Source organism: Brevundimonas fontaquae, assembly GCF_017086445.1.
Lineage (GTDB): Bacteria > Pseudomonadota > Alphaproteobacteria > Caulobacterales > Caulobacteraceae > Brevundimonas > Brevundimonas fontaquae.
On sequence record NZ_CP070968.1, the window covers coordinates 3,097,448 to 3,206,520 of the forward strand.

115 protein-coding genes, 2 tRNA genes, 1 pseudogene, 1 riboswitch and 1 other annotated feature (2 of these 120 running past the window's edge) are annotated in these 109,073 nt (G+C 67.5%); of the genes and pseudogenes, 63 read left to right on the forward strand and 55 right to left on the reverse strand.

Annotation, left to right across the window (positions count from 1 at the left end):
• Positions 1-2,328: the 5' portion of a TonB-dependent receptor gene (locus JX001_RS15065; RefSeq protein ID WP_205681631.1), read on the reverse strand. It extends 327 nt beyond the left edge of the window; the window shows 2,328 of its 2,655 coding nt (coding positions 1-2,328); the start codon lies at positions 2,326-2,328; its stop codon lies off the left edge, out of view.
• A 203-nt stretch (positions 2,329-2,531) separates the two neighbouring features.
• A complete protein-coding gene (gene nhaA, locus JX001_RS15070) occupies positions 2,532-3,776 on the reverse strand; it encodes a Na+/H+ antiporter NhaA (RefSeq protein WP_241004678.1) in 1,245 nt (414 codons plus the stop codon).
• Positions 3,777-3,990: 214 nt separating this feature from the next.
• Between nhaA and JX001_RS15075 the strand changes: the two genes are divergently transcribed.
• From JX001_RS15075 to JX001_RS15130, 12 genes are all read left to right on the forward strand, one after another.
• Positions 3,991-5,403, forward strand: a complete 1,413-nt coding sequence (locus JX001_RS15075; protein WP_205681632.1) for a protein adenylyltransferase SelO family protein — start codon at positions 3,991-3,993, stop codon at positions 5,401-5,403.
• Between the two features lie 123 nt (positions 5,404-5,526).
• Positions 5,527-6,054 carry a DUF2975 domain-containing protein gene (locus JX001_RS15080; protein ID WP_205681633.1) on the forward strand — a complete coding sequence of 176 codons (528 nt, stop codon included), beginning with the start codon at positions 5,527-5,529 and terminating at the stop codon, positions 6,052-6,054.
• 12 nt (positions 6,055-6,066) lie between these two features.
• Positions 6,067-6,285 carry a helix-turn-helix domain-containing protein gene (locus JX001_RS15085; protein WP_039244779.1) on the forward strand — a complete coding sequence of 73 codons (219 nt, stop codon included), beginning with the start codon at positions 6,067-6,069 and terminating at the stop codon, positions 6,283-6,285.
• Positions 6,286-6,482: 197 nt separating this feature from the next.
• Positions 6,483-6,899, forward strand: a complete 417-nt coding sequence (locus tag JX001_RS15090) for a DoxX family protein (RefSeq protein ID WP_205681634.1) — start codon at positions 6,483-6,485, stop codon at positions 6,897-6,899.
• A gap of 178 nt (positions 6,900-7,077) precedes the next feature.
• Positions 7,078-7,560 carry a MerR family transcriptional regulator gene (locus JX001_RS15095; protein WP_039244783.1) on the forward strand — a complete coding sequence of 161 codons (483 nt, stop codon included), beginning with the start codon at positions 7,078-7,080 and terminating at the stop codon, positions 7,558-7,560.
• 3 nt (positions 7,561-7,563) lie between these two features.
• The gene (locus tag JX001_RS15100; protein WP_205681635.1) at positions 7,564-9,348 is read left to right on the forward strand and encodes an acyl-CoA dehydrogenase C-terminal domain-containing protein; all 1,785 of its coding nucleotides are present in this window, start codon (positions 7,564-7,566) and stop codon (positions 9,346-9,348) included.
• Between the two features lie 165 nt (positions 9,349-9,513).
• Positions 9,514-10,677 carry an acyl-CoA dehydrogenase family protein gene (locus JX001_RS15105; RefSeq protein ID WP_205683215.1) on the forward strand — a complete coding sequence of 388 codons (1,164 nt, stop codon included), beginning with the start codon at positions 9,514-9,516 and terminating at the stop codon, positions 10,675-10,677.
• 46 nt (positions 10,678-10,723) lie between these two features.
• The gene (locus JX001_RS15110) at positions 10,724-10,939 is read left to right on the forward strand and encodes a hypothetical protein (protein WP_205681636.1); all 216 of its coding nucleotides are present in this window, start codon (positions 10,724-10,726) and stop codon (positions 10,937-10,939) included.
• Positions 10,940-10,991: 52 nt separating this feature from the next.
• Entirely contained in the window at positions 10,992-11,240 is a 249-nt protein-coding gene (locus tag JX001_RS15115) for a type II toxin-antitoxin system Phd/YefM family antitoxin (protein ID WP_240484514.1), read from the forward strand.
• The gene (locus JX001_RS15120; RefSeq protein ID WP_205681637.1) at positions 11,237-11,497 is read left to right on the forward strand and encodes a Txe/YoeB family addiction module toxin; all 261 of its coding nucleotides are present in this window, start codon (positions 11,237-11,239) and stop codon (positions 11,495-11,497) included. Before JX001_RS15115 ends, JX001_RS15120 begins: the two co-directional genes overlap by 4 nt.
• The gene (locus tag JX001_RS15125) at positions 11,494-12,213 is read left to right on the forward strand and encodes a 16S rRNA (uracil(1498)-N(3))-methyltransferase (RefSeq protein ID WP_205681638.1); all 720 of its coding nucleotides are present in this window, start codon (positions 11,494-11,496) and stop codon (positions 12,211-12,213) included. Before JX001_RS15120 ends, JX001_RS15125 begins: the two co-directional genes overlap by 4 nt.
• A gap of 135 nt (positions 12,214-12,348) precedes the next feature.
• A complete protein-coding gene (locus tag JX001_RS15130; protein ID WP_205681639.1) occupies positions 12,349-13,710 on the forward strand; it encodes a glutamate--cysteine ligase in 1,362 nt (453 codons plus the stop codon).
• Here the strand turns inward: JX001_RS15130 and JX001_RS15135 are convergent.
• Complete coding sequence (locus JX001_RS15135; RefSeq protein WP_205681640.1) at positions 13,707-14,450, reverse strand: hypothetical protein; 744 nt, start codon at positions 14,448-14,450, stop codon at positions 13,707-13,709. The two genes, JX001_RS15130 and JX001_RS15135, sit on opposite strands and share 4 nt — an antisense overlap.
• Before the next feature lie 109 nt (positions 14,451-14,559).
• Here JX001_RS15135 and JX001_RS15140 point away from each other — a divergent pair, with 109 nt between their 5' ends.
• The 7 genes from JX001_RS15140 to JX001_RS15170 all read left to right on the forward strand — a co-directional run bounded on the left by JX001_RS15140 (position 14,560) and on the right by JX001_RS15170 (position 20,317).
• Positions 14,560-16,131: an ATP-binding protein gene (locus JX001_RS15140; RefSeq protein WP_205681641.1), complete on the forward strand. Its 1,572-nt coding sequence runs from the start codon at positions 14,560-14,562 to the stop codon at positions 16,129-16,131.
• Positions 16,132-16,185: 54 nt separating this feature from the next.
• The gene (locus JX001_RS15145) at positions 16,186-16,440 is read left to right on the forward strand and encodes a type II toxin-antitoxin system ParD family antitoxin (RefSeq protein WP_205681642.1); all 255 of its coding nucleotides are present in this window, start codon (positions 16,186-16,188) and stop codon (positions 16,438-16,440) included.
• On the forward strand, positions 16,437-16,748 hold the full coding sequence (locus JX001_RS15150; protein ID WP_205681643.1) for a type II toxin-antitoxin system RelE/ParE family toxin: 312 nt from the start codon (positions 16,437-16,439) through the stop codon (positions 16,746-16,748). Before JX001_RS15145 ends, JX001_RS15150 begins: the two co-directional genes overlap by 4 nt.
• Complete coding sequence (locus JX001_RS15155; protein ID WP_205681644.1) at positions 16,745-17,494, forward strand: DUF72 domain-containing protein; 750 nt, start codon at positions 16,745-16,747, stop codon at positions 17,492-17,494. Before JX001_RS15150 ends, JX001_RS15155 begins: the two co-directional genes overlap by 4 nt.
• Before the next feature lie 75 nt (positions 17,495-17,569).
• A complete protein-coding gene (locus tag JX001_RS15160) occupies positions 17,570-18,631 on the forward strand; it encodes an NAD(P)-dependent alcohol dehydrogenase (RefSeq protein WP_241004679.1) in 1,062 nt (353 codons plus the stop codon).
• Between the two features lie 143 nt (positions 18,632-18,774).
• A complete protein-coding gene (gene phbB / locus JX001_RS15165) occupies positions 18,775-19,500 on the forward strand; it encodes an acetoacetyl-CoA reductase (protein ID WP_066549787.1) in 726 nt (241 codons plus the stop codon).
• Positions 19,501-19,600: 100 nt separating this feature from the next.
• On the forward strand, positions 19,601-20,317 hold the full coding sequence (locus JX001_RS15170; protein ID WP_241004851.1) for a DUF4908 domain-containing protein: 717 nt from the start codon (positions 19,601-19,603) through the stop codon (positions 20,315-20,317).
• Between the two features lie 157 nt (positions 20,318-20,474).
• Here JX001_RS15170 and gloB read toward each other — a convergent pair whose 3' ends face one another.
• A complete protein-coding gene (gloB, locus tag JX001_RS15175; RefSeq protein ID WP_205681646.1) occupies positions 20,475-21,197 on the reverse strand; it encodes a hydroxyacylglutathione hydrolase in 723 nt (240 codons plus the stop codon).
• 46 nt (positions 21,198-21,243) lie between these two features.
• On the opposite strand from gloB, the gene JX001_RS15180 reads away from it, so the two are divergent.
• From JX001_RS15180 to JX001_RS15200, 5 genes are all read left to right on the forward strand, one after another.
• Complete coding sequence (locus JX001_RS15180) at positions 21,244-21,987, forward strand: methyltransferase domain-containing protein (RefSeq protein WP_205681647.1); 744 nt, start codon at positions 21,244-21,246, stop codon at positions 21,985-21,987.
• A gap of 60 nt (positions 21,988-22,047) precedes the next feature.
• Positions 22,048-22,557, forward strand: a complete 510-nt coding sequence (locus JX001_RS15185) for a SixA phosphatase family protein (RefSeq protein ID WP_205681648.1) — start codon at positions 22,048-22,050, stop codon at positions 22,555-22,557.
• Positions 22,554-22,898: a DUF952 domain-containing protein gene (locus JX001_RS15190; RefSeq protein ID WP_205681649.1), complete on the forward strand. Its 345-nt coding sequence runs from the start codon at positions 22,554-22,556 to the stop codon at positions 22,896-22,898. Before JX001_RS15185 ends, JX001_RS15190 begins: the two co-directional genes overlap by 4 nt.
• On the forward strand, positions 22,895-23,941 hold the full coding sequence (locus JX001_RS15195; protein ID WP_205681650.1) for a quinone-dependent dihydroorotate dehydrogenase: 1,047 nt from the start codon (positions 22,895-22,897) through the stop codon (positions 23,939-23,941). Before JX001_RS15190 ends, JX001_RS15195 begins: the two co-directional genes overlap by 4 nt.
• 70 nt (positions 23,942-24,011) lie before the next feature.
• On the forward strand, positions 24,012-25,892 hold the full coding sequence (locus tag JX001_RS15200) for an ATP-binding protein (protein WP_205681651.1): 1,881 nt from the start codon (positions 24,012-24,014) through the stop codon (positions 25,890-25,892).
• On the opposite strand, the gene JX001_RS15205 is transcribed toward JX001_RS15200, so the two are convergent.
• Both JX001_RS15205 and JX001_RS15210 read right to left on the reverse strand, forming a co-directional pair.
• Positions 25,868-26,299 carry a very short patch repair endonuclease gene (locus JX001_RS15205; protein ID WP_205681652.1) on the reverse strand — a complete coding sequence of 144 codons (432 nt, stop codon included), beginning with the start codon at positions 26,297-26,299 and terminating at the stop codon, positions 25,868-25,870. The two genes, JX001_RS15200 and JX001_RS15205, sit on opposite strands and share 25 nt — an antisense overlap.
• A 48-nt stretch (positions 26,300-26,347) precedes the next feature.
• Positions 26,348-26,833, reverse strand: coding sequence for a peroxiredoxin (locus tag JX001_RS15210; RefSeq protein ID WP_066626935.1), 486 nt, complete (start codon positions 26,831-26,833; stop codon positions 26,348-26,350).
• A 129-nt stretch (positions 26,834-26,962) separates the two neighbouring features.
• Here JX001_RS15210 and JX001_RS15215 point away from each other — a divergent pair, with 129 nt between their 5' ends.
• A complete protein-coding gene (locus JX001_RS15215) occupies positions 26,963-27,532 on the forward strand; it encodes a YqgE/AlgH family protein (RefSeq protein ID WP_137722333.1) in 570 nt (189 codons plus the stop codon).
• A 24-nt stretch (positions 27,533-27,556) separates the two neighbouring features.
• Here JX001_RS15215 and JX001_RS15220 read toward each other — a convergent pair whose 3' ends face one another.
• The 5 genes from JX001_RS15220 to JX001_RS15240 all read right to left on the reverse strand — a co-directional run bounded on the left by JX001_RS15220 (position 27,557) and on the right by JX001_RS15240 (position 31,946).
• On the reverse strand, positions 27,557-28,390 hold the full coding sequence (locus JX001_RS15220) for an outer membrane protein (RefSeq protein ID WP_205681653.1): 834 nt from the start codon (positions 28,388-28,390) through the stop codon (positions 27,557-27,559).
• 139 nt (positions 28,391-28,529) lie between these two features.
• Complete coding sequence (locus JX001_RS15225) at positions 28,530-30,230, reverse strand: bifunctional protein-serine/threonine kinase/phosphatase (protein WP_205681654.1); 1,701 nt, start codon at positions 30,228-30,230, stop codon at positions 28,530-28,532.
• 42 nt (positions 30,231-30,272) lie between these two features.
• Positions 30,273-31,055, reverse strand: a complete 783-nt coding sequence (locus JX001_RS15230) for a sulfite exporter TauE/SafE family protein (protein WP_205681655.1) — start codon at positions 31,053-31,055, stop codon at positions 30,273-30,275.
• Positions 31,056-31,059: 4 nt separating this feature from the next.
• Positions 31,060-31,608 (reverse strand): rhodanese family protein, encoded by a 549-nt coding sequence (locus tag JX001_RS15235; protein WP_205681656.1) that lies wholly within the window; start codon positions 31,606-31,608, stop codon positions 31,060-31,062.
• Positions 31,609-31,613: 5 nt separating this feature from the next.
• Complete coding sequence (locus JX001_RS15240; protein ID WP_205681657.1) at positions 31,614-31,946, reverse strand: ArsR/SmtB family transcription factor; 333 nt, start codon at positions 31,944-31,946, stop codon at positions 31,614-31,616.
• Between the two features lie 71 nt (positions 31,947-32,017).
• Between JX001_RS15240 and JX001_RS15245 the strand changes: the two genes are divergently transcribed.
• Positions 32,018-32,884 carry an MBL fold metallo-hydrolase gene (locus tag JX001_RS15245; protein WP_205681658.1) on the forward strand — a complete coding sequence of 289 codons (867 nt, stop codon included), beginning with the start codon at positions 32,018-32,020 and terminating at the stop codon, positions 32,882-32,884.
• 3 nt (positions 32,885-32,887) lie between these two features.
• Here the strand turns inward: JX001_RS15245 and JX001_RS15250 are convergent, their stop codons facing one another.
• From JX001_RS15250 to JX001_RS15260, 3 genes are read right to left on the reverse strand one after another with little or no spacing between them, the layout of a single operon-like run.
• On the reverse strand, positions 32,888-34,555 hold the full coding sequence (locus JX001_RS15250; protein ID WP_066549741.1) for a putative bifunctional diguanylate cyclase/phosphodiesterase: 1,668 nt from the start codon (positions 34,553-34,555) through the stop codon (positions 32,888-32,890).
• A 31-nt stretch (positions 34,556-34,586) separates the two neighbouring features.
• Positions 34,587-35,165 carry a GNAT family N-acetyltransferase gene (locus JX001_RS15255; RefSeq protein ID WP_205681659.1) on the reverse strand — a complete coding sequence of 193 codons (579 nt, stop codon included), beginning with the start codon at positions 35,163-35,165 and terminating at the stop codon, positions 34,587-34,589.
• A gap of 37 nt (positions 35,166-35,202) precedes the next feature.
• Entirely contained in the window at positions 35,203-35,796 is a 594-nt protein-coding gene (locus JX001_RS15260) for a TetR/AcrR family transcriptional regulator (RefSeq protein WP_205681660.1), read from the reverse strand.
• 47 nt (positions 35,797-35,843) lie between these two features.
• Here JX001_RS15260 and JX001_RS15265 point away from each other — a divergent pair, with 47 nt between their 5' ends.
• The 4 genes from JX001_RS15265 to JX001_RS15280 all read left to right on the forward strand — a co-directional run bounded on the left by JX001_RS15265 (position 35,844) and on the right by JX001_RS15280 (position 41,226).
• The gene (locus tag JX001_RS15265) at positions 35,844-36,680 is read left to right on the forward strand and encodes a metal-dependent hydrolase (RefSeq protein ID WP_205681661.1); all 837 of its coding nucleotides are present in this window, start codon (positions 35,844-35,846) and stop codon (positions 36,678-36,680) included.
• A 221-nt stretch (positions 36,681-36,901) separates the two neighbouring features.
• Positions 36,902-38,398, forward strand: a complete 1,497-nt coding sequence (locus tag JX001_RS15270; protein ID WP_205681662.1) for a DUF1800 domain-containing protein — start codon at positions 36,902-36,904, stop codon at positions 38,396-38,398.
• Positions 38,395-39,576, forward strand: a complete 1,182-nt coding sequence (locus JX001_RS15275) for a DUF1501 domain-containing protein (protein ID WP_205681663.1) — start codon at positions 38,395-38,397, stop codon at positions 39,574-39,576. Before JX001_RS15270 ends, JX001_RS15275 begins: the two co-directional genes overlap by 4 nt.
• A 49-nt stretch (positions 39,577-39,625) precedes the next feature.
• Positions 39,626-39,689 (forward strand) — a sequence feature (sul1 is cis-regulatory element that is thought to sense ions involved in sulfur or methionine metabolism; They are found in Alphaproteobacteria).
• Positions 39,690-39,741: 52 nt separating this feature from the next.
• Positions 39,742-41,226, forward strand: coding sequence for a SulP family inorganic anion transporter (locus JX001_RS15280; protein WP_205681664.1), 1,485 nt, complete (start codon positions 39,742-39,744; stop codon positions 41,224-41,226).
• Positions 41,227-41,230: 4 nt separating this feature from the next.
• Here JX001_RS15280 and JX001_RS15285 read toward each other — a convergent pair whose 3' ends face one another.
• Positions 41,231-41,440 (reverse strand): hypothetical protein, encoded by a 210-nt coding sequence (locus JX001_RS15285; protein WP_055753991.1) that lies wholly within the window; start codon positions 41,438-41,440, stop codon positions 41,231-41,233.
• Between the two features lie 239 nt (positions 41,441-41,679).
• On the opposite strand from JX001_RS15285, the gene JX001_RS15290 reads away from it, so the two are divergent.
• A complete protein-coding gene (locus JX001_RS15290; RefSeq protein WP_008260410.1) occupies positions 41,680-41,892 on the forward strand; it encodes a cold-shock protein in 213 nt (70 codons plus the stop codon).
• A 69-nt stretch (positions 41,893-41,961) separates the two neighbouring features.
• Here the strand turns inward: JX001_RS15290 and JX001_RS15295 are convergent, their stop codons facing one another.
• Both JX001_RS15295 and JX001_RS15300 read right to left on the reverse strand, forming a co-directional pair.
• Entirely contained in the window at positions 41,962-42,804 is an 843-nt protein-coding gene (locus tag JX001_RS15295; RefSeq protein WP_205681665.1) for an alpha/beta hydrolase family protein, read from the reverse strand.
• A 139-nt stretch (positions 42,805-42,943) separates the two neighbouring features.
• Positions 42,944-43,498 (reverse strand): NADPH-dependent FMN reductase, encoded by a 555-nt coding sequence (locus tag JX001_RS15300; RefSeq protein ID WP_017505729.1) that lies wholly within the window; start codon positions 43,496-43,498, stop codon positions 42,944-42,946.
• A 158-nt stretch (positions 43,499-43,656) separates the two neighbouring features.
• On the opposite strand from JX001_RS15300, the gene JX001_RS15305 reads away from it, so the two are divergent.
• A complete protein-coding gene (locus JX001_RS15305) occupies positions 43,657-44,004 on the forward strand; it encodes a hypothetical protein (protein WP_205681666.1) in 348 nt (115 codons plus the stop codon).
• A gap of 105 nt (positions 44,005-44,109) precedes the next feature.
• Here JX001_RS15305 and JX001_RS15310 read toward each other — a convergent pair whose 3' ends face one another.
• The 10 genes from JX001_RS15310 to coxB all read right to left on the reverse strand — a co-directional run bounded on the left by JX001_RS15310 (position 44,110) and on the right by coxB (position 52,325).
• Positions 44,110-45,324: a M16 family metallopeptidase gene (locus JX001_RS15310; protein ID WP_205681667.1), complete on the reverse strand. Its 1,215-nt coding sequence runs from the start codon at positions 45,322-45,324 to the stop codon at positions 44,110-44,112.
• Positions 45,325-45,371: 47 nt separating this feature from the next.
• Entirely contained in the window at positions 45,372-46,073 is a 702-nt protein-coding gene (locus JX001_RS15315) for an SURF1 family protein (protein WP_205681668.1), read from the reverse strand.
• Entirely contained in the window at positions 46,070-46,471 is a 402-nt protein-coding gene (locus JX001_RS15320; RefSeq protein WP_205681669.1) for a DUF983 domain-containing protein, read from the reverse strand. The genes JX001_RS15315 and JX001_RS15320 overlap by 4 nt, the downstream gene beginning before the upstream one ends.
• Positions 46,468-47,376, reverse strand: a complete 909-nt coding sequence (locus JX001_RS15325; protein WP_205681670.1) for a cytochrome c oxidase subunit 3 — start codon at positions 47,374-47,376, stop codon at positions 46,468-46,470. Before JX001_RS15325 ends, JX001_RS15320 begins: the two co-directional genes overlap by 4 nt.
• A gap of 81 nt (positions 47,377-47,457) precedes the next feature.
• Entirely contained in the window at positions 47,458-47,880 is a 423-nt protein-coding gene (locus tag JX001_RS15330; protein ID WP_241004680.1) for an NUDIX domain-containing protein, read from the reverse strand.
• Complete coding sequence (locus JX001_RS15335) at positions 47,877-48,413, reverse strand: cytochrome c oxidase assembly protein (protein ID WP_045809756.1); 537 nt, start codon at positions 48,411-48,413, stop codon at positions 47,877-47,879. Before JX001_RS15335 ends, JX001_RS15330 begins: the two co-directional genes overlap by 4 nt.
• Positions 48,410-48,580 carry a cytochrome c oxidase system small membrane protein gene (locus JX001_RS15340; protein ID WP_017505721.1) on the reverse strand — a complete coding sequence of 57 codons (171 nt, stop codon included), beginning with the start codon at positions 48,578-48,580 and terminating at the stop codon, positions 48,410-48,412. Before JX001_RS15340 ends, JX001_RS15335 begins: the two co-directional genes overlap by 4 nt.
• 4 nt (positions 48,581-48,584) lie before the next feature.
• On the reverse strand, positions 48,585-49,550 hold the full coding sequence (cyoE, locus tag JX001_RS15345) for a heme o synthase (RefSeq protein ID WP_055806296.1): 966 nt from the start codon (positions 49,548-49,550) through the stop codon (positions 48,585-48,587).
• Between the two features lie 88 nt (positions 49,551-49,638).
• A complete protein-coding gene (ctaD, locus tag JX001_RS15350; RefSeq protein ID WP_205681672.1) occupies positions 49,639-51,321 on the reverse strand; it encodes a cytochrome c oxidase subunit I in 1,683 nt (560 codons plus the stop codon).
• A 17-nt stretch (positions 51,322-51,338) separates the two neighbouring features.
• On the reverse strand, positions 51,339-52,325 hold the full coding sequence (coxB, locus tag JX001_RS15355) for a cytochrome c oxidase subunit II (protein ID WP_434082621.1): 987 nt from the start codon (positions 52,323-52,325) through the stop codon (positions 51,339-51,341).
• Positions 52,326-52,579: 254 nt separating this feature from the next.
• On the opposite strand from coxB, the gene JX001_RS15360 reads away from it, so the two are divergent.
• The 5 genes from JX001_RS15360 (at position 52,580) to JX001_RS15380 (ending at position 56,312) form a co-directional block, all read left to right on the forward strand.
• Positions 52,580-52,924, forward strand: a complete 345-nt coding sequence (locus JX001_RS15360; RefSeq protein WP_039244893.1) for a PadR family transcriptional regulator — start codon at positions 52,580-52,582, stop codon at positions 52,922-52,924.
• Positions 52,921-53,520: a DUF1700 domain-containing protein gene (locus JX001_RS15365; protein WP_205681673.1), complete on the forward strand. Its 600-nt coding sequence runs from the start codon at positions 52,921-52,923 to the stop codon at positions 53,518-53,520. The genes JX001_RS15360 and JX001_RS15365 overlap by 4 nt, the downstream gene beginning before the upstream one ends.
• On the forward strand, positions 53,517-54,299 hold the full coding sequence (locus tag JX001_RS15370) for a GIN domain-containing protein (RefSeq protein WP_205681674.1): 783 nt from the start codon (positions 53,517-53,519) through the stop codon (positions 54,297-54,299). The genes JX001_RS15365 and JX001_RS15370 overlap by 4 nt, the downstream gene beginning before the upstream one ends.
• Before the next feature lie 121 nt (positions 54,300-54,420).
• Entirely contained in the window at positions 54,421-55,452 is a 1,032-nt protein-coding gene (locus JX001_RS15375; RefSeq protein WP_205681675.1) for a UbiA family prenyltransferase, read from the forward strand.
• Positions 55,453-55,475: 23 nt separating this feature from the next.
• Positions 55,476-56,312, forward strand: a complete 837-nt coding sequence (locus tag JX001_RS15380) for a DUF3298 and DUF4163 domain-containing protein (RefSeq protein WP_205681676.1) — start codon at positions 55,476-55,478, stop codon at positions 56,310-56,312.
• A gap of 36 nt (positions 56,313-56,348) precedes the next feature.
• On the opposite strand, the gene JX001_RS15385 is transcribed toward JX001_RS15380, so the two are convergent.
• The 3 genes from JX001_RS15385 to JX001_RS15395 are packed head-to-tail and all read right to left on the reverse strand — an operon-like array spanning position 56,349 to position 57,938.
• Positions 56,349-57,296: an alpha/beta fold hydrolase gene (locus JX001_RS15385; protein WP_205681677.1), complete on the reverse strand. Its 948-nt coding sequence runs from the start codon at positions 57,294-57,296 to the stop codon at positions 56,349-56,351.
• A gap of 37 nt (positions 57,297-57,333) precedes the next feature.
• Positions 57,334-57,534, reverse strand: coding sequence for a helix-turn-helix transcriptional regulator (locus tag JX001_RS15390; protein ID WP_066626879.1), 201 nt, complete (start codon positions 57,532-57,534; stop codon positions 57,334-57,336).
• On the reverse strand, positions 57,531-57,938 hold the full coding sequence (locus JX001_RS15395) for a hypothetical protein (protein ID WP_241004681.1): 408 nt from the start codon (positions 57,936-57,938) through the stop codon (positions 57,531-57,533). Before JX001_RS15395 ends, JX001_RS15390 begins: the two co-directional genes overlap by 4 nt.
• 127 nt (positions 57,939-58,065) lie before the next feature.
• Between JX001_RS15395 and JX001_RS15400 the strand changes: the two genes are divergently transcribed.
• Positions 58,066-59,040, forward strand: a complete 975-nt coding sequence (locus JX001_RS15400) for a fatty acid desaturase family protein (RefSeq protein ID WP_205681678.1) — start codon at positions 58,066-58,068, stop codon at positions 59,038-59,040.
• On the forward strand, positions 59,037-59,687 hold the full coding sequence (locus tag JX001_RS15405) for a class I SAM-dependent methyltransferase (RefSeq protein WP_205681679.1): 651 nt from the start codon (positions 59,037-59,039) through the stop codon (positions 59,685-59,687). Before JX001_RS15400 ends, JX001_RS15405 begins: the two co-directional genes overlap by 4 nt.
• Here the strand turns inward: JX001_RS15405 and JX001_RS15410 are convergent.
• Positions 59,684-60,250 carry a type 1 glutamine amidotransferase domain-containing protein gene (locus JX001_RS15410; RefSeq protein WP_205681680.1) on the reverse strand — a complete coding sequence of 189 codons (567 nt, stop codon included), beginning with the start codon at positions 60,248-60,250 and terminating at the stop codon, positions 59,684-59,686. The genes JX001_RS15405 and JX001_RS15410 overlap by 4 nt on opposite strands.
• A 106-nt stretch (positions 60,251-60,356) precedes the next feature.
• On the opposite strand from JX001_RS15410, the gene JX001_RS15415 reads away from it, so the two are divergent.
• The 3 genes from JX001_RS15415 to pgm all read left to right on the forward strand — a co-directional run bounded on the left by JX001_RS15415 (position 60,357) and on the right by pgm (position 63,350).
• Entirely contained in the window at positions 60,357-60,746 is a 390-nt protein-coding gene (locus JX001_RS15415; RefSeq protein ID WP_205681681.1) for a hypothetical protein, read from the forward strand.
• A 78-nt stretch (positions 60,747-60,824) separates the two neighbouring features.
• Positions 60,825-61,676, forward strand: coding sequence for a KPN_02809 family neutral zinc metallopeptidase (gene ypfJ / locus JX001_RS15420; RefSeq protein ID WP_205681682.1), 852 nt, complete (start codon positions 60,825-60,827; stop codon positions 61,674-61,676).
• Positions 61,677-61,712: 36 nt separating this feature from the next.
• Positions 61,713-63,350: a phosphoglucomutase (alpha-D-glucose-1,6-bisphosphate-dependent) gene (pgm, locus tag JX001_RS15425; protein WP_205681683.1), complete on the forward strand. Its 1,638-nt coding sequence runs from the start codon at positions 61,713-61,715 to the stop codon at positions 63,348-63,350.
• On the opposite strand, the gene JX001_RS15430 is transcribed toward pgm, so the two are convergent.
• Positions 63,347-64,135 (reverse strand): TSUP family transporter, encoded by a 789-nt coding sequence (locus tag JX001_RS15430; RefSeq protein ID WP_205681684.1) that lies wholly within the window; start codon positions 64,133-64,135, stop codon positions 63,347-63,349. The two genes, pgm and JX001_RS15430, sit on opposite strands and share 4 nt — an antisense overlap.
• A 49-nt stretch (positions 64,136-64,184) precedes the next feature.
• Positions 64,185-65,132: an aspartyl protease family protein gene (locus tag JX001_RS15435; protein ID WP_205681685.1), complete on the reverse strand. Its 948-nt coding sequence runs from the start codon at positions 65,130-65,132 to the stop codon at positions 64,185-64,187.
• Positions 65,133-65,356: 224 nt separating this feature from the next.
• Between JX001_RS15435 and thrC the strand changes: the two genes are divergently transcribed.
• A complete protein-coding gene (thrC, locus tag JX001_RS15440; protein ID WP_205681686.1) occupies positions 65,357-66,751 on the forward strand; it encodes a threonine synthase in 1,395 nt (464 codons plus the stop codon).
• A gap of 6 nt (positions 66,752-66,757) precedes the next feature.
• On the opposite strand, the gene JX001_RS15445 is transcribed toward thrC, so the two are convergent.
• The 4 genes from JX001_RS15445 to JX001_RS15460 form a co-directional block, all read right to left on the reverse strand.
• Positions 66,758-67,072: a CsbD family protein gene (locus tag JX001_RS15445; RefSeq protein WP_055806344.1), complete on the reverse strand. Its 315-nt coding sequence runs from the start codon at positions 67,070-67,072 to the stop codon at positions 66,758-66,760.
• 92 nt (positions 67,073-67,164) lie between these two features.
• A complete protein-coding gene (gene thrB, locus JX001_RS15450) occupies positions 67,165-68,109 on the reverse strand; it encodes a homoserine kinase (protein WP_205681687.1) in 945 nt (314 codons plus the stop codon).
• A 4-nt stretch (positions 68,110-68,113) separates the two neighbouring features.
• Positions 68,114-69,850 carry an amino acid kinase family protein gene (locus tag JX001_RS15455; protein ID WP_205681688.1) on the reverse strand — a complete coding sequence of 579 codons (1,737 nt, stop codon included), beginning with the start codon at positions 69,848-69,850 and terminating at the stop codon, positions 68,114-68,116.
• Positions 69,851-69,952: 102 nt separating this feature from the next.
• A complete protein-coding gene (locus JX001_RS15460; RefSeq protein ID WP_017505697.1) occupies positions 69,953-70,093 on the reverse strand; it encodes a hypothetical protein in 141 nt (46 codons plus the stop codon).
• 187 nt (positions 70,094-70,280) lie between these two features.
• A riboswitch (SAM riboswitch) is annotated at positions 70,281-70,397 on the forward strand.
• Positions 70,398-70,472: 75 nt separating this feature from the next.
• On the opposite strand from JX001_RS15460, the gene metX reads away from it, so the two are divergent.
• From metX to galE, 5 genes and pseudogenes are all read left to right on the forward strand, one after another.
• A complete protein-coding gene (metX, locus tag JX001_RS15465; protein WP_205681689.1) occupies positions 70,473-71,525 on the forward strand; it encodes a homoserine O-succinyltransferase MetX in 1,053 nt (350 codons plus the stop codon).
• Positions 71,522-72,703, forward strand: a complete 1,182-nt coding sequence (metB, locus tag JX001_RS15470; protein ID WP_205681690.1) for a cystathionine gamma-synthase — start codon at positions 71,522-71,524, stop codon at positions 72,701-72,703. Before metX ends, metB begins: the two co-directional genes overlap by 4 nt.
• A gap of 52 nt (positions 72,704-72,755) precedes the next feature.
• A tRNA-Glu gene (locus tag JX001_RS15475) sits at positions 72,756-72,830 on the forward strand.
• A 216-nt stretch (positions 72,831-73,046) separates the two neighbouring features.
• Entirely contained in the window at positions 73,047-73,313 is a 267-nt protein-coding gene (locus JX001_RS15480) for a hypothetical protein (protein ID WP_205681691.1), read from the forward strand.
• 78 nt (positions 73,314-73,391) lie between these two features.
• A pseudogene (gene galE, locus JX001_RS15485) lies at positions 73,392-74,333 on the forward strand (UDP-glucose 4-epimerase GalE); the annotation flags it as partial.
• A 58-nt stretch (positions 74,334-74,391) separates the two neighbouring features.
• Here galE and JX001_RS16355 read toward each other — a convergent pair.
• The 4 genes from JX001_RS16355 to JX001_RS15500 all read right to left on the reverse strand — a co-directional run bounded on the left by JX001_RS16355 (position 74,392) and on the right by JX001_RS15500 (position 79,849).
• Positions 74,392-75,336 carry a hypothetical protein gene (locus JX001_RS16355; protein ID WP_241004682.1) on the reverse strand — a complete coding sequence of 315 codons (945 nt, stop codon included), beginning with the start codon at positions 75,334-75,336 and terminating at the stop codon, positions 74,392-74,394.
• Positions 75,337-75,340: 4 nt separating this feature from the next.
• On the reverse strand, positions 75,341-76,501 hold the full coding sequence (gene carA / locus JX001_RS15490; RefSeq protein ID WP_066626847.1) for a glutamine-hydrolyzing carbamoyl-phosphate synthase small subunit: 1,161 nt from the start codon (positions 76,499-76,501) through the stop codon (positions 75,341-75,343).
• 97 nt (positions 76,502-76,598) lie between these two features.
• Positions 76,599-78,836 (reverse strand): glycoside hydrolase family 3 N-terminal domain-containing protein, encoded by a 2,238-nt coding sequence (locus tag JX001_RS15495; RefSeq protein WP_205681693.1) that lies wholly within the window; start codon positions 78,834-78,836, stop codon positions 76,599-76,601.
• A 230-nt stretch (positions 78,837-79,066) separates the two neighbouring features.
• Positions 79,067-79,849: a ZIP family metal transporter gene (locus JX001_RS15500; RefSeq protein ID WP_205681694.1), complete on the reverse strand. Its 783-nt coding sequence runs from the start codon at positions 79,847-79,849 to the stop codon at positions 79,067-79,069.
• A 64-nt stretch (positions 79,850-79,913) separates the two neighbouring features.
• On the opposite strand from JX001_RS15500, the gene proB reads away from it, so the two are divergent.
• From proB to JX001_RS15520, 4 genes are read left to right on the forward strand one after another with little or no spacing between them, the layout of a single operon-like run.
• Positions 79,914-81,071, forward strand: coding sequence for a glutamate 5-kinase (gene proB / locus JX001_RS15505; protein ID WP_205681695.1), 1,158 nt, complete (start codon positions 79,914-79,916; stop codon positions 81,069-81,071).
• Entirely contained in the window at positions 81,068-82,330 is a 1,263-nt protein-coding gene (locus JX001_RS15510) for a glutamate-5-semialdehyde dehydrogenase (protein WP_205681696.1), read from the forward strand. The genes proB and JX001_RS15510 overlap by 4 nt, the downstream gene beginning before the upstream one ends.
• Positions 82,331-82,366: 36 nt before the next feature.
• Complete coding sequence (locus tag JX001_RS15515) at positions 82,367-82,582, forward strand: AbrB/MazE/SpoVT family DNA-binding domain-containing protein (RefSeq protein WP_205681697.1); 216 nt, start codon at positions 82,367-82,369, stop codon at positions 82,580-82,582.
• Entirely contained in the window at positions 82,569-82,904 is a 336-nt protein-coding gene (locus tag JX001_RS15520; protein ID WP_205681698.1) for a type II toxin-antitoxin system PemK/MazF family toxin, read from the forward strand. The genes JX001_RS15515 and JX001_RS15520 overlap by 14 nt, the downstream gene beginning before the upstream one ends.
• A gap of 58 nt (positions 82,905-82,962) precedes the next feature.
• Here the strand turns inward: JX001_RS15520 and JX001_RS15525 are convergent, their stop codons facing one another.
• The gene (locus tag JX001_RS15525) at positions 82,963-85,377 is read right to left on the reverse strand and encodes a membrane-bound PQQ-dependent dehydrogenase, glucose/quinate/shikimate family (protein WP_205681699.1); all 2,415 of its coding nucleotides are present in this window, start codon (positions 85,375-85,377) and stop codon (positions 82,963-82,965) included.
• 232 nt (positions 85,378-85,609) lie between these two features.
• Between JX001_RS15525 and JX001_RS15530 the strand changes: the two genes are divergently transcribed.
• The 5 genes from JX001_RS15530 to JX001_RS15550 all read left to right on the forward strand — a co-directional run bounded on the left by JX001_RS15530 (position 85,610) and on the right by JX001_RS15550 (position 93,742).
• Positions 85,610-87,037: an NAD(P)-dependent oxidoreductase gene (locus tag JX001_RS15530; RefSeq protein WP_205681700.1), complete on the forward strand. Its 1,428-nt coding sequence runs from the start codon at positions 85,610-85,612 to the stop codon at positions 87,035-87,037.
• Positions 87,034-91,545, forward strand: coding sequence for a glutamate synthase large subunit (gene gltB, locus JX001_RS15535; RefSeq protein ID WP_205681701.1), 4,512 nt, complete (start codon positions 87,034-87,036; stop codon positions 91,543-91,545). Before JX001_RS15530 ends, gltB begins: the two co-directional genes overlap by 4 nt.
• Before the next feature lie 29 nt (positions 91,546-91,574).
• Positions 91,575-92,888 (forward strand): ammonium transporter, encoded by a 1,314-nt coding sequence (locus tag JX001_RS15540; protein ID WP_205681702.1) that lies wholly within the window; start codon positions 91,575-91,577, stop codon positions 92,886-92,888.
• A gap of 115 nt (positions 92,889-93,003) precedes the next feature.
• On the forward strand, positions 93,004-93,426 hold the full coding sequence (locus JX001_RS15545; RefSeq protein WP_039244752.1) for an Hsp20 family protein: 423 nt from the start codon (positions 93,004-93,006) through the stop codon (positions 93,424-93,426).
• A gap of 64 nt (positions 93,427-93,490) precedes the next feature.
• Positions 93,491-93,742: a DUF1150 family protein gene (locus JX001_RS15550; RefSeq protein WP_017506777.1), complete on the forward strand. Its 252-nt coding sequence runs from the start codon at positions 93,491-93,493 to the stop codon at positions 93,740-93,742.
• Positions 93,743-93,774: 32 nt separating this feature from the next.
• Here the strand turns inward: JX001_RS15550 and ptsN are convergent, their stop codons facing one another.
• From ptsN to bla, 9 genes are all read right to left on the reverse strand, one after another.
• Entirely contained in the window at positions 93,775-94,242 is a 468-nt protein-coding gene (gene ptsN / locus JX001_RS15555) for a PTS IIA-like nitrogen regulatory protein PtsN (protein WP_161639572.1), read from the reverse strand.
• A gap of 78 nt (positions 94,243-94,320) precedes the next feature.
• On the reverse strand, positions 94,321-94,965 hold the full coding sequence (gene hpf / locus JX001_RS15560) for a ribosome hibernation-promoting factor, HPF/YfiA family (RefSeq protein WP_112861301.1): 645 nt from the start codon (positions 94,963-94,965) through the stop codon (positions 94,321-94,323).
• Between the two features lie 74 nt (positions 94,966-95,039).
• Positions 95,040-96,539 carry an RNA polymerase factor sigma-54 gene (gene rpoN / locus JX001_RS15565; protein ID WP_205681703.1) on the reverse strand — a complete coding sequence of 500 codons (1,500 nt, stop codon included), beginning with the start codon at positions 96,537-96,539 and terminating at the stop codon, positions 95,040-95,042.
• A 248-nt stretch (positions 96,540-96,787) separates the two neighbouring features.
• Positions 96,788-97,579, reverse strand: a complete 792-nt coding sequence (gene lptB, locus JX001_RS15570) for an LPS export ABC transporter ATP-binding protein (protein WP_174087076.1) — start codon at positions 97,577-97,579, stop codon at positions 96,788-96,790.
• A gap of 28 nt (positions 97,580-97,607) precedes the next feature.
• Complete coding sequence (locus tag JX001_RS15575; RefSeq protein ID WP_241004683.1) at positions 97,608-98,108, reverse strand: LptA/OstA family protein; 501 nt, start codon at positions 98,106-98,108, stop codon at positions 97,608-97,610.
• A 2-nt stretch (positions 98,109-98,110) separates the two neighbouring features.
• Complete coding sequence (lptC, locus tag JX001_RS15580) at positions 98,111-98,770, reverse strand: LPS export ABC transporter periplasmic protein LptC (RefSeq protein WP_205681705.1); 660 nt, start codon at positions 98,768-98,770, stop codon at positions 98,111-98,113.
• 7 nt (positions 98,771-98,777) lie between these two features.
• Positions 98,778-99,392: a ribonuclease D gene (locus tag JX001_RS15585; protein WP_045809722.1), complete on the reverse strand. Its 615-nt coding sequence runs from the start codon at positions 99,390-99,392 to the stop codon at positions 98,778-98,780.
• Positions 99,393-99,560: 168 nt separating this feature from the next.
• Positions 99,561-99,647, reverse strand: a tRNA-Leu gene (locus JX001_RS15590).
• Positions 99,648-99,788: 141 nt separating this feature from the next.
• On the reverse strand, positions 99,789-100,694 hold the full coding sequence (bla, locus tag JX001_RS15595; RefSeq protein ID WP_205681706.1) for a class A beta-lactamase: 906 nt from the start codon (positions 100,692-100,694) through the stop codon (positions 99,789-99,791).
• Positions 100,695-100,808: 114 nt separating this feature from the next.
• On the opposite strand from bla, the gene JX001_RS15600 reads away from it, so the two are divergent.
• From JX001_RS15600 to JX001_RS15610, 3 genes are all read left to right on the forward strand, one after another.
• The gene (locus tag JX001_RS15600) at positions 100,809-101,669 is read left to right on the forward strand and encodes a WecB/TagA/CpsF family glycosyltransferase (RefSeq protein WP_205681707.1); all 861 of its coding nucleotides are present in this window, start codon (positions 100,809-100,811) and stop codon (positions 101,667-101,669) included.
• 93 nt (positions 101,670-101,762) lie between these two features.
• Complete coding sequence (locus tag JX001_RS15605; RefSeq protein WP_205681708.1) at positions 101,763-103,100, forward strand: FAD/NAD(P)-binding protein; 1,338 nt, start codon at positions 101,763-101,765, stop codon at positions 103,098-103,100.
• A 50-nt stretch (positions 103,101-103,150) separates the two neighbouring features.
• Positions 103,151-103,693: a polysaccharide biosynthesis/export family protein gene (locus JX001_RS15610; protein ID WP_205681709.1), complete on the forward strand. Its 543-nt coding sequence runs from the start codon at positions 103,151-103,153 to the stop codon at positions 103,691-103,693.
• A gap of 7 nt (positions 103,694-103,700) precedes the next feature.
• On the opposite strand, the gene fliE is transcribed toward JX001_RS15610, so the two are convergent.
• From fliE to flgB, 3 genes are read right to left on the reverse strand one after another with little or no spacing between them, the layout of a single operon-like run.
• Positions 103,701-104,003, reverse strand: a complete 303-nt coding sequence (fliE, locus tag JX001_RS15615; protein WP_045809720.1) for a flagellar hook-basal body complex protein FliE — start codon at positions 104,001-104,003, stop codon at positions 103,701-103,703.
• A 10-nt stretch (positions 104,004-104,013) separates the two neighbouring features.
• Positions 104,014-104,433 carry a flagellar basal body rod protein FlgC gene (flgC, locus tag JX001_RS15620; protein ID WP_197458415.1) on the reverse strand — a complete coding sequence of 140 codons (420 nt, stop codon included), beginning with the start codon at positions 104,431-104,433 and terminating at the stop codon, positions 104,014-104,016.
• A 13-nt stretch (positions 104,434-104,446) separates the two neighbouring features.
• Positions 104,447-104,851: a flagellar basal body rod protein FlgB gene (gene flgB, locus JX001_RS15625; protein WP_205681710.1), complete on the reverse strand. Its 405-nt coding sequence runs from the start codon at positions 104,849-104,851 to the stop codon at positions 104,447-104,449.
• A 145-nt stretch (positions 104,852-104,996) separates the two neighbouring features.
• On the opposite strand from flgB, the gene JX001_RS15630 reads away from it, so the two are divergent.
• The 3 genes from JX001_RS15630 to JX001_RS15640 all read left to right on the forward strand — a co-directional run bounded on the left by JX001_RS15630 (position 104,997) and on the right by JX001_RS15640 (position 106,489).
• Positions 104,997-105,287 (forward strand): FliO/MopB family protein, encoded by a 291-nt coding sequence (locus JX001_RS15630; protein WP_205681711.1) that lies wholly within the window; start codon positions 104,997-104,999, stop codon positions 105,285-105,287.
• Positions 105,284-106,096 carry a flagellar type III secretion system pore protein FliP gene (gene fliP, locus JX001_RS15635; RefSeq protein ID WP_039244769.1) on the forward strand — a complete coding sequence of 271 codons (813 nt, stop codon included), beginning with the start codon at positions 105,284-105,286 and terminating at the stop codon, positions 106,094-106,096. Before JX001_RS15630 ends, fliP begins: the two co-directional genes overlap by 4 nt.
• 114 nt (positions 106,097-106,210) lie before the next feature.
• Entirely contained in the window at positions 106,211-106,489 is a 279-nt protein-coding gene (locus JX001_RS15640) for an HU family DNA-binding protein (RefSeq protein WP_017506838.1), read from the forward strand.
• Positions 106,490-106,567: 78 nt separating this feature from the next.
• Here the strand turns inward: JX001_RS15640 and JX001_RS15645 are convergent, their stop codons facing one another.
• Positions 106,568-109,073, reverse strand: partial view of a tetratricopeptide repeat protein gene (locus JX001_RS15645; protein WP_241004685.1) — the 3' portion only. 344 nt of this gene lie beyond the right edge of the window; the window shows 2,506 of its 2,850 coding nt (coding positions 345-2,850); its start codon lies off the right edge, out of view; its stop codon occupies positions 106,568-106,570.

Genomic DNA, 109,073 nt, shown 5'->3' on the forward strand with positions numbered 1-109,073 from the left:
GTTGAAGCCGCCGCGCAGGCCGCCGCCCAGTTCGCGGTCGAACGCCAGTGCGCCGGTCAGCGACCATTCCGGAGCGAACGAAGCACGCGCGCCCGGCAGCAGCGACAACTGCGGGAAGCGGCCGGGGCTGGACAGGTCGCCCGCGCCGAACACGCCGTATTTGGCGTCGGTGTAGGTCACGCCGCCTTGGAAGCTCAGGCCCTCGACCGGGGTGAACCAGACCATGTCGGCGTCGACGCCGCGCGATTTCAGCTCGGGAATCGATTCCACCACGAAGGCGGTACCCAGGAAGGTGTTCAGCTGGAAGTTCTCGAACTTCTGGTCGAAGTAGGTGACGTTCAGCAGCATGGTGCGGTCGAACAGGGTCGTCTTGATCCCCGCTTCATAGCTGTCGACGGTCTCGGCCTCGAAGAACAGCGAGGCGTCCGGCGTCACGCCCGTCTGCACCCGGTCCATATTGTAGCCCGCGCCCTTGTAGCCGCGCGCATACGAGCCATAGACCATGATCGACGGATTGAAGCGGTAGGACGCCTTGATCGTGCCCGACAGGTCGGTGTCGCTGAACTTCTCCTGGATCCGGCGACCGTCGTACTGCGGATTGGACCAGGGCAGGCACAGCAGGCCGAGCGCAGCGGCCGGGGTGCGGACATTGGCCGTCCCAGGGATGCCGGACGCCGGCAGCGTGGGAGCCAGGTTGTTGGTCAGGGCGCCGCCGCAGGCCGCGCCGTTGGCGCCCAGGTTGTCCTGGATGCCCAGCAGACGCTTGCTGTCGTAGGTGTAGCGCAGACCCAGGTTGATATCGAAGGCCTCGGTCACCCGGTAGGTGTTGTTGGTGAAGACGGCGACCGATTCCGAACGTTGCGAATAGTGGTCCTCATAGGCCTTGCCGACGCCGAAGGTCGGGGCGGTTGCCGACGGCGGAACCAGACCGACGGCGCATAGGGCCGTCCCTACTGGCAGCGGCAGTTGCGCGGTGGTCGCCGTGTTGACCAGCAGGCCCTGCGGGTTGGTGAAGCAGCCAATCCGACCGGGGTTTGGCCCGCCCAAGGCCGCCGGCACGCTGGCCGTCAGCAGCAGGGAGGCGAAGGCGTTGTAGTCCGAGCCGTAGACATAGCTGTCGTCGCGATAGACGCCTTCCTTGGTGGCGAACAGACCGACCAGCCAGTCCAGCTTGTCCGACGTGCCGGCCAGGCGGAACTCCTGCGTCAGGTTGTCGACGCCGTAGCCGTTGGAGCCGTCGTTGGCGCGGTACAGGATGTCGGCGCCGGTGTAGTCGAGGTCCATCCCCTGCTGGAACGACCAGTCGCGCCACGAGGTCTGCGACGTCAGGGTGGCGTTGATGCTGGGGAAGTCGATGGTGGCTTCCGCCGACAGACCCATGTCCTCGATCTCTTGCGGCGTCTCGCGGTTCGAATAGGCCAGGCGCGAGAAGGGCACCGTGCCGAAGCCGGCGACCGGCGGACGCTGGCCCGGGCCGTTCGGCGCGGTCAGGGCGGCGATGAAGGCCTGCGACGGGCCGACGCGCGTCTGCACGGCGACGCAGCAGTATTCCTCGCGCTTGGTGTAGTCGGCGATCAGGCGCACCGAGACGTCGTCGCTGGGCAGGATCAGCAGCTGGCCGCGCGTGGTCCAGTAGTCCTGGGTCTGGTCGTCCTTGCGGGTGTTGGGGCCGTCGCCGTTATTGACGTCGTAGAAGCCGTCACGCTCGCGGTGCGCGACGAACAGGCGACCCGCGATCTGGTCGGTCAGGCCCCCGGTGACGGACACCGAACCGCCGATGGCGCCGAAGTTGCCGGCGGTCAGTTCGCCCGAGATCGACGGGTCGAACGAGGGGCGCTCGGTGATGATGTTGATGACGCCGGCCGAGGTGTTCTTGCCGAACAGGGTGCCCTGCGGGCCCTTCAGGACCTCGATGCGGCTCAGTTCGCCCAGATCGCCGAAGCCGACCGAGTTGCGCGAGCGATAGACGCCGTCGATCACCACGCCGACCGAGCTTTCCAGGCCGGGGTTGTCGCCGACGGTGCCGGCGCCGCGGATGCGCACGGTGGTCGAGGCTTCCGACTGGGTCGAGGTGACGGTCATGCCCGGCGTCAGGATCTGCAGATCCTTGATGTCCTGCACGCCCGCGCCGTCCAGGATTTCCTGCGACAGGGTCGTGACCACGATCGGCACGTCCTGCAGGCTCTGCTCGCGCTTCTGGGCGGTGACGATGATGTCATCGACGCTGGCGGGCGCTTCCTGCGCGGCGGCGACGCCGGCGAAGCCCATCACGGCGGCGCCCATGACGGCGGCGGACACAGTGGTCCTGAGTTGAAGATTGCGGCGCATAGGCGTCCTCCCGGCTGAAGCCGCGACGCCATGGGCGATCGCAGCGTTTCCTGTTCCCTCGACGTCCCCTACGTGGGGGATCATTCGTTAGGGACAGGCTAAGCGCGGTTCGGGCCGACCGACAAGCGAGCGTTGTTACCCGCGACCATTTTTCGCCGTGGATTCGCCTTTGTGTGTCGAGGAAGCGACAGAAAACGCTGACGCTAGGTCAGTTTTTGCCCGTCTTTCGGCCCCAGAGGCTCCACCTCGGGCTGTAAGGCGGCGGGGTCGATCTCACGACCGCGACCGGCGAAACCGAGCACCAGGGCCGCCGCGATCGCCGACAGGATCGAGCCGCCGATGACGCCCAGCTTGACCTCGACCTGTTCGGGCGAATCGACCGCGCCGGGGAAGGCCAGGACGCCGATGAACAGGCTCATGGTGAAGCCGACCCCGCACAGCAGGGAGACGCCATAGACTTGCAGCCAGCTGGCGCCCGTCGGCCGCGCGCCGATCCTCAGCGCCGAGGCCATCCAGGCGGCGCCCAGGACGCCGATCTGCTTGCCGAAGAACAGGCCCAGCGCGATGGCGATGACCAGGGGCGCGAACGCCTGCTCCAGCGACAGGCCGGCGAAGGAGACGCCCGCCTTGGCGAAGGCGAACAGCGGCAGGACCAAAAAGGCGTTCCACGGATGCAGATCGTGCATCGCCTCCTTCAGCGGGCTCTGGCCGTCTTCGGCGCGGCCCTTGATCGGCACGATCATGGCGAAGGCCACAGCGGTCAGGGAGGTGCTGAGCCCCGACAGCACGGTCAGATACCAGACCAGGGCGAACCCCAGCACCCAGAAGGGCGAAGGGATGCGGATGCGGTGCGCCGCGACCGCACCGATCGCCAGCGCGCCCAGCGCCCAGAACAGCGGCGTCCAGTTCGCGCCCTCGCTGAACAGCACGGCGATCAGGGCGATGGCGCCAAGGTCGTCGACGATGGCGAGGGTCAGCAGGAAGACCCGCAACGACGAGGGCAAGCCCTTGCCGACAAAACCGAAGATGGCCAGCGCAAAGGCGATGTCGGTCGCCAGCGGGATGGGCCAGCCCGCATGCGGCGCGCCGATGGCGCCGGACAGCAGCAGATAGACCGCCGCCGGCCCCGCCATGCCTCCGAGCGCCGCCAGCACCGGCGTGGCGAGTTTGCGCGGGTCACTCAGTTCGCCGCGCACGATCTCGTATTTGATCTCCAGCCCCACGACGAGGAAGAAGATCGCCATCAGACCTTCCTTGATCCAGTCGGAGATCGTCTCCTCCAGCCGGATCGGACCGATCTGCAAGACGTGGTAGCTCTTCAGCCAGGCGAAATAGTCGGCCGACCAGGGCGAGTTGGCGATCGCCACGGCGGCGATGGCGGCCAGCGCCAAGGCCGAGCCGGATGCGGCCTCGGTCTTGAGGAAATCAAGTGTCAGTTTGCGCGCCACGGCGGCCTCCTAGCGAACGGAAGTTTCGTCGTGACGCCAGGTTATCGACGGGCGTCGGACCGGATTCGCCGCTCGGGTGTCGAGCGCGCCAGCCTGGCCGCGCGGAGCGGCCTGATCTCTGGGCACAAGAATACGGAACCCGGACGAAGGTTCAACCCCAACCGTCGCCGTAAGACGACTTGCGAAACCGGCGCGGCCGCCGCACCTAACCCTAATGCCCGTCTCCCCCGCCTACCGCCCCGAACCGCGCTTCTTTGATTTGGGCGCGGACTATGCCGATGCGGTTCAGGCCGCGGACTTTCCGAAGACGGTCCTGCGGTTTCGCAACGACCGGGCGGCGGCCGAGGTCGGGCTGGAGGGGTTGAGCGAGGCGGAATGGATCGGCGCTTTCGGTCGGTTCGAGCCTCTGCCGGGGCAGCCCGGTCCGATCGCCATGCGCTATCACGGGCATCAATTCCGGCACTACAATCCCGATCTGGGCGACGGGCGCGGGTTCCTGGCGGCGCAGATGCGCGACGCCTCGGGTCGGCTGATGGATCTGGGCACCAAGGGCTCTGGCCAGACGCCGTGGTCGCGTGGCGGCGATGGGCGGCTGACGCTGAAGGGCGGGGTGCGCGAGGTGCTGGCGGCGACGATGCTGGAGGCGCAAGGCGTGCCAACCAGCCGCGCCTTGTCGCTGATCGAGACGGGCGAGGCGCTGGAGCGCGGGGACGAGCCGTCGTCGACGCGGTCGGCTGTTCTGGTGCGGCTGTCGCACAGCCATGTGCGGTTCGGGACGTTCCAGCGCGCGGCCTATCTGGGGCGCAAGGACCAGATCGCGGCGCTGATCGAACATGTGCGCAGCCTGTATCATCCGGACGTGGCGACCGGCGATGCGCCAGGTCTGCTGCGGGCTGTTGTCGAGGCCTCGGCGAAACTGACCGCCCGCTGGATCGCGGCCGGCTTCGTGCACGGGGTGCTGAACACCGACAATCTGAACGTCACGGGCGAGAGCTTCGACTATGGCCCCTGGCGGTTCCTGCCTGAATACGATCCGGCTTTCACCGCCGCCTATTTCGACCAGACAGGCCTTTACGCCTTCGCGCGCCAGCCGGAGGCGGTGTTCTGGAACCTGACGCAGCTGGCCGGATGTCTGAAACTGGTCGCCGAGGTCGAGCCTTTGACCGATGCGCTGAACGGCTTCGGCCCGGCCTATATCCGCGAACTGCGCGCCGCCTTTTTGATGCGGCTGGGCGTCCACAGCCTGGGCGAGGCGGCGGATCAGCGGCTGGTCGATACGACCCTGACCCTGCTGAGAGAGGGCGGCACGGCCCTGCGGTGGGAGCCGCTGTTCTTCGACTGGTTCGGGGGCTTCGCCTCCTCGGCGCGCGCCTTGTCGGGACCGCGCGCGAAGCATTACCAGGGCGAGGCCTTCGACGCGTTCCGCTTCGCCTTGATGGAACACGAGCCCGACCGGATCGAACGGCTGGAACACCCGATGTTCGCCGCGCGCGAACCGGAGGAGATGCTGATCGACGAGGTCGAGGCCATCTGGGCCGCCATCGCGGACGCCGACGACTGGACGCCCTTCCAAGCCAAGCTGGATCGACTGGAGGCGGCGCGTCTGGCCTGGGGCTTCACGGCCTGACGTCGAACCTTACGAAAGCTTCATCTCGTTTATCGATAATTTTCTTGCCCGTTTATCGATAAATCCATATCGATAGTCACCAAGGCGGTCGCGGAGGGTGACCCGAATGGAAGGGCTTTCGAGATGAAGATGATCGGCAAATATTCCGTCGCCAGCGCCCTGCGTTGGCTGCTGGGCTTCGTCAATGTGTTCGTCATGATCGGCGCCATCGCCACGATCCTGGTCTTCCTGTTCACCCTGATCGTGCCCAGCTTCGGCGCCGGCCTGATCGACGGACTGAAGGGCGTCAGCGTCGAGCCGCACAGCAACCTGCAATGGACCGGACGTCTGACGCTGCTCGGCGCGGCGATGGCCTGCGGCTTCACCTGGTGGATCATCAACCGGCTGCGGCGCATCCTGCTGTCGGTCAATCAGGGCGACGCCTTCGAGTTCGCCAACGTCAAACGGCTGCAAGGCGTGGGCCTGGGCCTGATCGGCATTCAGCTGACGGCGCTGCTGCTGGTCTTCGTCGCCCCGCAAAGCATCGGCCAGTCGCCGTCCGACTACGACTTCGACCTGGGATCCTGGCTGGGCATTCTGGTGGTCTTCATCCTGGCCGAGGTGTTCCGGCAGGGGTCGGCCATGCGCGACGAACAGCTGACCACGGTCTGAGGAGCGCGCGCCATGATCATGATCCAACTGGACCGGCTGCTGCTCGAACGCCGGATGTCCCTGACCGAACTGTCCGACCGCGTCGGCGTCACCCTGGCCAATCTGTCGATCCTGAAGACCGGCAAGGCCCGCGCGGTGCGCTTCTCCACCCTGGACGCCCTGTGCCGCGAACTGGACTGCCAGCCTGGCGACCTGATTGTCCAGACGCCGGGGCCGCAGCCCGAAGACTGAAATCGCGCGTTGCAAATCCTTGTGGGGCATTGGGAATCGGCCCAATGCCCCCGGCCCGTAACAGAAAGTCATCAGCTGATGTCATCAGGTGATGTCATCGCATGATGACAACCGTCTGAAGCGCCGCTATATAGGCTTCAGCGAACGGCTCCTGAGGTCGGATCGCAGCCGTTCATGACCTTCAGGCGTCCCCCCCGATGACCATATCGACCTTCACCACCGCGCCGTCGCGCAACCGCGCCGCCTACGCCAACATCGCCCTTTGGACGCTGCAGGGGTGGATCGCGATGTTCTTCATCGCCGCCGGCTACGCCAAGCTGACCGAGCCGATGACCAATCTGATCAATCTGATGGGCTGGCCCGCCGTCGCGCCCGAGAACATGGTGCGCGGCCTGGGCGTGGTCGAGATCGTTCTGGCCATGGGCGTGCTGAGCCCGCTGATCTCGTGGCGAGCGGGTCGCCCCCTGCTGCTGACCGCGGCGGTCGGCCTGATCGTCATGGAAGCGGCCATGATGACGATCCACGCGCTGAGCCAGGACTTCGGACTGGCGGCGGTCAACGCGGTCCTGCTGGCCATCACCGTCCCCGTGCTGCTGGGCCGCCGCAAAGCGTAACCTGAAAAAGATCGAACGCCGGACCCCTCTCCCCCCCCTGCAGTCCGGCGTTTGCGCCCGGAGCTTCCCCCCAGGCTCCGGGCTTTTTCATGCCTGATCGTCGGGGCGAAAGAAAAAGCTTACCCTTACGTGCGCGTAAGCGTCTTCCCTTTACGCGCACGTCAAGTTATGAAGGCGTATGGCCACCGCCGACGACCACCGCACCTATTCCATTCGCCAGCTGTGCCGCGAGTTCGGCGCAACGGCGCGCGCCCTGCGATTCTATGAGGACAAGGGCCTGCTGACGCCCGCGCGCAAGGGCCAGACCCGCGTCTATGACGCGCGCGACCGCGCCCGGCTGAAACTGATCCTGAGGGGCCGCCGCATCGGCTTCACCCTTCAGGAGATCCAAGACATGATGGATCTCTATGATCAGAAGGATCACAACGTCCATCAGATGGCCGTGGCCCTGGTGCGGCACCGCGCCCAGATCGCGGCGCTGAAACAGCAGCTGGAAGATATCGAAGGCGCCATCGAGACGGCCGAACAGGCCTGCGCCTGGATGGAATCCAAGCTGTCCGAACACCGCCCCGACCTGCTGCCGGGCGCCGAAGATTATGAGAAGCTGCTGCGCGCGCGTCTCAACCACGACCACCACCACCCCTTCAAAGCAAGAGCGTAATCCATGGCCTACAAGGCGCCTGTCCGCGACTTCACCTTCATCCTGAATGAAGTGCTGGAGATCGACCGCTACACCAACCAGCCGGGCTTCCAGGACGTCTCTTCGGATCTGGTCAGCCAGATCCTGGAAGAAGGCGCCAAGTTCGCCGACGAGGTCATCGCCCCGATAAACAATCCGGGCGACAAGGAAGGCTGCCACTGGGCCGAGGGCGGCGTGGTCACCGGACCCAAGGGCTGGAAGGAAGCCTACAAGGCCATGTCAGAAGCGGGCTGGATGGCGCTGGCCGCCGACCCGGCCTATGGCGGTCAGGGCATGCCCAGCGTGGTGGCCTCGGCTTTTGGCCAGATGACGGCGGGCGCATCGGCCGCCTTCTCCATGTATCCCGGCCTGACGGCCGGCGCCTATGCCGGCATCCACGCCAATGCCTCCGAAGAGCTGAAGCAGAAATACCTGCCCAAGATGGCGACCGGCGAATGGTCGGGCACGATGAACCTGACAGAGCCCCAGTGCGGCACGGACTTAGGGCTGGTGCGCACCAAGGCCGTGCCGAACGGCGACGGCTCCTATTCGATCACCGGCCAGAAGATCTGGATCTCGGCGGGCGAGCACGACTTCGCCGACAACATCATCCACACGGTGCTGGCCCGCGTCGAAGGCGCGGTTCCGGGCATCAAGGGCCTGTCGCTGTTCGTCGTGCCCAAGTTCCTGGTCAATGAGGACGGTTCGCTGGGCGAGCGCAACAGCCTGGAATGCGCCGGCCTCGAGCACAAGATGGGCATCCACGGCAACGCCACCGCCGTCATGCAGTACGACGGCGCCAAGGGCTGGCTGATCGGCGAAGAAGGCCGCGGCATGAACAATATGTTCGTCGTGATGAACGAAGCCCGCCTCGGCACCGGCCTGCAGGGTCTGGCCATCGGCACCGCCGCCTATCAGGCCGCCGTCGAGTTCGCCAAGGACCGCCTGCAAGGCCGTTCGCTGACCGGACCGAAGAACCCGGACGGCCCGGCGGACAGCATCATGGTCCACCCCGACGTGCGCCGCATGCTGCTGGAATCCAAGGCCTTCGTCGAAGGCGGCCAGGCCTTCATCCTGTGGACCGCGCTTCACGCCGATCTGGAGAAGTCCGAGGACGCCGCCGTGGCCCAGAAGGCCAAGGATTACATGGGCCTGCTGACGCCGGTGCTGAAGGCCTATCTGACCGACAAGGGCTTCCACGTCGCCTCGCTGGGCATGCAGGTGCATGGCGGATCGGGCTACACCGAACACTTCACCGCCTCGCAGTATCTGCGCGACGCCCGCATCACCATGATCTACGAGGGCACCAACGGCATCCAGGCGCTGGACCTGGTCGGCCGCAAGCTGCCCGCCAACGGCGGCCGCGCCATCATGACCTGGTTCGGCGAGATCGACGCCTTCGTCGCCGAGAACAGCGGCAATGAAGCCATCAAGCCCTTCGTCGACGGCCTGGCCGACGTGAAGGCCAAGCTGCAGGACGGCACCATGTGGCTGATGCAGAACGGCATGGCCAATCCAGACAACGCCGGCGCCGCCTCGACCGACTATCTGAACGTCTTCGGCCTGACGGCGCTGGCCTATATGTGGGCGCAGATGGCCAAGGTCGCGCAAGCGCAGGTCGAGGCCGGTTCGACCGACCCCTACTACGCCAACAAGCTTCAGACCGGCCGCTACTTCGTCGAGCGCATCCTGCCCGACGCGGAAGCCCATCTGAAGAAGATGAAGACCGGCGCCGACGTGCTGATGGCCATGCCGGCCGAGGCGTTCTGAGGCTGAACCGTCTCCTCCCCGCTCTGCGGGGAGGTGGCGCGGCGTCTCTTCGGCGTCGTGACGGAGGGGCTCTTTCCGTCGCTCATTCCTGAAACCCAGCGTTGGACAGAGCCCCTCCACCGCTTCGCGGTCCCCCTCCCCACGGAGTGGGGAGGAGACATGATGATGAACGTGCTGGGCAGCCCCGATCCCGAATTCATGCGTGAAGAAGAGATCACCCTCTTCTCCGACAGCGTCGGCAAATGGATCGACGAGCACGCGCCGCTCGAGAAGGTGCAGCAATGGATCGCCGACTCGTCGGTGCCGCGTCAGCTCTGGAACGACGCGGGCGAGTCGGGTCTGCTCGGCCTGTCGCTGCCTGAAGAGGACGGCGGTTTTGGCGGCGACTATCGGCACGAGGTCGTCTTGATGCGTCAGCTGGGCTGGAAGGGCGCGGACCACTTCGGCATTTCGCTGCACAATGCGATCGTCATGCCCTACATCTGGCATTACGGCACCGAGGAGCAGAAGCAGCGTTGGCTGCCGCGCCTGCAATCGGGCGAACTGGTCGGCGCCATCGCCATGACCGAACCGGGCGCCGGCTCGGACCTGCAAGGCGTCAAGACCACGGCGGTCAAGTCGGGCAACGGCTATGTCGTCAACGGCTCCAAGACCTTCATCACCAACGGCCAGCTGGCCAACTTCCTGATCGTGGTCGCCAAGACCGATCCGGCCGAGGGCGCCAAGGGCACCTCGCTGATCGTGGTCGAGACCGATGGCGCTGAAGGGTTCGAGCGCGGTCGCAACCTGCACAAGATCGGCATGGAGGCCAACGACACCTCCGAACTGTTCTTCAACGATGTGAAGGTCCCCGGCGACAACATCATCGGCGGGACCGAGGGCCAGGGCTTCGTCCAGCTGATGCAGCAGCTGCCCCAGGAGCGGCTGAACATCGCCGTCCAGGGCGTCGCCGCCGCCGAGCGCGGCCTTGAGGCGACGCTGGCCTACGTCAAGGAGCGCAAGGCGTTCGGCAAACGCGTCATCGACTTCCAGAATACCCAGTTCAAACTCGCCGAGGTCAAGACCAAGCTGACCGTCGCCAAGGTCTTCACCGACCACTGCATCGGCCTGCATCTGCAGGGCAAACTCGACGCCGCCACCGCCTCCATGGCCAAATACTGGGTCACCGACATCCAGGGCGAGACCATCGACGAGATGCTGCAGTTGCACGGCGGTTACGGCTATATGAACGAATATCCGATCGCCCAACTGTACAAGGACGCCCGCGTCCAACGCATCTACGGCGGCACCAACGAGATCATGAAGCTCTTGATCGCGAGGACGCTGTAGCCACTTTCCCAATCGAACGGAGAATGCGGCGATGATGGAGTGGGTTGTGGCGACGGCGGTGCTCATGGCGGCGCTCTGGCTGATGCCGATGCTGGTCGGCGCCATGAAGCGGCGCAGGCGAGACGCCGCCTCCATCGGCGTCGGCAGCGCGTTGCTTGATATCCAGAAGATCGTAAGCCCCTCGACCGAACGGCTGATAGAAGCGCAGCGCGAAGCGTCCCGAGAGAAGGCGGACCAAAAAGGGACGCCCGACAGACCTTAGACACGACCTTGCATGAATGTACTTAATCACGTACATTCATGCCATGAACGCGATGTCCGTCACCGAACTCCGCAAGAACCTCGCCGCGGCCATCGACCGGGTGACGGCGGATCATGACTACACCATCATCACGCGCGAGGGCGGCAAACCCGCAGCGGTGCTGATGTCGTTGGAAGACTTCGCCTCTTGGCAAGAGACCGAGTACCTGCTGCGCAGCCCGGCGAACGCCGCGCGATTGCGTGAGGCGATCTCCGAACTCGATGCGGGCGGCGGTCAGGTTCGCGAACTGATCGAAGAATGAAGCTGACCTTCCAGACCTACGGGTGGGAGGATTACCTTCACTGGCAAGATCATGATCGAAAGATGCTGCGAAAGCTCAATCGGCTGATCATTGAATGCCAGCGGACGCCTTTTTCCGGGACTGGAAAGCCAGAACCGTTGAAGGGCGATTTTGCGGGATGGTGGTCGCGGCGCATCGACCAGGAACATCGGCTCGTCTATCGCGTGACCGACGATGCGCTTTTGATCGCCCAATGCCGCTATCACTACGACCGATGATCCGCCTTCACGTCACATCGCCGCTCGCCGCCGCCGCTCCCGTCGCGCCCACGCTGGACCAGTCCCGCTATCTCACCCAGGTCATGCGTCTGAAGGCCGGGGACGATCTGCTGGTATTCAACGGGCGCGATGGGGAGTGGCGCTGTACGGTCGCGGAAGTGCTGAAGAAGGGCGTGATACTGCGCGCCGAGGAACAGGTGCGACCCCAGACCTTCGGCCCCGATCTGGAACTGATCGTTGCGGTGGTGAAGAAGGCGCGGGTCGAGACCATCGTGGAAAAGGCCGCCGAGCTGGGCGCGCGCCGGGTGCGGCTGGTCCTGACGAAACGCACCAACGCCGACCGCATCCGCCTGGACCGGCTGGACGCCATCGCCGAGGAAGCCGCCGAACAGACCGGGCGGATGGACGTGCCCGCCGTTGATGATCCGATCAAGCTGGACGCCCTGCTGGACGGCTGGGAGACCGGACGCCGGCTGATGTTCTGCGACGAGACCGGCGGGGCGCCCGCCGTCTCGTCCCTGCGCGACGCAGGCGAAGGCCCCTGGTCCATCCTGATCGGGCCGGAGGGCGGGTTCTCGCCGGAAGAGGGCGAGCGGCTGCTGTCCCTGCCCTTCACCACCGCCGTGTCGCTGGGCCCGCGCATCCTGCGCGCCGACACCGCCGCCATCGCCGCCATGACCCTGTGGCAGGCGGCCGTCGGTGATTGGGAACGATAAGTCCGCCCCTCAGGCAGCGAGCCAACGCGCGACGAGCGTCAGGGAAACACGAAAGCCCTCTTGAGCCTTGCCGCAATCTTGCCCATCTAGCCGCGACACACGGTCGCTTACGATGCGCCCGCAGGGGACTGACGCATGACCGACAACGCGCCGCTGACCCGGACCGCCCTCATCGAGGCCATGTCCAAGGGGATCAAGCCCAAGGACCAGTGGCGCATCGGCGCCGAGCACGAGAAGTTCGGCTTCGACAAGACCACCCTGGCCCGCCCCGCCTATGACGGCCCGAACGGCATCAAGGCCATGCTGGAGGGGCTGCAACGCTTCGGCTGGTCGCCCGTCGAGGAAAACGGCTTCCTGATCGGACTGGAGCGCCGGAACAGCGAAGGCTTCGTCGCCTCGGTCAGCCTGGAGCCCGGCGGTCAGTTCGAGCTGTCGGGCGCGCCGCTTCTGACCATCCACGACATCTGCAACGAGACCGGCCAGCATCTGATGGAGGTCAAACAGGTCGCCGATCAGATCGGCGTCGGATTCCTGGGCGCCGGTTTCGACCCGCTGTGGACGCGCGAACAGGTGCCGGTAATGCCCAAGGGCCGCTACGACATCATGCGGTCCTATATGCCCAAGGTCGGGACCCTGGGTCTGGACATGATGCTGCGCACCTGCACCATCCAAGCGAACCTGGACTTCGATTCCGAAGCCGACATGGTGATGAAGTTCCGCACCTCGCTGGCGCTGCAACCCATCGCCACGGCCCTGTTCGCCTGTTCGCCCTTCACCGAGGGACGGCCCAACGGCTTCCTGTCGGCCCGCGCAAATGTCTGGACCGACACCGACGCCGACCGCACGGGCATGCTGGGCTTCGTGTACGAGGAGGGGTTCGGCTTCGAGCGCTACGCCGACTATGCGCTGGACACGCCGATGTATTTCGCCAAGCGCGACGGCAAATACGTCGACGCCTCGGGCCAGTCGTTCCGCGATTTCCAGGCCGGCAAACTGCCCGCCCTGCCCGGCCAGTATCCGACCCTGAAGGATTGGAACGACCATCTGACCACCCTGTTTCCCGAGGTGCGGCTGAAGGCCTATCTGGAAATGCGCGGCGCCGACGGCGGACCCTGGAGCCGGATCTGCGCTCTGCCCGCCCTGTGGGCCGGGGTTCTGTACGACGCCCCGTCGCTGGCCGCCGCCTGGGACCTGGTCAAGGACTGGGACATCGCCGACCACGAACGTCTGCGCCGCGACGTAACCCGCCTGGGTCTGAAGGCCGAGGTGGCGGGCCGATCGGTGCGCGACATCGCCGTCGACCTGGTGAACATCGCCAAACAGGGGCTGAAGAACCGCGCCAAATTCTCGGGCGGCATGGTGGACGAGCGCGGCTATCTTTCGGAACTGGAAGACATCGCCGACAGCGGGATCACCCCGGCTGAGCGCCTGCTGGATCTGTATCACGGCGCCTGGCAGGGCGACGTGAAGCGCATCTACGCCGACTTCGCCTACTAGGGGACGGTATAGTCCGAGCAGTCGGGCAGCGGGCTGTTCGGCTGGTACTCGCCCGTCTTGGCGTCGAAGGCGAACCGGCGGCTGAAGCTGCATCTCGGATCGCGCGCGGTGACCAGGTCGGCGGGCTTCAGCGGCGGTTTCTCCGACGAATCCTCGGATCGCGAGGCGCCGCGCGGATAGGCCGTCGCCGTGGTCTCATAGGTCAGGACCGGCAGGCCGCCCTCTTCCACTCCCGCCTCGACGGTGAGGACTCCCTTGAAGCTGTAGTTGTCGTGGCAAGCCTCTGCGCGCCGCTTCATGTCCTCTTCGGTGAAGCACGCCCGGATCATGACCGCGCCCTGAATCGGCACGGACAGAACCGGCGCCGATGCCGCATCGCCCTCGGCGTCTAGTCGGTAAAGCCGCAGCTCGATCGCGTGGCCGCTGCCGCCGGAATACAGACTGCTGGCGTCTTTCTCGACCCCGGCGAGGAACCCGCCGTCCGACAGTCGGATCAAGCCGTCCCAGGGACGGTAGGTCTCCACCTCGCCCGACGCCTCTTTCGGACCGGTCGGCAGGGCGTCAGGCGCACGGATGACCGGGGTGAAGGCCGGCTCGCCATCGCGCGCCTGCTGCGTCAGACCAACGCACAGGGTCCCGTCCGCCGTGCAGGCCCGGTCGTCAGCCAAGGGCAGGGGTTCGATCCCGCCCCCTAGCGGCGGGGATTGCAGAATGGCGATCAGGGCAAGGAGGAAGATCATGAGCTGATCCTAGCCGACATGGCGAACGACGCCACCAGGCGTTTCGCGCCGCTGCAAGGCGAGCTTAACGGACGCGCCGTAACATGGGTCTCAGTTCAAGAGAGTGCCCATGACCTGTTCGTCCGTTGCGACCCTGGCCTTCCCCACAGCCGATGTCGATCTGGACACCTTCTTCGATGTGTCGCTGGATCTGCTGGTGGTGCGCGAGCTGGATGGGCGCGTGGTCAAGGCCAGCGCCTCCTGGTTCACCATGCTGGGCTATCGGCCCGACGAGATCGAGGGTCAGGGCCTGTTGCGTCTGATCCACCCGGACGACCATGCCGCCACCCGCCAAAGCATCGTCGAGGTCGAAAACCGGCGGCCGGGCGATCCGGTCCTGGGCCAGGTCAACCGCTATCGCCACAAGGCCGGCCATTATGTCACCGTCGAATGGCGCGCCCATCGTCAGGGCGACCGCATCTATGGCATCGCGCGCGACGTGACCGAAAAGGTCGCCGCCGAACGCGCCCTGCGCGAGGCCACCGCCGCCGCCGAGGCCGCCAATGCCGCGAAGTCCGAATTCCTGGCCAATATGAGCCACGAGATCCGCACGCCCTTGAACGGCGTGATCGGGATCGTCGACGCCCTGTCGCGCACCGACCTGACGCCCGAGCAGGCCGAGATGGTCGCCCTGATCGCAAGCTCCGGCGTGACACTGGAGCGACTGGTGTCCGACATTCTGGACGTATCCAAGATCGAGGCCGGGCATCTGGACCTGGAAAGCCGACCCTTCGATCTCGACGAGGCCGTCTCCGCCCCGCTGGACGTGATGCGGTTGAAGGCCGAGGCCAAGGGATTGCGCTTCGATACTCGCCGCGACGCCGATGCGCGCGGACTGTTCGTCGGCGACAGCACCCGCATCCGTCAGGTGCTGGACAATCTGCTGTCCAACGCCATCAAGTTCACCCATCAGGGCTCCGTCGCCGTTGTCATCGCGGTAGACGAGGATTCCGACGGCCTGACCCAGCTGACGCTGCGGGTCGAGGATACCGGCGTCGGCTTTTCTTCCGACCACGCGGCCCGTCTTTTCGATCGGTTCAGCCAGGCCGACAGCACCATCACGCGCCGGTTCGGCGGCACGGGCCTGGGCCTGTCGATCTGTCGTTCGCTGGTCGAACTGATGGGTGGGCGGATTTCCGCCGCCTCCACGCCGGGCGTCGGCAGCCGGTTCACGGTCGAGATACCGCTGACGCGCGCCGCCTCCCTGACCGAACACGATGCCCAACGGCGCGCTCGTGCGGCCGAAGCCGACCGCGCCCTGGCGCCCCTGCGCGTGCTGCTGGCCGAGGATCACCCGGTCAATCAGCGCGTCGTTCAGTTGATCCTGGCGGCCCACGCCATGCAGGTCGTCACCGTCGCGGATGGCGAACAGGCCCTGGCCGCCTTCCAGTCCGAGACCTTCGACCTGATCCTGATGGACATGCAGATGCCGGGCATGGACGGCCTGACCGCCACCCGCGCCATTCGCCATGTCGAGGCCGCGCGCGCCGCTCAGGCCCGCACGCCGATCATCATGCTCAGCGCCAACGCCATGAGCGAGCACCGCGACCAGGCGCGCGACGCCGGCGCCGACCTGCACGTCCCCAAACCCATCACCGCCGCCAGCCTGCTGGCCGGCATACAGGTGGCGACCGCGCCCTGATACGACGTTGACAAAGTTTGCCAAGTAGCCATTCTCGTCGAGAGGAGGCCGACCATGGCGACGATGAACATCTCCCTGCCCGATCCCATGAAGGCCTGGGTCGAGGAACAGGCGAAATCCGGGCGCTACGCCAACACGTCGGACGTGGTGCGCGATCTGATCCGCCGCGAGCAAGTCAAGGCAGAGAAGATCGCCAACATGCAGCGCCTGATCGATGAAGGCCGGGCCAGCGGGATCAGCCAGATGACCATGGCGGATATTCGCGCCGAGGCCCTGTCACGCATCGCCGCGCGACGCAAAGCAGAATGAGCGGCTATCGGTTGTCGAAGGAGGCGAGCGAGGATCTCGTCGCCATCTACATCCAGGGACACGACCAATTCGGTCCGCGACAGGCCGACGGCTATCTGGACGAACTCGACGCCCTGTTTCGGCGGTTGGCGGCCTCTCCCGGCATGGCCCGACTGCGTCTGGAATACGATCCGCCCATCCGCGTGTTCGCCTTCAAGGCCCACGTGATAATCTACGATCAGGAACAGGACGGCGTCCTCATCCAGCGGGTTCGTCACGGACACGAGGATTGGCAAGGCGCGACCGGCGACGAACGGAGCGAACCATGACCCATTCCATCCATGTCGGCGTCGGCGGCTGGACGTTTGAGCCGTGGCGCGGGGTCTTCTATCCGGAGGGCCTGGTTCAGAAGCGCGAGCTTGAATATGCGGCGTCGAAACTGACCTCGATCGAGATCAACGGCACCTATTATTCGACCTTCAAGCCCGACAGCTGGAAGAAATGGCGCGACGAGACGCCGGACGGCTTCGTCTTCTCGGTCAAGGCCAGCCGTTATTGCACCAATCGCAAGGTGCTGTCCGACGGCGCCGAAAGCTTCGACAAGTTTCTGAGCCAGGGCCTGACCGAACTGGGCGACAAGCTGGGCCCGATCAACTGGCAGTTCATGGGCACGAAGAAGTTCGATGCCGAAGACTTCGAGGGGTTCCTGAAGCTGTTACCCAAGGAGAAGGACGGAGTGCGCCTGCGGCATGCGCTTGAGGTTCGCAACCCGACCTTCGCCACCGAACAATTCTATGATCTGGCCCGCAAATACGGCGCGGCCATCGTCTATGCGGTCGATGACGAGGAGCCGACCTGGCCCCAGATCGACGAGGCGACCGCCGACTTCAGCTACGCCCGGCTGATGTCCAGCCGCGAGGATGAGGCGACCGGCATGACGGCGACCGAGCTGGATGCGGTGGCGGATCAAGCGAAAACCTGGGCCAAACGCGGCGAGGTCTTCGCCTATTTCATCTCGGGCGCGAAGGTTCGGAACCCGGCGGCGGCTCAGGCGCTGATCGCAAAGCTGAAATAGCGGTCCGCCGTCTCGCGGACCCGTGCCGCCGCCTTATCTGAAGCCGGCTCATCGCAAAGCCTGAAGGACTACCCCATGCCGATCGCCACACGCGCCTTCGCCGCGACCGCCGCCGACAAGCCGCTGACGCCCTACAGCTTCGACCGCCGCGATCCCGGCCCCGACGACGTGCTGATTGACATCAAATACTGCGGCGTCTGCCATTCGGACCTGCACGCCGCGCGCAGCGAAAGCGGCCGTTCGACCTATCCGCTGGTGCCGGGTCATGAGATCGCGGGCTTGGTCAAGGCGGTTGGATCGAACGTCACCCGCTTCAAGGAAGGCGACCGCGTCGGCGTCGGCTGCATGGTCGACAGCTGCCGCGAATGCGCCTCCTGCCAGGAAGGCGTCGAACAATATTGCATCCCCGGCTTCACCGGCACCTATGGCGGCAAGGACAAGAAGGGCGGCACGTCGGAAGCCATCACCCAGGGCGGCTATTCCGACCATATCACCGTCGATCAGCATTTCGTTTTGTCCATCCCCGACAGCCTGGCGCTGGACGTCGCCGCCCCCCTGCTGTGCGCCGGCATCACCACCTATTCGCCGCTGAAGGAATGGGGCGTGGGACCCGGCTCCAAGGTCGCGGTCATCGGCCTGGGCGGCCTGGGCCATATGGCCGTCAAACTGGCGGCGGCGATGGGGGCGGACGTCACCGTCCTGTCCACTTCGGACCGCAAGAAGGCCGACGCCGAGCGGATGGGCGCCAAACACTTCCTGATCAACTCCGACAAGGACGCGATGAAGGCGGCGGCCGAGAAGTTCGACCTAATCATCAATACCGTCTCGGCCACGCACGAGATCGCCAGCCACATCCAGCTTCTGGCGCGCGACGGGACCATGATCATGCTGGGCCTGACGACCGAGGGCCTGCCGGTCTTCGCCCTGCCCCTGCTGTGGCGTCGTCGCCGCATCGCCGGCTCGCTGATCGGCGGCATCAGGGAGACGCAGGAGATGCTGGACTTCTGCGCCGAGCACGGCATCGCCTGCGACATCGAAACCATCGCCCCGGACCAGATCAACGACGCCTATGAGCGGATGCTGAAATCCGACGTCCGCTATCGCTTCGTCATCGATATGGAAAAGCTGGCCGCCTGATCGCCGGGACGAAGATCAACGAAACGCGACGGAGGCATGAAACTTCCGTCGCGTCAGATTCTCGCCTTGCGCGCTAGCGCTCGCACGTTAATCCTGAACTCCGACAAGGCCTTTCAAGGGTCTGCATAGGGACAGGAGACGATATGGCGCGCGTAGCTTTCGTGACGGGCGGGACCCGGGGCATCGGCAAGGCGATCGTTCAGCGCCTTCACGAGGACGGCTTCAAGGTCGCCGCCGGCTATTCCGGCAACGACGAGGCGGCCAGGGCCATCGCCGACGCGCTGGACGTCATGGTGGTCAAAGGCAACGTCGGCAGCTTCGACGACTGCGCCCGCGCGGTGAAGGAGGTCGAGGATCAGCTCGGTCCCATCGACATCCTGGTCAACAACGCCGGCATCACCCGCGACGGCTTCTTCCACAAGATGAGTCACGACCAGTGGTCCGACGTGATCCGCGTCAACATGGACAGCGTCTTCAACATGACGCGCCAGGTCATCAACGGCATGCGCGACCGGGGCCACGGGCGCATCGTCAACATTTCCTCGATCAACGGTCAGAAGGGTCAGATCGGCCAGACCAACTATTCCGCCGCCAAGGCCGGGATGATCGGCTTCACCAAGGCGCTGGCGCTGGAGAATGCGCGCAAGGGCGTGACGGTGAACTGCATCGCGCCCGGCTATATCGACACCGAAATGGTTGGCGCCATGGACCCCAAGGTGCTGGAGGGCATCATCAGCCACATCCCCGTCGGCCGCCTGGGCAAGGGCGAAGAGATCGCCGACATGGTGTCCTGGCTGGTGGGCGAGCGTGCCGGATATGTCACAGGCTGCACACTGTCGCTGAACGGTGGTCAGTACCTGGTGGGTTGAGGCGGGCTTCGCCCAAAATCCGCCGCGCGCGGGTTTCATCAAGTCTGTCATGAAGTTGTTGGGATCGGTCAGGGCGAAAAAATCGCCACGCGTGACCGCGATGGCGGTCGCCGCCATCGCGGTCATCGGCGTGGGCGTCGTCGCGCCTGTGGTCGTCCCGTCCGAAAGCCAGGCCCAGTCGCGTCGGACCGTGCCGCCGACCGCCCGCTACGTCAGCAGCAGCGGCCAGGGGTTCATCCTGGACACCTCCGGGTCGCGGCCTCTGATGCGGCTGGAACGCTCGACCGAGGTCTGGGTCTTGCGGCCCACGCCCGCGCCGCGCGGCGACATCATCTATCGCAACGACAACGGCGATCAGGTGCTGCGCGTCACGCCCGATGGCGCCGTGACCCTCTATACCACCGCGACGCCCCAAGGCTCGCCCGCCTCGCGGGTCGGCGAAGCGCAGGGCCTGGCCAGCGCGGCGATGACCGGCGCTCAGCTTGTCGAATATTTCATGCGCCAGAGCTACCGCGCCAGCACGGCGATGGGCCGGCTGATCGTCATCGACGTGGATATCCAGCCCGGCTCGGAACAGGTCGCCGCGGACACCGTCTCGGCCGCCAGCGACGCCATCGTGCGCATGGCGCGGTCCTCCAACCTGCGCGCCCAGGTCGAGCGCGTGCGCCGTGTCGTCGTGTCCGATCAGGGGCGTCCGGGCGTCAGCCTGGTCCAGGGCACGTTGCGGATCGTCATCGACGCCGACGCCGGCATCGCCGGCCGCCCGTCGTCGGCCCGGATCGTGCGGGTTGTGGGCGGGGACGCCCTGAACCGCTAGGGCGGTACGCCTGATCGTCATTCCGGGGCCGAGCCCAGCGAGGAACCCGGAACCCAGGTGGCAGTCTCAGTCGCCTGACCATGCTCGAGCAGACTGCGCGCACCCCTGGCTTCCGGGTTCGTCCTACGGACGCCCCTGAATGACGATTTGCTTGTCCTTAGAAGCTGTCCTTGGCCGCCCGGCGCGCGGCGAACTGACCCGCATCCGTCGCGGTCAGGAACGGATTGAACCGCTTCTCCACCCCCAGCGTCGTCGGCACCGTGGGTTCGCCCCGCTCACGCGCCGCGAAGATCGCCTCGGCATGGGCGGCGGTCTCGGGCCGGTCGTCTAAACTCAGGGTGAAGCGCGCATTCGAGGCCGTATATTCGTGCGCGCACCAGATCACGGTCTGATCGGGCCAGACCTTCAGCCGCTGCAGGCTCTCGAACATCTGCTCGGGCGTGCCCTCGAACAACCGACCGCAGCCCAGGGCGAACAGGGTGTCGCCGGTAAAGGCCAAGCCGTCCGCCGGCGCATGAAACACCACATGGCCGAGGGTGTGGCCCGGCGTTTCAGTGACCTCGAACCGCGTCTCGCCCACCATCACCACGTCGCCGTCCGACACCACGCGATCCAGCGGCGCGACCTTGCGGACCTCTTCCGGCCCGACGATTTCGCAAGCCCAGTCGGCCTTCAGCCGAGCGTTGCCCTCGGTGTGATCGGGGTGCCAGTGGGTGTTCAGGATCAGGTCCAGACGCCCCCAGCCCAGGCCTTCCAGCTCCTCCAGAATGCGCGCGGCATCGGGCGTATCGACCGCAGCGACCACGCCGGTCGCGGCGTCGCGGATCAGGAAGCCGTAGTTGTCGGCGCGGCAGGGAAACAGATGCACATCCAGGGTCATGCGCCCATCCTAGCAGCAGGGCCGCCGACAGGCCTATAGTGGGGCCATGCGGCGCAGCATCGACGAGCTTCGAACCTTCTACGGCGAGCCGACCGGAGCGCTGGCGCGGCGGCTGGTGGCGCGACGGCTGGACGATGCCTGGGGCGAGGCGGCAGATTGCGACGTGCTGGGCGTCGGTTACGCCACCCCTTGGCTGGACGCCTTCGTCGGCGCGCGGCGCGTCGTCGCGGCCATGCCGGACGGGCAAGGCGTCGAGCATTGGCCGACGGTCGGGCGCAACCGCACCCTGCTGGTTGACGACCGCCGCCTGCCCTTCCCCGCCGGATCGTTCGACCGCATCCTGCTGGTCCACGCCCTGGAAGAGGCCGACGACCCCGCCGCCCTGCTGCTGGAAGCGGTGCGCGCGCTTTCGCCGACCGGGCGCATCATCCTGGCGGCGGCGGCGCGCGGCGGCCTGTGGGCGCGGGCGGACAACACCCCCTTTGGTCACGGCCGCCCCTTCACCCGGCGCCAGTTGGAACGGTTGGTGCGTGATGTCGGGCTGGAGCCGATGGCCTGGTCCCAGACCCTTTATGTCCCGCCGTGGGGGCCGATGCTGCCGCTGGCCGAAGGATTCGAACAAGTCGGGCGCCGGGTCTTTCCCGGAACCGCCGGGCTCATCCTGCTGGAGGCCTCGCGCCACAACTACGCCCGCATCCGCCCTAGCGGCCATGCCCAGCGCGTCGCCGCCCCCGTCCTGGCGCCCCAACCCGCCGCCTCCGTCTCTTCGCGGGGCGAACATCGCGACTGACGGCGAGTTGACCGTCGCCCCATCTGGCGGGCCGGGCGAAACCGCCTTATGGCGAAGGCCATGCACCGACTGATCCTGATGCGGCACGCCCAGGCCGAAGCCTCCGCCCCCTCTGGCGGCGACGAAGCCCGTCCCCTGTCCGCCGCCGGCCGCGCCGAGGCTCTGCTGATGGGGCGCGCCCTGGCCGAGCGGGGCCTCAAGCCGGACCTGGCGCTGGTGTCCACCGCCGTGCGCACCCGCCAGACCTGGGACCAGATGCACGACGCCTTCGGCGATGTGGAAGTCCGCGACGAGGACGCCCTCTACAACGCCCCCTCCGACGTGATCCGCCGCTTCGTCGAGGCCAGCGAGGACGAGGCCGGCTGCCTGCTGATCCTGGCCCACAATCCGGGCGTCCACGTGCTGGCCGCCGAATATCTGATCGAAAGCGCCGCCTCGCCGGCGGTGGTGGACAAGCTGTCGGCCGGCTTCCCGACCGGCGCCGCCGCCCTGTTCAGCGTCGATGTCGCGGGGCGCTGCACCTACGAAGGCTTCCTGACGCCGCGGTCTCTGGGCGCGCCATCAGAATGACCGACATCGCCTACAAGATCGTCGACGCCGCCGAATGGCGCGCCGCCGTCGCCGAGGGCCGATACGACGGCGCGCCCGTCGATCTGGCCGACGGCTACATCCACATGTCGACCGAGGCGCAACTGGCCGAGACCGCGCGGCGGCACTTCGCCGGGCGCGGCGACCTGCTGCTGCTGACCGTCGATCTCAACCGGTTCGGCGGCGACCTGATCTGGGAGCCGTCGCGCGGCGGCGATCTGTTCCCGCATCTCTATTCCCCCCTGCCCGTCGCCGCCGTCACGGCCTCGCGCGCCTTTTCCGTCGCGGCCGACGGCGAGATGGCGTTCGAGGACGACGCATGAGCCTGACCGACCTCGGCGCCGCCCTGCTGCGTCGGCTCGATCCGGAGCAGGCGCACCAGCTGGCGATCAAGGGGTTGGCGCTGGCCCCGTTGCCGACGCCGCCCGCGGACGATCCGATCCTGAGAACACAGCTGGCGGGGCTGGACCTGCCCAATCCGGTCGGTCTGGCGGCGGGTCTGGACAAGAACGGCGAGGCCTTGCGCGGCCTGTCGCGGCTCGGTTTCGGCTTCGTCGAATGCGGCTCGGTCACGCCACGACCCCAGCCAGGCAATCCCAAGCCCCGCCTGTTCCGCCTCAGCGAGGACCGGGCCATCATCAACCGGATGGGGTTCAACAACGCCGGGCTCGTCGCCTTCGCCGAGCGGCTGGACCAGCGCCCAAAGGGCATCGTCGTCGGCGCCAATCTGGGGGCCAACAAGGACACCGAGGACAAGGCGGCTGACTATGTCGCCGGTCTGCAACGCCTCGCCGGCCGCGCCGCCTACTTCACCGTCAACATCTCCTCGCCCAATACGCCGGGCCTGCGCGCGCTTCAGGGCCGCGAGCAGTTGGACGACCTCCTGGGCCGCATCGACGCCGCCCGCCCCGCTACAGGCCCCGACCGCGTGCCGGTCTTCCTGAAGATCGCGCCCGACCTGATCGCCGACGAGATCGGCATGATCGTCGAGGCGTCGCTGGCCCACCGGATCGACGGCCTGATCGTGTCCAACACCACGCTGGAACGTCCCGAGAGCCTGCGCTCGCCGAACGCCCACGAGACCGGCGGCCTGTCCGGCGCGCCCATCCGTCCCTTTGCGGAAAAGGCCCTGCGCGCGGCGGCCGAGGCCGCCGCCCGTCGTCTGCCCCTAATCGCCGTCGGCGGCATCGACAGCGGCGAGGAGGCCTACGCCCGCATTCGCCTGGGGGCTTCGGCGGTCCAAATCTATTCCGCCCTGATCTACGAGGGGCCCGGCCTGGTCGCCCGCATCAAGCGTGACCTGGCCGCCCGCCTGCGCGCTGACGGCTTTTCCACAATGGCGGAGGCGATCGGGACCGGCCGTTGACGGAGCGTTAGTGTCGATCGGCCTAGGATGAACGATACGAGCGACCTGCGTTCGTCATTCGAGGGCCTGAATGAAATCGACCGCCGTCGATACCGCTGAAAGCAGCTGGACCGCCGCCGTTCGCCAACGCTCGAGCGCGGCGGTGCAACGGCTCGTGGCGTCGGCGGCTGTCGCCTTGATCGTGATTCCGATGATCGGGGTGCGCCTGACCGTCGGCTGGATCGTGCTGTATCTGGCGGTTCAGGCCATGGAGATGGTCGTCTATCGTCCGATCCTGAAAGGCCCCTATGAGCTTTCAGCCGGTCGCAAGCTTGCGACACTTGCCGTCGTCGCCGTCAATTCGGCCGTCTTCTCCTCCCTTTCCTTGCTCCTGTGGTGGATCGGCGGCGCATTCGGCGGCGTCTGTGCAGTCCTGTTGCTGACTTCGGTCATGCTGACGGCGATCGTGAACGCCACCCGGTGCCAGTCCGTGATGATTGCCGGCCTTGTGCCCCAGGTCGGCTTCCTTCTGGCGACCCCGTTCTTCGTCTATGCCCTCGGGGCATCGGGTCCGCTGGTCATGTCCGCCGCCGCGGCCGTGGTGCTGTTCACCTTCTACGTCGCCATCACCGGCCAGCGCATGATCGAGACCAGCGTCACCGTGGTTCGCGCCCATGCCCTGGCCGAGGAATCCCGCCTCCGGGCCGAGCGCAACCTGGCCGACCACACGACCTTCCTGGCCGCCATCGGCCATGACCTGCGCACGCCCATCGGCGCGATCCTGGCCGGCGCCGCCGAACTTCGCGAGCCCGACGCCCAGTCGCGCGCCAGCGCCAATCTGATCACTGACGCCGGCCTGATGATGAAGGCTCTGCTGGACGACCTGCTGGACCACACCCGGATCGGCGCCGGGCGAATGACAGTCGAGGCCAAGGATTTCGACCTGCGGCAAATGTTGGCACAGACGCTGATGCTGTGGCGCGGCGTCGCCGACGCCAAGGGGCTGAAGCTGCGTGTCGAAGGCGCGTCGGCCATGCCGCGCCACGTCAAGGGCGATGTCATGCGCATCCGTCAGGTGCTGAACAACCTGATGTCCAACGCCATGAAGTTCACCGAGGAAGGCCAGATCACCCTACGTGTCCAGGCCTGGCCCGAAGAGCCGTCAGGCTACGCCCTGCTGTTCGAGATCGCCGACACCGGTTCGGGCATGACCGCGGATCAGTTGGCGCGCCTGTTCACGCCGTTCGACCAGACCGCCGACGGCGTCACCGCCCGCTACGGCGGCTCTGGCCTGGGCCTGGCGATCAGCCGCAATCTGATCGACCTGATGGGGGGCCGACTGACGGTCCGCAGCACGCCGGGACAGGGCTCGCGCTTCACCGTCTCCCTGATCCTGCCGCGCGGCGACGAGGCGGTACAGATCGTCGATGCGGTGGATGAAAGCCGTTTGGACATCGCCCGCTCGCTGGCGCCCTCCGTCGCGCCCACGCCCCAGCCCTCGCCCGTCGCCGCAGCGCCTGAGGCCGAACCGGTCGTCGCGACGCCTGCGGTCGCCGAGGATGCTGAAGACCAGCCGCTGCGCCTGCTGGTCGTGGACGATCACGACATCAACCGCCGCGCGGTGCAGCTGATCCTTCAGCCGCTGGGCTGCGAGATCACCACCGCCGCCGACGGCAAGATCGCGCTGGAACGCTGTCAGGAGGCGGTGTTCGACGTCATCTTCATGGATGTGCGCATGCCGGAGCTGGACGGGCGCGAGACGACGCGTCGCCTGCGCGCCGGCGGCGGACCCAACGCCGCCACCCCGGTCGTCGCCGTCACCGCCGACACCGCGCCCGAGGACGTCGCGGCCTGTCAGGCGGCCGGCATGGCCTATTTCGTCTCCAAGCCCCTAACGCCGCCCGCCCTGATCGGCGCCCTGCAGCACGTCTTGGACGACACCGCCGCTCAGGCTGCGACCGAGGCCGCCTGACCCAGGACCATCGCGATCAGACGCGCGGCGAAATCGGCCTTTCGCATCTCGCATTCCCAGACGACGACCACGCGCCAGCCTGACGCCTCCAGCGCCTTCACGGCGGCGGCGTCGCGCGCACGGTTTCGGCTGATCTTGGCGATCCAGTAATCGGCGTTGGTCTTGGGCTGACGCGCGCCGCGCGGGCAATCATGGCCGTGCCAGAAGCAGCCGTGGACGAACAGGGCGACCTTGCGGCCCTTCATCACCACATCCGGGCGGCCCGGCAGACCGATGCCGCCCAGCCGATAGCCGATCCCGGCCGCACGCAGGATCCTGCGCACGGCCAGTTCCGGCGACGTATCCCGCCCCTTCACGCAACGCATCACGGCGCTGCGCTTCTCGGGGCTGAACACATCCGTGTTCATGATCAATCCACGCTCAAGTAGCGAAGCGGTAGCGTGGATTGATCCAACTTAAAGCTGCGCCAGCAGATGCTCGGCCGACGACACCTTGAACTCGCCGCCCTGCTCGATGTTCAGCTGCTCGACCACGCCGTCCTTGACCAGCATGGAATAGCGCTGCGAGCGCTCGCCAAGGCCGAAGCCCGTACCGTCCAGCACCAGACCCAGGGCGCGCGTCAGTTCGCCGTTGCCGTCGGCCAGCATGACGATGCTGTCATCGGTGATGCCCTGGCTCTCGCCCCAGGCCTTCATGACGAAGGCGTCGTTGACCGAGATACAGGCGACCGTATCGACGCCCTTGCCCTGGATGTCGGCCAGGTGATCCTTGAAGCCCGGCAGGTGACGGGCCGAGCAGGTGGGGGTGAAGGCGCCGGGCACCGCGAACAGGGCTACGGTCTTGCCGGCGAAGATGTCGTCGGTGCTGACGGGCTTGGGGCCCTCGGCGGTCGCTTGGGCGAGGGTCGCGTTGGGGATGCGATCGCCGATCTGAATGGTCATGTCTGTCTCGCTGAGGTTTGAGGCCGGCGCGTTTGAACGGCCGTGTGCGACACATAGACACCACGGGCGACACCGCAAGCGCCGGATCGGCTTGCTTGCGCCGCTTTCCGGACGGATGATGCCAGGATCATGAGCCAAGCCTCCACCCTGACCGGCCGACTGCTGGTCGCCATGCCCGGGATCGACGACGCCCGGTTCGAGCACGCCGTCATCCTGATCTGCGCCCACGGGCCGGATCACGCCATGGGCCTGCGGCTGGATCGACCGGCGCCAGGCGTGGATCTGAAGACGGTTCTGGACAAGCTGGACGCGCCGGCGCCCGATCAATCCATCGGTCGCGCGGTCCTGATGGGCGGACCGGTCGAGCGCGAGCGCGGCTTTGTGCTGCACACCGACGACTGGACGGTCGGCGACGACACCCTGGCCTTCGGCGACGGCCTGGCGATGACCGGGACGCGCGAGGCGCTGGCCGCCATGACCGACGAGATCGCGGGCCCGCGCAGATCGGCCCTGTTGCTGGGCTATGCCGGCTGGGGCGAAGGGCAGTTGGAGGAAGAGCTGGCCGACAACGTCTGGCTGACCGCCGATGCCGATCTGGACCTGATTTTCGACGGCGAACACACGTCGAAATGGACACGCGCCCTCGCCCAGCTGGGCGTGGACGCGGCCATGCTGTCGAGCCAGGGCGGCCGGGCCTGAGGCCCAGACCGCCCCTCTTGAGGCTTAGAAGCGGTAGTTCATGCCGATGCGGACCATGTGAGTTCCGAAGCGGCCGTTGCTGCGGATCATGTCGGTGCCAGTGGTGTTCGGGGCCGAGATGAAGGGGTTGGCGACCGGGGTCGTGCCGGTGTTGCCGACGCGGATCACTGGGCTGTCGACGTCCAGCGAGGTGTAGAGGTATTCACCGCTGACCGTCAGACCGCGACCCAGGGCGTATTCCACACCGCCGCCGGCCTGCCAGCCGTCGCCGTCATCGCCTTCGCTGGTTTCGGTGAAGCTGTTGGCCTGGTTCGAGGTGCGGAACTTGTTCTCGAACTTGCCATAGGCGTAACCGCCGGTGCCGTAGATCAGCGCCGGGCCATAGGCGTAGCCCAGCTTCAGGCGGGCGGCCGCCGTGCTCTGCAGCTCGCGCGTGAAGGTGTAGAAGGCCGGGGTGGTCGAGAAGCCGGTCACCGAATCCTGAACATTGTTGACGCTGTATTCGGCCAGGGCGCCGACCACGAAGTTGCCGAACTGGATGTCGTAACCGGCGCGAACGCCCGCTTCGACGCCGTCATTGTCGTCACGGCAGCCAGTGCCGGGGGCGGTGCTGGTCGCCATGCCCCCGCAGAAGCCAGGGCTGAAGGCGTTGCCGGTCGCCGTCGAGACCTGATCGCCGTAACGGCCGTCCAGATTGCGGTCGAAGCCGAGGTTCTCGTTCTCGTCATCGTTCGACTGGTTGTAGCCGCCGAAGATGCCGATGTAGGGGCCGGACCAGTCGGGGGCGACGGACTGCGCCAGGGCGGGGGAGGAAACCATGGCCAGGGCCAGAGCGCTGGAAGCGAGGGTCTTGATCATTTGGGGAGGCTTTCGTGCCGAAAGTGCGGGCGCGACGTCCCCGCTCGCCGTCACAAAAGCCAAGGGCGGCCACAGGTTCCTTGGCCGACCCATCGCTAAATGTCGCACATCCAATAGCTTAGGTTGTGCGTAGGGGGCGCTAACGCGTCGCCATGGACACCAGAAACGCGATCAACAAAATCAGGCTGACCCCCTGCCAGAACCGCACCGGATCGCGCTCGATCAAGGACAGTTGGCGCGGCCGCGGGGCGGCGACGGCGCTGCCGGTCTCCAGCACATGGATCAGTTCCTCGACATCCTCGAACCGCTCGTTCGGATCGACGGCGACGGCGCGCATGATGGCCGCCTCCAGCCAGGCGGGCATATCCGGCCGGTGTCGCGTCGGCGGTGCGGGCGCCCGGTCGAAACGCGGCGCATCGGCCGGATCCACCTCGCCCCACGGATAGGTTCGGGTGAACAGGCGATACAGCGTCACCCCCAGGGCGAACTGATCCGTGGCGGCGTTGCCGCTCTCGCCGGCATACATTTCCGGCGCCTTGTAGCCGGCGGTGCCCGGCGCCTCGGCCTCGGCGAACTCCTCGGCCAGCCGCAGACGTGCGACGCCCAGATCGACCAGTTTCAGCCCGCCCTGTGGCTCCAGGATCACATTGTCCGGCTTGATGTCGCGGTGCGTCACCCCCGCCCGGTGCAGGGCCGAAACCGCGCGCGACAGGCGCAGCGCGACGCCGATCCCGTCGGCGATCTCGAACGGCCCTTCCTCCGCCAACCGCGCATGCAGGGTCTGTCCGGCATGGAAGGGCTGGGCGATATAGAGGCGGCTCTGACGGCCCGCATCCAGGCTCAGCACCTTGCCGACGAAGGGGCTGTCGATGCGCCGCCCGATAAAGGCCTCGCGCAGGAAGGCGGTGCGCGCCCCGCGCTCGGACACCACGGCGGGCTTGGGGAACTTCAGCACCACCGCGCCTGCGTCGCCCAAGGTGTCCTTCGCCAGGAACAGGGTCGTATAGCGCCCGTCCGCCACGATCCGCTGAAGCGCGAACCCATCGACATTATCGCCCACGGCGGGCGGCGGCAGGATGGCCAAGCCTTCCGCCTCGGCCGTGATCGCCTCCCAGTCGGGCGCACCGGTGCGGACCACGTCGATGACGATGGCGGTGGCGTTGTCGCGGGCGCCCGCCGCCTCCACCTCGGCCAAGATCGCCTTGGCGTCCGCATCGGGCGAACTGCGCCGTCCCAACAGGCCCGCGATCATCGTATCGGCCAGCACCCCATGCACCCCGTCGGTGGTCAACAGCAGACGATCGTGCGGTTCCAGCCGCACTTGCCGGACATCCAGCTTCACATCCGCCTCGATGCCCACCGCGCGATACAGCACATGGCTGAGCCCCTGCTGGGCGCGCGTGTGGTCTTCGGTCAGCCGCGTCAGCGCCCCATCGCGGAAATGCCAGGCCCGGCTGTCGCCCACATGAAGCGCCGTCGCCTCGCGCCCGCGCAGGATAAGGGCCGTGAAGGTGGTCGCCGCCCCCTCCATGGCCGGATCGATCCGCCCGCGCGAATGGAGCCAGCGGTTGAACCCTCGCAGCGCCTTGATGCCGTTGGCCGCGATGCCGTTCAGCGGGTTCTGATCCAGATAGCCGTCGATGAAGCTGCGCGTCGTCAGCTCCGCCGCCATCCGCCCGGCCTTGGACCCCGACACCCCGTCGGCGATCACCGCCACCACCCCATGTTCACGCTGCTCGGTCGCCGTGCCGATATGGACGCCGCCAAAATCCTGATTATCCGCCTTGGGCCCCTGCAAGGTCGCAAAGCCGGCGGCGATCTCCAGTCTGGCGTCGGTCATGGGCCGAACTGTGGTCGAAAGACGGCCCGCTGAACAGAGGTCTCAGAGCGCGAGAAGAGCGCGCACCGCGACATAGGCGGCGACCACCAGTATCAGGCCCGCAAACAGGATGCGCCCAAGCCGGGCGTTCGACCCCAGCCGTCGCGCCAGCGGCAGACCCGCCGCCGTCCCGGCGACCCCGCCGACCGCCATGGCGGCGACCAGGCCCGGATCGACCCAGCCCGACAGCGCATAGTTGCCCGCCGTCGTCGCGCCGAACGCGGCCACACTGAGCAAAGACGTCGCCTGGGCGGTCGCCAGACTCATGCCCGTCGACGCCATCAGGCCGGGCACGATCAGAAAGCCGCCGCCGATGCCGAAGAAGCCGGCGGCCGAGCCGACGCCCGCGCCCGCCATGCCGACGCGCGGCGACATCGACCAATTCAGCCGGGGTTCGTCCCGCGCGACCGCCGCCTTGGGACGCAGCATCGACACGCCCACCGCCGCCATGGCGACGGCGAAGATCAGCAGAAGCTGATGGCCGTCGATCATCTTGGCCAGGGACGATCCGAACCAGGCCCCGGCGGCGCCGGTGATGGCGAAAAGGGTCGCGCAGGGCCAGCGCACCCGCCCTGCCCTGGCGTGACCGGCCAGAGCCGTCAGGGCGTTCAGCGCCACGCCCGCCGCCGAAACGCCGATGGCGACGTGGGGATCGGCGACGCCGACGACATACAGCAGCAGCGGCACGGCCAGAACCGATCCGCCGCCGCCGAACAGGGTCAGCAGCAGGGCGACGACGCCGCCGCTGAAGGCGGTCACGACCAGCGGGGTCAGTTCGGTCGTCACTGGATCACGCCGCTCTCGTCACGGGCCGGGTCGCGGCTCTGTTCCAGGGCATCACGGCCAGCAGCCGCGCCATGCCGCAAAATCCCGTCGCGCCCGCGAAGAACAGGCCCGCGCCGACGAAGGCCGAGAGACCCCAGAAGGCCGGATGCACCAACGTCCCCAGCGCCGCCCCGATCAGGATCAGGCCGCCCGCGACCATCTGCACCTGACGCATCAGTTCGATCGGCTTTGAGCGGTCGGCGTGGGTGACCAGGCCCTGCGCCTTCCATGCGTCCAGCCCGCCTTCAAGGACAAAGGCTTGGCCCGCCGTCTTGGCCGCCAGACGGTCGCAGTTGACGCCCGTCCGATTGCCGGTTCGGCAGGTGAAGATGACGTCGCGGCCGTCGGCGCCCGCCGGCGTGTAGGCGTCGAAGGCCGACAGCGGCGCATGGACGGCGCCGACGACATGCTCTCTGGCGAACTCGTCGGGCTCGCGAATGTCGACCAGCACGGCCGTGTTCTGCGTCAGCCGGCGCGAAACCTCGGCGGGGGACAGGGGGGTCAGGACGTTCATGGGGATCATACCTTTTCGGAGGAAGCAGGGGGACAGTAGATTTCGGCCAGCACGGCGATCACCTTCAGGACGGCCGGATCGGCGATGCGGTAGAAGATGGTCGTGCCCTCCCGACGCGTGCTCACCAGCGCCTCATCGCGTAGCTTGGCCAGGTGCTGGGACAGAGCCGATTGCGACAGGCCGACCCGAGGCAGCAGTTGGCTCACGGACATCTCACCCTCGCCCAACTGACACAGGATCATCAGCCGCTTCTCGTTAGACAGGGCGCGCAGCAACGCCGCCGCCTCGCCCGCGCTGGCCTGGAAACGCTCAAGTCCGATGGTCTGAAGGTCGATCATGGAAAGCAATATATGCGTGGTTGCTAAATAAGCAATAGCTAATATATTGGGTGGCGAAGGAGCATTCACGCATGACCCAATCCCCCGATGTTCGCGGCTTTTTCGACCCCGCGACCCACACCGTCACCTATCTGGTCAGCGACCCGGCGACCGGCCAGGCGGCGATCATCGACCCCGTTCTGGACTTCGACGCGCCTTCGGCCCGCACCTCGACGCGATCAATCGACGCCGTCATGGCGGCGCTGCAGACGCAGGGCCTGACCTTGGCCTTGGTGCTTGAAACCCACGCCCACGCCGACCATCTGACGGCGGCGGCGCACCTGCGTGCGATGACGGGCGTGTCGATCGGCATCGGCGGGCGGATCACCCAGGTTCAGTCGGCCTTCGGTCCCCTGTTCGGCGCCGACGACGTGCGCCCGGACGGGGCCGTCTTCGATCATCTGTACGCCGACGGCGACGTCTTCGCGCTGGGTGACCTGACGGTCGAGGTGATCCACACGCCCGGCCACACCCCCGCCTGCGTCAGCTATCGGATCGGCGATGCGGTCTTCACCGGCGACACCCTGTTCATGCCCGACTACGGCACGGCGCGAACGGACTTTCCCGGCGGCGACGCCCGTACCCTGTATCGCTCGATCCAGCGCCTGCTGACCCTGCCCGACGACACCCGCATCTTCGTCGGCCACGACTATCTGCCCCAGGGCCGTACCGACTACCGGTTCGAGACGACCGTGGCCGAACAGCGCGCGCAGAACATTCACATCGGCGGCGGCGCATCGGAAGACGCCTTCGTCGCCATGCGAGAGGCCCGCGACGCCACGCTGGGCGCGCCGCAGCTGATCCTGCCCTCACTTCAGGTCAATATCCGCGCCGGCGACCTGCCGCCCCCGGACGCCAACGGCCAGCGCTACCTGCGCCTGCCGCTAAACGCGATCTGAGCCCTAAGCCGACCGCTGCTTCAGCGGCGCGGTGCCATCGGCCAGGCTTTCGGCCAGATAGACCTCGGCCTCCTGCGCCGGCAGGGCGGGCGCATAGCCGAAGCCCTGGCCGTAGTGGCATTGGGCGTCCAGCAGCAGGCGGGCCAGTTCGGCGTTCTCCACGCCCTCGGCGACGACTTCCAGCGACAGGTCGCGGCCCAGGTTGACCACCGACTTGACGATCTTGGCCGAGCCTTCGTCCTTGTTCATCGTCAGCACGAAATAGCGGTCGATCTTCAGCGTATCGAACGGCAGGCGCGCCAGATAGGACAGCGACGAGAAGCCGGTGCCGAAGTCGTCCAGCGCCAGCGAGGCCCCGACGTCCTTCAGCGACTGCAACACCTCGGCGGCGCGCGCGGTGTCGCGCATGATGTCGCCCTCGGTGACTTCCAGCTTCAGCGCGCCCTTGGGCAGGCCCGTTTCCTTGATGATGCGCGCCACGTCCTCGCACAGGTGCGGACGTTCGATCTCGCCGACCGACAGATTGACGCTGCAGAACAGCTTGCCGGCCAGCGGATGGCGTTCGATCCATTCGGCCAACTGACGCGCCGACTGGGTCATCATCAGCAGGCCCAGGTCGTTCATCATGCCCAGGTCTGCGGTCAGGCCCAGGAACTCGTCCGGCGGCACCAGACCCCGGCGCGGGTGACGCCAGCGCGCCAGCGCCTCGAAACCGGCGACGGCCCCCGTGTTCAGGTTCACGATCGGCTGGAAGAAGGGCACGATCTCGCCGCGCACGAAGGCGTTCCTCAGATCCGCCTCCAGCGCCAGACGGCTCAAGCTGTCGCTTTCCAGCGCCCGGCCATAGGCGGCCGATCCGCCGCGCCCGGCGCCCTTGGCCGATTCCACCGCCAGCTCGACCCGGCGCAACAGTTCGGCGGCGTCGGGCGCATCCGGCCCGCCCTCCACCATCACCGCCCCGATGGAGACGGTCGGATAGATGTCGAAGCCCGCGACCCGCAGCGGCTGTTCGAGCGCGTCGCGCACGCGGTAGCTGGTGTGCGAGGCGGTCTTGGGGACGATGATAGCGAACTCGTCCTCGCCGATCCGCGCGGCCGAGGCGTCCTTGTTGAAGGCGGCGGCAAGGCGCGAACCCAGGGCCGACAGCACAAGGTCGGTCCGCTCATGACCCAGCGCCTCGTTCAGGCGCCGCAGCCGGTCCACGTCGCCGACCACGATCTCATATTCGCCGGGCTGGGTCAGGACCTCGCTGACGCGGGCCAGAAAGGCGCGACGATCCAGAAGGCCCGTCAGCGTATCGCGGTCCGATCCGGCGAACTTGGTCTCCAACGCCACGACGCCGGCGGCGCGCAGGCCGTCCTCCAGCCAGACGCCGCGCCACAGACAGGTCTCGGACCCGCGCATGCGCAGCCGCACGGCGATCTCGGCCCCCTCGTCCTGGGGTTTGAGCATCCGCTCGGCCAGGCTGCGATCCTGCGGCATGGCCAGGGCCACGAATCCGGCGGCCGTGCATTCCGGCGCCAGCGGTCCCAGGCCCAGCGATCGTGTCGCGCCGGTGAAGCGCAGTTCGTCGGTCGCCGGGGTCCAGACCCACAGGGCCGTCTCGGCGGCGGCCAGCGCCTCGATGGCGGTCGTGGCGTCCCAGGCCAGCGATCGGGATCGTGGTGTCACGCGTCTCGCCCTTCCAGACGGCCCCCGGCCGTCAACGCTCGTCCTCGACCAGGCCGAACAACAAATGGTCTGCCCACTCGCCGTTAATTTTCAAATAAGCGCGAGCCCGACCTTCGTTGCGAAAGCCGGATTTCTCCAGCACCCGTCGCGAGCCGTGGTTGGTGGGCAGACAGGCCGCCTCCAGCCGGTGCAGCTTCAGCTTGTCGAACGCGTAGCCCACCACGGCCCGAACGCCCGCCGTCGCCACGCCCTGACCGGAAAACGGCTGACCGATCCAATAGCCCAGCGTCCCCGTCTCGGCGACGCCGCGCCGCACGTTCGACAGGGTCACCGCCCCCGCCAGGGTCTTGCCGTCCTCGACGAAGACGAAGAAGGGCCAGGCGTTGCCCAGCTCCATCTCGCGCGCATAGATCGACAGCCGGCGCCGGAAGGCCGCCTTGGTGAGGTCGTCCTCGGGCCACGCCGGCTCCCACGGTTGCAGATAGTCGCGCGAGCCGTCGCGCAGCGTGGACCAGGCGGCGTAATCGGCGGCGCGCGGCGGGCGCAGCAGCACGCCGTCCCCCCGGATCACGGGCCCGGCCACATCGCTCATCCAGTCCAGAAGCGCCATCGATGAGGACTATAGCATCAAGATTCGGCTCTGAACCTTACGGTTCGGCCAAAAGTGTCGCGGTCAGCTTCAGCGCCAGATCGCGGCCCAGCCCCTCGGGCGCGCCCAGCATCGGCGTCAGGATGTCCCCGATCAGCCCGTCGGCGAAGGCCATATAGGCGGCCGTCACCACCAGGGCCTTGGCCCGCTCGGCCGCTTTGGGATCATCGGGCGCCATGGCCGCCAGCCGTTCGGCCAGATCGCGCACCACCTCGGCGAAGCTCTCCGCCCGGCCCTGCTCGCGCGCCAGCGCCAGCCAGGCCGCCATCTGCGAGGCGCCGCCCGGCCCGAAAGCATCGAACACGACGCTCATCAGCCGCCCCGGCTCGACGCCGTCGCGCCCCTCTCCCAGGCCCGCCTCGATCCGCTGCGCCAGATCGCGCACCATCCCATCCATCAGCGCGCCCTGAAGTCCGGCCGCCGAGCCGAAATGGTGGATCAGATTGGCGTGACCCACGCCCATCCGCTCGCCCACCGCCTTCAGCGTCACCGCCGCCGGCCCGCCCGACAGCAACAGGTCGCGCGCCGCCTCCAGCGCCTCTTCCCGCGCCAACGCCCCGCGTCGCCGCCTCACCGGACCATTAGTTGACATTGATGTCAGTTAACTCCATAATCCTCTCGAAATCGAGGAGCAGAACCATGGCGAAATCCGCCACCCCCGCCGACCTCCAGATCAAGCCGCGCGACCTGCATATCGACCGCGAGGCTCCGACGCCACGGTGGTGGCTGAACGGCGACTCGTTCGGCACCGCCGTGATGAACGCCCTCAGCCTGACCTTCCCCGACGGCGAGCGGTTCTTCATCCAGTCGGTCAAGCGGTTCGCGAAGGACGCGCCCCCGGCTCTGGCCGCCGACATCCGCGCCTTCACGGTCCAGGAGGGCGCCCACACTCGCGAACACATGGCCTTCAACGCCATCACCGAACGCGCCGGCTACGACACCGCCGAGATCGAGGCCTATGTCACGGCGCGGCTCGACATCGCCCGCGCGCGTCCGGCCCTGGCCCAGCTGGCGGCGACCATGGCGCTGGAGCATTTCACCGCCGCCTTCGCCCATCGACTGCTGGCCGATCCGGAGCTGCTGAAGGGCTCGCCCCACGACCTCGCCCGCCTGTGGCGCTGGCACTCCATCGAGGAGATCGAGCACAAGGGCGTGGCCTATGACGTCTTCCTGCACGCGACCCGGTACCTCAGTCCGCTGAAGCGCTGGCGCATCCGGCGCTGGGCCATGTTCCTGACGACGCTGCTGTTCACCCGCACGGTGCGCGAGACGACCTTCATGCTGCTGAAACAGGACGGCATCGTCGGCTGGCGCGCACGTCTGGGCCTGTTCCGCTGGCTGTGGCTGAAGCCGGGCCTGTATCGCCGAATGATCGGCGACTACCTGGCCTTCTACAAACCCGACTTCCACCCGTGGCAGATCGACGACCGCGACCTGATCGCGGACGCGGAGGCCGGCCTGGCCCAACCGGCCTGATCGGGCCGCATCACCGCAGGCCGTCATTCCGGGGCTGAGCGTCGCGAAGAACCCGGAATCCAGGGACAAATTCGCCTTGCCTGAGGCATCTCCCCCGGTACGCGGGCCCTGGGTTCCGGGTTCGTCCTGCGGACGCCCCGGAATGACGGCGGTCTGCGTGTTGCGACGGAAAGCTGCATCCTCGTGCGTTTAGGCTTCGGGGGACGGACGAGGAGAAGGCCATGGCTTCATCAGCGACCGACGCCGCCGTCGCCCTGACGCGCCTGGGTCTGGGCGCCCGGCCGGGCGAGATCGACCGCGTCGCCGCCGATCCGCGCGGCTGGGCCATGGGCCAGATTCGGCCCCAGGGCGCGCCCCAGCCGTCCGGCCAGTTCGCCGACACCGCCGAACGCGTCGCCCAATATATCGACTATCAAAGCCACGCCGGCCTGGTCCGCCGCGACCGACGCGCCGCCGCTCCGGCGACGGCCGAGGCCGCACCCTCCCCTGCCCCCGCTCCCGGCATGCCGGACGCCGCCGATCCGCAAGCCGTCGCCCGGCGCGAAGCCCGTCAGGCCGCCCGCCGCGACATCACCCAGGACACCGCGCAGGAGTTCCTGGCCCGCGCCCAACTCGGCGCGACCACCGACGACGGCTTCGCCGAGCGCTGGGCCCTGTTCTGGTCGAACGCCCTGACCGTCTCAGCCGCCAAGTTCGCCAGCGGCGCCTTTGTGGGCCAGTACGAGCGCGAGGCCATCCGCCCCCACGCCTTCGGCCGGTTCGAGGATCTGGTCCTGGCCGCCGAACAGCATCCCGCCATGCTGCTCTATCTGGACCAAACCCGCTCGGTCGGTCCCGACAGCATGGCCGGCGCGCGCCGCAACGCCGGTCTGAATGAAAACCTGGCCCGCGAGATGATGGAGTTGCACACGGTCGGCGCTGACGGGGGCTATACGCAAGCCGACGTGACCGAACTGGCCCGCGCCCTGACCGGCTGGTCGATCCCCGCCGCCCGCGATCAGCGTCAGCCCAACCGTCCGCGCCGCGCGCGCAGGATGGCCGCCCCGGCCGAGCCCGGTCCCGACGGCTTCGCTTTCCGCGCCAATGTTCACGAACCCGGGCCCCGCACCGTGATGGGCAAGACCTACCCGGCGGCGGGCCTGGCCCAGGGTCAGGCCATCCTGCGCGACCTCGCCCGGCATCCGGCGACGGCCAAACGCCTGTCGCGCCGTCTCGCCGCCCATTTCGTCGCCGACGATCCGCCGCCCGCCCTGGTCGCCCGACTGGAAGCGGCCTGGACCGGCTCAGGCGGCGATCTGGCCCAGGTCGCCCGCGCCCTTGTCGACGCGCCAGAGACCTGGACGCCCCAGCCCGCCAAGATCAAGACGCCCTACGACTTCATCGTCTCGACCCATCGCGCGCTGGGAACCCAGCCTCAGCGGATCCAGCCGTTACGCCAGGCCCTGCTCGACATGGGCCAGCCGCCGTTCGCGCCCCCGTCGCCCGAGGGTTGGCCCGACACGGCCGCCGACTGGGCCGGTCCCGACGCCCTGGTCAAACGGCTGAACTGGTCGCGCACCGCCGCCGATCTGGCCCAGGCGGCCGACCCGAACGCGGTCGCCGCCTCCGCCCTCGGCCCGCGCCTCGGCGAACGCACCCGCATGGCCGTCGCCCGCGCCGAAAGCCGTCCCGAAGCCCTCACCCTTTTCTTCATGTCGCCGGAGTTCCAACGCCGATGACCACACTCAATATCAACCGCCGCCATCTGCTGGCCGCCGGCTCCGCCGGGATCGGCCTGGCCTTCGCCGGCCGGGTCGCCGCCCAGACCGCCGGCCCGGCCAACAAGCTGGTCGTCGTCATCACGCGCGGCGCCATGGACGGGCTGTCGGTTACGGTCCCCTACGCCGATCCGAACTACGTCCCCTTGCGCGGCGGACTGGCCATCGCCGCGCCCGGCGAGGCGAACGGCGCCCTGGCCCTGAACGAAGGCTTCGGCCTGCATCCGGCGCTGACGGGCCTGCACGACCTTCATGGTCAGGGTCAGATGCGGTTCGCCCCCGCCGTCGCCCTGCCCGTGCGCATCCGGTCACACTTCGACGCCCAGGACGTGCTGGAGAACGGCGGCAAAGGTCTGCGCCAGCAATCCAACGGCTGGCTGAACCGCGCCATCGTCGCGGCCGGCGGAACATCGCTGAAAGGCCTGTCCATCGGCGCCCAGACGCCCCTGATCCTGCGCGGCGACGCCCCCGTGTCCAGCTGGGCGCCCGGTGGTCTGGTGCGCGACGGCGACCGCATCGCCTCCCTGCTTCAGGATCTCTATGTCGAGGATCCGATGCTAGGCCAGAACCTGGCGCGGGGTCTGGCGACCGAGCAACTGGTCAGTATGGACGGCGGCGACCAACGCCTGCGTCGCAACGACGTCCAGGGTCTGGGCCAAGCCGTCGCCAAGCTGATGACCGGACCGGAGGGCGCCGACATCGTCGCCGTCTCGCTGGACGGCTGGGACACCCACGCGGGTCAGAGGGCGCAACTCCAGACGCGGCTGACGGGACTGGATCAGCTCGTCACTGGCCTGAAGGACGGCCTGGGCGACGCCTGGTCTCGCACGGCGGTCATCGTCGCCACGGAATTCGGCCGCACCGCCCGCGCCAACGGCACCCAGGGCACTGACCACGGCACCGGCTCGTCGCTTCTGCTGGCGGGCGGGGCGGTGAAGCGCGGCGGCCCCATCGGCGACTGGCCGACCCTGGCCGACAATCGTCTGTTCGAGAACCGCGACCTGGCGCCGACGCTGGATATCCGTTCGGTGTTCAAGGGCGTGCTGCGCGATCACATGGGCCTCGACCGTGCCGCCCTGGACGCCCGCGTCTTCCCCGGCAGCGCCGCCGAAGCGCCGGCCATGGATGGAATCGTCTAGCCGTCACGCTTGCTTTTCGCGGCGCAACATCGCATCAGGACGCCATCACCTTGGACCCGGCCCTGTTCGCAGGCGACGGGTGGCTATCCCCGCCGCCGATCCGCTGGGAAACCGAGCCGCCAGAAACCGAAGCATCGGTAAGGCTCATCCAGATGAAATCCTGAAATGTCCATTATCGCCTCCGCGCGCCAGCAATGGCTCGCCAATCCTCGCCGCGATCTTCTGGCGGGGACAGTCGTGGCCCTGGCCCTGATCCCCGAAGCCATCGCCTTTTCCATCATCGCCGGCGTCGATCCCGCCGTCGGCCTCTACGCCAGCGTGATCATCGCCGTGACCATCGCCTTCGTGGGCGGCCGGCCCGCCATGATCTCGGCCGCGACCGGCGCCATGGCCCTGCTGATGGTCACGCTCGTGCGCGACCACGGGCTGGAATATCTCTTCGCCGCCTCGATCCTGTGCGGCGTGTTCCAGATTGTCATCGGCCTGCTGAAGCTGGGCCGCTACATCAAGTTCGTCAGCCGCAGCGTCATGACCGGCTTCGTCAACTCGCTGGCTATCCTGATCTTCCTGGCCCAGATGCCTGAGCTGATCGGCCGGGGCTGGATCACCTACGCCCTTGTCGCGGCGGCCCTGGTCGTCATCTACGGCTTTCCACGCCTCACCAAGGCCGTACCCTCGCCCCTGGTCGCCATCGTCGCCATCAGCGCCTTGGTGATCGTGCTGAAGCTGGATGTGCGCACCGTCGGCGACATGGGCCAGATGCCGACCAGCCTGCCGATGTTCCATCTGCCCGCCGTCCCCCTGACGTGGGAAACGCTGGTCATCATCGCCCCGATTTCGGCGACCCTGGCCTTCGTCGGCCTGCTGGAAAGCCTGCTGACCGCGAACCTAATCGACGACATCACCGACACCCCGTCGGACAAGGACCGCGAGACGCGCGGCCAGGGGATCGCCAACATCCTGTCGCCCCTGTTCGGCGGCATGGCGGGTTGCGCCATGATCGGTCAGTCGATGATCAACGTCACCTCGGGCGCGCGCGGGCGTCTGTCGACCCTGTGGGCCGGCCTGTTCCTGCTGTTTTTGATGCTGGCGCTTCAGACCTGGGTCGCCCAGATCCCGATGGCGGCCTTGGTCGCCGTCATGATCATGGTCTCGATCGGCACCTTCGACTGGTCCTCGGTGATGAAGCTGCGCTCCACCCCGCTTCAGTCGTCCATCGTCATGATCGCCACGACCGTGACGGTCGTCGCCACGCACGACCTGTCCAAGGGCGTCATCCTGGGGGTGCTGCTGTCGGCGATCTTCTTCATGCGTAAGGTCGGCAAGACCATCGCCGTGACCGAGGTGCCGACGCCGGAACCGGGCGTCCTGCGCTACCGCGTCTCAGGCCAGCTGTTCTTCGCCTCGGCCGATCTGTTCGCCGCCAGCTTCGAGCATCACGGCCATCCCACGCGCGTCGAGATCGATCTCAGCGACGCCCATCTGTGGGATCTGACCGGCGTCGCCGCCGTGGACAAGGTCGTCTTCCGCTACCGCCGTCAGGGCGCGGACGTGCAGGTCGTGGGCATGAACGACGCCGCCCGCACCCTGGTCATGCGGGTGGGGCGGTTCGAGAAGATGCATCTGCCGGACGGCGCCGGCGCGCATTGAGCCGTCAGGCAGCGTTGGAGGTCGGTTCGAGGTCGGGCTTGGGCATCTTGCAGATACGGTTCAGGTCGGCCCGGATCGAGCTGCCCTGGAAGTGCGAGATTTCGGCGCCCGAATAGCCCTCGCCCGACAGCGCCTTGACGACGTCGCCGGTGTTCAGACAATCGTTGGTCCGAGCGAGCTGGTACGCGCGCTCCACGACGTGGGTGCGGTTCATGTTGGAAGCCTTTCGTGCCTTCCAACAACGTGCGCCAAGCTAAACCGTTCCCATTATTGGATTTTCGTCCCGCCCGGCCCGCGCTTGCATCTGTCATGAATATCTGCGCACATAGAGCTCGTCGATCTCTCTGCGTAACGCCCACTCTCTCTGCGAACGCACGAGTCAAGGCCGCTCCCATTCAGACCCGACAGGCCGCAGGGACGTTCCCTCGGTCAATTTCTAACGGAGGTCTCAAAATGGCTACCGGCACTGTCAAATGGTTCAACCCAACCAAGGGTTACGGCTTCATCCAACCCGACGACGGCGGCAAGGACGTCTTCGTCCACATCTCGGCCGTAGAAGGCGCTGGCCTGCGCGGCCTGGATGAAAACCAGAAGGTTTCCTACGAGCTGGAACGCGACAAGCGTTCGGGCAAGGAATCGGCTGGCCAGCTGCAAACAATCGGCTGATTTCAGCCTCACGGCTGATCTGGCGACGGCGGCTCCTGACGGAGCCGCCGTTTTCAATTGGGGCTCAAGCTATCGGCTGAAGCAGGTCCGCTCGATGAAGCCCTGCGCGGCGGCAGAGGCTTCTGAGGGATTGTGCCCGCCGTCGAACTCGAGAGCCGCGAACGGCGCCTTGGCCACGCGCAGGGCCTCGACCAGCGGCGCATAGTGGTCTGCGAACGGCGCGGCCGGATCCTTGCGGCCGCCGGCGACGAAGATCGGACGGTCCGCCAGATCGGGCGCGCGTTGGGCCAGGCCGGACACGGCGGCGTCGCGCGTGATGGCGTTCATGAAGCCGTCCACGCCTTCGGGGCCGAAACGGGTCGTCTCGGGCTCGGCGGCGAAACTATCCAGATCCGCCTTCCAGGCTGCACGATAGTCCGCATCCGTGCCCCAGCGTGCGCCGATCACGCCCATGTCGGCCGGAACCAGAGCCACGGCGCAGCGCACGCCGTGATCCGCCGCCGCCGTCTGCAACGCCACCCAGCCGCCGTAGCTGACCCCGATCACGCCGATCTTCGAAACATCCGCTCCGCTGGTCGGATCAGTCTTCAGCCAGGCCACTGCCGCCGCCCCATCCTCGCGCGAGTGCTGCAGGCTGATCGTCCCGCCGGACGTCCCCGTGCCGCGATACTGCGGCAGCAGCACGCTATAGCCGGCCTTCTGAAGATCCAGTGCGATGCGTGGGATGTTGGGCCCGGCGGGGAAACCGTTGAACAGGACGACGGCTGGACGCGCGCCCTCCCCGCCCCCTTGCAGCAGCCGCGCCGACATCGTCGCATCGCCCGACGGAATGGACACCTCCCGAGGCGCTTCCTGCGCGACGGCCAGACCCGGCAGCAGCGCGGCGCCCAGCGCGATCATCAAAGCCTTCATGTCATCTCGTCCCGTGTTCGGCCTCATTTCGCGGATGCGAAGCGCAAGCCCTCACGGCTCTACTGACATGTCCCACTCAACGGCACAGCTTACCGTTCGCTCATGACAGGGATTTCATGGATCGATTGAGGCGACGGCCTCACGCCTTCGTCTTGTCGATCCAGGCGGCGAAGGCGTCGGTGAAGCTTTTCAGGAAGGTCTTGGTGTCGTCCTTCTTCAACTTGCCGTTCTCGTCCAGCAGGTCGGCGACATTGCCGATATAGGCCTCGGGCTGCTGCATCGTCGGCATGTTCAGGAACACCAGCGGCTGGCGCAGGTGGTGGTTGGCGCCGAAGGCCGCGACGGCGCCGGGCGAGACGCTGACGATGGCGGCGGGCTTGCCCTGCCAGATGCTGTGGCCATAGGGGCGAGAGCCGACGTCCAGGGCGTTCTTCAGCGCGCCGGGAATGGAGCGATTGTATTCGGGCGTGACGAACAGCACCGCCTCGGTCGTCGCCACCTCCTCGCGGAACCGCTCCCAGGCCGGCGGCGGGTTGTCGGTTTCCAGGTCCGGGTCATAGAGCGGCAGGTCGCCGATCTCGACCGGCTCGATCTCCAGTCCCGGCTCAGCCAGCGCCTTCAACGCCATGCCGATGGCGCGCGAATAGGAGCCTTTGCGCAGGCTGCCGACGATCAGGGCGACGCGGACGGTCATGGAAGTCTCCGGGCTGGACGGGTTCAAGCGCCAGCATAACCGATCCCGGCGGTCGGATGTTCCGTTCAACCCGCTGCTCGTCCGCGCACGCACGAAGCGGACATTGCGACGTGCTGTTACGGGTGGCGATCAGGCATTGTCCCGGCTAATCATGGATCATGAGCGATGCGCGCCAATCCAGCCAAGAGCGGCTCCGCGAGTTAGCGAAAGCGATAGATGGATTGGAGCGGGAAGCAGCGCCGACCCCGCTCCCCAATAAACCAAAAAAACTGCCGGAGCCTGCACTCGGTCCAAAGACGAAGCTGACAGTTAGAATACTGACTTGGTTTTTCCGGGTTTATTGGGTGGTCTGGATAACTGTCACCTTGACGGTAGATCCACCACTGCAGTTGGAAAAGTGGCTCTACGTCCCGTTCTCGGCATTTGTTTGCTGGCTTATTTTCCAGTTCCACAAAGCCATAATCGTCGCCGCCGCTAAAAAGATTTCCAGCTCTCGCCGAAGCTAGCAATGTCCGAATAGGTCGTGAAGAGAAGTTCGCGCCCCGGACGTTCAGATGGCTACCGCTAGAAGTCGTCTGTCACGGTGAACGCCCGCCCGAAGAGCCGAAAGCCTACCCCGCGAACAGGGCCGCCGCGAACGCCTCGCCCGCCGGTCCGGCCGACTTCGGTCCCAGCACGGCGCTGGCCGCTTGACCCGACGCCAGCACCCGGCCGCCGACCGCGCGCACATCCTCGATCGTCTGGGCTTCCAGCTGTTCGGTCATCGACAGGCTGGAGCGCGGGGCGCCGAAGATCAGGGTCTGGGCGGCGTTGCGCCCGGCCCGGCTCATCGGGTTTTCGTCCGACATCCAAAGGCCCGCCTTCATCACCGCCTTGGCCCGCGACAGCTCCTTTTCGGTCGGCCCGGTCTCGGCCAGGGCCCGCACCTCGGCCGCCGAGACCTCGGCCAGCTCTTTCGCCCGATCCGCCGCCGCCCCGGCGTAGATGCCCAGCACGCCCGCATCTTCGTACGGCTCCTGATAGGCGTCGATGGCGTAGGCCAGGCCCCGCTCCTCGCGCGCGCTCTGGAACAGGCGCGAGGCCATGCCGCCGCCCAGAATCTCGCCGAACAGCCGCATGGCTGAAAGCGCCGGATCGGTCGCGGACAGGGCCGGCAGTTGGAACACAAGATTGGCCTGTTCGATCTTGCGCGTCAGCTTCGCGTGTCCGCCGACGAAGGCGGCCGGCGCGGGCGCGTCAGCCGGCGTCGCGACCGAATCGCCGAACCAGCGCTCGGCCAAGGCCAGCAGCTCGGTCTCGTCCACCGCGCCTGAGACCGACACCACCATCCGGCCGGGCGAATACAGCCGCGCGCGCCACGCCTCGACCGACGTCTTGTCGGCCGACTTCAGGCTGGCGACAGAGCCCAGGATCGGACGGCCCAGCGGTTGCTTGGCGAAGGCGCGCGTCTGCACCATCTCGAACACATGGTCGTCGGGCGTGTCGAAGGCCTCGGCGATCTCCTGGGCCACCACGTCCTTCTCGCGCTCAATCTCGGCAGGATCGAGGGTCGGGCGGAACACCAGGTCCGACAGCACCTGCATCGCCAGCGGCAGCGAGCCGTCCAGCCCCCGCACCTCGAAACTGGTGCGCTCGTAGCCGGTGGAGGCGTTGATGGTGCCGCCCTCGGCCTCGATCCGCTCGACGATCTCGCGCGCGGCCATGTCGCCGGCGCCCTTGAACACCAGATGCTCCAGCAGGTGCGACCAGCCGGACCGATCCAGCGGCTCCCACCGCGCCCCGCCCTTGACGGTGACCACGACGGCCAAGGTCTTCAGCCCCGGCATGGGATCGCAGACGACGCGGACGCCGTTCGACAGAGTGTGGAGAGAAGTCAGGAGATGTCTTTCTTGGTTCGACGCCGAAGCAGGGCCACATAGAAGCCCGCCAAGGCGATCGCCAGTCCGAACCACGTCAGGGCGTATCCGAAATGGTTATTGGAAAAGGCGGCCGGCGGCGCGGACGGCCTCAGCGCCGGGAACTCGGGATTGACGGCGGTGACGGCGAACACGGCCTCGGGCCGGACCGGCCCGACAACGTTCAGCGCCTCGGCCATGGCGGCGGTGTCGCGGGCGTAGAAGCGGCCGTCGCGCGGCGCAGGGCTCATGGCGCCGGGCTTGTCGAAGGTGCGGAACTCTCCGACCATCACCAGCGGCAGGGTGGTTTCGAGCACGCGCGGACGCGCCGTCACGCCGTCGCCGACAAAGCCGCGATCGACCAGCAGGGTGAAATCCGCCCCCGCCGGCTTGCACGCCGAGATCAGCCGCACCCCGGCCTCGCCGTCATGGATGCTCTGAAGCTCGACAAAGGGCGCGCTGGCCAGGCCCGGACAGACGATCAGCGCCTTCCTGAACTCCAGATCACCTTCCGCCAGCACCTGCTCCAGCGGCGCGGGCGGTTTCGCCGCCGCCGCATCGGCCGCCGCGATCAGACCTTCCTTCCACTTCAGCCGCTCGACCTGCCACACGCCCAGCCCGATCAGCAGGATCAGGCCCAGCACCGTCAGCACGGTGAGGATCCACGGGAAACGCTTCATCGCTGGTTCCGATATTGCAGGCCGATCATCAGCCCCCGGCCCGGCCGCATCAGGGCCAGCGACAGGGCGACCACCAACGGCAGCCAGACGATCAGATGCAGCCACATGGGGGGATGGTATTTGATTTCCACGAACAGGGCCGAGAAGCCGACAATGAAGCCGGCGATCTGCATGATGAAGCTGGCGGGGCCGTCGCCCGTCTGGATGGTGGAATAGTCCAGACCGCAGGCCGTGCAGCCGGGCGCCACCTTCAGAAAGCCTGCGAACAGCGCGCCCTGGCCACACCGGGGACAACGCCCCCGAAGCGCCCAGCGAACCGGCGTATCGGAAACGACGACGGCGCGGGACGATGGCTCGTCCCGCGCCGCTGCGATGTCTTCAGGGCCGTCTTGGTTCAACCGAAGACGACATAGACGAAGGCGAACAGGAACAGCCAGACCACGTCCACGAAGTGCCAGTACCAAGCCGCCGCCTCGAAGCCGAAATGCTTCTGCGGGGTGAAGTCGCCCTTCAGCAGGCGGATCAGGCAGACCGCCAGGAAGATGGTGCCGATCAGGACGTGGAAGCCGTGGAAGCCCGTCGCCATGAAGAAGATCGAGCCGTACAGGCCCGAATTCACGGCCTCTTCGTTGAAGAACAGCTTCTCGTGCAGGATGTGGTTGTACTCATAGGCCTGGACGCAGGTGAACAGCACGCCCAGGGCCACGGTGATGATCAGGGCGATCTTGGCGCCCTTGCGGTCGCCGACCTGGATCGCATGGTGAGCCCAGGTGACGGTGCAGCCGCTCAGCAGCAGGGTCACGGTGTTCAGCAGCGGCAGCTGCCAAGGCGACAGTACCTCGACGCCCTTGGGCGGCCAGGTCGACCAGGCCTTGGCGGTGTCGGCCCAGGTGCCGACTTCCGGCGTCAGCGCCCGCGATTCATGGAACAGGGCCATGTCGAAGAACATCCAGAAGAAGGCGACGAAGAACATCACCTCCGATGCGATGAACAGGATCATGCCGTAGCGCAGGCCCAGCGACACGACCGGCGTATGGTCGCCCGCCTTGGATTCCTTGATCACGTCCGCCCACCAGCAGAAGGCCGAGATCAGCACGCCGGCCAGACCGGCGACGAAGACGCCCGGCTTGCCTTCGGCCAGGAAGTTGGCGGCGATCGGGCCGCCGTCCGCCGGGGCCAGACCCTTCATCCAGATCACCGCGCCGATGAACATGATGGTCGCAGCGACCGAGGACACCAGCGGCCAGGGGCTGGGCGCCACCAGGTGGTAGTCGTGCTGCGGAGTGGCGTGGGCGTCAGCCATGAATCGCGTCTCTTCGTCGGCCAGAGTCGGTTGTTATAGCGGCTATAGCGTTCGATTTTCCCCGACGCCAGAGCCGTGCCGCTATTCCGCCTTGTTCAAGGCTCTGAACGCCTTGGCCGAAAAGGCCGACAGCGGCTGGGGAAGGTCGTCCAGCGCGAACCAGCCGATCTCCGACAGCTTGTCCGGCTCGGTCAGCGTCGGCTCGCCGGTGAAGTCCCGGGTGACATAGATCAGCGACACCCAATGCTGGCCGTCGGCCGGAATGATCTCTTCGGCCAGGCACAGGAAGTCGACCGCGCCGATCTTGAGCCCGCTCTCCTCCTCGGCCTCGCGCCGCGCGGCGTCGATGGAGCGCTCCATCAGGTCGACCTTGCCGCCAACGATGTTCCAGAATCCGGCCTCGGGCGCCTTCAGCCGTTTGCACAGCAAGACCCGCCCGTCGGCGCGCTGGATCACCAGGCCGCAGCCGACGCCGGGAAAGTCCACGCCCGGCTTCAACGTCACGCCTTCGGCGCGTCCACGGACGGATAGAAGGTGTAGCTCAGGGTGATGTCGCGCGCGCCCTTGGCCTCACGGTCCGTGGCCAGTTCGGGGGCGATGAAATACTGGACCGGGAACTGGCGCGTCTCGCCCGCCGCCAGCGTCTGGTCGGTGAAGCAGAAACACTGCAGCTTCTGGAAATACGGCCCCGTCTGCTCGGGCGAGACATTGTAGCTGGCGCGCACCTGGATCGGCTTGTCCGAGGTGTTGGTCACGTCGAAATAGGCCAGGCCCGTCTCGCCGATCCGCACCCGCTGGGTCGACTGCTCGGCGCGGAAGGTCATCGGCACGCCGCGCACATTGGTGTCGAACCGCACCAGCACCGTCTCGTCCAGCACGGTGTCGGAGGCCTTATCCGCCTTCATCGTCGTGCCGCCGAAGCCCGTGACCTGACAGAACATCCGATAGAGCGGCACCGCCGCGAACGCCGCCCCGGTCATGCCCATCACGCCGAAGACGCAGATGATGGCGATCAGATTCTTGCGGCCCGCCTTCATGGCTGGGAGGTCTCCACCGCCGTTGCCAGCGCGCGCTCGGCCGCCTGGTTCTGTTGCAGGCGCAGCACCGTGGTGGCGAACACCAGCACGATGAAGGCCACCAGCGCCGAGGCGATCCAGACGTTGCGACGCTTGCGCGCGCGAAGTTCCTCAGGCGTCAGACGCATGGTTTTACGCTCCCAGACCGGACAGGGCCTCGACCAGCAGCGCCGAGAACAGCGCCATCAGATAGAGGATGGAAAAGGCGAACAGGTCCCGCGCCGGTTTGGCCTGGACCTTGACGTCATACAATGCGGCCTCGCGTCCCACGGCCTCGGCCTTGTCCGGCTCGTCGCCCGCGCGCGAGCGATAAAGGCGCACCGCAAGACCCAGAAAGCCCAGGCCGCCCGCGACCGACACGACCAGATAGATGATCCCGCCCAGGCCCGCGAAGGCCGGGGCGATCGCGACCGGCACGAAGACCAGGGTGTAGAGCAGGATCTGCAACCGCGTGGACTTGGCGCCCTTGGCCACCGGCATCATCGGAATGCCCGCCTTGGCGTAGTCGCCGGCCGAATACAGCGCCAGCGCCCAGCTGTGCGGCGGGGTCCACAGGAAGATGATGAGAAACAGCAGCCACGCCTGCCATGGCGCATGGCCCGTCGCCGCCGCCCAGCCGATCACGGGCGGAAAGGCCCCCGCCGCGCCGCCGATGACGATGTTCTGGGGCGTCCGCCGCTTCAGCAGCAGGGTGTAGAAGCCGGCGTAATAGACAATGGTCATGGCCAGCAGACCGGCCGCCAGCCAGTTGGTGTTCATCCCCAGCAGCATGACCGAGAACAGGCTCAGGATGACGCCGAAGGCCATGGCGTCGTTCTTGCGCACGCGTCCCGCCGCCACCGGCCGGCCGCGCGTGCGCCGCATCAGGGCGTCGGTCTCGCCTTCCAGCGCCATGTTCAGCGCCCCGGCCGCCCCGGCCCCCACGGCGATGCACAGGATGGCGATGGCCGCGACCAGCGGATTGACCGATCCCGGCGCGACGATCAGCCCGGTCGCGGCGGTGAACACCACCAGCGACATCACGCGCGGCTTCAGCAGCTGGAAGAAATCCTCCGGCTGGGCGGTCGAGAGAACGGGTCGGGTCTGAACTTCGGTCATCGGTGAGGGCCGCATAGCATACCCAAATGAAGAAGGCCGCCCCTTCCGACGGAAAGAGCGGCCTTCGATTTCATATCGTTGGAAAGGCTTAGTGCTCTTCTGCCTTGATGACCGGCAGTTCGTTGAACTGGTGGGCCGGGGGCGGCGAGGACAGGGTCCACTCCAGGGTCGTGGCGCCTTCGCCCCACGGGTTGGCGACGCCCGGACGACGACGGATCGCCGCCTCGGCCAGCATGATCAGGAAGACGATCACGCCGACGACGGTGACGGCATAGCCGATCGAGGAGACGTGGTTCCACAGGGTGAAGGCTTCCGGATAGTCGATGTAGCGACGCGGCATGCCCTGCAGACCCAGGAAGTGCTGCGGGAAGAAGACCAGGTTAACGCCCACGAACATGATCCAGAAGTGGGTCGCGCCCAGGAACTCGTTGTACTTCACCCCGAACATCTTCTCGAACCAGTAGTAGAAGCCCGCGAAGATCGCGAAGACGGCGCCCAGCGACAGCACATAGTGGAAGTGCGCCACCACGTAATAGGTGTCGTGCAGGCTGTAATCGATGCCGGCGTTCGACAGGACCACGCCGGTCACGCCTCCGACGGTGAACAGGAAGATGAAGCCGATCGCCCACAGCATGGGCGTCTTGAAGCTGATGGAGCCGCCCCACATGGTGGCGATCCAGCTGAAGATCTTCACGCCCGTCGGCACCGCGATGATCATGGTGGCGGCGATGAAATAGGCGCGCAGATTGATGCTCATGCCGACGGTGTACATGTGGTGCGCCCACACGATGAAGCCGACGAAGCCGATGGCAACCATGGCGTAGGCCATGGCCAGATATCCGAACACCGGCTTGCGGCTGAAGGTCGAGACGATGTGGCTGATGATGCCGAAGCCCGGCAGGATCAGGATGTACACTTCCGGGTGACCGAAGAACCAGAACAGGTGCTGGTACATGATCGGGTCGCCGCCGCCGGCGGGATCGAAGAAGTGGGTGTGGAAGTTGCGGTCCGTCAGCAGCATGGTGATGGCGCCGGCCAGCACGGGCAGCGACAGCAGCAGTAGGAAGGCGGTGATCAGCACCGACCAGGCGAACAGCGGCATCCGGTGAAGCGTCATGCCCGGCGCGCGCATGTTCAGGATGGTGGTGATGAAGTTGATCGCGCCCAGGATCGAGCTGGCGCCCGCGACGTGCAGGGCGAAGATGGCCAGGTCGAAGGCGGGGCCGACGTGGCCCGTGGTCGACAGCGGCGGATAGGCCGTCCAGCCCCCGCCGAAGCCCTTGCCCGGTCCGCCGTCGGTGAACATCGACAGGATCAGCAGGCACCAGGCGGCGACCAGCAGCCAGAACGAGATGTTGTTCATGCGCGGGAAGGCCATGTCCGGCGCGCCGATCATGATCGGCACGAACCAGTTGCCGAAGCCGCCGATCATGGCGGGCATGACCATGAAGAAGATCATGATCAGGGCGTGGGCCGTGACGACGGCGTTATAGCCGTGCTTGGATTGCTCCACGAGACCCAGCAGCTGGATCGAGGAACCCTCCTTGAAGATCTGGATGCCCGGCTCGGCCAGTTCCCAGCGGATTAGCCCCGACAGGGCGCCGCCCACGATGCCCGCCATGATGGCGAACATCAGATACAGGGTGCCGATGTCCTTGTGGTTGGTGGACAGGAACCAGCGGGTGAAGAAGCCCAGCTTGTGGTCGTGATGGTGGTCGTCGTGAGCGTGACCGATGTGGGTCGCGTCGCGGGTTACGGTAGCGTCAGCCATGTGTCTCTGTTCGCCTCTTACTGGGCGGCCGGCGCGGCGGACGCCGCGGCGGGAACGGGTTGGTCGGCGGTGGCGCCGACGGGGGCGGCGACCGGGGTCGCGGCATCGGCGGCGGGCGCAGGCGCGGCTGCGGCCGGAGCGGCGGCGGGCGCGGCGACCTTGGGCGTCATCGAGCCGCCCTTGGAGGCGATCCACTGTTCGAACTGGGCCTGGGTCACGACCCGGATTTCAATCGGCATGAAGGCGTGGTCAACGCCGCACAGTTCGGAGCACTGGCCATAGAAGACGCCGGTGCGCTCGGCCTTGAACCAGGTGGTGTTGATGCGGCCGGGAACGGCGTCGGTCTTCAGGCCGAACGCCGGCAGGGCGACGGCGTGGATGACGTCCGAGGCGGTGATGACCAGCTGCACCGTCTTGCCGACCGGCACGACCATCGGCTCGGTCGCGGCTAAGCGATAGGGCACGCCCTTGGCCTTGGCTTCCTCTTCCGGGAGCATGTTGGAGATGTATTCCGCGACGCCCTGGTCCGGATACTCATAGGCCCAGTTCCACTGGTTGCCGGTCACCTTCACCGTCACGTCCGGCGACGGCATGTCGTGATAGGCGAACAGCAGGCGGAACGAGAACAGGGAGATGAAGACCAGGATCAGCACCGGCAGCACGGTCCAGATGATCTCGATCGTGGTGTTGTGGCTCCAGCGCGCGGGCGTCGGATTGGCCTTCTTGTTGTAGCGGAACACGATCCACGCCAGCAGGCCCAGCACCAACAGGGTGATGGCCGTGATGATCGGCATCAGGATCACGTCGTGGAAGAAGTGCGCATCATGCTTCAGCGGCGACGCCGCCGGTTGCAGCGTGATGCCGCCCGGGGTCGGCTGACCCATCAGGTCCTGCGCCCACGTCGGCGCCGCAGCGAACATCGCCAGTCCGGCGCCCAGAACGATGGAGGACGCGCAAGTCGCGGCCTTCTTCAACGTCCCTTGGGCTCGCTTGCCCATCCCCATATGAGACTTCCCCATAAAACCGTTATGCAGCAGATACTTGCGAATGGCTCGCAAGAGATCACGCTGGCGCGATTCCCACGCCCGGCGTTCTCGGTCACCTATCGGATCGCTTTCGGCTTGCCAAGCGATCAACGGCGCTCAGGCCGCAAAGCCGCCTTCAGCCGGCCTCGATTAAATCGCTGTCATGTTTCGATAGCTACCTTGCGTCACAAGATACCTTGTCGTAGTCAATGGTCATCAACGGGAGAGCCGAGGTGCCAGAAACTATCGAGATACAGCTGAAGAAGGGCGTGTTGGGGCTTTGCGTCCTGGCCCTTCTGAACCGGGCGGACAGCTACGCCTACGAGATCGCCAGCCGCCTGTCGGACGCGATCGATATGGGGGAAGGCACGATCTACCCCCTGATGCGCCGCATGCAGTCCGAAGGACAGGTCGAGACCTATCTGGTCGAATCCTCCGCCGGGCCGTCACGCAAATACTACCGACTGACCGAAGCGGGCCGGGGGGCCCTCGCCGCCCAGACTGCCGAATGGTCCGCCTTCACCAAGGCCGTCGACGCCATCGTGGCGAACGACGCCGATCAGGGAGCCGCTCAATGACGCGCGCCGAATTCATCGATCGTCTGAAGGAAGGCCTCGTCGGCCTGCCGACCACGACCGCCAACGACATCATCGCCGACTATCAGACCCACTTCGACGACGGCATCGCCGCCGGCCGCACCGAGGCCGAGGTCGCCTCCGCGCTGGGCGATCCGGTCCGCCTGGCTCGCGAACTGAAGGCCGAGGCCGGCATCCAGCGCTGGCACCAGGAGAAGAACCCCTCCGCCGCCGCCGGCGCCGTCTTCGCGGTCCTGGGCCTGGGGGCGCTGGATATCCTGATCCTCCTGCCCCTGCTGATGGGCGTGATCGGGACCGTGTTCGGCTTCTTCATCGCCGCCATCGGCCTGTTCATCGGCGGCGGCGTGATCATGGTCGCAGGTCCCTTCGCCGGCTTCCCCGGCGGGCCGTTCGCGGCGATCCTGATGGGGCTGGGCCTGATGGCCGGATCGGTCTTCCTCGGCGCCCTTCTGACCATCTTCACCATCTGGCTGGTCAACGGCGTCGTCTGGTTCGCCCGCCTTCACTACCGCCTGCTGAAGCCGGCGCTTGAGCCGACCAGCGTTCAATCCACCTCGACCTCGGGAGCTTCGACATGATCCGCACCCTGTTCATCATCGCCGGCGCCGCCCTGGTGCTGTGCCTGGTCACCGTCGGCGGCGCGCTGGCGATCGGCGGCCACGACCTCCAGCGCCACGGCTGGACCTGGACCATCAAGGACCACGACGGCGAGACCATCCGCTTCGAACGGGTCAAGGGCGGCGGGACCGACGATCTCGGCCCCCTCACCACCCGCACCCTCGCCTGGACCGGAGGCGAGACCCTGACCGTCGATTCCAGCATCGACGTCGACTATGTCCAGGGCGACGCCAACACCGTCGTCATCACCGGGCCCAAGGATCTGACCGACCGGGTCCGCCTGGTCGACGGCCGCCTCGATCTGGGCGACGGCGACGAGCGGGTCGTGTTCGGTTGGGACAACGACGGCTTCTCCGCCCGCTCCGAGCGCGACGAACTGAAGGTCGTCATCACCGCGCCGAAGGTTAACCGCTTCAACGCCAAGGGCTCGGGCGACCTGCAGATCACCGGCTATGACCAGCCGTCCCTGGCGCTCGACATCGCCGGACCGGCCGAAGTCACCGCCTCGGGTCGCACCGACGAGTTGAAGCTGGACATCGCCGGCTCCGGCGACGCGTCCCTCGGCGACCTGGCGACCCGCGACGCCTGGGTGGATATCGCCGGCTCCGGCGACGCCCGCATCGCCCCGACCGGCGACGTCAAGGTCGCCATCGCCGGCTCCGGCGACGTGGCCCTGGCCACCCGCCCCGCGAACCTGAGCAGCACCGTCTCCGGCTCCGGCGACGTCTATCAGGACTGACGGTCGCGCCGATCACCAACGGGAAAGGGGCTGGATCGGCCAGCCCCTTTTTCTATGCGCCCGCCGTGGAAACGTGGAGCGGCGCCTTCACCCCTCGGGCCCTACGCGCTAAGTCAGCCGCATGACTTTCGCTCCCCTCCCCGACGCCGGCGCCAACTGGGTCGATCGGCATGCGCCGGAGGGGCTGAAGCCGTGGTTGAAGCTGGGGCGGTTCGATCGGCCCATAGGCATCTGGCTGCTGCTGCTGCCTGGCTGGCAGGGGATCGCCCTGGCCCTGGCGCAATATCGGCAGGCGCCCGGTCTCTATGATCTGTGGCTGTTCGTCGGTTTCGGCATCGGCGCCTGTCTGATGCGGGCGGCCGGGTGCGCCTTCAACGACATCGTCGATCGAGATTTCGACGCCCAGGTCGCCCGCACGGCCCAGCGCCCCATTCCGTCCGGCAGGATTAGCTTCAAACAGGCCTGGGCCTTCGTGGTGGGATGCAGCCTCATCAGCCTTTTGGTCCTGCTCACCCTGCCGACCGTCGCTATCCTGCTGGGCGTCGGGTCGCTGGCCCTGGTCGCGGCCTATCCGTTCATGAAGCGGATCACCTGGTGGCCCCAGGCCTGGCTGGGCCTGACGTTCAACTGGGGCGCCCTGATGGGGTTCGCCGCCGCCCTGCCGCTGGCGACGGCCGCCCTGCTGCTGCCCGCCGATCTGGCCGGCGAGTTCCGGCCCTTCCTGTGGTCCCCAGTCAGCGACAGCGGCCATACGATCGCCCTGGCCTGGCAGGGCTATCTTCCCGCCGTCCTGCTGTGGATCGGCGGGGTCTTCTGGACCCTGGGCTACGACACCATTTATGCGCTTCAGGACATCGAGGACGACGCCATGATCGGGGTGAAGTCCTCGGCCCGCCGCCTGGCCTCGGCCGTGCGGCCCGGCGTGGCGGTCTTCTATGGCCTGACCGTGATCCTGGCCGCCCTGACCGGCTTCGCCGCGGGACTTGGGCCGCTGTTCGGGCTCTGTCTGGTGATCTACGCCGTTCATCTGGCGTGTCAGGTCATCCGGCTGGACCGCAACGACGGCGCCCTGGCGCTGAAACTGTTCAAGTCCAATCGCGAGGCCGGTCTGATCCTGCTGGCCGCTATCGCTCTTGGCTCAATCTCCCTGTGATCCCCCCGATGATGGAGTTTCCCATGTCGCGCACCGCCCGCATCCTGCTGTTGTCCGCCGCTGTCGCCGCCACGCTTTCCGCGTCTCTGGCCGCCTGCCAGCGCAAGGAAGACAAGGCCCAGGCGCCGGCCGCGCCGGCCCCGGCCGCTGCGCCGGCCATGTCGAACACCCCCGTCGGCTATGACAGCAAGACCCCCTATGCCGCCGTCAAACTGACCCTGCCCCAGGCGATCAAGACCACGCCTGCCCTGCACGCCGCCCTCTACGCCGACACGGTGCGCGACCTGAAACAGTTCGAGGAAGGCGCCCAGGCCGATCTCAGCGAGGCCGGCGGCGGCCCGAACCCTTATGAAAAGACCATCGCCTTCGCGCCGGGTGCCGAGACCGGCAAACTGGTCAGCCTGGCCCGCACCGATTTCGAGTTCACCGGCGGCGCCCATCCCAACACCAGTTTCGATGCCGTGATCTGGGACAAGACGACCAACAAGCGGCTGGGCTTCGCCGACCTGTTCCGGCCGGGCGCGGACCTGTCGGCTCTGGACAAGGCCCTGTGCGCCGCCGCCAACGCCGCCAAACAGGCCCGCTCTCCAGGGTCGGAAACCGCGACCCTGGACGGCAAGATGTGGACCTGCCCCAAGGCCGTCTCCACCCCCTTCGTCCTGACGCCGGGCACGACGCCGGGCAAGGCGGGCGGCGTGACCTTCCTGATGGGACCCTATCAGATCGGCCCCTATTCGGACGGCCCCTACTGGATCGCCCTGCCGCAATCGGCCTTCCGCGCCCTGCTCAACCCCGCCTACGCCGACCAGTTCGACGGCGCACCGGCCAAGGCCGGCGACGTGACGCCGAAGAATGGCTGACGGCAACTCCCCCCCCGCGCGCGAGGAGGATGCCACTCACTTCGCCAGAAACGCATCCACCAGCTCGGCGAACCGCGCCGGCTGATCGGCCATGATGAAGTGCCGCGAGCCATCGACGCGGATCAGGGTCGCGCCGGGCAAGGTCGCATACTCCCGCATCCACATGGCGTCCGCCACCGCCGCCGGCGCCCCGCCGTCCGCATCGGCGGCGTAGAGGGCCGTCACCGGGGTCGTCATCGCGGCCAGGCCGGGTCGCGCGTCGGTGGTCATCACATCCTTGATCGCCGCCGCCATCGCGTGTCGGTCGCCCGCCATGGACCACGCCACGATGTCCGCCTGGGTCGCCGGATCGCGTGAATAGCCCGCTGCGGTCTGCGTCTGGCCGTTGCGGAAGGCGTCCTGCGGGGTGTTCAGAATGCCGCTCGCCGCCTGATCGGCGAAGGGGCGCGCGGTCTCGGCCGTGACCTGCGGCCCGAACAGGGCGGAAAAGAAGGGCAGGCTGTCGACACTCATCAATCGTCCCACGGCATCGGGATGCGCCTGCGCCAGCCTGAGCCCGACAAGTGCGCCCATGGAATGGCCGATGACTGCCGGTCGGTTCAGGCCCTCGCGGCGGATGTAGCGATCCAGCTCATCCACCACAGGCTGCAAGAAGGGGACGTCCCCATGCGACCACGGCTCGCCGGCGAAACCGGCCAACTGCACCAGATGAACCCGGTGCGTCGCCTTCAGCCGATCGGCCGTCGCCCGCCAGACCTCCCGCGAACAGCCGAAGCCGGGAATCAGGATGACGTCGGGGCCATGGCCCACCACCTCGACCGACAGCCGGTCGGAGACGAAGGGCGCGGCGGAGGAAGCCACAGGTGGCGCGGCTTGGGCTCGGACCTGATCGCTGGCCACGGCGCAGGCGATCACAACGCCCAGGATGACGGCAAGGCGCGACGGGGCGAAGACGCCCCGGCAAGGGCGAATGACGTTCGACATCACAGTCTCCAATTGTAAGGTTATTCTGACTTTTCGGTCAGCCCGCGTGCGGGTTTTCAAAGATCTCTTCGACCGGCCGCGCGAACACGGCGGCGATCCGGTAGGCTAAATCCAGCGAGGGGTCGTGCCGCTCCGTCTCCAGGGCGATCACCGCCTGACGCGAGACCCCCAGCGCCTGACCCATCTGTTCCTGGGTCCAGCCGCGCTCGACGCGTAGCAGCTTCAGACGGTTCTTCATCGGCTGCTCCGGATGAAGGGCGAAACGACGCCGTACAGCCCCCAAAAGACCGGAACGATCAGCCAGGTCTGCATATGCGGCGCCCCGGCGAAACTCTCGCCAAAGCCCCAGAAGGTGGCGACGGCCAACGCCAGTCCGGCCGCGATGATGAACTGTTTGGCCGTCACGCCGCGCACGAACTCGTCGCTCTCGCGCATCAGCGCCAGGGTCGCCCAGATCTGCCCGATTACCGGCGCCGACACTGCCGCCGCCAGGACCCAGGCCGCCGGCTTGCCCATCAGATCGTCGAACGCGTCGGTCGTCATCATCGCGACGCAGATCGCGACGTAAGGCACGGAGAACGCCATCGTGCGAATGATGTAGCGTCGATGCGCAGGCGTTCCGGTCTTCCAGGCGGTGAACATATTGGCTCTCCTTGTGTAAGGACAACCTGACACCGACGGAATGTCATGTCAACCTGACGTTTTGTCAGGCGCGCCCAACATTTCTCCGTTGCTTTTCCAGACGCGCGTCAAGGGCTAGACTCGCCCCATGTCCGCCGCCCCGCGCATCGCCCCCTCGGCCCTGTTCACGCCTCAGGAATGGGCGCCGTTTCAGATGCGCTCGGCCTGGGCCGGCCCGCTGCTTGTGGCTCACTGCTGGGCCGTGATCGCGCTGGCCGTGATCGCGGGCGTCCTGATCCCATGGCTGATCCCGCTGTGCGTCATGGTCGTCGGTACGCGTCAGTTGGGCCTAGCCATTCTGATGCACGAAGCGGCGCATGGCGGCCTGTCGAAGTCGAACCGCCTGAACGATTTTCTCGGCCACTGGCTATGCGCCGTGCCGATCGGCGCCAGCCTGAAGGCCTATCGCCCCTATCATCTGACGCATCATCGCTTCGCCCAGCAGACGGAGGATCCCGATCTGATGCTGTCGGCGCCCGTTCCCGTCAGCCCGGCCTCGCTGCGCCGCAAGCTGATCCGCGACCTGACGGGTCAGACCTTCTTCAAGCAGCGGGTGCTGCTGCCGCAGGCGCGAGCGAAAGCGCGCGCAAGCAGCCCAAGAGGCGATAGCGCGAAAGGAATGAGCGAGAGCGCCCATGATTACGAGTCGATCGTGACGGGCCGATCCGTCCTGCCCTTCCTCGCCTTCAACGCGGTCCTGCTGGCGGGCTTCATCGCCGCCGGCGTCTGGTGGGCCTTTTTCGTGTTGTGGCTGCTGCCGATGGCGACATGGTTTCCGATGGTGACGCGTCTTAGAAACATCGCCGAACACGCCTGCGTCGAGGGTTCGTCGGCCGATCCCTTTCGTGCAGCTCGTACTACCAAGGCCAGCCTGTGGGAACGCGCCTTGATCGCCCCCTACTGGGTCAACTTCCACGCCGAGCACCACCTGTTCATGCACGTGCCCTGTTGGAAGCTGCCGCGCCTGCACCGCGCCATTCATGCGAAGCCGCAAGCTGGGGCGATGGAGGTCGCACCCGGCTATGCCAGCGTGTTGAAGGCTGTTACGCGCCAGCCGGAATGACCGTCCTCGATCCCGCCGCCTTCATCCGCGACAACACGCGGCTCCAGCCCGTGCCGCATGCGCCGGAAATCTCTTTGTGGCTGGCCGACGAGATCACGCCGATCTGGCGGCTGACGGAAGAAGAGCTGGGCGAACTGGGCGTGCCGCCGCCGTTCTGGGCCTTCGCCTGGGCTGGGGGTCAGGCGCTGAGCCGGTATCTGCTCGATCATCCGCATGAGGTCGCCGGACAGCGGGTGCTGGACTTTGCCGCCGGTTCGGGCCTGGTCGGCGTGGCGGCGATGAAGGCGGGGGCGACCCATGTCCTGTGCGCCGACATCGATCCCTTCTGCCAGGCCGCCGTCGCCGCCAATGCGACGTCGAACGGCGTGACGCTGGACTTCACCCAGACCAATCTGCTGGACGCCGCCCCGCCGGATGTGGACGTCATCTGCGCGGGCGACATCTGCTACGAGCGCCCGATGACCGACGCCGTTCTGGCCTGGCTGACCCAGGCCCGCACCAAGGGCACGCGTGTCCTGATCGGCGATCCGGGACGCACCTATTTCCCGCGCACGGGCCTGGATTTTCTGGCCGAGTACCGCGTCCCGACCTCGCGCGAGCTGGAGGACCAGGAAATCAAACGGTCCTCCGTCTGGGCGATGCCTTAAGCTGCAGCCTGACCTTCGTGGCGGCCTTCGGCGAACTCCTCGATCATCTTGGCGTTGAAGGCGGGAATGTCGTCGGGGCAGCGGCTGGTCACCAGGCCCTGATCCACCACCACCGCCTCGTTGACCACATTGGCCCCGGCGTTCTTCAGGTCGGTGCGGATGCTTTCGAACGACGTCATCGTGCGCCCCTCGACCACGCCTGCCTCGATCAGCAGCCAGGGCGCGTGACAGATGGCGGCGACCGGCTTGCCCGCGTCGAAGAAGGCCCGAACGAACTTCACCGCGTCCTCGTCCGCCCGCAGCAGGTCCGGGTTGGCGACGCCGCCCGGCAGCAGCAGGGCGGAATAGGTCGAGGCGTCGACCGCCGCCACCGCCTTGTCCGCCGTAACCTTGTCGCCCGGCGTCAGATGGTCGAAGCCCTGGAACTCGCCGGCCTTCAGCGACACGATCTCGACCACCGCGCCCGCACCCTTCAGCGCCTTCATCGGTTCATTCAGTTCGATCAGCTCGACGCCATCGGTCGCCAGGATGGCGACGGTCTTGCCGGAAAGGGATTGGGCCATGAGGAATGCTCCGTTGATCAAAGGGGTTCGGCGCGATGAACCCACGGCGTCTCAAAGGGTTGCGGCTCCGCTTGGCGGCGATGGCGCGCGTCCCCACATCGTGTCCATGCGATCGCTCCTGACCCTGACCGCCCTGTTGGCCGCTGCCGCCACGCCGGCCTTGGCTCAGACCTATCCGCAGGCCGGCCGTCCCTACGGCGCCTATCCGGGGGGCGTCCCCGCCGCCATCGCCGACCAGCACCGCTATGAGAACGACCGTCTGCGTTCTCAGGCGCAGTCGAATGCGGACCAGGCGCGTCAGCAGCAGATCGAGACCCAGCTTCGCCTGCGCGCCATCGCAGGTGCACGCGAACCGACCGTCGCCCAGCCCTTGCCGCCCCGCCCGCTCTACAGCCCCGAGCAGGAGCGGACCCTGCGCCAGTCCGCCGCCGAACGCCGCCAGCAGACAGCCCAGGGCATGAGCCAGATCGACAACTGGCTGGCCCGTTCGCGATGAAGCGTTCAAACTGACGCATCCCTTCCCTTGCACCCGCGTTCCTGCCTAGCTTAACCAGGATTGGGCGGAGGATAGGGCATGCGCTGGCAAGGTGGACGGACAGGCGGCGGCGTCGAGGATCGACGGGGTCTCGGCGGCGGAGCCATCGCCGGCGGAGGTCTGGGCGTCGGCGTTCTGGCCATTATCGGCTATCTGGTGTTCGGTATCGACCCCTCGACCACGACTCAACTGGCCAGCCAGTTCGGCGGCGTCGGCGCCGAGCAACAGCAGGGTCAAGTCGGCACGCCCGAGGATCAGGCCGGTCGCTTCGTCGATGTCATCGGCGCCAATATCAACGATGTCTGGGCGCAGAAGCTGAACGGCTATCAACCGCCGAAGGTCGTGATCTACGAACAGGGCACATCGACCGGCTGCGGCTTCGGCCAGTCGGCTATGGGCCCCTTCTACTGCCCCAACGATAAGACCGTCTATCTGGACCTCGGCTTCTGGCAGGAGATGGAGAACAAGCTCGGGGCCTCGGGCGCCGACTTCGCCCGCGCCTATGTCATCGCCCACGAGTTCGGCCATCACGTCCAGACCCTGACCGGCACATCGGATCAGGTCCGCCGGGCCCAGCAGCGCGCCTCCGGTCAGGCCGAAGCCAATCAGTATTCGGTGGCGCTAGAGCTTCAGGCCGACTGCTACGCCGGCGTCTGGGCCCGGAACGCCTCGGCCGTTTCGAACGGTCAGGTCGCCTTGGATGCTGGCGAGTTCGAGGAGGGCATGAAGACCGCCCAGGCCATCGGCGACGACACCTTGCAACGGCGCAGCGGCGGCCGCGTCTCGCCCGAAAGCTTCACCCACGGATCCTCTGCCCAGCGCGTCGAATGGCTGCAGCGCGGCTACCAGTCGGGCGATCCGGCCGCCTGCGACACCTTCAGCGGCGCCTGATCGCCGCGAGCCTTCAGAACGATTGATTGACTGACGATGCATGACCGCGCCGGCACGACCGCACGCCCCGAAGACCTGATCGACCTCGACGCCCTGCTGGGCGCCTATGACACGACCCGGCCCGACATGGGCGATCCGCAGCAGCGGGTTGTGTTCGGCACCTCGGGCCACCGCGGCTCCAGCCTGGACGGCGCCTTCAACCAGGCCCACATCCTCGCCATCGCCCAGGCGATCGCCGAATACCGCGCGGCCCAGGGCGTCGACGGCCCGCTTTTTCTCGGTCGCGACACCCACGGCCTGTCCGAGCCCGCCTTCCGCACCACACTGGAAGTCCTGATCGCCAATGGGGTCGAGGTGCTGATCGACGCCCGCGACGGCTTCACCCCCACGCCGGCCGTGTCGCACGCCATCCTGACCCACAACCGCACGAATAGCCGGCAGGCGGACGGCGTCCTGATCACCCCGTCGCACAATCCTCCCCGCGACGGCGGCATCAAATACAATCCCCCCTCCGGCGGCCCGGCCGGGGGCGAGGCCACGTCCGCCATCGCCGCCCGAGCCAATCAGCTGATCGAAGGCGGCCTGACCGAGGTCCGTCGCGTCCCCTTCGCCCAGGCGCATGCGGCGGCGGGCCGGTTCGACTACCTGTCCGCCTATATCGACGACCTGCCCAACGTGCTGGAGCTAGACGCCATCCGCAACGCCGGCGTCCGTATCGGCGCCGATCCGCTGGGCGGCGCGGCCGTGGCCTATTGGGGCGAGATCGCTGAGCGCCACCGACTGGACCTGACGGTCGTCAACGACGCCGTCGATCCGCGTTGGGCCTTCATGCCGCTGGACGCCGACGGCAAGATCCGCATGGACTGCTCATCGCCCAGCGCGATGGCCGGTCTGATCGGCATGATGAAGGGCGGCTCGGCCTATGACGTCGCCTTCGGCAACGATGCCGACGCGGATCGCCACGGCATCGTCACCCCCGACGCGGGCCTGATGAACCCCAACCATTTCCTGGCCGCCGCCATCGCCTATCTGTTCGCCAACCGCCCCGGCTGGGGCGCGGACGTGGCGGTGGGCAAGACCCTGGTCTCATCATCCATGATCGACCGCGTCGTCGCCGGCCTGGGTCGCCGCCTGCTGGAAGTCCCCGTCGGCTTCAAACACTTCGTGCCCGGCCTGCGGGACGGCACGGTCGGCTTCGGCGGCGAGGAATCGGCCGGGGCTTCCTTCCTGCGCCACGACGGCACGGTCTGGACGACCGATAAGGACGGCATCCTGCTGTGCCTGCTGGCCGCCGAGATCCACGCCCGCACGTGTCAGAGCGCCAGCCAACTCTACGCCGGCCTGACCGACCAGTACGGCGCCCCCGCCTACGCCCGCGTCGACTCCCCGGCCAATCGGTCGGAAAAAGCCCGTCTTTCCGCGCTCAGCCCCTCGGACGTGACCGCAACCGCCTTGGCCGGCCAGCCGATCACCGACATCCTGACGAACGCCCCCGGCAACGGCGAGGCCATCGGCGGGTTGAAGGTCGTCACCGCCGACGCCTGGTTTGCCGCCCGTCCCTCGGGCACCGAGGACGTCTACAAGATTTACGCCGAGTCCTTCCTCGGCCCCGACCACCTCGCTCAGGTTCAGGACGAGGCCAGGGCCGTGGTGGCGACCGCGCTGGCGGGCTAGATCAAGCCTTCCATCCACGCCCTCAGCGGATTGGCGGGATCGGACAGCAGTTTGATCACCATGCCGACGCAGATCGTCACCAGAAGCGGCCGGATCAGCTTCGGCCCGAACCGCATGGCGGCGTGCGATCCCAGCCATCCACCCAGCACCTGGCCGACGGCCATGGTCAGGCCGACAGCCCACAGCACATGGCCGCCGATGGCGAACACGGCGACGGAAACCAGATTGCTGGCAAAGTTCAGCGCCTTGGTATGGGCTGTGGCGCGCGTCAGCCCCATCCCCATCAGCGTCACCAGAGCCAGGGCGAAGAACGACCCCGCACCAGGGCCGAAGAAGCCGTCATAAAACCCGATCCCACCCGCAACGGCGCCGAAGGTGAAGGGCGTCAGGCGCGCCCGGACATCCTCGTCGCTCGCCTTCGGTCCAACCAGAAAATAGACGGCGATCCCAACCAGCAGCAGCGGCAACAGGACCATCAACCAGGTCGTGTCCACGAAACTGACCACCACCGCGCCCAAGGCCGCGCCGACGACCGTGGCGATCAGCGGCCATTTCAGCAGGGCGAAGTCGATCCGCCCCTTGCGCCAGAAGTTCCAGGTGGCGGACGCCGTGCCGAAACTGCTCTGAATCTTGTTGGTGGCGATGGCCGCTACCGGATTGACCCCGACCGCCAAAAGCGCGGGCACCGTGATCAGACCGCCGCCTCCGGCGATGGCGTCCACGAACCCGGCGGTCACGGCCGCAGCAAACAACAGCAAGAGGATTTCCGGGGCGAACTCGATCATGGCGCGGACCTAGGCCGTTGTTCCGCGCCGATCCAGCCTCAATCCCTGATCAGGCGCCGACCGTGATCTCCATCGGCCGTTCGACGAAAAGGCCGGGGCCGCCCAGGTCCAGCGCAAGCCGGCGGTTCTCGAACGCGGCCATGCCGACCAGGGCCTTGGGGAAGCCCGGCACGGCGACGTCGTCATAGATGGCGACCGTCGCCTGACGATACAGTTCGTCGCCGATCGTCAGGGTGCGCACGACGACGGTCTCGGCGCTCACCGTGCCGCCCAGGACGATGCTCTGGCCCGGCGTGCGTTCGCGGCCGTCCAACAGGCCGGCGGCCTCGGCCGTCTCGCGCGTGACGGCCAGCACGGCCGAGGCGCCGGTGTCGATCACCGCATTGACCGTCGCCCCTTCCAGGGTGATGCCGGCCTGCAGCGCCTTGCCGGCCCGTGTCACCGGCACGGGTTTTAGCGACGACGGCGGCGTCCAGCCCTCGCGCGGCAGGAACCGGACCCGATGCTCGGCCGTGTCCAGCTCCAGCACCAGTTCGCGCAGCACGTCCTGTCCCAGGATCAGCGCCGCACCCAATCCCTGATCGCTGGCCAGCGGCCCCAGGCCAAGGATCGCCGCCCGCAATCCGCTCAGCCGCAAGCCGCCGATCGCCACCTCCAGCGTCGTCCCCCGTCCCACCTGGGCGTCGCCGCCGACGCCGTACGCCACCATCGGGATATTGAAGACATTGGTCAGCCCCAGCCGCTCGACCAGCGACCGGTCGATGACCGAATACTGCGCGCCGGAATCGATCAGGGCCCGCACCGGCTGTCCGTTTACGGTCACCTCGACCGTCGGGGTCGGCGCGCGCGGTTCGGCATAGGGCAGCCAGCCGCTGGAGCCGTTCGCCGCGAAGGCGACCGTCGGCCCGCGCCAGACCACATGGTCGCGCAGCCACCAAGCCCCGCCTGCGCCGCCGGCGACCAGCCCCAGCCGGATCAGAAGATCACGTCGTCTCATGGTCACTGACATGGACCGTCGCAGCGATCCGCGCCAGCGGGGCGATGTCGCGGCCCCTCTTGCAGGACCGACGGCAATTGCCCCTTAGGCGGCAAAAATGTGCGCTTGAACCATCGCGTCTGCACCCAGACGCGGATTGTCTGGCCACAGCCCGCGAAAACCCGACAAAATCATCCAGAAACCGGGTGACGCCGCCGCCCCGTCTGGCTACGACCATCGGTGTCATGAGCACCTCCAGCGCCCGCTACGTCTCGACCCGAGGCCAATCTTCCGAAACCGATTTCGCCGACGCCCTGCTGCGCGGCATCGCGCCCGACGGCGGCCTCTATATTCCCACCGCCTGGCCCAGCCTGTCGCCCGCCGCCTGGACCGGAACGGCCGACTACAAGCCGATCGCGCTGCAAGCGATCGCCACCTTCATCGGCGACGCCCTGCCCGCCGGCGCGCTGGACCGCGCGCTGGACCGACTGACCGCCGGGTTCAACCATCCGCTGGTCACGCCTCTGGTCGAGCTGGAGCCGGGCCTGTTCGTGCTGGAACTGTTTCACGGCCCGACCGCCGCCTTCAAGGATCTGGCGATGCAGCTGGTCGCCAGCCTGACGGACGAGGCCCTGGCCGCGTCGGGCGAGCGTCTAACCATCCTGACCGCCACCTCAGGCGACACCGGCGCCGCCGCCGTGCGCGCCTTCGCCGGCGCCAAGTCCGTCGATCTGGTCGTGCTCCACCCGCTGGACCGCGTCTCGCCGGTTCAACGCAAACAGATGACGACGGTCGAGGCGGACAATGTCCTGAACCTGGCCGTGCGCGGTGATTTCGACGACTGCCAGCGTCTGGTGAAGGGCCTGCTGGCCGACGAGGCGCTGCGCGAACGCGGCCGCCTGTCCTCGGTCAATTCGATCAACTGGGCGCGGCTCGCGGGCCAGATCCCCTACTATGTTTCCGCGACCGCACAGCTGGGCGGGGCCGCGACCTTCGTCGTGCCGACCGGCAACTTCGGCGACGCCTTCGCCGGCATCGCCGCCACGAAGATGGGCCTGCCGTCGAACGGCTTCGTCGCCGCCGTGAACCAGAACGACGCCCTGGCCCGCGCCCTGCATGACGGCCTATATTCACGCCGTCCGGCGGTCGAAAGCGGCAGCGTCTCCATGGATGTGCAGGCGCCGTCCAACTTCGAGCGGCTGGTGTTCGAGGGGACGGGCCGCGACGCCGAGGCGACGCGCGTGGTGTTCGAAACCTTCGCCCGCGACGGCGCCATCGCCTTCGATCCGGCGCTGCTTACCGCCCTTCGCGACCACGTCTCGGCGGTTTCCATCGACGAGGATGAGACGCGCGCCGAGATCGCCCACGCCTATGAGACCTGGGGCCGTGTCGTGTGCCCGCACACGGCCGTGGCGCTGGCCGCCGCGCGACGGCAGGACCGCTCGAAAGGCCCCGTCATCGCCCTGTCCACCGCCCATCCGTCCAAGTTCGGCGACTTCGTTTCGAACGTCCTGGGCTTCGAACCCGAACCCGCAAACGTCATCGCCGCCCTGGGCGACAAGCCCGAGCGGTTGACGATCGTCGATGGGACGATGGAGGCGGCGCGTGACGCCGTGGCGGCCTTTTCAGGCCGCCACTAAAACGTCTTAGCGACGGCCGCCGCCGGTGAGGGCGCGCAGCAGAAGCAGGCCTACGCCGGCGACCGAGAGGGTCGTGACCAGCGGACGCTTGCGCGCCTCGGCGGCGACGGTGCGGGCCTTGTCGCGATAGTCGACGGGCACCTTTTCGACCAGGCGATCGACCGAATCCATCGCCTTGCCGAAGGTTTCCAGCGAGCGGCCCTTGGCGTCGTTGTAGGCGCCTTCGACCTGCAGCTTCTGGTCGCCGACCAGCTTGCCGACGCCTTTTTGGAACTTGCCTTGCGCCTGCGAGGCGGCGCCGTTGATGGTTTCGTCAGTCATGATCTTCGTCCTCGGGGAGCGGCGCACTTCGCCGTTGCAGCATCAAAGCCCGGCCAAGCTTTCGGTTCCAGCGACGAAGCCGCGCAGGCGGCTCAGGCCGGTTCGGTCGCGCGCCAGTGGTCCATCCGACGCAGGAAGACCGCCGGATCCTTGGGCGTCACCAGATTGGCGGGATCGTGGAAAATGCGGTCGTGCAGCCGCGTCACGGTGAACCGCAGGGCCGCCGCTTCCCCCAGACGCGGCAAGGCCTCCCGCTCCGCGCCGCTAAGCGGCCGCACGGATTCATAGCCGCGCTGGAAGGCCGTCAGGGCGTCCGGCATGGGTCGCCCCTCGGCGTCGAAGCCCCAGGCCGACAGGGCGATGGCGAGGTCATAGGCGAAGGCGCCGGTGCAGCCGAAATAGAAGTCGATCACCGCCGAAACGGCGTCGTCCTCGAACAGCACATTGTCGGGGAAATAGTCGGCATGGATCGCTCCGCCCGGCAGATCGTCCGTAAAGGGATCGCCCAAGCGCGCCAGCGAGGCGTTCACCTGATCCAGGAGACGTCGATCCTCGCCCGAGGCCGCCGGGGCGCACCGATCGGCCAGCCGACGCCACATGGCCGGCCCAACCGGATTGGCGCGTTTCAGATCAAAATCAGCCGCGGTCAGATGAAGCCGCGCCAGCACCGCCCCCGCCGCCGCCTGATCGGCCGATGACGGCGTGCGCAGCCAGGCGCCGGTCTTCCATTCGATCACCGCCGCCGCCCGGCCGTTCAGTCGTCCCAGCCATGCCCCCGACCGGTCCTCGACCGGCGTCGGGCAAGGAAAACCGCGCGCCGCCAGATGCGCCGTCAGCCCCAGGCAGAAGGGCAGCGAGGCCTCGTCCGTCCGCCCCTCGAACAGGGTCAGCACAAACCGGCCCTGCGTCGTGTCCAGTCGATAGTTGGTGTTCTCCACCCCCTCGGCGATGGCCGTCAGTTCGACCACCTCGCCGATGTCGTAGCCGGCCAGGAAGGCCTTGGCGTCGGCGATGGAAACGGGGGTGAAGACGGCCATGGGCTTAGTTTAGGCCCGCATCGGCGCGCCGTGCACGCACGATCTCGGCCAGATCCGCCATGATGCTCTCGGTCGTGGCCCAGCGCCCGGCGCCCCGGCCCCGGCAGCGCCACACGCGGCCGTCGGCGCCATAGACCTTCAACGCATTGCCCTCGCCGCGCAGGGTCGAGAACAGAGGGTCGCCATGGTCGGCTTTCAGCGACACCGACGGCCGGATCACCCCGTCCTTCAGATGGGCGGCGCCGATCTGGCGCACGCCGCCGGCGGCCGAGGTCGTCTCGCTCAGGTGGTCGCGCGGCACGTCGCCTTCGGGCGAACGGCCGAACGCTTCGTGGCACAGCAGCCGCACCTTGGCCGCCGCATCCAGACCTTCCAGATCCGAGGACGGGTCCTCCTCCGCAAAGCCCGCCGCGCGGGCGTCCGCCAGGGCTTCGTTGAAGGCCGCCCCGTCGCCCAGCCGCTCCAGCATGAAGTTGACCGTGCCGTTCAGCACCGCCTCGAAACCGACCACCTCGCCGGCTGCGCGGGCCGCGCGGACCGTCTCGATCATCGGCGATCCTCCGCCGACCGAGGCCGACCAGAAGATGCGCCGTCCATTGGCTTTCGCCAGTTCTTGCAGCCCGCCCGGATCGCGGCTGACCGCCTGTTTGTTGGCGCTGGCGACATCGCAGCCGGCCTCGAGCGCAGCGCGGATCACCGCGTGGCCCGCCTCGCCTTCCGACAGGGCCTCCAGCACGATGTCGGGCTTCCTGGCCCACAGGTCCGCCGGGTTTGAGGTGAACAAGGACGCCGGACAGTCCACGTCGCGGGCCTTTTTGGGGTTGCGCACCAGCACGCCCACGACCTCGTAGCGAGGATCGTCGAGCAGCTTGCCCAGCACGCCGCCGCCGACCACGCCGCATCCGGCGACCGCGACCTTCAGCGGCGGCAGGGCGGGCGCGGGACCAGGCGGCGCAGACTTGTCGCCGATGACCGTGCCGTCGGCGCGATCCAGGGCCGCCACCTCGATCTCGACCCCGCGGCTTTCGCCCAGGTCGATGGCGTCGTGCTGGACCAGCGCGCCGCCCAGCTTGCGCGCCACATCCCAGGAGGCGCGGCGATAGCGCAGGGCCGGGGCCGTCTTATCGTTGGGGTCGTGGTCGTAAAGGCCGTCCACGTCCTTGACCAACCGCACCTTCTTCAGCCCCAGCTCAGCGGCCAAGAAGACCGCCGTCAGGTCCGATCCGCCCCGCCCCAGCAGGGCCACCTTGCCGTCCGGCCGCACCGCGCCGAACCCGGGCACCACCACCACCTCGTGGCGATCCAGCGCCTGTTTCAGATGGTCGGGGCGTAGGCCGCAGGGGCGCGAATGCTCCGGCTCGCCCTCCGCCACGATGCCCAGCTCCCGCACCGACAGGGCGCAGGCGTCCAGCCCGATCCGGTCGCAGGCGATGGCCACCAGGGCCGCCGACTTCTCCTCGCCCAGGGCCACATAGCCGGGCAGCAGGTCGTTGGAATGGGCCAGGCCCAGCGCCCTCGCCTCGCCCAGCAGCCGGTCCGTCGCCCCGCCGAAGGCCGAGACCACCGCCACCACCTTCCGCCCCGCCCGCACATGGCCATAGACGGCCGAGGCGACCAGCGGCGCCTCCGCCGGGCTGCGCAGGATGGACGAGCCGAACTTCAGCACCACGACCTCTGGTGCAGGCTGACTGCTGGGGTCGAGGCTTTCGGATTTTTCTACGACGGCGAGTTGGGCGGACATCGGGGTTCTCGGGAAAGGTCGGGATGGGGTGGGGTGAAAAGAAAAACCCCGCCTGGCGGACCGGGCGGGGTTCGGGTTCTGCGGTTGCCGGGGTTCGGCGCGCTAAACTCGTCCCGCCCGTTCGGGCATGGTGGTGGTGCCGGTGGTACCGCCGATAATCGTGCCGCCGAGGATCATGCCGAAACGCGTCGCGGCGAGGCCGGCGACGGTCGAAACTTCGGCGATGAGCGAGCGCTGTTGCACAGGGCAGGTCCGGTTGAAATCTGAGCCTAGGGTGATCGGACGACCCTGACTCTGTCAAGTCGCATTGGATGATTTTTTCACGACAAGGCGTTTATGGTGCGTTTTCACCTCCATCGAGTCGACCCATGCCACTAATGAGGTTGAATTTTTCGCTTGACCGGCGCCGCCTCGATCATCAACGTAAAGTCACTCATCAAGACCAGCCGAGGGATTAGGCCCTTTGACGCTGGGGCAACCATCGGGTCTCACAGCTCGAAACGGTGCCAACTCCTGCGGGGTCCTTCGGGGTCGCGAGAGATGAGTGGAGCATCGACGAGACGACGCTCCACGCTCTGTCACCGCATCGAGACTTGCTGAGCGAGAACGATGCGGAACGACAATGACACTGGCTGAAACCACCCTGCTCGAAGACCCCGACTGTCGCCGCGCGACAGCTCTTACCCCTGTCCGCGAACCGACGCGTGAGCGCGGCGGCGCCCGCGACGTCATCGTTCCCATTCCCGCCGATTTCCGCCTCGCCTCGGGCGAAAAACTGAACCAGCCCAATATTGTAGGCCGCCTGCATGGCCGGATCGGCGCGCCCGTCGTCGTGGTCGCCGGCGGCATCTCGGCCGGACGCTTCGTCCACCGGACGGAGACCAACGGCCTGGGTTGGTGGTCCGGCGCCGTTTCGGTGCGCGGTCCCATCGACCTGAGCCGGCTTCAGGTCCTCGCCGTCGATTTCGCTCCCGGCGCCGAGTTCCTGGCTGCGCCCGTCACCATCACCACCCAGGATCAGGCCCGCCTGCTGGCTCTGGTGCTGAACCATCTGAAGATCGAGCGCGTCGCCGCCTTCGTCGGCTGCTCCTATGGCGGCATGGTCGGCCTGGCCTTCGCCGAACTGTTCCCCGACTGGGCCGAGCAGCTGATCATCGTGTCGGCCGCCCACCGCGCCCATCCCCAGGCCACGGCCTGGCGCGGTATCCAGCGCCGCATCCTGCAGTTCGCCGTCGCCGCCGGCCGTCCCGAGGAAGGCGTCGCCCTAGCCCGCGAACTGGCCATGACCACCTATCGCACGGCCGAGGAATTCGACGACCGCTTCGACACCACCGCGCCCACAGCCGTCGGCGGAGCCTATCCCGTCTGCGACTATCTGACGGCGCGGGGCCAGGCCTACCGGACCCACACCACCCCGGCCCGCTGGCTGTCGATGTCCGATTCTCTGGATCGCCACAGCGTGACCCCGGAAGCCATCACCACCCCCGTCACCCTGATCGGCTTCACCTCCGACCGGCTGGTGCCGATCGACGACATCCGCGAACTGGCCGCGCGGTTGCCGACCCTGTGGCGCTTCGTCGAAGCGCCCTCGCTCTACGGCCACGACGCCTTTCTGAAGGAGGACGCCTTCGTCGGCGACATCCTCCGCGCCGCCTTGAAGGATATCAAAGCATGACCGCCCGTCCCGCCAATCCGCACACCATCGCCGCCCGCACGGGCGTGGATACGGACACGGCCCATGGCGCGGTCATGCCGCCGCTGTATCTGTCGTCCAACTATTCCTTCGCCGGCTTCGATCAGAAGCGGAAGTACGACTACAGCCGTTCGGGCAATCCGACCCGCGACGTGCTGGCCGAAACCCTGACCGAGCTGGAAGGCGGCGCCGGCTGCGTCATCACCGCCACCGGCATGGCGGCGGTCGATCTGCCCCTGACCCTGTTGGAGCCGGGCGACCTGCTGATCGCGCCGCACGACTGCTACGGCGGCACTTGTCGCCTGTTGAACGCCCGCTCCCGAAAGGGGCATTTCGAATTGCTGCTGGTCGATCAGGGCGATCCCGTCGCCTTCGAGGCCGCCCTGGCCCTGAAGCCCAAGCTGGTGCTGGTCGAAACCCCGTCCAACCCGCTGCTGCGTCTGGTCGACGTCGCGGACATCTGCACCCGCGCCCATGCGGCGGGCGCCAAGGTCGTCTGCGACAACACCTTCCTGTCGCCGGCGCTGCAGAACCCGATCAAGCTGGGCGCCGATTTCGTCGTCCACTCGACGACCAAGTTCATCAACGGCCATTCCGACGTGGTCGGCGGCGCCGTCATCTCGGCCGACGCCGAGGATCACCAGACCCTGGCCTGGTGGGCCAACTGCACCGGCGTGACCGGCTCGCCCTTCGACGCCTATCTGACCCTGCGCGGCGTGCGCACCCTGTTCGCGCGCATCGAGCGGCAGCAGGCCACGGCAGGCAGGATCGCCGAAAAGCTGGCCGCCCACCCGGCGGTCAAGGCCGTCCACTATCCGGGCCTGAAGTCGCACCCCAACCACGCCCTGGTCGCGGCCCAGCAGGCCGGACCCGGCGCCATGCTCAGCTTTGAGCTGCAAGGCGGCACGGACGCCGTGCGCGATCTGGTCGAGACGCTGGAGATCTTCACCCTGGCGGAATCGCTGGGCGGCGTCGAAAGCCTGATCGCCCACCCCGCCACCATGACCCACGCCGCCATGACGTCGGAACAGCGCGCGACGGCCGGCATCGGCGACGGCCTGGTGCGCCTGTCGGTGGGTCTGGAGCATGTCGAGGATCTGATCGCCGACCTGTTCCCGGCGCTGGACGCCCTCGTGCCCGCAACCGCCGCGGCCGCATAACTTTTTGCTTGCAGGAGGGGCCGAACCGGGGCAAATGCGCCGCCCCGGCTGCGGTCCCTTCGTCTATCGGTTAGGACGTCAGGTTTTCAACCTGAAAAGAGGGGTTCGACTCCCCTAGGGACTGCCACCGGCGGCGCCTTTTCAGCGCCCTTTCTGGACATCGTCGAGCGAATGCTCCGACCCCGGATTAAGATTTCAGTAACCATTTTGTTCGGAAGCGGGCAATAAGTCTTTCGATTCACAGACTTTTTTCGGACGCAGTCAGGAACTATCCACAGGGACTGTGGTTAACCCATCGTTAGCTCGGCGCAGAAGCGCCTCTCCCTCCTGCACCGAGATCCTCATGTTTATCGCCATCGCCCGCCCGGCGGTGGAGCCCAAAGGCCCCGACGCCGTCGCCGTCCCCGGCTCTCCCGCCATCGCCGAACTGTCGCCCCGCGCCCTGCATGCGCGTCTTCTCGAAAACGCCGCCCTGCGCCGCATGCGCGGATTGGAGCGCCGCAGAGAGCAGCGTCTCGAAGACGCCGACTACTGGCTGCATGCCGCACCGATCGCCGTCCGGAAAGCCAGCGCCCTGCGCGAAGAACGCAGTTTCTCGCCTATCCCCTGACAGTCGTTACACATCCCTGAATACATACGTGGGTGATTTGGGGTTGATTTACCGACCCTTGGTATCCGACAAGAGTGGATGGGCGAAGTCGGATCGGCGCTGACATCTGCGAAGGCGATCCTGGTCACGGGCGGCGCGGGCTATATCGGCGCTCATGTGTGCGAGGCCCTGGCGGCCGCCGGCTATCGTCCCGTCACCTACGACAACCTGTCCACCGGCCGGCGCCGTTTCGTGCGCTGGGGACCGTTGGTCGAGGGCGATGTCTGGGACGCGGACAAGGTGCGCCACACCCTGATCGCCCACGACATCAGCGCCGTCATGCATTTCGCCGGCTCGTCCGTGGTCCCTGAATCGGTGCGCGCGCCGCTGGACTACTATCGCAACAATGTCGGCGGTCTGTTCGGCCTGTTGGGCGGGATGCGGGAAGCGGGTGTAAACCGGCTGGTCTTTTCCAGCACCTGCGCCGTCTATGGCGATCCCGGCGACGATCCGATCACCGAGGCGACGCCGCTGGCGCCCGTCACCCCCTATGGCCGATCCAAACTGGGCTGCGAACAGATCCTGTCGGACGCCAGCGCAGCGCACGGGCTGAATGTGATCGCGCTGCGTTATTTCAACGCCAGCGGCGCCTCAGCGTCAGGCCTGATCGGTGAAGATCGGCCGGTCGAGACCCATCTCATCCCGCGCGCCATGATGGCCTTGCGCGGCCAGATCGATGATTTCGCCGTCCATGGGACCGACTATCCGACACCCGACGGCACAGCGGTGCGCGACTACGTCCACGTTGGCGACCTGGCTCAGGGCCACCTCGCCGCCCTGACCCAGTTGCTCGGCGACCGACGCGGCTTTTTCGCCTGTAATCTGGGGGCGGGTCGCGGCCATTCGGTGCGGCAGGTGCTTGAGGCTATCACAAACCATAGCGGCCTCCGCCTGCCCGACGCAGCCGGAGCGCGCCGTGCGGGCGACCCGCCGCATCTTGTGTCGGACATCACCTTGGCGCGCCAGGCGCTGGGCTTCGCGCCACGCCAGTCGGACCTGCCTTCCATCGTCGCCAGCGCCTGGGCCTGGCACAGCCGGCTCAGCGCAGTTCGGGCATTCGGCGGCGCAGCGAGGCTTTCAGCTTTTCGAACTTCTGCCCCGCCGACTTGGGCCTTACCCGCCGACGGAGTTCCAGCCCGCCACCCCACAGCGCATGGACCGGCGCTTCAAGATGCGGATGGCGATCATGCTGATGGACGATGGGGCTGACGCTGGCGTCGGGATTGACGACCTTGCCCCCTTCGAACCTCAGCGTCTCGCCGGGCGTCAGGCCCAGGGTCGCCACGCGACCATAGTTGGGGCGCACGGTCATCGCCGTCAGATCCTGATGGATCGCCATGTTGAAGGCCGCCTGATCGGCGCCGAACGCCCCGCCGATCTCGGATCGCGGCGTCGCCGCCAGCGACAGGATCAGTCGCGACAGGCGCGAGACGTCGGCGCGCGGCCCGACGATGGTGCCCACACACAGACAGGCCTTGTCGGCCAGCTGCCGCGCCTGCGCCTCGCCGAACAGGGCGCGCAGATACTTCATGTTGAAGGCGTGATCGGCCAGCGGCGTCTCGGCCTCGACATAGGCCTCAAGGCCCTGGGGCGCCGGATCGAAGGGCGGCGCCTGAAAGATCACGTCGCGCACGTCGCAGGCCAGGGCGACGCCTGCCCGATCACCCAGCAGACCAGCGAAGGCCACGAACCGCTGCATTACCGGATGCGGCGCCCATCCGCGCCAGACCGGCGCATCGACGGCGGTCACCCGATGCTGGGCCAGAAAAGCGCGCAAATCCGGTTGGGCGTCGACCACGAGGGCCACAGGGCCCTCGAACACCGCCCGCAGCGACAGGACGAAGGGCGCGATGTCGGCCGCGTCGTATCCGGTGGCGTAGCCGACGACGACATCGCCGTCCGGCAGGGGCGTAAACCGGCGAGCGACCTCGAACGCCTCGGCCAGCCAGTCCAGATAGTCCGACCGAACCGCCCCCTGTTTCATGGCGTCAGCGGTCGCCCATCAGATCGGCGAACCGGTCGAACAGGTACAGGCTGTCGGTCGGTCCGGGCGAGGCCTCAGGGTGGTGCTGGACGCTGAAGATCGGCTTGTCCTTGACGGCGATGCCGCAGTTGGTGCCGTCGAACAGGCTGACGTGGGTCTCGGTCACGGCGTCGGGCAGGCTGTCGCGATCGACGGTGAAGCCGTGGTTCATCGACACGATCTCGACCTTGCCGGTGGTCAGATCCTTGACCGGATGGTTGGCGCCGTGGTGGCCCTGATCCATCTTCACCGTCTTGGCGCCCAGGGCCAGGGCCAGCATCTGGTGGCCCAGGCAGATGCCCATCAGCGGCTTGCCGCTGGCGACCAGCTTCTGGATTTCAGGCACGGCGTATTCGCCCGTGGCGGCTGGATCGCCCGGACCATTCGACAGGACCACGCCGTCGGGATTGCGGGCCAGCACCTCTTCCGCCGTCGTCGTCGCCGGGACCACGGTGATGCGCGCGCCGGTCGAGGCCAGGGCGCGCAGGATGTTGCGCTTCACGCCGTAATCGATGACCACCACGTCCTTGCGGCCTTCGGTCTTCGGGTGCCCTTCCGGCCAGTCCCACAGCCCCTCGTTCCATTCGAACGCCTGCAGGGTCGAGGCGGGCTTGGCCAGGTCCAGACCGACCAGTCCGGTCCAGCCCTTGGCCTGAGCCACCAGGGCCTCCAGGTCGAAGTTTCCGTCCGGGTCGTGCGCGATGACGGCGTGGGGCGCGCCCTTGTCGCGGATGATCTTGGTCAGGGCGCGGGTGTCGACGCCGGCCAGGCCCACGACGCCGCGCCGCTTCATCCAGTCGTCGAAACTGGCGTCCGAGCGATAGTTGGCCGGATCGGTCGGCACGTCGCGGAAAATGGCGCCGCGCGCCGAGGTGTCGGACCCGCCGCCCATCTGTTCGATGTCTTCGACATTGGTCCCCACATTGCCGACGTGCGGGAAGGTGAAGGCCAGGATCTGGCTCATGTAGGACGGGTCGGTCAGGATTTCCTGATAGCCGGTCATGGCGGTGTTGAAGACCACCTCGCCCAGGGCCGAGCCGACGGCGCCCACGCCAATGCCCTGCAGGATCGTGCCGTCCGCGAGCGCGAGAACGCCGGTGGCGCCCGGAAGAATCTTCGTCGTCATGGGCGCGCTCCTAAAATCGAATCCGGCCGATACGAAGGCCGAAGGCAAACGGCGGCGTCGTTAAGCCCTGCCGCCTGCCCCGTCAACGTGGCGCGCGTCACCGCCCGTCGGTGATGGACGCCGGACCGATCAGCTGGAACGTCGCCTTGGCCCCGCCCTGGGCGTGCGGCGCCAGCCAGACGTCGAACAGACCGGGCTCGATGCGCCAGGTCTCGTCCGCGCCGATGAAGCCCAGTTGGCGAGCGTTCAGGGTGAAGCTCACCTTCGTGCTCTGGCCCGGCTTCAGCGACACGCGCTTGAAGTCCTTCAGCAATCGGCCCGGCTGGGTCAGGCTGGCGACCCGGTCGTGGATATAGAGCTGCACCAGCTCCTCGGCCGGATGCGACCCGGTGTTGGTCACGGTCACGGCCAGGTCTAGCGTGCCGGCCCAGGCCAGCTTGTCGCTCTCCATCTCGACCGGCCCATAGCTGATCGCGCCATAGGTCAGGCCATAGCCGAAGGGATAAAGCGCCGTATTGGTCGTCTCGCGATAGCGGGCCTTGTATTCCTCGCTCGCCAGATCGGGATTGGCCGGGCGGCCGGTGGTCTTGCGGTCGTAGGAATAGGGCTGCTGGCCCGACTTGTGCGGGAAGCTGACCGGCAGGCGCGCCGACGGGCCGTGATCGCCGAACAGGACGTCGGCGACAGCGTGGCCCATCTGTTCGCCCAGGAACCAGGTCACGACGATGGCCTGGGCGTTCTTCACATTGCCTTCCAGCGCAAGCGCCCGGCCGTTCCTCAGCAGGATGACCATGGGCTTGCCCAGCGCCGCCATGGCGTCGACCAGGGCGACCTGCGGCGCGGGCACCACGATCTCGGTGCGCGACTGGGCCTCGCCCGACATATTGGTCGCCTCGCCGATGGCCAGGACGATGACCTCGGCGTCGCGGGCGGCGGCGACGGCCTGCTCGATCCCGCCGTCCAGCGGCGTCTCGACACCCGAACCGCGTGCGAGGGTCAGGTTCTGCGGATCGCTCATGGCCGCGCGGAAGCCGGCTTCCAGCGAAACGCGTCGCTCGGGCGCGCCCCAGATGGTCCACGGCCCCCAGATATTGTCCACGTCGTCGGCGAACGGGCCGACCAGGGCGATCTTCTGGCTCTTCTTCAGCGGCAGCAGGCCGTTGTCGTTCTTCAGCAGCACGACCGACTTGCGGCCCGCCTCGCGCGACAGCTCGACGTGTTCGCGCGACCCGATCACCGCCTTTTCACGCACCGGATCGGTGCCGCGATAGGGATCGTCGAACAGGCCCAGCGCCGCCTTGGTGTTCAGGACGCGACGCACCGCCTCGTCCAGCCGCGCCATCGACACCTCGCCCGAGGCGACCAGGCTGGGCAGATGTTCCAGATACAGGCCCGACACCATCGACACATCGACCCCCGCGTTGAAGGCCAGGCGGGCGGCGTCGCGGCCGTCCTCGGCGAAGCCGTGGGCCACCAGCTCCTGCTCGGAGGTGTAGTCGGAGACGACGAAGCCCTCGAAGCCCCATTCGCCGCGCAGGATGTCGGTCAGCAGCTTGCGGCTGCCCGACGCCGGCACGCCGTTGACGTCGTTGAAGGCGCTCATGATCGACAGGGCGCCGGCGTCCACGGACGCCTTGAACGGCGGCAGGAAGACCCCGCGCAGGGTCTGCTCGCTCATGTCGGTGGTATTGTACTCGACCCCGCCGACGGCGGCGGAATAGGCGGCCATGTGTTTGGCGGTGGCCAGGACCGCGTCACGGTCGTCCAGACCCTTTTCGCCCTGGAAGCCGCGCACGCGGGCGGCGGCCAGCAGGTTGTTCAGCAGAACGTCCTCGCCCGCGCCCTCGACGTTGCGGCCCCAGCGCTGGTCGCGCGCCACGTCCACCATGGGGGCGTAGGTCTGGTGAACGGCCGACGCCGCCGTCTCGACCGCCGCGGCCCGCGCCGTGCGCCGCGCCAGTTCGGTGTCGAAGGCCGCCGCCTCGGCCAGGGGCACGGGGAAGATGGTCGACAGGCCGTGGATCACGTCCGCTGCGAACAGCAGCGGGATTTTCAGCCGGCTCTCCTCCATCGCCACGCGCTGGATGCGACGGCCCGCCTCGGCGCCGATGCCGTTGAACAGGCTGCCGACCTTGCCTTCGCGGATCAGGGCCGTGACGCGCGCGGGATCGCCCGTGCCGTCCAGCGGGTTCACCGCCGTGGGCATCCAGCGGAACGGATCGGCCAGCAGGTTCAGCTGGCCCGCCTTCTCCTCGACCGTCATGGCCGCGATCAGATCCTCGATCTTCTGGCGGTGACGGGCGACGGTGCGGGACGCTTGGGCGGAAACAGGCATGGGGAACACTCCGGCGCCCATCAGGGCCAAAAGCCCCAGGCCAGACAAGAAATTTCTACGGGAAGCCGCAGGCTTGAGAGGTCGCGTCATTTAGGCTGGCGCTCCTTTCGGGGGACAATCGAGCAGCGAAGCGAGAGGCCTAGCCTCTCGGCCCCGACAGCTTCAACCCCCGCCTGCCATGTAAATCGATGTAACGCCCCGCTACGCGGTCACGCCGCGTTTCGCCGCCATCATCCCAGGGCGATGTCCAGGAACATCATTCCGACCAGGCCGATCATCAGGCCGATCATCGATCCCTCGCCCTTGGACTTCTCGCGGGTCTCGGGAATGATCTCGGCGGTGACGACATAAATCATGGCTCCGGCCGCCAGGCCCAGCCCCCACGGCAGTGCGCCGGGCAGCAGGTCGACGACGCTGGCGCCGATCAGCCCGCCGACCGGCTCGACCAGGCCCGAAGCCAGCGCCGCCGCAAAGGCCGGCCAGCGGCCGTATCCCAGGGTCGCCATCGCCGCCGACACCGCCAGCCCCTCGGGCATGTTCTGGATGCCGATGCCGAGGGCCGTGGACAGCCCTTGATGCATGTCGCCGCCGCCGAAGCTGACGCCCACGGCCGCGCCCTCGGGGAAGTTGTGCAGGGTGATGGCGATGATGAACAGCCAGATGCGCCGCGACAGGTCGCGCGATCCCGCCGGTCCGATGGCCAGCATGTCCACCGGCGCGAACCGGTTCATCAGGCCGATCACCGTCGCCCCGATCAGCACCGCCGCCCCCATGACGCCGGCCGCCGCCGCCTGGCTGGCCCCGCCCGCCTGCAACACGTCGACGCCGGGAATGATCAGCGAAAAGAAGGAGGCCGCCAGCATGACCCCGGCGGCGAAACCCAGCAGGGCGCTCTGGGTCTGCACCCCCGGCTTCTTGATGAACAGCAGTGGCACGGCGCCCACCGCCGTCATCATGCCCGCCGCCAGACTGCCCAGACCGCCTGCGGCGATGGGGGAAAGGGATTCCATCATCCGTCTGCATTGCGGCGCGACGCGGCAAGAGACAAGCCCGAACCGTGGCGTTAGAGAAAGCTTCATGTCCCAGCGCGCCGCCCTCCCCGTCGGCCCGAACGCTGCGTCGGCGCTGGGCGCCGCCCGGCGGGTCGTGGTCAAGATCGGATCCTCCCTGCTGATCGACGCGGCCACGCGTCAGCCGACGCGTGATTGGCTGGCCGCCGTCGCCTCGGATCTGGCGGCGCTGAAGGCCGAAGGGCGCGAGGTCATCGTCGTCTCGTCCGGCTCGATCGCTCTGGGCCGGGGCCGGTTGCCCGCGCTGGGCGCACGGCTGGAGGACAAGCAGGCGGCGGCCTCGGTCGGACAATCCCTGCTGATGGCCGCCTGGTCCGGGGCGCTGGACCCGCACGGCCTGATCGCGGGCCAGGTTCTGCTGACGCGCGACGACACCGAGCGCCGCAGGCGGTGGCTGAACGCCCGCGCGACCGTCGAGGCCCTGTTGACCCACGGCGTCATCCCCATCGTCAACGAGAACGACACGGTGGCGACCGAGGAAATCCGTTACGGCGATAACGACCGGCTTGCGGCGCGCACGGCCCAGCTGGCGCGAGCGGACCTGCTGGTCCTGCTGTCGGACGTGGACGGCCTCTATACCGCCGATCCGCGCCGTGATCCGAACGCCGCCCATTTGCCCCTGATCGAGACGCTGAGCCCCGACATCCTGGCCATGGGCGGGGGCGCCAACGCCGAGGCGGGTGTCGGAACCGGCGGCATGGCGACCAAGTTGGCGGCGGCCCAGATCGCGCGCTCGGCCGGTTGCGCCACCATCATCGCCTCGGGCCAGACCCTGTCGCCGCTGAGCGCCATCCGCGACGGCGCGCGCGCCACCCTGATCGCCGCCCCCGACGGGCCGATGGCCGCCTACAAGCAGTGGATCGCCGGCAGCCTGTCGCCGACGGGGGTCCTGACGCTGGACGCCGGGGCGATCACGGCGCTGAAGGCGGGCAAGAGCCTGCTGCCCGCCGGAGTCACGGGAGTCTCCGGCACTTTCGAAAAGGGTGACTGCGTGCGTTTGATCGACCCGGACGGTCGCGCCGTCGGCGTGGGCCTGGCCGCCTACGCCGCCGACGAGGCTGCGCGCCTTCGCGGCCGCCGCTCGGACGAGATCGAGACCCTGCTGGGCTATCGCGGGGCCTCGGTCCTGATCCACCGCGACGACATGGTGCTGGACGACCGATGACCGACCTCTCGACCCGAATGCTCGACTTGGGCCGGCGCGCCCGCACCGCAGCCGTGCTCTTGCGCGAAGCCCCCGCCGCCGCCCGCACCCGCGCGCTGGAAATCCTGTCCGCAAAGCTGACGGCCGCCGAACCCGCCCTGATCGCGGCCAACGCCCGCGACGTGGAGGCCGCCCGCGAGGGCGGCATGACCGAGGCCCTGATAGACCGCCTGTCGCTGAGCCCCGCCCGCATCGCCGGCATGGCCGAGGCGGTGGCGACCATCGCCGCCGTGCCCGATCCGCTGGGCGTCGAGACCGAACGCTGGACCCCCGCCAATGGCCTCGACATCGCCCGCGTCCGCACCCCGATCGGCGTGCTGGGCGTGATTTACGAGAGCCGCCCCAACGTCACCGCCGACGCCGCCGCCCTGTGCATCCGCTCGGGCAATGCCGCCATCCTGCGCTGCGGCTCGGACTGCCTTCAGTCCTCCCTGGCCATCGCCGCCCTGATCGCCGAAGCCCTGGCCGAAGCCGGCCTGCCCGCCGATGCGGTGCAACTGGTCGATACCCCCGACCGTGAGGCAGTCGGCCTGATGCTGACCGGGCTGAACGGCGCCATCGACGTCATCGTCCCGCGCGGCGGCAAGAGCCTGGTCGCCCGCGTCCAGGCCGAGGCCAGAACGGCGGTGCTCAGCCATCTGGAAGGTCTGAACCACACCTATCTGCATCAGGCCGCCGATCTTGAGACCGCCCGCGCCATCGTCCTGAACGCCAAGATGCGCCGCGTCTCGGTCTGCGGCGCCACCGAGACCCTGCTGGTGGACCGGGCGGCGGCCCAGCGCCTGCTGCCCCCCGTCGCCGCCGACCTGATCGCCGCCGGCTGCGAACTGCGCGGCGACGCCGACGCCCGCGCCATCGTCCCCGTCATGACGCCCGCGACCGAGGCCGACTGGATCACCGAATATCTGGCCCCGATCCTCGCCGTCCGCGTCGTGGACGATCTGGACGCCGCGACCGACCACATAGCCCGCTACGGCTCGGGCCACACAGAGGCCATCGTCACCACAGACGCCCACGCCGCCGAACGGTTCGCCGCCAAGGTCGACAGCGCCATCGTCCTGATCAACGCCTCGACCCAGTTCGCCGACGGCGGCGAGTTCGGCTTCGGCGGCGAAATCGGCATCTCCACCAACCGCCTCCACGCCCGCGGGCCGGTCGGAGCCGAGCAACTGACCACCTACAAATATGTGGTGCGCGGCCAGGGCCAGATCAGGCCCTAACTTGCCCCCGGTAAGGAAATTCCTTACTCTCAAGCCATGATCAAGAGCCGCCTGACATCCAAGGCCCAGACGACCATCCCTCAGGCGGTGCGCGCCGCGCTGAGCCTGCAGGACGGCGACGAGTTGCAATATGATCTGGACGGCGACCGAGTGATCCTGCGCAAGGTCCGCAGGGCGCCGGTCGAAGACCCCTTCGCGGCGTTCGACGAATGGGACAGCGACGCGGACCGCAAGGCCTATGCCGGACTTTGAGCGCGGCGACGTCGTCCGCGTCCCCTTCCCCTACACCGATCGCAGCACCCGACAGCATCGCCCGGCCCTGGTCGTTTCCGATGGGCCGCTAGGCGATGATGGCAGGCTGGTGTGGGTCGTGATGATCACCAGCGCCGACAACCGATCTTGGGCGGACGACGTACCGCTGGGCGACAGCTATTCCGAAGCCGGCCTGCCCGCCCCGTCCGTCGTTCGACCCGCGAAGATTGCGACAATAGACCCTGCTGTCGCAACTCGCCTCGGCCGTATCGACGCCGAGCGTCTGGCGCGGACAATGACTGTGATGCGCGCCAACCTCTGACTTGCAAGTCCTTTCGGGCCTCAAGCAGCGCGAAGCGCGATAGGCCCAGCGAGAGAGCTTATGCTTTGCCCTTGGGCAAAGCATAAGCGATTACGTAATCGCCCTCCGGCGTTTCCATGAAGTGATGGCCGGCGGCGACTATCACCAGATACTGGCGGCCGTTCTGCTCGTAGATCATCGGGTTGGCCTGACCGCCAGCGGGCAGGACGTCGGACCAGACGGTCTTGCCCGTCTCGATATCGATGGCGCGGATCAGGTCGTCGGTCGCGGCGGCGATGAAGATCAGGCCGCCGGCCGTGACCACCGACCCGCCGTTGTTCGGCGTGCCGATCTCCAGCGGCAGCATCGAGGGGATGCCGAACGGGCCGTTCTTGCGCGCCGTGCCGAACGGACGATCCCACAGGGTCTTGCCGCTTTGCACGTCGATGGCCCGGATGCCGCCGTACGGAGGCTCCTTGCACAGCAGGCCGGTGAAGGGCATCCGCCAGCCGGCGTTGACGTCGATCGCATAGGGCACGCCCATCTGCGGATCGCCCGCGCCCTCGGCCTTGGCGCCCTCGCCGGTCGTTTCCTCCTGATAGCGGGGGTCGTCACGGGGGAACCAGCCCAGCTTGTTCGCCTCGGCGCGCGGCACCAGACGATTGTAGTTGGGCATGTCGTTATAGTTGGCGATGATCACGCCGCGACGCGGATCCAGCGCCACGCTGCCCCAGTCCGAACCGCCGTTGTAGCCCGGATATTCGATGAAGCGACGGTCGGCGGTCGGGGGCGTGAACTGGCCCTGATACGATGCCTTCTTGAACTGGATGCGGCAGATCATCTGATCGATCGGCGACATGCCCCACATGTCGACTTCACGCAGGTCAGGCTTGGCCAGGGTGTTGAACAGCGAATAGGGCTGGGTCGCCGCGCGCTGGGCCGGTTCGACGCCACCGCGCGGGGCCGGACGATCCTGAACGCCGTGCAGGGGCTGGCCCGTGCGGCGATCCAGCACGAAGATTTCACCGCGCTTGGACGGCAGGATCACCGCCGGCGTCACGCCCCCTGCGGTCGGCATATCGACCAGCGTCACCTGCGAACCCAGGTCATAGTCCCAGACGTCGCGGCGGACGGTCTGATAGCTCCAGCGCGGCTTGCCGGTCGTGACGTCCAGCGCGACCAGGGCGCTGGAATACTGGTTCTCCTGGGGCCGGCGCAGCGACGAGTAGTAGTCGGCGGCCGAGTTGCCCATCGGCAGATAGACCAGGCCCAGGGCTTCGTCGCCCGTCGCCGTCGTCCACATGTTCGGCGTGCCCGGCGTATAGGTCTGACCGGCCGGCGGCGCCGTGGTGATGTCGGGACGCATCATGTCCCAGGCGAAGCGCAGCTGGCCGGTGACGACGTCATAGCCCTGAATGACGCCCGAGGCGTTCCAGCGTTTCTGGCCGTCCAGAACCTGATGGCCCGTGACGATGACGCCTCGCACGACGACGGGCGGCGAGGTGATCGAAACCATGCCGGGATAGGGATTGCCCATCCCTTCCTTGATGCTGACGGCGCCGTTGGTTCCGAAGGCGGGGCAAGGCACGCCGGTGCGCGCATCGACTGCGATGATGCGGCCGTCCAGCGTGCCTTCGATGATGCGCGTCGCGCAGGGCTGGGCCTGATCGACGTTGGGCGCGGCGTAATAGGTCACGCCCCGGCAGGCGGCGGTGTAAGGGATTTGTTCGTCCGCCACCTTGGGATCATAGGCCCACTTCTGCCGGCCGGTATTGGCGTCCAGGGCGAACATCTTGTTGCGACCCGAGCAGAGATAGACGGTGTCGGCGATCTTCAGCGGCGTGGTCTCGGCGCCGAACCGTTCGCCAGGCAGGTCGCCGGTGCGGAAAGTCCAGGCCCGCTCAAGCTGACCCACATTGTCCTTGTTGATCTGGGCGAGGGGCGAGTACCGCTGGGCCGCGTCCGAGCCGCCATAGGCGGGCCAATCGACGCCCGCCTTGATCAGGGCAGGATCGCCGGCCACACTCCGATCGCCCGGCACCGGGCTGTCGACGCCGGGCGCGTTGATCTGACCGACCACCAAACCGAACACGACCGTCAGGACCGCCAGGCCAAGCGCGCCGAAGCCCGCCGTCTTACCGCCGCCGCGCGACCGCAGCACAGGCAGCGTCGCCAGCACCAGGAACATCAGCACCAAGGGCCCGACCAGGCGCGGGATCATGGCCCAGCCGTTCAGGCCCTTCTCCCACAGCGCCCAGATCACCGTGGCGATGAAGACCGCACCATAGACCCAAGCCCCGCGCACGTCGCGCCAGACAAGCAAAAGGCCCGACACGATCAGCGCCAGGCCCGCGATCAGATAATACCAGGAGCCGCCCAGCATCGCGAGCTGCACGCCGCCGACCGTCAGCACCAGACCGATCACGGCCAGCAGGATCCCGAGCAGCAACGTCAGCCATCCCCCAAGGCCGGTCGGGGTTGTCCATCGGGGCATGGGCTCACTCTCTGTGGTCGGCTGAAATCAGCGTGGAAAACGCCTCGAGGCTACGCTGGTTCCTATTGTCGCACCCCCGGAACAAAATCCTGTTGCGGCGCAAACGGCCTACATCAGCAACTTTTGACGACGAAAGATCGCCGATTGGACGATTTATTCTTTTTTATCGGCTGAGAACGCCTCGCGGCAATAATATTTGCCTCTGACGCACCGTTTGCGGCATATGCGAGATATGCATAAGACCCTGAAGCAAGGCGGGACATTCGTCGTCGAACCTCGCCGCCTGTCCAAGGCCTCGGCCGAACTGCGCGCGCGCGGTTTTGGCGAGATTACGATTCCGCCCTCGACCGAGACGGCTGAAAAACAGGCGTCGCGCTGCACCGACTGCGGCGTGCCCTTCTGCCAGAACGCCTGCCCGCTTCAGAACAACATTCCCGACTGGCTGCGCCTTTCGGCCGAGAACGAGCCGCGCGAGGCCTGGCGCGTCGCGTCCCTGACCTCGACCATGCCCGAAATCTGCGGTCGGATCTGCCCGCAGGACCGGCTGTGCGAAGGGTCGTGCACCTTGAACCAGTCCGGCTGGGACGCCGTGACCATCGGCTCGGTCGAGGCCTGGCTGGGCGACCAGGCCTTCGCCAACGGCTGGGTCGAGCCGATCCGCCCGGCGGCCGAACGCGGCGAAACCGTCGGCATCGTCGGCGCCGGCCCGGCCGGTCTGGCCGCCGCCGACCGCCTGCGCTGCGAGGGCTATCAGGTCACGATTTATGACCGCCACGACCGCGCTGGCGGCCTGCTGATCTACGGCATCCCCGGCTTCAAGTTGGAAAAGCACGTCGTGCAGCGCCGCGTGGACCGGTTGATCGACGGCGGCGTCCAGTTCGTTCTGGGCTGCGAGGTCGGCAAGGACGTGACCCTGACCGAGCTGCGCGACCGCCACGACGTCGTCCTGCTGGCCATGGGCGTCTATCAGCCGCGTATCCTTTCGGCGCCCGGTCGCGGGCCCGATTCGACCGTCGCCGCCCTGTCCTATCTGACCCATCAGAACCGGCGCGACCTGGGCGACGCCGAACAGGACGGATGGCACGAGGCGCGCGGCAAGCGGGTCGTCGTCATCGGCGGCGGCGACACCGCGATGGACTGCGTCCGCACCGCCGTCCGGCAAGGCGCAGCCAGCGTCACCTGCCTGTATCGTCGTGATCGCGAGAACATGCCGGGCTCGGCCCGCGAGGTCGTCAACGCCGAGGAAGAGGGCGTCGTCTTCGAATGGCTGGCCGCGCCCAAGGCCCTGTTGTCGCAAAGCGATCAGGTCACGGGCGTGCGCGCCGCGCGCATGCAGCTGACCGAGGCTGCTCCGGGCCAGCGTCGCGACATCGTGCCCGTGCCCGGCGCCGACTTCGACGTGCCGGCCGACATCGTCATCGAGGCCCTGGGCTTCTCGCCCGAGCCGTTCGCGGCGCATGAGCCCGACCTGCACCTGCGCGACGACGGCACCATCAAGGTGGGTTCGGTCAGCTTCGCCACCAGCCTGCCCGGCGTCTTCGCCGCCGGCGACGCGGTGCGCGGCGCCTCGCTGGTCGTCTGGGCCGTCCGCGAAGGCCAGGACGCCGCCGCCGAAATCGACCGCTACTTCAAGACCCGCACCGAGGAGGTCGCGGCATGACCTGGCTGAATCAATACGAAACAACCCGCGACCGGCTGGAAGCCGGCAATGCTTACGATCGCAGTTCCGAGCGCGACGCCTGCGGCGTGGGCCTGGTCTGTTCGATCGACGGCACGCCGCGCCGCGACGTGGTCGAATATGCGATCCGCAGCCTGAAGGCCGTGGCCCACCGTGGCGCGGTCGACCCTGACGGCCTGTCTGGAGATGGAGCGGGCATCATGGCCGAGTTGCCGCAAGGCTTCTTCGCCGAACAGGTGGCCTCGATCGGTCAGTCCCTGCGTCCTGGGCCCATCTGCGTCGGTCAGGTCTTCCTGCCGCGCACCGATCTGGGCGCCCAGGACCGCGCCCGCGCCATCGTCGAGACCGAGGCCCTGCGCGGGGGCTTCTGGATCTACGGCTGGCGCCAGACTCCCATCGACCTGTCGGTCGTCGGGACCAAGGCCGGCGCGACCCGGCCCGAGATCGAACAGATCATGCTGGCCCCGCCGCTGGACGACGCGGGCCAACCGCTGGACGGCGAGGCGCTGGAGCGCGAACTGTATCTGTGCCGCCGCCGCATTGAAAAGACGGTCAAGACCGAGAACCTGGCCGGCGTCTATATCTGCACCCTGTCCGCGCGCTCCATCGCCTACAAGGGGATGGTGCGGGCCGAACTGCTGGGCGACCTGTATCCCGACCTGGAGGACCCGCGTTTCGTCTCGGCCTACGCGGTCTTCCACCAGCGCTATTCGACCAACACCTTCCCGGAATGGAAGCTGGCCCAGCCCTTCCGAATGATGGCCCACAACGGCGAGATCAACACGCTGAAGGGTAATCTGAACTGGATGAAGTCGCACGAAATCCGCATGGCGGCCGGCGCCTTCGGCGACCGCGACGGCGAGGTCAAGCCGGTGGTTCAGCCAGGCGGATCGGACTCCGCCGCCCTGGACAATGTCATGGAGGTGCTGGTTCACGCCGGTCGCCCCGCGCCGATGGCCAAGGCCCTGCTGATCCCCGAGGCCTGGGCCAAGGACGACGTGGTCATGCCCGCCGAACACCGGGCCTTCTACGCCTATTGCAATGCGGTGATGGAGCCGTGGGACGGCCCGGCGGCCATCTGCGCCGCCGACGGCCGCTGGATCGTGGCGGGCAAGGACCGGAATGGCCTGCGTCCCCTGCGCGCCGTGGAAACCGTCGACGGCCTGCTGATGGCGGGCTCCGAAGCCGGTCTGGTGCCGATCCCCGAGAGCCGGGTGAAGCGCCGCCTGCACATCGGCCCCGGCAAGCTGATCGCCGTCGATATGAAGCATGGCCGCGTCTATGACGAACATGAGGCCGTCGACGCCCTGGCCGCCGCCCACCCCTACGAGGCGTGGCTGGACAATATGGTCGATCTGGAGCCGATCATCGGCCCCGGACCGGAGCCGCGCTCGGCCTCGGGCGAGGCCCTGACCCGCCGCCAGATCGCCGCCGGCTACAGCCGCGAGGATCTGGACCTGCTGCTGGACGCTCTGGTGCGCGACGGCAAGGAGGCGGTCGGCTCCATGGGCGACGACGCCCCGCCCGCTGTGCTCTCGGCCCTGCCGCGTCCGCTATCGCATTATTTCCGCCAGAACTTCAGCCAGGTCACCAATCCGCCCATCGACCCGCTGCGTGAAGCGGGCGCGATGAGCCTGAAGACCCGGTTCAAAAACCTGGGCAACATCCTGGCTGAGGAAGAGGCCCAGACCGACGTCTTCGTGCTGGACAGCCCCGTCCTGACCAACGGCATGTATGAGCGGATGATCGACAAGGTAGGCGCCGGTTCGACCGTGGTCATCGACTGCAGCTACGATCTGCCCTCAGACGACGCCCGCCCTGGCGCCGGCCTGCGTTCCGCCCTGGACCGCATCATGGACGAGGCCGAGGCCGCCGCCCGCGACGGCGCGGCCCTGATCGTGCTGACCGATCAGGCCGGGTCGGCGGATCGTCTGGCCGCGCCGATGATCTTGGCCACCGCCGGGGTCCACGGCCGCCTGACGAAGGCGGGCCTGCGCTCCTACTGCTCGATCGTGGTGCGCACCGCCGAGACGCTGGATCCGCACGGATTCGCGGTCCTGGTCGGGGTCGGCGCCACCACCGTCAACGCCTGGCTGGCCCAGGACCTGTTCCAGGAGCGTCTGGACCGGGGCCTGTATCCCGGCCTGACGCTGCGCGACGCCTGTCTGAACTACAAGGCCGGCATCGAGGCGGGCCTGCTGAAGACCCTGGCCCGCAAGGGGATCAGCGTCATCTCCGCCTATCGCGGCGGCTGCGAGTTCGAGGTGTTGGGTCTGTCTCGGGCGCTGACCGCCGAATTCTTCCCCGGCGCCCCGTCGCGCATCTCCGGCATCGGCCTGGCCGGTCTGGAGCAGGCGGCGATGAAGCGGCACCGCATCGCCTGGGGCGAGGCTGTCCCCTCCCCGGCCATCGGCGGCTTCTTCAAGATCCGTTCGGGCGGCGAGGCTCACGCGCACGAGGCCAGGACCATCCACCTGTTGCAGGACGCCTGCAACCGCGGCGACTATCGCCGCTTCAAACAGTTCTCCGAGGTCGTCCGCGCCCAGGCCGACCTGTCCCTGCGCGACCTCTTGGACTTCCGGGAAGGCACGCCGATCCCGCTGGACCAGGTCGAGAGCGTGTCGGACATCCGCCGCCGCTTCCTGACCCAGGCCATGTCGCTGGGCGCGCTCGGCCCCGAGGCGCACGAGACGCTGAACATCGCCATGAACCGCATCGGCGCCCGCTCGGTCTCGGGCGAGGGCGGCGAGGATCCTGAGCGCTATCACCCGCGTCCGAATGGCGACGACGCCAACTCGGCGGTGAAACAGGTGGCCTCGGGCCGGTTCGGCGTCACGGCCGAATATCTGAACCAGTGCCGCGAGATCGAGATCAAGGTTGCGCAAGGCGCCAAGCCCGGCGAGGGCGGCCAGCTGCCTGGCTTCAAGGTCACCGAGTTCATCGCCCGGATGCGCCACGCAGTACCCGGCACGACCCTGATCTCGCCGCCCCCGCACCACGACATCTATTCGATCGAGGATCTGGCCCAGCTCATCTACGATCTGAAGGCCATCAACCCCGATGCGCGGGTGACGGTGAAGCTGGTGTCCGCCTCGGGCATCGGCGCCATCGCCTCGGGCGTGGCCAAGGCAAACGCCGACGCTATCCTGATCGCCGGCCACAACGGCGGCACCGGCGCCTCGCCCCAGACCTCGATCAAGCACGCCGGCCTGCCGTGGGAAATCGGACTCGCCGAGGCCCATCAGGTGCTGACGCTGAACAATCTGCGCGGCTCGGTCACGCTGAGGACCGACGGCGGGGTCCGCACCGGTCGTGACGTTGTCATCGCCGCCATGCTGGGCGCCGAGGAATACGGCGTCGGCACCGCCGCCCTGATCGCCATGGGCTGTCTGATGGTGCGCCAGTGCCATTCCAACACCTGCCCTGTCGGCGTCTGCTCCCAGGACGAGCGGCTGCGCGAGAAGTTCACCGGCACGCCTGACAAGGTGGTGAACCTGTTCACCTTCATCGCCGAGGAGACGCGCGAGATCCTGGCCTCCATCGGCGCGCGCACGATGGACGAGATCATCGGCCGCACAGATCTGCTGCGTCAGGTCCGTCGCGGGGGCTCGCACCTGGACGACTTGGACCTGAACCCGCTGCTGGTTCAGGTGGACGAGGGCGCGGCCGGCAAATGGGCCGACAAGACGACGCGCAAGCCCATCGCCGACAGCCTGGACGCCGCCGTGCTGAAGGACGCCGTCCGCTTCCTGGATCGTGGCCAGACGCTGGAGCTGTCCTATCCGCTGAACAACACCCAGCGCACGGTCGGCGCGGCCCTGTCCTCGGCCATCGTGCGGCGCTTCGGCGCGCAAGGCCCAGCGGGCCGGCTGAAGCTGCGGCTGGAAGGCATCGCAGGTCAGAGCTTCGGCGCCTTTGCGGCCAAGGGTCTGGAACTGCACCTGACGGGTGAGGCCAACGACTATGTCGGCAAGGGGCTGTCGGGCGCCGAAATCTCGATCCGCACGCCGGAATGGCGCGAGGATCAGCTGATCTGCGGCAACACCACCCTGTATGGCGCGACCTCCGGCCGTCTGTTCGTCGCCGGCGCGGCGGGCGAGCGGTTCGCGGTCAGGAACTCCGGCGCCGAGGCCGTGGTCGAGGGGCTGGGCGCGCACGGCTGCGAATATATGACCGGCGGGCGCGTGGTCGTCCTGGGCTCGGTCGGCTGGAACCTGGCGGCAGGCATGAGCGGCGGCGAGCTGTTCGTGCTGGACCAGCCGGGCCATGCCGAGCGCGCCCTGAACGGCGACCTGGCCGGCGTGACCGACATTGACGCACAGGCGGCCGATCGACTGAAGGGCCTGATCGAGGCCCATCTGGCCGCGACGGCCTCGCCCCTGGCGCGGCGGATGCTGGCGGATTGGGACAACAGCCTGAAACGCTTCGTCCGCATCGTGCCCCTGACCGACATCGCCGCCCGCACGGAACGCCTGAAGACCTCCGCCTGACACCGAACCGCCTGCCTCAGAAAGCCGCCATGACCCGATCCGCCGCCCTCGCCGTCACGTTCGTCGCCGGGGCGGCGGCCTTCGCCTCACCGGCCCTGGCGGCCCCATCCCTGCTGGCGCATCAGGCGCCGCTGGTCATCGACACGGCGGCGACAGCCTGGATCCTGACTTCGACGGCCCTGGTGCTGCTGATGACCCTGCCGGGCCTGGCACTGTTCTACGGCGGCATGGTCAGGAAGAAGAACATCATCAGCGTCGTCGCCCAGTCGGCGGCCGCCTTCGCCATCGTCTCGGTGTTGTGGTTCCTGGTCGGCTACAGCCTGTCGTTCGGCAAGGGACCGGACGCGATCAACGGCTTCATCGGCGGGGTGCAAGCGGCCTTCCTGAACGGCGTCACCGCCCAGACGGCCCACAGCCTGCTGCCCGGCCTGCCTGAGCTGCTGTTCGTCGCCTTCCAGATGACCTTCGCCATCATCACCCCGGCCCTGATCGCCGGCGCCTTCGCCGAGCGGATGAAGTTCTCGGCCAGCCTGCTGTTCTTTGGCCTGTGGCACCTGATCGTCTATGCGCCGATCTGTCATCAGGTCTGGGGCGGCGGCTATCTTGGCGGTCTGGGCGTGCTCGACTTCGCGGGCGGCGCGGTCGTCCACGTCAACGCCGGGATCGCCGGCCTGGTCTGCGCCCTGGTGCTGGGGCCGCGTCACGGCTTCGGGCGCGACAACATGGCCCCCGCCAACCTGGTCTATAGCGCGATCGGCACCGGCCTGCTGCTGGTCGGCTGGCTGGGCTTCAACGCCGGATCGGCGGGCGCGGCGGATGCTCTGGCCGCGACCGCCGCCTTCAACACCATCCTGGCCGCCGGCAGCGCCGCCCTGGGCTGGATGACCATCGAATGGTTCGACCGCAAGCGCCCGACCCTGCTGGGCCTGCTGTCGGGCGTCGTCGGCGGTCTGGTCGCCATCACCCCCGCCGCCGGTTTCGTCGATCCCAAGGGCGCCTTCTTCATCGGCCTGATCGGCGGCCCGGCCTGCTATGCGGGCGCGGTCTGGCTGAAGCACGCGCTGAAATACGATGACAGCTTGGATGCGTTTGGCGTGCACGGCGTCGGCGGCATCGTCGGCGCCCTGCTGACCGGCGTCTTCGCCACCACGACCGTCAACACCCTGTCGGACGGCGCGACCGTGTGGAAACAGGCGGTCGGCCTGGTCGGCGTCATCGCCTGGAGCGCCGTCGGCACCTTCGTCGTCCTGATGATCTGCAAGTTCACCACGGGCCTGCGCGTCACCAAGGATGAAGAGGTCGAGGGGCTGGACTATACCCAACACGGCGAGGCCATCCACTGACCCCACAGGCGCTGCCGGTTGATCCCGCCCTCGCCATTCCCCATCTTCATCTGTGACGGACGGTCTTGCCGATTGCGGGAGACCGGCCGCTCGGTCGCTGACGCAAGGACCCCAGATGACGACGACGCGCACCCTCCTGTTCGACAGCCCCTTTCTGCTGGGCTTCGACCATACCCGCGCCCTGATCGACCGCGCCGCCAAGGCCGCGGCCGAAAGCTATCCACCCTACAATGTCGAACAGATCGGCGATGCGGGCGTCCGCATCAGCCTGGCCGTCGCCGGGTTCGCGCCCGACGAACTGGCCATCACCCTGGACGGCCGCCAGCTGACCATCGCCGGCAAACGCGACGACGCCGGCAGGGGCGAACAGGCCTTTCTGCATCGCGGCATCGCGGCGCGCGGCTTCGTTCGCAACTTCGTCCTGGCCGACGGGCTGGAGGTCGAGGGCGCCCGACTGGAGCACGGCCTGCTCCACGTCGACCTGATCCGGCCCGAGGCTGAGCGCCAAGTGCGGCGCATTCCGATCACGGCCGGCTGAAAACCACAGCCATTCGAACCGCCCGGCGATACGGGCGTTGTCAAATATGAAGGAGGCGGTCCTAATGACGCCGATGACGATGACCAAGGAAGACTTTGCCGGACTGGGCGCCCCCGACCTGGTGTATGTGCGTGAGATCAAGGCCTCGGACCTGCTTGAAGAAGCGGTCGAGATCAAGGACGTGGATCTGAACCCCGGCCAGATGCTCTATGCCGTTCATAGCGCCGACGGCGAGCGTCTGGCGGTCATGATCGACCGCGACACCGCCTTCGCCGCCGCCGTGGCGCACGAGCTGGAGCCGGTTTCCGTTCACTGATCTCATGGATGGCGGCGCGCAGGCGCCGCCGTTCAGGCCGCCGTCGCGGCCGTAGCGTCCTTGACGAACAGGGCGCGGATAGCATCGGTCGTGCGCGCCTGTCTCAGTTGCTCCCGCAGCTCGGGCGACCGCAGCGCGCGCGACACCGCCGCCAACGCCCTCAGATGCTCGGCGCCCGCCTTGGGCGGGGCAAACAGGCCGACAATCAGATCGACGGGCCGGTCGTCCACCGCATCATAGGCCACAGGCGTATCCAGTCGCACGAAAACGGCCGTCACCTTATCGACCTCGGTGAGACGCGCGTGCGGCACCGCGACGCCGGACCCCAGCCCGGTTGATCCCAGCGTCTCACGTTCCATCAAGGCGTCGAAGATACGGGCTTCGTCGAGGCCCAGCGCATGCGACGCCGCCTCGGCCAGCGCGTGAAGCGCCTGTCGCTTGGACGACGCGCCGCTGCGCAGCACCACGCCCTTGGGCGCGAGCAGATCACCGATGTCCATTACACAACCTCGATACGCGCAGCAGACAACGGCGCGGCCGCCCGTTTAGAGACAACCGCGCCGAAGTCAAACTGAGGCTTAGTTCACCGAACCGTTGGACTTGGCCGTCCGTTCGGGATCGATCCATCCCACATTGCCGTCCGGACGACGATAGACGACCGCCAGACCGCCGTGCGCCGCGTTACGGAACAGCACGACCGGATAGCCCGTCATGTCCAGCTCCAGCACGGCCCGTCCAACCGTGATGGTGCGGATTTCGTGCTCGGTTTCGGCGATGACCATGCCCACCGGCGGCGGGCCGTCGTTCTCGCTCGCGTCGCCGAAGACATCGTCCTCCACGCTGTCGGGATCACGCAGCACGATGCTGCGTGCGACTTCGCGGGCGGCGTTTTCGGTCTTCTCGGGCGACAGACCCTTGGGTCCGATGTGGTGATCCTTGAGCCGGCGCTTGTAGCGGCGAACCCGCTTTTCGAGCCGATCGAGCGCCTCGGTGAAGGCCGAGTGGGCGTCGCCGCCCATTCCGGTCGTCACCAAGGTCTGGCCCGACGCGAGGCGGACCCAACAGTCCACCTTGAAGTTGTGGCCGTCCTTGGACACCACGACCTCGGCGTCTTCACCGCCTCGGGCGAAGTATTTTCCGACCCCGTCTTCGAGTTCCTGGGAGATGCGCGAGCCTAACGCTTCGCCGACATCCACTTGCTTGCCGCTGACCTGGACTTGCATGCCGATAGAACGCGCCCGGCCCGATTTGGTGTCAATCCAGATCACCGATTTGTGGTCACGCTTGGCTGTGGATTTCAGCCCGTCTTCATCATCCGGCGGCGCTCGACCGAGGACGGAATCCTCAAGGCTTCCCGATATTTGGCCACCGTGCGGCGGGCGATGTCGATGCCCGTTTCCTTCAGGATTTCCACGATCCGGTCGTCGGACAAAACGTCACCCTCAACCCCTTCGCTGTCGATCATGGATTTGATCTTGTGACGGACGGCTTCGGCCGAATGGGTCGATGCGCCATCCACCGACTGGATGGCGGCGGTGAAGAAGAATTTCAGCTCGAACACGCCCCGCGGCGTGGAGATGTATTTGTTCGAGGTGACGCGGCTGACGGTCGATTCGTGCATGCCGATGGCGTCGGCGACGGTCTTCAGATTGAGCGGCCTCAGGAATTCGACGCCGAAGGCCAGGAAGGCGTCCTGCTGGCGCACGATCTCGGATGAGACCTTCAGAATGGTCTTGGCCCGCTGATCCAGCGACTTGACCAGCCAGTTGGCCTGGGCGGCGCAGTCGGCGACGAAGGTCTTTTCGGTGTCCGATCGCGCGCCGGCCTGAACCAAGCCGTGATAGCGCTTGTCCACCAACAGGCGCGGCAGGGTGTCGGCGTTCAGCTCGACCCGCCAGCCGCCGGCGGGATCGGGCCGCACATGCACGTCGGGCACGACCGTCTGGGCCGGCTCGCCGCCGAAGCCTGCGCCCGGACGCGGCGTCAGGGCCCGCAGTTCGGCGATCATATCGGTCAAATCTTCGCCATCGACCTCGCAGATGCGGCGCAGGCCCGCCAGATCGCGCTTGGCCAGCAGGTCCAGATTGTCCAGCAGGGCCGCCATCGCCGGATCGAACCGATTGCGCTCGATCAGCTGCAGCTTCAGGCATTCCGGCACCGACCGCGCCATGATCCCGGTCGGCTCGAAGCCGTGGCAAACGCTCAGCACCGCCTCGATCCGCTCCAGCGGCACGCCCAGCCGGTCAGCGAACTCGGTCAGTTCCCCGCGCAGATAACCGCCCTCGTCGGTCGCATCGATCAGGGTCAGGGCGATGCCGTGGTCGGCCGGCGACAGGCCCGCGCTCGACGCCTGGGCCTGAAGATGCTCCCACAGGGTCAGCTCGTGCGCGTCGGGCCGCTCGCCCTCGCCTTCGAACATCTGGCCGCCCTTGCCGGCGCTGGACCAGTCCGACAGCCCCGGCTGGGCCTCGTCGGTCATCCGGTCGCTGGTGCGCTCGCCCGGCGCGGCGTCGCCATAGACATCGTCCGAACCCGCATCCATGCCGGACACAGCCTCATGGCCGACCCCGTCGCCGAACGACATTTCACCGTCCGCTGTCGCCTCGACGCGCTCGACCGGCTCCGGCGTCTCGCCCTCCGGCTCCTCGCGTTGCAGCAGCGGATTGCGTTCCAGCTCGGCCTCGACGAAGTCTTCCAGCTCGAGGTTCGACAGTTGCAGCAGCTTGATCGCCTGCTGCAGCTGGGGCGTGATGACCAGCCCCTGCCCCTGCCTGACCTCTAACCTTTGCCCGATCACGTTCGAAATCTTCCCGCCCGGCCGCCGAGTGGCCCGGAACTTGCTGGGACAGAATGTCGCCGAACCGGTTAACGCGAGACGAACGGCGCGCGAGCCCGCATTCCCCAACACGTCATCCTCGGGCTTGACCCGAGGATCGGATGTTCAGTCCGTAGTGCGATGACGTTGAAAGCGATGCCGCGGACCACCTGATCGTCGGGTCAGGCCCGAGGATTACGGAGCGTAAGCAAGCGGCCGAAAGCGTCAGATCAGATGTAGTTTTCGCCCAGATACACCCGGCGCACTTCGGCGTCGTGGATCGCCTCGTCGGACGTGCCTTCGAACAGCACCGCGCCGTTCGAGATGATCGACACACGGTCGGTGATGTCCAGGGTCTCGCGCACATTGTGGTCGGTGATCAGCACGCCGATGCCCTGGCTGGCCAGATAGCGGATCACGGTGCGGATGTCGGCGATGGCCAGGGGGTCGATGCCGGCGAAGGGTTCGTCCAGCAGCATGAAGGACGGCCGGCCGGCCAGCGCCCGCGCGATCTCCACCCGCCGACGCTCGCCGCCCGACAGCGCCGTCGCCCGCGCGTGGCGCAGATGGTCGATGTGCAGTTCGTTCAGCAGCCGGTCGGTCTCGGCGCGGATCTGGTCGCGCGGATAGTTCAGCTCGACCACCGCCTTGACGTTCTGCTCGACCGTCATGCCGCGAAAGATCGAGGCTTCCTGCGCCAGATAGCCCAGACCCATGCGACTGCGCTGATACATCGGCTGGCCGGTGATGTTCTCGCCGTCCAGCCAGATCGCGCCCGAATCCGGCGGGATCAGGCCGGTGATCATATAGAAGCAGGTGGTCTTGCCGGCTCCGTTGGGACCCAGCAGGCCCGCCACCTCGCCGCGCTGCACCGTCAGGGACACGTCGCGCACCACCTGACGCTGGCCGAACGACCGGGCCAGGTTCATCACCCGCAGGCCCTTTTCCGCAGGCGCGGGCGCCACGGCGGCCGGTTGCGGCCGCTCGTCCAGGTTCAGGGCTGACAGTTCCTTGCGCGCCAAATGCTCAGGTCCGTGTGGCCAGACGGCCTCAGTTCGAGTTGGGATAGAAAACACCCTGCACGCGGCTTCCGGCGGCGCCGCGCGGCGCGCCGTCCATGCGGGCGGTCTCGGTGTTGATGTTGTAGACCAGGCGCGAGCCGGTCAGGACGTTCTTGCCCTGGGTCAGGATGACGTTGCCCGTCACCACGATCTCGCCATTGCCCAGATTATAGACGGCGCGGTCGCCGCGCATCGACTGGTCAGGCGTCACGAAATAGACGGTTCCGCTGGCCTCGGCGCGTTGCAGATCGCCACCCTCGCCGCTGACCAGGGTCAGGGTGTCGGCGCGAAAGCGGTTGCCGCCCTGCGTCGCCTCGGCCCGGCCGCGCAGGATGATGCGGTTGGGCGCATATTCGACCGAGTCCGCGCCATAGGCGACGGGCTGATTTGTCGCCTGGGCCCCGGCGCGAGATTGAGCATCGACCAGGGCCGGCATGCCTACGACGGCCGCCGCCGCGATGACGGCCAGCGCCTTCGAAATCTTCGTCACGATCATCCGCCTGACCCCTTGGGCGTCAGAACGCCCTTCACCTTGTTGTCGCCTGCGCCGTCGAACACGACGCGCTGTCCCTGATCGTAGATCGCATAGGACGATGCGTTGATGGTTCCAATAGGGCCGGAACCCTGAACGCCCTTTGAACCGGTGACATTTCCGGTCGAGGTGTCGACCACCGCCTCAGGCGTGGTCAGGACAAAGCCCGTGCCCCCGTCCGAAATGCGCACGTTCGGACCGATCGTCACCGTCTTTGCCTGCTCGTCATAGATGCCGCCGTCGGCGGTCAATTCGGTGACCTTGCGTCCGCCCAGATTCAGCTTCAGCGCCGGGCCGATCAGTTTGAACTTGCCGGTATCGGGATCGCGCACGGCGCCCTGCGCGCCGACGGTGAAGGCGCGGCCTTGTGCGTCCTGACCGTGGAATAGGGGGGCGTCCAGGCGGACCTCCTGGCTCTGGCTGGCCTTACGCTCAACACCCGACATGACGGTGCGGAACACGGTCCAGGTCAGGGCGCCGCCCGCCAGCACCAGGATGACGATCGGCAGGACGCGGCGATAAAGCTTCACCCGCCGCGAGCGCGCACGCCAGCGCGCGCCGGCCAGGGCGACCCTGGCCTCGTCGGCCTCGATGCGGGACTGTTCGCCGTGTTCGGTCAAGCGCGCCTCAGCTGTGGGCGAAGATGTCGGTCTCGTCCCAGCCGGCCAGGTCGAGCGCCGACCGCGTCGGCAGGAAGTCGAAACATTCAGCGGCCAAATCGGTTCGCCCTTCGCGCGCCAGCATCATGTCCAGCTTGGCTTTCGCCGCGTGCAGATACAGGACGTCCGACGCCGCATAGTCCAGCTGCGCCTGGCTCAGCGTCTCGGCGCCCCAGTCCGAGGACTGCTGCGCCTTGGACAGGTCCACGCCCACCGTCTCGCGCACCACATCCTTCAGCCCGTGCCGGTCGGTATAGGTGCGCGCCAGCTTGGAGGCGATCTTGGTGCAATAGACCGGCCGCGTCTCGACGCCGAGGTGCAGCAGGAACATGCCGATGTCGAACCGGCCGAAGTGGAAGATCTTGGTCACCGCCGGATCGGTCAGCACCCGCTTCAGGTTCGGACAGTCATAGGCGGGCCGGTTCAGCCGCACGACATGGGCGTTTCCGTCGCCCGACGACAGCTGCACCACACACAGCGGATCGCGGCGGAAACGCAGGCCCATCGTCTCGGAATCGATGGCGACCTCGGACCCCAGGTCCAGATCGTCGGGCAGATCGCCCTCATGCAGGTAAACGGTCATGCTCAGGCTCTTACACGGCGAACGCGGCGCGCGAAACGGCCTACAGCAATGCTAAGCGCCGCGCCTCGCAATCACGAAACGGCCTCAAGTAGTCGAGCGCCGAGCGCGAGACGATAGGCCCAAAACAAAGAAAGCGCCGCACCGTTTGGTGCGACGCTTTCTGAAAGATGGTGCCCAGAAGAGGACTCGAACCTCCACGGCCGTTAAGCCACTGGCACCTGAAGCCAGCGCGTCTACCAATTCCGCCATCTGGGCCCCGTCGGCAGCGCCTTGCGGCGTTTCCATCGGGAAGGCGCGGACCTCTAAGGGAGGCTCCGGGCGGGGTCAACAAGGATTTTTCGCCTTTGCGAGATTTCTTGCGTGAAAGGCGAACCCCATCACGGAAACGGCTGCAGATCAGGTCGCCCAGCCGATCGCAATCTCGCCCAAGGTCTTGAGAACGGCCTCGTCCTCCGGCCTCGTGTCCTCCGCAAAGGCGGTCGTTTCGAAATAGCCGACCACGACGATCGGACTGCGCCCGCCGGGCGGAATCAGGACCGCGAGGTCGTTGGTCTTGTTGCCGACATTAGGCCGCATGCCGGTGCCGGTTTTGTCCAGGCCGCGCCAGCCGGACGGCAGGGCGGCGCGGATGCGGTTGCGTCCGCTCTCCGTCGCCTCCATCCAGCCGCCCAAACGATCACGGTCGGTGGAGTTCAAGACATCGCCCAATACGATGCGTCGGACCGTCTCGGCCATCGCCCTGGGGCTGGTGCTGTTTTCCTGCGTGCCGGGCGGAATGACGTTGATGTCTGGTTCGTAGCCGTCGATCCGACTGGTGGCGTCGCCGATGTCGCGCCAGAACCGGGTCAAGGCCTCCGGCCCGCCCAACCGGCGCATCAGGACATTGGCCGCTGCGTTGTCGCTCGTGACCTGCACCGCTTCAGCGAGCGTCAGAATGGGCAGGGCGCCCTTGTCGAGATTATCTTCCACCACCGGCGAATAGGCGACGATGTCGGCTCGACTGAACGCCAGAGGCTCGGCCAGATCCAGACGTCCTGCAGCGGCCTCTCGCAGCGCCATCGCCGCCAGCGACAGTTTGAACGTCGAGCAGTGGCAAAACCGCTCGTCGGCTCGCCAACCCAGGCTTCGTCCGGTGCCGGTATCCAGAACGAATGCGCCCAATCGTTGGCCGGCGTGGCGTTCCAGTGCGCGAAGGCGCTCGGTCGGTTCGGCCTTGGCCTGCGATGCACAGGCTCCTGCGCCCAACAGGCCCGCGCTCAATGACAGCGAAAGGGAGAAAGCACGGCGATCCATTATGGTCATCTGTCTGATCCTCGTCTCGGCTCGCCCACTGGTCGTAGCAGGCGGCGCGACCTTAACGCCCGCTAAGCCTGATTTCTAACCCAGTCTTGAGGTGACAGCGGCTAGGGGAAAAGCATGACGGAGCCGTCCCCGACCCTGCCGACGACCGAATACCGCGCCCCGGAACGTCGGGCGAAACCGCGCGCGCCGTTCCGCCAGAACCGCCGCGCTCACGAGCGGGTCACGATCCTGGGGCAACCGATGGATCTGGTGAAGCCGGAAGAGGTGCTGCACCACATTCAGCAGGCGGTGCGGCAGGGGGCAAAGAGCCTGATCGCCAACCACAATCTGCACAGCCTGTATCTGATGCAGAAGCGACCTGAACTCGGCGCCTTCTACGATAGGGCCGATCTGATCGAGGTCGATTCGACGCCGCTGCTGGCTTTCTCGCGCGCCCTGGGCCTGCACAGCCGGGGCTTTCACCGCTGCACCTATCTGGACTGGCGCGACCATTTCTGGAGCGTGGCGAACCGTGATGGCTGGCGTGTCCTGTCCGTCGGCGGCGCGCCCGGCGTCGGCGACGAGACGGCCCGCCGGCTGAAGCTCCGCTATCCGGACGCCGACATCGCCATCCACCACGGCTTCTTCGACGCCCGGCCCGGTTCGTCAGAGAACGCCGCCGTCCTGGATCGGATCACGGCCTTTAAGCCCCACATCCTGTTCGTCGGCATGGGGATGCCGCGCCAGGAGCTCTGGATCGCCGAAAACTTCGAGCGCCTGCCTGATTGCGTCATCCTGTCGGTGGGCGCCGCCTTCGACTATGAGGCGGGGGTTCAAAGCGCGGCCCCGCGCTGGATGGGACGCGCCGGCATCGAATGGGCCTATCGCCTGCTGCACGATCCGAAACGGCTGTTCGTCCGCTACTGCGTCGAGCCCTGGACCCTCCTCCCGCTGGCCCTGCGCGATATCCGCCAGGCCAAGGGTCGCATCCGCTGATCACGTTATTCCTACTGGCCAGATAGATATTTATCGCCATGATCCCTCTGGCCCGGCGCGTGTTATCGACAGCGACGGAAACGGAAAACGGGGGTGCGCGTGCCGCAGCAGAATGGACCGCATGTCGCCATCGTCGGCGCGGGTTTCAGCGGTCTGCTGACCGCCGTCAATCTGCTGAAGGCCTCGCGCGACGTGCGCGTCACCCTGATCGAAAGGCGCGGCGTTTTCGGTCCCGGCACCGCCTATGACACCGGAAATCCCGGCCATCTGCTGAACGTCCGCCTGGACAATATGAGCGCCTTTCCCGACCAGCCCAGCCACCTCGCCGACTGGCTGGCCGAACAGCCGTCGTGGCGCGCGCAGGACGGCTTCATCACCCGCGGCGTCTATGGCGACTATCTTCAGGCCTTGCTGGACGAGGCGCTGGACGACGCCCCCGACCGACTGAACCTGATCGGCGCCGAGGCGCAATCCATCGATCGCCAGAACGATGGCTGGCGTATCCTGACCAGCGACGGAGAGGTCGCGGCCGATCAGGTCGTGCTGGCGCTGGGCAATCTGGAGCCCGCCTCGCCCCCCGGCGTCGAGGACGCGGTGCGCGCCTCCCCTGCCTATGTCGAAAACCCCTGGCGGTTCGATCCTCAGACGGCGCGCGACGCCCGCAATGTCCTGCTGATCGGTTCGGGCCTGACGATGGTGGATGCGGCCATCACCCTGCGCCGGCCCGGACGCCGCCTGACCGCCCTTTCGCGTCACGGCCTTTTGCCTCGCGCCCACGCGACCGTTCCGCCTACGCCCTATGTCGGCGCGTTTTCGGGCAGCCCGGCCGAAATCCTGCGTCAGATCCGCGCCGCGACAGCCGAGGCCGACTGGCGCGCCGTGTTCGACCGCCTGCGCCATTCCGCGCGCGACATTTGGCGCGGCTGGTCGCGGGTCGAGCGCGGCCGCTTCCTGCGCCATCTGCGCCCCCTGTGGGATGTGCATCGCCACCGCCTGTCGCCCGGCCCGGCGCGCGACATTCATTCCATGCTGGCCGGCGGCGAACTGACGATCCTGGCCGGCAAGCTGACCGAGCTGAAGGCGACCGACGTCATCGAGGTCTCGTGGCGTCCGCGCGGAAAGAAGCGCGCCATCAAGGAACGGTTCGATCTGGTCGTGAACTGCACCGGGCCGCTGGGCGTGATCTCCAAGAGCACCGAACCGATGATCCGCGACATCCTGGACAAGGGTTACGGTCGCCCCGACCCCTTGGGCCTTGGGCTGCAGGTCGATGACGAGGGCGGTCTGCTGGACGGCGCAGGTGCCCCCGCGCGTGGTCTTCACGCCATCGGCCCCCTGACGCGCGGCGCCTTCTGGGAGATGACGGCCGTGCCCGACCTGCGCGGCCAGGCCCGCGATCTCGCCGCCCGTATCCTGTCGGACCGCCCCTAGACCCGAACAACCGACACGTTTAGCCTTCACACCCGGAACGATCGGGGGCGATGACAGTGGGGGCAAGAAGAGGCATCGGCCTGCTGGTCGCGATCCTGTCGCTGGGCCTGACGGCCTTTGCGCCTCAGAGCGTGTCGGACTATCGCCTCGCCTCCGCAGACAAGGTGCGCATCGACGTCTTCGGCGAGGCAGCGCTGGGCGGCGAGTTCGTGATCGACGCCAATGGCCGGATCGCCCTGCCGCTGATCGGCGAGGTCCAGGCTGCGGGTCTGACGGGCGCCCAGCTTCAGGACGCCGTTGCTCAAGCCTTGAGCCAGGGCTATCTGAACCAGCCGCGCGTCACCGCCCAGGTCCTGACCTATCGGCCGATCTACATCCTGGGCGAGGTCAATCGGCCGGGAGAATACCCCTATCTGCCGGACCTGACGGTGCTGAACGCCGTGGCGACGGCCCAAGGCTTCACCTATCGCGCCAACACGCGCCGCGTCTTCGTGCGTCGCGCCGGATCACAGGTCGAAGAGGCCCAGCCGCTGACCGCCGATGCGCGTGTTTCGCCCGGCGACACTTTGCGGATCGGCGAACGCTACTTCTGACCCGCCGTCAGATCGGCATCGCCATGATTTCCTTATAGGCGGAAATCACCTGATCGCGGACCGAGATCACCGTTTCCAGCGACGCCTCGGCCGAGCTCAGCGCCGTGACCACGTCGATCAGATTGCCCTGGCCCTGAACCGAGCGGGTCATCTGGGTTTCGGCCGCGCGCGACTGCTGGGTCATGTCGGTCATGGCGTTCTTGACCAGGTCGGCGAAGCCGCCGTCCCCGACGCCGGGCGCCTGGGCTGCTGTCGGCATGGCGCCGCCCTGAACGGCGGCATAGGCCTTGGCGGCCATCATCGGATTCATGGCCTAGCCCTCAGCGTTTGATGATGTCGAGGGTGCGGCTGTCCATCGACCGCGCCGTCTCGATGACGTTCAGATTGGCCTCATAGGCGCGCTGCGCCTCGCGCATGTCCATCGCCTCGACCAGGGTGTCGACATTGGGCCGCATCACATAGCCCTGGGCGTTCGCGGCCGGGTGCGACGGGTCATAGTCCATCTTGAAGTCGCCCTGGTCGGGCCGGACCTCGGCCAGGGTGACGCCTGTCGCCCCATCGACCTCGCGCGCCTGGAAGACGGGGATCTGGCGGCGATAGGGCTCGCCGCCCGGTGTGCGCGCCGTCGACTGGGCGTTGGCGATGTTCTCGGCGATGACGCGCATGCGCGACTGCTGGGCCTTCAGGGCCGAGGCCGCCACGGCCATGGTGCTGTTGGAGGGCGCGATGGGATCAGGCATTTATCAGTCCTCCTCAGCCGCCGGGCCGCTTGGCGGCCATGCGGATCATGGACATGGATTTCTGGTAGAAGCCGATGGCGGCGTCATAGGCCATGCGGCTCTCGGCCATCTTCAGCATCTGCTCCTCGACCACGACCGAGTTGCCGTCCAGCGTGGTCTCCGAATCGGGCGCCTTGGTCGGAGCGAACCGGACCGGCGAACCGGCCGGCGCGATATGGGCCGCATTGGTGCGCACCATCTGCAGACCCCCGCCCGAGCGCATGGCGGCGGCGAAGTCGGTCGGCTGTTTCAGGTCGCGCCCGACGAAGCCCGGCGTATCGGCGTTGGCGACGTTCTCGGCGATGACCCGTTGGCGGGCGTCCAGCCAGCCCAGCCGGCCCTTGATCTGCCCCAGCAGCGGTATGTCGGCGACGCCCATGGCGGTCTCCCGTGCGACGCGAATGCGCGCGATGGGCAGAAAATGCCGCCTGGATGGTTAATAGGGGGTTATCTCAACGGGTCGTTAACCGTGGTGGTTAACATTCGCGGCCTGAGCGCGGACTGCGCGGGGCCTTTGCAGCGTCATGAATTTCCTCGATCTCGCCCGGGCGGTCTTCGGCCTGGCCTTCACCCTCGGCCTGATCGGGATCGCGGCCTGGGCTGCGCGCCGCTATGCCCCGCAAATCCTGGCCCGGCTGAACGCTGAGCGCGGCGAGCGCCGGCTTCAGGTCGTCGAGACCCTGGTGCTGGACCCCGCCCGTCGCCTCGTTCTGGTCCGCGTCGACGACGAGGAGCGGCTGATCCTTCTGGGCGAAGGCCGCGAACTGATCGAGCCGCGCCAGCTCCCTCTCGGCAGAATGGGAGGCGGCCAGTGAAGCCCGCCGTCTTCGTCAAGCCGACCGGCGCCGAACTGAAACGCGCGGCCCTGCTGTCGCTGTTCACCACCCTGGTCTGTCTGGCCTGGCCCGTCGCGGCCCTGGCTCAGCAGGCGGCGCAAAGCGGCTCGGCTCTCAACATCGACCTGGGCACCGGCGCCGGCCTGACCCAGCGCGTGGTCCAGTTGGTCGGTCTGATGACCGTCCTGTCCCTGGCGCCGTCGATCGTCATCATGACGACCAGCTTCGTGCGGATCATCGTGGTCCTGTCGCTGTTGCGCACGGCGCTGGGCCTGCAACAGTCGCCGCCGAACGCCGTCCTGGTGTCTCTCTCGCTGTTCCTGAGCGCCATCGTCATGGCCCCGACCTGGCAGGACGCCTATGATTCGGGCATCCGTCCGCTGATGGATCAGCAGATCGAACTGCCCCAGGCCTTCGATCAGGCGTCCGAACCCGTAAAAACCTTCATGCTGGCCCAGGTGGACCGCGGGGACCTCGCCCTGTTCACCCGGCTGTCGAAGATCGACCCGCCCCAGAACGTCCAGGACCTGCCCCTGCGCGTGGTCACCCCGGCCTTCATGATCAGCGAGCTGAAGAAGGCCTTCGAAATCGGATTTCTCCTTTTCGTTCCGTTCCTTGTGATCGATCTGGTGGTGGCCAGCGTGCTGATGTCCATGGGCATGATGATGCTCCCTCCGGTGGTGGTTTCCCTCCCCTTCAAGTTGATCTTCTTCGTGCTGGTGGACGGTTGGCGATTGGTCGCCGGAAGCCTGGTCGAGAGCTTCCAGCGGGCGTCCGGTACCGGATAATCCCCCGCCCCATATGGCTTTAAGCGTCATCGGCGCTTGCAAAGCGTATGGAAATCCGTGTTGATCCCCCGGTCCTCGCTCGGAATCGGGCGACTAACACTGGAAACGCTTCTTATGACCACTCAAGCCGAACTGATCGCCGCCGTCGCCAAGGACGCTGGTGTTTCGCAGGCCGACGCCGGCAAGGTGCTGACCGCGATCGTCGAAAACATCCACTCGACCCTGAAGTCGGGCGGCGACATCCGCATCTCGAACCTGGGCGTCTTCGACACCGCCGACCGCGCTGAGCGCGAAGGCCGCAACCCGGCCACCGGCGCGACCATCAAGATCGCCGCCTCCAAGGCCGTGCGCTTCCGCGTCTCCAAGCCGCTGAAGGACGCCGTCAACGGCTAAGCCTTTTCGGTCCTGCGATGCAGGACCGGCAATGCTCGACGGGCGGGGGTCGCGACGCGATCTCCGCCCGTTTCAATTTCAGGAGGCGCTCTTCGCGTCGGCGTCTTTTCTGAACGCCTGTTTGGCGCTGTTGACCCAGCCGACGAAGGTGTCGGCCTGGCTGGACAGATTGGCGAAGTCGCCCGTTCCCGCCACGCCCGACAGATTGTCATCCAGCGCGACCCGCAGCGCCGCCGCCGAACGCGCGCCGGGAACCATCGGCCCAAAGCGCCCGCTCAGCCTCTGCAACGCCGCCCGATCGCCCGCCAGCGAATAGCCGACGCCCGCCCGGATCAGCCAGCTTTCCTCGGCCGGCGTCAGCGGCGTGGTCGCGGTCTTGTAGCGATCGCTCAGCCGCGCCTCATAGATCGGCGCCGCCTCGCCCCACTTCTGCTGCTTCCAGAAGATGTCGGCCCGCACCTCGCGCGCCGGGTTCGACTGATCCCGGTCCAGCACCTCCAGCGCATGGTCGAACCGGCCCAGATCCATCAGGGCGCGCGCCTCCAGCGCCCGGCGCTCGCTGTTCATCGCATTGGGCAGCAGGGTGGTGCGCGAGCCCCAGATGGCCTGCAACGCCTTCTCCGGCTGGCGGTCCATCAGATAGACGGTGGCCAGATTGGTCGCGACCTGGGCCTTGGCCACCCCATCCAGACGCTCATCCACCTGGTGCTTCAGCAGTTCGGCGGCCTGGTCCAGCAGGTCCACGTCGATCAGCCGGCGCGACAGACGCCGCACCATCTCGTCGCCGTCCGCCCCGATGGGCGTCAGTTCGCGGAAGTCATAGAACAGCGCCAGCGCCTGCACCGGCTGCAAACCGTCCGCCGCGCCGTCCAGGAACAGGGCGCGGAAGGCGTTCGCCTGATCCGCCTGCACCTCGGCTGCGCCCGGCACGCCGGCCATCCGCTTGCCCGCGCCGCGCAGGGCGTCCAGCGCCTCGCGATATCGCCCCTGCTGCAGATAGATGCCCGACAGTTTGCGCACGACCGCCATCTCGGTCGCGTCCCCGCGCCAGCGCCATTTCAGCTGTTCCAGCTGGGCCGTCGCCTGATCCGGCGTGATCGCGCCCTTGTCCAGCTCCAGGCTGATGGCGCCCAGTTTCGCCGGCGTCGCGATCCCGTCCAGCGGCGCGCGCGCCACGGCCTTATAGACCGCCAGCGCCCGGTTCTTGTCGCCGTTCAGCTCGAACATCCGCGCCTGCACCAGACGCGCGGTCAGTTGATCGACCGCCGGCGCATCCTGGCTGAACACATAGGTCAACAGCTGCTGGGCGGCGGCGAGATCATTCAACTGGATCGCGGCCATGGCGTGGGCTGCGCCGAACCGCGCGCGCCATTCCTTGGGGAAGCTGTCGATGGCCGGGGCGCCGGCGGCGAAGTTGCGACGCGCCCCCTCCCAGTCGCCCATTTCCGAGGCGATATAGCCCAGCCAGACCTTGGTCGCCGGATCGTTGGCCAGGGCCGCGCCAGCGAAATCGACCTGGGCCTCCTCCAGACGCCCGACGCCGACGCGCGCCACGCCGCGCAGGCCGCGTACCTCGGGCTCGCCTTGCAGGTTGGGCGCCTTGGCGATCAGGGCGTTCAGCACCCCGATGGCCTCATAGTTCAGGCCCGACCCGACCAGGAACCGGGCGAGCGCCATCCGCGCCTCGATCGGCGCGCGTGGATTGTCCGCCGCCGCGATCGTCTCCAGCCCCGCTGCGTCTTGCAGCCGGCGATAGCGGTCCGAGAATCCCGCCTCGCCCGTCGCGGCCCAGGTCTCGTCGATCAGCGCCGGATAGGCCGCCCGCTTGGGCGCATCCGCATTGTGGTCGCCCGTCTCCAGCCCGGCCGCCGGCGACGACAGCGCCAGGCCCTTGGGCCGGCTCAGCGTCACCAGATCGCCCGCCGCCTCGATCTTCAGGTCGTCAGCCGCGGTTTCGACCGCCAGACCCTGCGCCGTCGGGATCAGGCTCAGATCGACCGTGCGCCGTCCGCCGGCGTATCCCTTGCCGGGCGCCAGGGCCGTCACCGCCGCGAACCGGTCCCCGACCAGCGGATCGGTCAGCCAGACCGCCTTGGTCGCCCCGGCCATCTGTGCCACCAGCACCGGCGCGCCGTCGTCGGACCGGTTGACCTCGACCCCGCCCGCCGCGCCGCCGGCGCCGCCCAGGGTCACGGTCCAGGTCCCGCCCTGGCCCTGCGCCGATACGCCCAGCCCCTCGGGTTCGGCGATCCTCAGGGCCGTATAGCCCGGTCCCGCCGCCCACTGGGCGTTCTTGGCCGATCCCAGCGCCTTGGCGCCGCTCATATCCATGCGGGCGGCCGTGTCGAACACGACCCATACGGCATCGCCCCGGCGGAAGACGGCCGCCCCCACCGGCGCGCCCCAGTCGAAGATCAGGACGGTCTTGCCGCCGGCCGTCTCGGCCCGCACCGGCACCACGGCCTTCGTCGTCTGCGGCGCGGCGGCGTCGCCGCCCTCCGGCGCCTTGCCGGGCGCATAGAGGTTCAGCCACACCGCCCCGTCCGCCACGCCCGAGCGCGCATCCGCGCCCTGTTCCAGCGTC

Excerpts from the sequence above, each read along its gene's own strand:
- pgm (WP_205681683.1), top strand. The coding sequence starts at position 61,713 with ATGCATGACCGCGCCGGCACGACCGCACGCCCCGAAGACCTGATCGAC.
- JX001_RS15300 (WP_017505729.1), bottom strand. The coding sequence starts at position 43,498 with ATGACCGTCCGCGTCGCCCTGATCGTCGGCAGCCTGCGCAAAGGCTCC.
- JX001_RS15370 (WP_205681674.1), top strand. The coding sequence starts at position 53,517 with ATGATCCGCACCCTGTTCATCATCGCCGGCGCCGCCCTGGTGCTGTGC.
- bla (WP_205681706.1), bottom strand. The coding sequence starts at position 100,694 with ATGACCATAATGGATCGCCGTGCTTTCTCCCTTTCGCTGTCATTGAGC.
- JX001_RS15285 (WP_055753991.1), bottom strand. The coding sequence starts at position 41,440 with ATGAACCGCACCCACGTCGTGGAGCGCGCGTACCAGCTCGCTCGGACC.
- JX001_RS15210 (WP_066626935.1), bottom strand. The coding sequence starts at position 26,833 with ATGACCATTCAGATCGGCGATCGCATCCCCAACGCGACCCTCGCCCAA.
- JX001_RS15390 (WP_066626879.1), bottom strand. The coding sequence starts at position 57,534 with ATGAAGAACCGTCTGAAGCTGCTACGCGTCGAGCGCGGCTGGACCCAG.
- JX001_RS15265 (WP_205681661.1), top strand. The coding sequence starts at position 35,844 with ATGGCGAAATCCGCCACCCCCGCCGACCTCCAGATCAAGCCGCGCGAC.
- JX001_RS15160 (WP_241004679.1), top strand. The coding sequence starts at position 17,570 with ATGCCGATCGCCACACGCGCCTTCGCCGCGACCGCCGCCGACAAGCCG.
- JX001_RS15100 (WP_205681635.1), top strand. The coding sequence starts at position 7,564 with ATGGCCTACAAGGCGCCTGTCCGCGACTTCACCTTCATCCTGAATGAA.
- JX001_RS15385 (WP_205681677.1), bottom strand. The coding sequence starts at position 57,296 with ATGTCGAACGTCATTCGCCCTTGCCGGGGCGTCTTCGCCCCGTCGCGC.
- proB (WP_205681695.1), top strand. The coding sequence starts at position 79,914 with ATGTCCCAGCGCGCCGCCCTCCCCGTCGGCCCGAACGCTGCGTCGGCG.
- JX001_RS15220 (WP_205681653.1), bottom strand. The coding sequence starts at position 28,390 with ATGATCAAGACCCTCGCTTCCAGCGCTCTGGCCCTGGCCATGGTTTCC.
- JX001_RS15585 (WP_045809722.1), bottom strand. The coding sequence starts at position 99,392 with ATGACCGTTTACCTGCATGAGGGCGATCTGCCCGACGATCTGGACCTG.
- flgC (WP_197458415.1), bottom strand. The coding sequence starts at position 104,433 with ATGCCTGATCCCATCGCGCCCTCCAACAGCACCATGGCCGTGGCGGCC.
- cyoE (WP_055806296.1), bottom strand. The coding sequence starts at position 49,550 with ATGACCGAAGTTCAGACCCGACCCGTTCTCTCGACCGCCCAGCCGGAG.
- JX001_RS15245 (WP_205681658.1), top strand. The coding sequence starts at position 32,018 with ATGACCCAATCCCCCGATGTTCGCGGCTTTTTCGACCCCGCGACCCAC.
- JX001_RS15085 (WP_039244779.1), top strand. The coding sequence starts at position 6,067 with ATGATCATGATCCAACTGGACCGGCTGCTGCTCGAACGCCGGATGTCC.
- JX001_RS15150 (WP_205681643.1), top strand. The coding sequence starts at position 16,437 with ATGAGCGGCTATCGGTTGTCGAAGGAGGCGAGCGAGGATCTCGTCGCC.
- JX001_RS15255 (WP_205681659.1), bottom strand. The coding sequence starts at position 35,165 with ATGGCGCTTCTGGACTGGATGAGCGATGTGGCCGGGCCCGTGATCCGG.
- JX001_RS15295 (WP_205681665.1), bottom strand. The coding sequence starts at position 42,804 with ATGAAGGCTTTGATGATCGCGCTGGGCGCCGCGCTGCTGCCGGGTCTG.
- JX001_RS15260 (WP_205681660.1), bottom strand. The coding sequence starts at position 35,796 with ATGTCAACTAATGGTCCGGTGAGGCGGCGACGCGGGGCGTTGGCGCGG.
- JX001_RS15520 (WP_205681698.1), top strand. The coding sequence starts at position 82,569 with ATGCCGGACTTTGAGCGCGGCGACGTCGTCCGCGTCCCCTTCCCCTAC.
- JX001_RS15395 (WP_241004681.1), bottom strand. The coding sequence starts at position 57,938 with ATGTTCACCGCCTGGAAGACCGGAACGCCTGCGCATCGACGCTACATC.
- JX001_RS15180 (WP_205681647.1), top strand. The coding sequence starts at position 21,244 with ATGCGGCGCAGCATCGACGAGCTTCGAACCTTCTACGGCGAGCCGACC.
- JX001_RS15170 (WP_241004851.1), top strand. The coding sequence starts at position 19,601 with ATGGCGGTCGCCGCCATCGCGGTCATCGGCGTGGGCGTCGTCGCGCCT.
- JX001_RS15550 (WP_017506777.1), top strand. The coding sequence starts at position 93,491 with ATGACGCCGATGACGATGACCAAGGAAGACTTTGCCGGACTGGGCGCC.
- JX001_RS15205 (WP_205681652.1), bottom strand. The coding sequence starts at position 26,299 with ATGAACACGGATGTGTTCAGCCCCGAGAAGCGCAGCGCCGTGATGCGT.
- gltB (WP_205681701.1), top strand. The coding sequence starts at position 87,034 with ATGACCTGGCTGAATCAATACGAAACAACCCGCGACCGGCTGGAAGCC.
- JX001_RS15435 (WP_205681685.1), bottom strand. The coding sequence starts at position 65,132 with ATGAGACGACGTGATCTTCTGATCCGGCTGGGGCTGGTCGCCGGCGGC.
- JX001_RS15225 (WP_205681654.1), bottom strand. The coding sequence starts at position 30,230 with ATGACCGACGCCAGACTGGAGATCGCCGCCGGCTTTGCGACCTTGCAG.
- carA (WP_066626847.1), bottom strand. The coding sequence starts at position 76,501 with ATGACGACGAAGATTCTTCCGGGCGCCACCGGCGTTCTCGCGCTCGCG.
- metX (WP_205681689.1), top strand. The coding sequence starts at position 70,473 with ATGACACTGGCTGAAACCACCCTGCTCGAAGACCCCGACTGTCGCCGC.
- JX001_RS15305 (WP_205681666.1), top strand. The coding sequence starts at position 43,657 with ATGAGCGATGCGCGCCAATCCAGCCAAGAGCGGCTCCGCGAGTTAGCG.
- JX001_RS15515 (WP_205681697.1), top strand. The coding sequence starts at position 82,367 with ATGATCAAGAGCCGCCTGACATCCAAGGCCCAGACGACCATCCCTCAG.
- JX001_RS15235 (WP_205681656.1), bottom strand. The coding sequence starts at position 31,608 with ATGAACGTCCTGACCCCCCTGTCCCCCGCCGAGGTTTCGCGCCGGCTG.
- hpf (WP_112861301.1), bottom strand. The coding sequence starts at position 94,965 with ATGCAAGTCCAGGTCAGCGGCAAGCAAGTGGATGTCGGCGAAGCGTTA.
- JX001_RS15240 (WP_205681657.1), bottom strand. The coding sequence starts at position 31,946 with ATGATCGACCTTCAGACCATCGGACTTGAGCGTTTCCAGGCCAGCGCG.
- JX001_RS15140 (WP_205681641.1), top strand. The coding sequence starts at position 14,560 with ATGACCTGTTCGTCCGTTGCGACCCTGGCCTTCCCCACAGCCGATGTC.
- JX001_RS15400 (WP_205681678.1), top strand. The coding sequence starts at position 58,066 with ATGTCCGCCGCCCCGCGCATCGCCCCCTCGGCCCTGTTCACGCCTCAG.
- JX001_RS15145 (WP_205681642.1), top strand. The coding sequence starts at position 16,186 with ATGGCGACGATGAACATCTCCCTGCCCGATCCCATGAAGGCCTGGGTC.
- JX001_RS15105 (WP_205683215.1), top strand. The coding sequence starts at position 9,514 with ATGAACGTGCTGGGCAGCCCCGATCCCGAATTCATGCGTGAAGAAGAG.
- JX001_RS15430 (WP_205681684.1), bottom strand. The coding sequence starts at position 64,135 with ATGATCGAGTTCGCCCCGGAAATCCTCTTGCTGTTGTTTGCTGCGGCC.
- JX001_RS15215 (WP_137722333.1), top strand. The coding sequence starts at position 26,963 with ATGAGCCAAGCCTCCACCCTGACCGGCCGACTGCTGGTCGCCATGCCC.
- phbB (WP_066549787.1), top strand. The coding sequence starts at position 18,775 with ATGGCGCGCGTAGCTTTCGTGACGGGCGGGACCCGGGGCATCGGCAAG.
- JX001_RS15270 (WP_205681662.1), top strand. The coding sequence starts at position 36,902 with ATGGCTTCATCAGCGACCGACGCCGCCGTCGCCCTGACGCGCCTGGGT.
- JX001_RS15340 (WP_017505721.1), bottom strand. The coding sequence starts at position 48,580 with ATGCGTCTGACGCCTGAGGAACTTCGCGCGCGCAAGCGTCGCAACGTC.
- JX001_RS15115 (WP_240484514.1), top strand. The coding sequence starts at position 10,992 with ATGTCCGTCACCGAACTCCGCAAGAACCTCGCCGCGGCCATCGACCGG.
- JX001_RS15380 (WP_205681676.1), top strand. The coding sequence starts at position 55,476 with ATGTCGCGCACCGCCCGCATCCTGCTGTTGTCCGCCGCTGTCGCCGCC.
- JX001_RS15600 (WP_205681707.1), top strand. The coding sequence starts at position 100,809 with ATGACGGAGCCGTCCCCGACCCTGCCGACGACCGAATACCGCGCCCCG.
- JX001_RS15480 (WP_205681691.1), top strand. The coding sequence starts at position 73,047 with ATGTTTATCGCCATCGCCCGCCCGGCGGTGGAGCCCAAAGGCCCCGAC.
- ypfJ (WP_205681682.1), top strand. The coding sequence starts at position 60,825 with ATGCGCTGGCAAGGTGGACGGACAGGCGGCGGCGTCGAGGATCGACGG.
- JX001_RS15080 (WP_205681633.1), top strand. The coding sequence starts at position 5,527 with ATGAAGATGATCGGCAAATATTCCGTCGCCAGCGCCCTGCGTTGGCTG.
- JX001_RS15500 (WP_205681694.1), bottom strand. The coding sequence starts at position 79,849 with ATGATGGAATCCCTTTCCCCCATCGCCGCAGGCGGTCTGGGCAGTCTG.
- JX001_RS15640 (WP_017506838.1), top strand. The coding sequence starts at position 106,211 with ATGACCACTCAAGCCGAACTGATCGCCGCCGTCGCCAAGGACGCTGGT.
- JX001_RS15540 (WP_205681702.1), top strand. The coding sequence starts at position 91,575 with ATGACCCGATCCGCCGCCCTCGCCGTCACGTTCGTCGCCGGGGCGGCG.
- gloB (WP_205681646.1), bottom strand. The coding sequence starts at position 21,197 with ATGACCCTGGATGTGCATCTGTTTCCCTGCCGCGCCGACAACTACGGC.
- JX001_RS15195 (WP_205681650.1), top strand. The coding sequence starts at position 22,895 with ATGAGCCTGACCGACCTCGGCGCCGCCCTGCTGCGTCGGCTCGATCCG.
- JX001_RS15525 (WP_205681699.1), bottom strand. The coding sequence starts at position 85,377 with ATGCCCCGATGGACAACCCCGACCGGCCTTGGGGGATGGCTGACGTTG.
- JX001_RS15290 (WP_008260410.1), top strand. The coding sequence starts at position 41,680 with ATGGCTACCGGCACTGTCAAATGGTTCAACCCAACCAAGGGTTACGGC.
- flgB (WP_205681710.1), bottom strand. The coding sequence starts at position 104,851 with ATGGGCGTCGCCGACATACCGCTGCTGGGGCAGATCAAGGGCCGGCTG.
- JX001_RS15315 (WP_205681668.1), bottom strand. The coding sequence starts at position 46,073 with ATGAAGCGTTTCCCGTGGATCCTCACCGTGCTGACGGTGCTGGGCCTG.
- JX001_RS15200 (WP_205681651.1), top strand. The coding sequence starts at position 24,012 with ATGAAATCGACCGCCGTCGATACCGCTGAAAGCAGCTGGACCGCCGCC.
- JX001_RS15415 (WP_205681681.1), top strand. The coding sequence starts at position 60,357 with ATGCGATCGCTCCTGACCCTGACCGCCCTGTTGGCCGCTGCCGCCACG.
- JX001_RS15405 (WP_205681679.1), top strand. The coding sequence starts at position 59,037 with ATGACCGTCCTCGATCCCGCCGCCTTCATCCGCGACAACACGCGGCTC.
- JX001_RS15510 (WP_205681696.1), top strand. The coding sequence starts at position 81,068 with ATGACCGACCTCTCGACCCGAATGCTCGACTTGGGCCGGCGCGCCCGC.
- JX001_RS15410 (WP_205681680.1), bottom strand. The coding sequence starts at position 60,250 with ATGGCCCAATCCCTTTCCGGCAAGACCGTCGCCATCCTGGCGACCGAT.
- ptsN (WP_161639572.1), bottom strand. The coding sequence starts at position 94,242 with ATGGACATCGGTGATCTGCTCGCGCCCAAGGGCGTGGTGCTGCGCAGC.
- JX001_RS15135 (WP_205681640.1), bottom strand. The coding sequence starts at position 14,450 with ATGATCTTCCTCCTTGCCCTGATCGCCATTCTGCAATCCCCGCCGCTA.
- JX001_RS15075 (WP_205681632.1), top strand. The coding sequence starts at position 3,991 with ATGCCCGTCTCCCCCGCCTACCGCCCCGAACCGCGCTTCTTTGATTTG.
- fliE (WP_045809720.1), bottom strand. The coding sequence starts at position 104,003 with ATGAATCCGATGATGGCCGCCAAGGCCTATGCCGCCGTTCAGGGCGGC.
- JX001_RS15310 (WP_205681667.1), bottom strand. The coding sequence starts at position 45,324 with ATGCCGGGGCTGAAGACCTTGGCCGTCGTGGTCACCGTCAAGGGCGGG.
- JX001_RS15610 (WP_205681709.1), top strand. The coding sequence starts at position 103,151 with ATGACAGTGGGGGCAAGAAGAGGCATCGGCCTGCTGGTCGCGATCCTG.
- JX001_RS15325 (WP_205681670.1), bottom strand. The coding sequence starts at position 47,376 with ATGGCTGACGCCCACGCCACTCCGCAGCACGACTACCACCTGGTGGCG.
- JX001_RS15095 (WP_039244783.1), top strand. The coding sequence starts at position 7,078 with ATGGCCACCGCCGACGACCACCGCACCTATTCCATTCGCCAGCTGTGC.
- JX001_RS15630 (WP_205681711.1), top strand. The coding sequence starts at position 104,997 with ATGAATTTCCTCGATCTCGCCCGGGCGGTCTTCGGCCTGGCCTTCACC.
- thrC (WP_205681686.1), top strand. The coding sequence starts at position 65,357 with ATGAGCACCTCCAGCGCCCGCTACGTCTCGACCCGAGGCCAATCTTCC.
- JX001_RS15375 (WP_205681675.1), top strand. The coding sequence starts at position 54,421 with ATGACTTTCGCTCCCCTCCCCGACGCCGGCGCCAACTGGGTCGATCGG.
- thrB (WP_205681687.1), bottom strand. The coding sequence starts at position 68,109 with ATGGCCGTCTTCACCCCCGTTTCCATCGCCGACGCCAAGGCCTTCCTG.
- JX001_RS15155 (WP_205681644.1), top strand. The coding sequence starts at position 16,745 with ATGACCCATTCCATCCATGTCGGCGTCGGCGGCTGGACGTTTGAGCCG.
- JX001_RS15455 (WP_205681688.1), bottom strand. The coding sequence starts at position 69,850 with ATGTCCGCCCAACTCGCCGTCGTAGAAAAATCCGAAAGCCTCGACCCC.
- JX001_RS15185 (WP_205681648.1), top strand. The coding sequence starts at position 22,048 with ATGCACCGACTGATCCTGATGCGGCACGCCCAGGCCGAAGCCTCCGCC.
- JX001_RS15120 (WP_205681637.1), top strand. The coding sequence starts at position 11,237 with ATGAAGCTGACCTTCCAGACCTACGGGTGGGAGGATTACCTTCACTGG.
- metB (WP_205681690.1), top strand. The coding sequence starts at position 71,522 with ATGACCGCCCGTCCCGCCAATCCGCACACCATCGCCGCCCGCACGGGC.
- JX001_RS15530 (WP_205681700.1), top strand. The coding sequence starts at position 85,610 with ATGCATAAGACCCTGAAGCAAGGCGGGACATTCGTCGTCGAACCTCGC.
- coxB (WP_434082621.1), bottom strand. The coding sequence starts at position 52,325 with ATGGGGATGGGCAAGCGAGCCCAAGGGACGTTGAAGAAGGCCGCGACT.
- JX001_RS15445 (WP_055806344.1), bottom strand. The coding sequence starts at position 67,072 with ATGACTGACGAAACCATCAACGGCGCCGCCTCGCAGGCGCAAGGCAAG.
- JX001_RS15125 (WP_205681638.1), top strand. The coding sequence starts at position 11,494 with ATGATCCGCCTTCACGTCACATCGCCGCTCGCCGCCGCCGCTCCCGTC.
- JX001_RS16355 (WP_241004682.1), bottom strand. The coding sequence starts at position 75,336 with ATGAAACAGGGGGCGGTTCGGTCGGACTATCTGGACTGGCTGGCCGAG.
- JX001_RS15335 (WP_045809756.1), bottom strand. The coding sequence starts at position 48,413 with ATGAAGGCGGGCCGCAAGAATCTGATCGCCATCATCTGCGTCTTCGGC.
- JX001_RS15130 (WP_205681639.1), top strand. The coding sequence starts at position 12,349 with ATGACCGACAACGCGCCGCTGACCCGGACCGCCCTCATCGAGGCCATG.
- JX001_RS15365 (WP_205681673.1), top strand. The coding sequence starts at position 52,921 with ATGACGCGCGCCGAATTCATCGATCGTCTGAAGGAAGGCCTCGTCGGC.
- JX001_RS15545 (WP_039244752.1), top strand. The coding sequence starts at position 93,004 with ATGACGACGACGCGCACCCTCCTGTTCGACAGCCCCTTTCTGCTGGGC.
- JX001_RS15275 (WP_205681663.1), top strand. The coding sequence starts at position 38,395 with ATGACCACACTCAATATCAACCGCCGCCATCTGCTGGCCGCCGGCTCC.
- ctaD (WP_205681672.1), bottom strand. The coding sequence starts at position 51,321 with ATGGCTGACGCTACCGTAACCCGCGACGCGACCCACATCGGTCACGCT.
- JX001_RS15495 (WP_205681693.1), bottom strand. The coding sequence starts at position 78,836 with ATGCCTGTTTCCGCCCAAGCGTCCCGCACCGTCGCCCGTCACCGCCAG.
- JX001_RS15090 (WP_205681634.1), top strand. The coding sequence starts at position 6,483 with ATGACCATATCGACCTTCACCACCGCGCCGTCGCGCAACCGCGCCGCC.
- JX001_RS15190 (WP_205681649.1), top strand. The coding sequence starts at position 22,554 with ATGACCGACATCGCCTACAAGATCGTCGACGCCGCCGAATGGCGCGCC.
- JX001_RS15280 (WP_205681664.1), top strand. The coding sequence starts at position 39,742 with ATGTCCATTATCGCCTCCGCGCGCCAGCAATGGCTCGCCAATCCTCGC.